The following is a 115343-nucleotide window of genomic DNA, read 5'->3' on the forward strand; positions in this document are numbered from 1 at the left end:
TCAGCAAAGACGGAGGAAGCGTGAAGGATACCGTGAAGGTATCCGTATCCATCGACTGGGAACAAGTCCCCGAAGGCACGTCAACCGGCAGCATTCTAGTCCGTGGCACCGGCTGGGGAGGCGCTCGTATCGGCGTTTCCGCTACCAAGCCGGAAGCGGCCACTCTGACCGGGTTCATCGAGGCCAATGGTTACGTCTCGATCGACGCCGCGAACTTCAGCGATAAGGTCGACGCTCAAGGACTCAGCTGGGAAATCATTCCGGACCTTGGCCGCACCGACTCTTCGGTAGCCGTCTTCCCGGTGGGCGACGAAAGCTTCGAGGACCCCTCCGAAGCGCCCTACCTCGAATACGATCTCACCCTTTTCACCGAGGGCGAAATCTCCATCGAAACGCTTTGGTCCGCCACCTGGCCAATCGCTCCGGGTCGCGGCCTCCGTTTCGCCATCGCCCTGGACGACGAGCAGCCGCAAATCGTAGACCTTCACGCCGACCGTGGCCACCATCTGTGGCAGGAGTCCGTACGAAACGGAAACGTTCGCCCGGCCGTCACCGCCCACACCGTCGAAGACGCTGGTCCGCACACGCTGCGCATCTACATGATCGATCCGGCGAAAACCTTGCAAAAGATCATCATCAACACCGGCGGACTTCAGCCCAGCTACCTCGGCCCAGAGCAAAGCCTGCACGCCAGCGATCTGAACTAGTTCCACCGCAAGAAAACCCATTTACAGGCGCTTCCCCATCCCGGGAGGCGCCTTTTTTCCGATTCGGGCTAGAGCGAGCGTCACCCGCCTTCGTTGCGGATCGATTCCATGGGGGACTTGCTGGCGATGCCGAGGCTGTTTGCGAGCCCGGTGAGCAGAGTGAGCAGTGCTACGGCGAATACAGTTGCAAGCGTCACTCCCCAGGGAATGTACAGTTCGACCTCGAAAACGAACTCCGTCAGCGCCCAAGCGGCGATTAAGGAAAGCGTAACTCCCGCCAGTCCGGCGATCAGTCCCACCAGAACGAACTCCACGCTCATGATGCCGCGTATTTGTTTTGCGGATGCGCCAATGGTGCGAAGCAACGCGCTTTCCTTGCTGCGCTGGTAGCGACTGGTCATCACCGAGGCCGCGAGCGCCACCAAACCCGTCACGATGGTAAAGGATGCCATAAATCGGATGACGAAACTGATTTTATCGAAGATTTCCTGCAGACTCTCCAGCAGCATGCTCAGGTTCACCGCGGACACGTTGGCATAGCGCTTCACCACGTTGCTTTGAAGCGTCACTAAGGATTCCTTGTCGGGCGCGTGGGCCGCGGTCACGTAAAACGCTGGCGCCGCTTCCAGAACCCCTGCCGGGAAGACGACGAAAAAGTTCGGCTTCATCTGACGCCAATCCACTTTTCGGATACTGGCGACCCTCGTGGAAACAGGAAGCCCTTGCACGTCCCAGACGATTTCATCCCCGATCTCCAGCTTGAGCGCTTCGACGATTCGTTCCTCCACTGATATCGGAATCGGCGCCTCATCTCCGAGGCTCGCTTCCGCCGTGAACGTACCTTCGACCAACTCTTCGTCCTCCCGCAGATAGTCCCGGTAGGTCGAGCGGTATTCGCGATACACCGCCCAGCCTTCGACCTCCCGAAATTGATCACTGTCCAATTCCTCTGGCGTCAATCCGTTCAGGCTCTGCAAGCGCATGGTGACGATGGGCTCCGGACGCATTTGATCGACGCCTAGCTTTTCGATTTCCTCTTTCACGCCCTCCAGCTGATCCGGCTGAATATCGAAAAGAATCACGTTTGGCTGACCATCTTCATCCGCCAAGTCTCCCTGACGCAGCATGCTTTGCTCGCTGACATAAATGGTGTAGATCAAAAAAGCCCCCATCCCGAGCGTCACCACAAGCATGGTGGTTCGGTTGTTGGGCCGGTGAAGATTCGATAGACCCTGACGCCAGACATAGGGCAGCCCTTTCCCGGAGACCCGCTTCAGGCCCATCCGCATCAAACGACCGACTCCCGCCAAGAGGAGCAATGCCACCAATATGCCTCCGAAAAACCCGGCAGCCTGAGCCAGTGAACGCGTTTGGGTAATGGTGAAAATTGCCGACAACGCCAGCAACCCGGAAAGCGTCGCGATGAACGCCATGTCCTTCCAACTGTTGGTTCCCGATTCTACCGAAGCCCGAATCGCTCGCAGAGGAGAAACATGGCACAAGGGAAGCAGCGGCAGAAAGGCGAAGAGCGAGGTGAAGAGCCAGCCGAACAGCAAGCTCGACCCAATGCTGCCCCAAGAAAGGCTAGGTTCGAATTTCAGAGGGAGAAAGCTCTCCATCAGCTTGGGAATCACCGACTGGATCGACACGCCTAGCGCCGCTCCCATCAAACAGCCAAGCAACCCAATCAAAGAAATTTGGATACAAAAGATCCACATCGCCTGCGACGAGCTCGCCCCGAGACATCGCAAGGTGGCCACACTATCCGTCTTCGCTTTTAAGTAGACCTGCACCGCGCCACCAATCGCCACGCCTCCCAGCAGCAGGGCGACAAAGCCAACCATGCTAAGAAAGCTGTTCATGCTTTCCAAGGTCCTGCCGATGCGACGTCGCTGATCGTCTACCGTATCGACGTCCACGTCCATTTCCTCTAGCTGTTCTCGTACGCCCTCAAGGGCGAGGAGCGACTCCTCAAGGCGTTCGTCGTCAAATTTTTGATACAGATAAAAATCGAGGCGACTGCCAAACTGGTTCAACCCCGTCTTTTGAAACTGGGACATTGGGATGAGCACTCGTGGAGCGAAAGAACCCGTGAACGAGCCCTCGCCCGGCACGCGTAGAATCTCGCCGATGATCTCGAAGGTCACATCGCCGATCTTGATCGGATCCCCCACTTCGAGATCGAACTGCAGCATCAAGCTGTCCTCCAGCAGAGCAACCGCATCCTCTCGGTCCGCAACCGTCAAGCCGGCTGGTCTCGTATCCATTTCTCCATACCAAGGGAAAGCCCCTTCCATGGCGTGAGCTCGTACGATGCGCGTGTCGTCCTGCTTGGGGAAATAGGCCATGGTCGCGAATTTGATCTCTCGCGCCGAATCCTCCGAAGGCACCTCCCTAAAAAGCGCTTCCGCCTGTTCGCTAAACGGCTGATCGCTATCGTACTCGACGTCCGCGCCTAGAAGGCTGCGAGATTGGCTGTCCATCTCATCCTCCAGATTGTCGCGGAAGGAATTGATGGCGACAAGCGCCGCCACTCCTGCCACCACAGCCAGGGCGAAAAGGCCCAACTTGCGCTTGGCCCGTCGCATGTCGCGCCAAGCCATGGTTAGAATCCAACCGAAATCCGCTTTCTTCATAGCTGGTTCGCTTTTATCTGTGAGGAGTGCAGTTTCTTCGAAAGGCAAACACCATATGCCATCACTTAGCGACCTCCTGCAATCTGCCGTGGTCGATGCGAAGCAGACGGTCCGTGGTCCGAGCAAGCTCCAGATCGTGAGTGACGAGCACCAGCGTGGTGCCGGCGTTTCGGTTCAGGTCGAAAAGCAATTTCACGATGGGCTCGCTCGTATCCGAATCCAAATTACCCGTTGGCTCGTCGGCGAAAAGAATCTGCGGCTGATTGATGAAGGCGCGAGCCAAGGCGACGCGCTGCTGCTCCCCGCCAGACAACTGGATCGGATAGTGGTCCACTCGGTCGCCTAATCCTACCTCCTGCAGGAGCGCCGTGGCCTTCTGCTGCACTCCGCGCTCACCCCGCAACTCCAGCGGGACCATCACATTCTCCAAAGCGGTCAAGGTCGGCAACAGCTGAAAGTTCTGAAAAACGAAGCCCACGCTTTCGTTTCGCACCGCGGCCCGGGCGTCCTCGTCCAGATCGCCCACCGACTGGCCGCAAAGAGTGACGCTCCCGGAGCTCGGCTGATCCAGACCCGCGCAAATCCCCAACAACGTGGTTTTCCCGCTCCCAGAGGGACCGATGATGGACACCGTTTCGCCCTGCCGGACTTCGAAGCTGATTCCCTTGAGAACCTCCAGTTCCGATTGGCCGCTCGAATAGAGCTTGCGTACTTCCTTGAGACTTAAAACGCCTGCGCCTTCCTTGCTTTCGCTCATTCGAACTGACTGATGATTCGTTTCTTGTAACATGCAACCTGATCTCTGGAGAACTGTCTCCCCACTCACCGCGCCACTGCGACTCATGCCCAGCGACCATCTTCCGGAATGCTAACGCGTCTTATAGCCCTCTTGATTGCCTCCTTTCTGCTCAGCGCCGCCCACAGCTCCGCTGAGACGTCGAAACGAATCCTATTTCTCGGCGACAGTCTTACGGCCGGCTACGGCATCGAACCGTCTCAAGCCTACCCGGCCTTGATCGCCGATCGCATCGAATCGCTCGGCCTAGACTACACCGTCACGCCCTCGGGTTTGAGCGGCGAAACCAGCGCCGGCGGGCTGCGCAGAGCCAATTGGGTGCTGCAGAAACCGGTCTCCATTCTGGTCATCGCCCTCGGGGCCAACGACGGACTTCGCGGTATCGATTTGTCAGATACAAAGAAAAACCTGCAGGGCATCATCGACCTGGCTCGAAAAAAGTATCCTGGCGTGAAAATCGTGCTCGCTGGCATGCAGATGCCGCCAAACCTCGGGCCCGACTATACTGCCGAGTTCCGCAAACTGTATCCGGACCTAGCGGAGGAAAACGACGTGGAGCTCATCCCCTTCCTGCTCGAAGGGGTGGCGGGAAATCCGAACTTGAACATCGCCGACGGGATCCACCCCAATCCCGAAGGACATCAGATCGTCGCCGAAACGGTGTGGCACACGCTCGAGCCGCTGCTTGAATAGGCTCTCGAGCGACATCACTCGTTATCGAGCGTCCAGCACCTCGAGCGCTGCGGCGCCCACGCTTCCGCTCGCCACCGTGAGCACCGCCACATAGCGGCCTTGCTCCAGCATAAGAAGCATCGCCGCTTCCTTGCTCGATGCTGGAACCAATCCCCTCGCTTTCGCTCGAGCCTCGGACAACGACACCTCCGCGTCGTCTGCCCATGCTCCCCAAGAATCGTTTTCCGCGACCAAAGCGGTTTCTCCCGAATCCGAAAGCGCGAGGAGCTCGATTCGCGGATCGCTCGCGACCCTGCTGGCATCGGGCAAACTCGGTCCAAGTCCCTGCAGCAGCACGGGCAAGGGAACGTCCCCTTCGATCTCGAAACCGATCGCTATGACGGAGTCCGAGTCGGCGAGATGGCTTCGAACCGATGCACCAAGGGAGCGGGCGCTCGCTCCGCTTTCCCTAGCGCCCGAGACCATCAATCCGTTTAGCGAATCGGTTGAGGACCAGCGTTCCTCCAAGCCAAAATCGTGAAGGAGAGGGCTCGGCGTGGCCGCGGCCCGCAACAGCTGTCTCCCGGCAAACTCATCGAGCTGGTAGCGAGTCGATACCGATTCTCGGCCAAAGCCAATCCCTTCCAATTCATCGCCAAAGGGCTTCATCTCCTGTATCCAAGAGCCCACTCCACCCAGCGGAGCGCGAACGTAAAACAGCTCTCCCTCCTCTCCCATCACCGCCCGAGTCTGCAAAGCGACGATCCCGCTTGCGGGAAGGACTTCGCTCAAAACGTCCGCTGGCTCCGACTCGCCAAACGCATCGTAGGCGGAAAGCCGATACTCGACCGCGACGCCACGCGGAGCTTCGCGATCCCGATAGACCGTCGCGTCCGCCGGCAAGGTCGCGACCTTGCTCCAGTCGTCTTTGCCGGCTACGGTTCGAAGCAAAATGAAACCGAGCTCGCTCTCCGCGTTGTCCTGCCAGCTCACGCTGGCTCCCAGGTAGTCCACGTCGACCGCCAGGAACGAAGGAGCCTCTACCTCGGAAACCACGTCCTCCGGCGCGGCTTGGGTCACGGAAAACGGAACGTCGTTTACCAAAATCTGCGCGCTGCGCTGCTCACCGGCGTTCGCTTCCACAGTGAAACTCAAACTGGCATCTCCCGACCCGCTCGCTTCGCCCGCGAAGCTTATCCAAGAAACGGATACGGAGGCGGACCAGTCGACGTTGCTTTCGATCCGCAGCGTTCCATCTCCACCCTCCGCCGCAAACGTACCATGCGATGAATCGACGGTGGTGTAAGCGGTTTTCCCGGCTTGATTGATCGTATGCTCGATCGGCTGAAGCTCGGAAGAGTCGCTCGATACCACCACCTTGGCGCTTCTCGTGGCAAAGGAATCGTTGGCGGCTACGCTCACGATCACCGTGCCATGGCCGCTATCGGAGCTGTCTGAGGTGATGTTGATCCAATCGCTATCCACGGAAACGCTCCAATCCACATTCGATTCGATGGCGAACGCCTTGGAACCTCCGCCGCCCCCAACTTCGGTTGACTGATTCGGCATGCGAAGGAACGGATCGGATCCTTTCTGAATGACCGTATGCTCGATCCCGCCTACGATCACCTTGCCGATGCGCTCCTCCTGAGATTCGTTCACCTTGACGCGATAGCTCACCTGCTCGTTGCCAAATCCCACACCCTGAGGCGGGCTGGTCACCACGATCCAACCGGAATCCGAAATCGCCTCCCAGGCCTTGCTCGAGGAGACGGCGATCGGAAAACCCGATTTGGCGATCTCCTCGACTTCCCTCGATATCGGTTCTATCGAGTCGACCGGGATCTCGCTGGTGATGGCGACCACGGAATTCGAGAACGCGGAGTAGCCCGATTCGTTGTAGGCTTGCACGCGATAGGCGTAGGTGGTCAGAGCGGAGGCGCTTCTATCCTGGTAGGTGGTCGCGTCCTTGTCCGCGAAGCCGATCGCAGCCCATTGCGAGCCGATCTGATCATCGCGGCGCATGATGCGAAAACCGTCTTCCACGGCGGACCGATCCGACCACCGCAGGCTCACTCGATTGTAGCTCTGTTCCGTGACCACGAGGTTCACCGGCGGCTGCGGCACGTCGTCGAGCGACTCGACCACCGCATCGTTTGACCAAAGCGAAACGGTGTCATTGCGTTTGGCCCGCACGCGGTAGCGATAGCTGGTGGAGGCTACGATGGTCGCGTCTTCGTAGCTCGTCTGATTCGCCAATGCCGTGCCGACCGTCTCGAACGCCTCCCCGGAAATCCGACGCTGAATCTCGAAGCTCGTTTCGTTGTCGCTGCGATCCGTCCATTGCAATCGCGCCGAAACGCTGGAGACATCGAGCGCCGTCAGATCGACAGGTCCATGCACTACGATAGGCGGCAGCACGGTGAGAGCTACCTGGTCGCTCTCGACGTAGCCTCCGGGGTTGCTGACCTTCACTTGAAACTGCGAGCCGTCGTCGCCGCTGGATACGTTTTCCAAGGCCAGCACCGGCAGCGTAGCCCCGGCGATTTCAGTCCCGTCCTTCAACCACTGATAGCCTATATCCGCCCCCTCGCCGAGGGCGTGGAAAGCTACCGTTTCCCCGGCTTCGATAGATTTGGACACCGGCGCGACCACCAGAACCGGAGGGTCCACAAGCACCTCTCGCCGGAAGACGGAAATGGCGTCAGGAGTGGCGACGGATCCCATGTACACGTGCTCACCGTCGGGACTGGCTCCGATGGAGCGCGGGCCGTTGAGAATCCAGTCGTCCTCCGCCCCGGCTCGAATGCTCTGAGAAAAGCTGAGCAAGCCGGTCTCTCCATCGCGCTCCAAGCACACGATGGCGTCGTCGGCGTAGGAAGCGGCGTAGAGGTAGTCGCCATCGGCGCTGATGACCAAGTCAAAGGGACCATCGAGATCCGAAATGCCTTTCGACCCGTCCTTGAAGTCCTCCAAATGAACGAGCTCCCCGTTTTCGGAATCGCGAGAGAAGACGCTCAAGGCATCGTTGTTCGCTGAGGCCACGTAGAGGAATCTCCCGTCTCCGCTGAAGGCCAAAGCCCGGGGCGAATCGGTCTTGCTGCCTTCGTTCACGAGGTAGCTGAGCTTTCCCGAATAGGTCAACAGACCGCTGGCGTCGTCCCGATCGAAGGTCACGATCTGGTTGCTGTAGAGAGCGACGTAGAGGTGCTGTCCGTCTGGGCTTATCGCGATCTCCGAGGGCTCGCTAAGCTCCTCCACCCCTTGGTCGCCCTCCTCGTAGACGCCTTGAAAACTGATTCTGCCGGTGGTGGCGTTGCGACTGAATACGCTGACCTTGTCATCGTCGAAGGCCGCCACGTAGAGGTGTTTTCCATCTGGAGAAACCACTATCGACCATGGCCCGTCCAGCCCATCCACCCCCGCCATTCCGTCGTAGATCGCGTCCTGCAGCGTCAATTGCCCCGAAACCGCGTCGCGAGCGAATCCCAGCAAGCTGTCGGAAAACATGGAGGCGCCGTACAGGTGCTTGCCATCGGGGCTCAGGGCCAAGGAGCGAAGACCGCTCAGCACGCCCGCTCCGAGCTGCGACTTGTCCAAGGCTCCCTGATAGCCCAGCGTGCCCGTCTCGAGGTCGCGGGAGAACCAAGCCACAGCGGAGTTGCCGTACTTCTGCAAAGCCGCATAGAGGTGGGCTCCATCGGGAGAGACCACCACATCGTAGGGCTCCTCGATTCCGGACGATAGGAAATCGCTGGCGCGGTGCTGCTCGATGAAGACGAGCTGCTTGAACACCACCGTTTCGGAAGCCTCGTCGCCAGCATCCTGAGCCCAGCCGCAAACGGCCGAAAGCGCCCCTGCTATGAGAAATAGCAGAGCGGAAGGACGCGGGAGGAAGGTAGGCAAAAAAGGTCGCATGCGGAGTCGTATCCTTGCGCGAAGCACGCCCGGTGCCGCGCCCCCGGTTTTCACAGTTCATTTACCAAATCTCGTTCCAAACGCCCTCCTGCCAAAAGCTTGCAAGTTTTGCTGGAACTCTGGGCGATTCCCCTCCATTTTCCCGCGGTTTTGGTCCAACCGCCAAAGCAACATCACAAATGGCCCTCAACGAATACAAAAGCACATTCATCGCCGACTGCGGCATCAGCATGGGAGACGAAGGCAAAGGCCGCCTCATCTCCGAGATCATCGAAGAGCTGCGGGAGAAGACCGGCAGCGCCAGCCCAGTGCAGGTCGTGCTAAAGGTGAACGGCGGGGCCAACTCCGGGCACACCGCAGGCGGCTTGAAGCTCAACCTGCTTCCGGCCGGCGTGGTCGACCAAAGCGTGGAAACCCTCGCCATCGGGGCTGGCGTGGTGGCCGATCCACGAAAGTTTCGCTGGGAGCTCCTCCCGGTCGACGCCAAAAGCTACCACGTCACCGAGCGCTTGCTCATCGACGAGCGCACCATGGTGTCCGACCTGAGCCACCGCTTGCTGGACCTCGCTTGGGAGTGGTACCGAGTGAACATCATCGGCGAGGAGCCGCGCGGCAGCACCGGCCGCGGAATCACCCCGTCCTATCAGGACGAAGTCGGCCAGTTTCAGATCTTCTACTCCGACTTTCTCGCTCCCAAGGAAATCTTCGCCCGCAAGCTTAGCCAAAAGGCCCAGCGGGCCTGCCGCGTCATCCAGCACGTTTGCCAAGTCACGCCCGAAGTCTGGGACAGCTTTTTCGACACCCTTACCCAAGCGGAACTGCGGGCCAACGAAGAAGCCCTCAAGGAAGGCATCTTTTCGCAGGACGAGTTCGATTTCAGCGTCTTCAAGGGAAGCGAGCCTTTCGCCCTCAACATCGAAAAGCTCATCGAAGTCTATTGGGAAACCGGACAGCAGCTGGCCGGCCGCATCGGCGACGTGCGCGAGGTCATCCGCGAGGCCCAAGCCTCCGGTCGCTACACCATCGGCGAGTACGGCCAAGCCTACTGGCTGGACAAGCGCCAAGGCTTTTCTCCCAACGTTTCCGCCTCTCACACCTACGCCCCGGAATTCTTCAACTCCGCATGCCAGCCGGTGCAGCCGCTGCACGTGTTCGGCGTGGGCAAGGCCTACGACACCAAGGTCGGCACACACGTCTTCATCACCGAAGGCGAGCAGGATCATCCGCTCTTCCAACGCCTGCGCAAGCTGGAGTTCGGCGTCTCCACCGGACGCCAGCGCATGGTCGGCTGGTACGACGCGGTGGAAAAAGGCGACACCCTTCGCTACGGCGGTTTCGACGATCTCATGATCAACAAGATCGACGCCCTCACCCAGGGCGACGACTGGGCGGGCAACCTCAAGATCTGCATCGCCTACGAAGATCAGGACGGAAAGCGCTACTACCGCGTCCCGCGCAGCGAAACCCTCCGCAAGTCGCTCAAGCCAGTCTACCAGGAATACGCAGGCTGGAAGGAGGACATCTCAAAAGCTCGCAGCTTCGCAGACCTTCCGGAAAACGCCCAGGCGTACATCGCCGGCATGATGCGCTCCTTGCTCGATTCCGCCTACCACGGCGGCGAATGGCCCGAGCAACTGCCCAACCTGCGCTACGTGGGCGTGGGCCCGATGCCGTCCCAGATCATTCGCGACATCCCGCAGACCAGGGAGCTTCTCGCCCTCGACAAGCCGCTCGACTAAGGCGAGCCGCTAGCCGTCGGCGAATCAGAGAGCGAAGACAGACACCTTCGCTCAACTGCTCGTTTGCATTCCAGAACAAGTCCGCCAGAGTCTCCTTCAGACGCGTCGCCACAAACTCATGGACCTGCAACAATTTTTCGAACACTGGAATCTCAGCGAGCACCCTTTCCAAGCGGAAGAGGCCCGAAACGATACCGTCTACACGCAGAAGCTGGACGCGGCCATCACCCATCCGGACTTCACGAAGATCTACGGAAACCCGGCCAATCCCAGCACCACCATCGTGTTCGGCGAAAAAGGCAGCGGAAAAACCGCCATGCGTCTGATGATCCAGCAAAGGCTGGCCGCCTTCAACGAGGGCCGCGAGTCCGACAAGGTTTGGGTGGTCGCCTACGACGAGCTCAATCCCATGCTCGACCGGTTGGCAAGCAACCTGAAGACGGGACCGGGCGAAAAGACGCTAGCCGAAATCCGCCTCTCCGACCATCAGGACGCCATCCTCTCGCTCTCCGTCACCCGCTTGATCGACAGCATTCTCGCATCAAAGGACAAGGCCGAGCTGAAGCGCCGCAAGAAGGCCATCAAGAAGATGACGCCCCAGCGAAAGATCGATCTAGCGACCCTGGCGCTGCTCTACGATCAGCCTCAGCATGGCAGAGCGCTGGACCGCTGGAGCAGCCTGCTCCGCTTGCTGCGGGTGGGCTCGGGTCTGGACCGCGGAGGGCACAGCTTTGTCACCGTGCTCCTTCTGGGCGCCGGAGTGGTCGGAGCCCTCGGCTGGCGTTTCCTGGAATCCCCCCACTGGGGTTGGCTCCTAGCGGCCATCGGCGGCGGAGCCGGCGGCATCCTGCTCGGCTTTCTCTGGCTGAAACGAGCTTGGCGAAACCGCAAACGCGGCAAGCAGATCGAGAGGGAGATCCGTACCGTGGCTCGTGAACCCGACAGCGCCACGCGCCAGCTCTGGGACATGGGCGACAACGAGCTGGCCTCCCAGCCGATCCCGAAAAAGGACGACCAGGACAGCCGCTACGACCTGACCGGCCGGCTGCTGGGCATCTTGGCCGACTTCGGATACACCAGCTTCATCGCTCTGGTCGATCGCGTCGACGAGCCGGTGCTGGTCAGCGGAGACGCCAAGCGCATCAAGCAGCTGGTTTGGCCTATGCTAAACAACAAATTTCTTCAGCAGGAACGCATCGGCATCAAGATGCTGCTCCCCATCGAACTCAGTCAAATGCTCCTGGCCGAAGATTCGGAATTCAAACGACAGGCCCGGCTCGATAAGCAGAATCTCGTCAACCCGCTGAAGTGGACCGGCACCTCCCTCTACGACCTCTGCAACTGGCGCTTCAAAAACTGCCAGCGCTGCAGCCCGAGCGAGGCCCGTCCGCTCGACGAACTCTTCGAGGACGACGTGGACAGCCACGACCTGATCGACGCGCTGGACCAGATGCACCAGCCCCGAGACGCCTTCAAGCTGCTCTATGCGGTGCTGCTCGAGCACTGCCGCAACACGCCGGGCGACTCTCAGCAGTTCAAGATTTCCAAAGCCACCTTGGACATCGCCCGCCGCGAGCAGAGCCAACGCGTAGTCGATCTGTACCGAGGCATGTCATCGACCTGACCGCTGCGCTAAACGTCTAGGCGACTCTGCCTGCCGGGGCCCCGCTCAGATCGTGGCCGCATCCGCCGCCTCACTTGCAAATGCAGGCCAGCAGGCCGTGCAGCAGCTCCAGCTTGGGCATCGAAACGCCCGCCTCCTGGCCGCGCCGCAAGGGCTCGCCCCAAATGGCCTCCACCTCGACCGCTCGTCCTTCCACGAAGTCGATCATGCTGGAAGGCTTGTAGGCTTTCATGGGGATCGTCACGTCGATCTGCTTGTTGGCGAAGCTCGAATCGATCTCCAAACCAAGCGCTCCCGCAGCGGAAATGACCTCCAGCATCAACGCCCGAGCCTCCTCCAAAAGCTCCTTCGACTGCACGATCACATCGGTCGTGACTCCGCCTGCGGCCACGGTGAGACCGTTGAAGGGCACGTTCCAAACCAGCTTCTTCCACTGCACCAAAGCGAGATTGGCCTCCACCCGCGTCTTCACGCCAGCGGCCTCGAACGCTTTCCCCAAAGCTTCCACCTCGCCGTCGCCGCGTTGCCGGTAGGCTCCGATGCTGACCGAGCCGGGCATGAAATTCTGAGCAGCGGCAGGGGCGATGCGATTGAGGCACACGAAGCAAAGGCCTCCGAAGACCGAATTGCGGGGAAACAGCTCGCCGAGCAGCCGGTCGTTTCCCAATCCGTTCTGCAAGGTCAGCAGCTGCGTCTTCTCGCCCACCAACGGCGGCAGCAGATCCGCCAGGGCGTAGTTCGAAGTCGCCTTCAGAGCGATCACCACGAGATCGCAAATCCCGATGCTGCCAGTGTCCCGATGGGCGTTCACCTCCAGCTGAAACTCCTCGCTAGGCGTCACGATGCGCACCCCATCCCGCCGAGCGGCCTCGTAGTCGCTGCGGAAAAGGAAATGCAGCTCGTGACCGGCCCGCTGCAGCATCGCTCCGTAATATAGTCCTATGGCTCCCGAGCCCACGATCGCTATCTTCATGCGATCGAGCCTCTCGCGCTGCTCTCAGATGGCAAGCGCGCTGTATAGTGACATTCCCTGAGAGCTCGAAACAGGGTTAACAACCAGCGTTCTTCACAAGTTATTTCCCCGCTTTCGGCACGAGCTGGAAACAGAAAGCGCTAGCGGTATCCCTGAGGTTATTTCCCTAACCGAAATTCGTTGGATTTCGTTGAATTGACACGTAAAAGGACTCAGTCCAAGGCCGCTTCAAGAGCGGCTTTTTTTACAAATCGACTCACCTAAGCGCTTTTCCCTTATACAGTAGGTAACTCTAGGAAATCGAGTTCACACGTATACCCATTTAAGCAGCTGTTTATCATTATCTTACAAAAACAAATAGGTGTTCGTACCGCTGCCTTTGCCCAGAACGCGAAATCGGAACCAAGCAAGCCCAGGAACGGAGAAAAATGTAAAAGGCGACCGACCTCGTTTTTCGCCTGATGGAGACTAAAGAAAGTTCCTTAGGAACGCCTTCAGCCTGAGCGATCGCCACGTGGCGTAACAGCTCCGTAACTGTGTCAGTCCCATGGGGCTCGCTCAGTTACTCTCAAGTTATTCACAATGGTTTTCGGGCGAGAACCAGCCCAAGGTCGAGCCGATGTGGACGGTCGCGGATTACGGGTATTTCCGCAGCCAACTCAACCAAAATCAGCAGGAAACCGCCACGATGCTGAGCGACTTCGGGCAGGCTTTGATGGTCATCTCGCCGCGACACTCGAAAATTTCCCCATCGACGTGGAAGAATCCCGCCTCCGGCATCGTCAGCACGAAATTGTCGGAGCAGATCGGGGTGACGCGTGGGCTCAGGTAGAGTTTCTTGCGAAACATGCGCCAGATCAGCACGAAGAAACTGATAAAGTTCGGGTCGGTGATCGCCACCAGGTTCAGCTTTCCGTCGGTGAGCGAAGCGTCCGGAGCGATGAAGGCGTTGCTTCCGTATTGCGAGGAATTCGCGACCGCCACGATGTAGGCCCGCAGGCTTTGCAGCTGACCGCCTGAGGCGATGTCGCAGCGCGAGGAGCGGTAGTCGCGAAAGGCTCTCAGTCCTTCCTTCATATAGGAGACGAAACCGCGGGCTTGGGTTTCGTTGAAACGGCGTCCGACCTCCGCGTCGAAGCCGATGCCCATGACGTTGAAAAACGGGTGACCGTTGGCCTCGCCGGTATCCACGCGGATGGACGCGCCTAGGGCCGCGAGGTGAAGGGCCTTGTGAAAGTTGAGCGGCAGTCCGAGGTGGCGAGCCAAACCATTTCCCGAACCCATGGGAACCAATCCAAATTCGCAGCCAGTGCCCACCACGACTCGCCCGACTTCGTTGATGGTGCCGTCGCCTCCTACCGCAACCACGCGCTTGGCGCCCTCTGCGATCGCCGCCTTGGTAAGCTCAGGTGCGTGCCCGGCGTATTGCGTTTCCCATACATCGGCTTCGAGTCCGTGGCTCGCCAAGAACGCTTCCACCCGCTCTCGACGCACCACCCCTTTCTCTCGTTTCCCCGAGATGGGGTTGATGATGATAGCGAGTTCCTTGCCCATGCCCTTCTCCTCAAACGGCTTACTTGCTAAATTGCAACTCCCTACTCAGCGAACGCTCGCAACGGCCCGCAAAGACCGCTGAAAACTCTCCACCACCCGCTTCCAGCTAATGCCCTTTCCCGTCTCGCTGGCGGCGGATCTCACCGAGGCGAGCTCCTGCTCGGGCAGGCAGCGCAGGGCTAGGGTTTGGGCGACGAAATGCTCCGCGTCGCCAAATCGAGCGAGCATGCCATTGCGGCCCGATTCGATATACTCTCGGCCGGCTGCGTAGTCATAGGTGCAGACCGCCAGAGCGGAAGCCATGGCTTCGGTGACCACGTTTCCGAAGGTCTCCGTCACGCTGGGAAACAGAAACAGGTCGCCCGAGGCGTAGTGCCTGGCCAAGTCCTCCCCTTTCCTCATTCCCGCGTAGCGAACTTCCGGATACTTGCGCTTCAGGCGAGGCAGCTCCGGGCCGCCGCCTACCACCACCATGCGATCGTGGGGAAAGTCCTCGCGCAAGCTCTCGAAAGCGGCGAAGGCCAGATCGATGTTCTTCTCCTTGGCCACTCGTCCCACGTAGAGCACCACCTTTCCATCCTCAGGCACGCCCCATTCGCGTCGCAAACTCTCATCGCGTCGATCAGGGCGAAACAGTTCCGTATCCACTCCACGTGACAGCACGCCGGTGTTGCGGTAGCCGAGCTTGGCGAGCTCATCAGCCATTTGGCGCGTCGGAGCCAAAGTGACGTCGCAGCGATTGTGCACCCAGCGCAGATAGGACGAGGCGAGACGCTGGATGAAGCCGATGCGATAGTGATCGCTGTATTGATCGAAGTTGGTGTGAAACGTGGAGCTTACCGGGATCTTCAGCAGTCGAGCCGCGATCAGGGCCGCCACGCCGAGCGGGCCTTCCGTGGCCACGTGTACCACATCGGGTCGAGACCGCTTCCAAATGCGATAGAGGCTGAAGCCAGCGGGCTCGCCCATTCGAAGGGCGTTGTATCCGGGGAGGGGGACCCCAGCTGCGATGAATTCCTCGTAAGGCTTCTCTTCGCTTGGCATATCCACCTCCTCGTGCTCCTGCACCGGGCGGACCACCATGATCTCCCACCCCTCAGCGGCCAAACCTTCGCAGAGACGTCCCAAGGTCATGGATACGCCGTTGACTTCGGGGGGAAACGTTTCGGTCACGAGAGCAAGCTTCATCGACGCACTCCCCTTTGCCACATCTCGACCGTCTTCGCCTGCAGAGCCGGCCTGCCTACTCCTGCGGAGCGGTGGTGGCCTGCGGCTCGCTCGCCAGAGGAGCTCCCTGAGCATCCACGTCTCCCGCTTCTTCCGGGAGCCCTACCTTCAAAAGTTCGATCTCGAAGACCAGAGTCGAGCCGGGAGGCACCGACCCATGAAGCTCGTCGCCATAGGCCAGCTTCGCGGGCACGTAGAGCTTGATCTTGCCACCTTCTCCGATGAGCTGCAGACCTTGGGTCCAACCATCGATGACCTGATTGAGCTGGAAGGCTGCCGGATCTCTTCCCGCAGTGGAATCGAAAATCTGATTGTCCAGAAACCGCCCTTCGTAGTGCACGATCACCATGTCGGTGGGCTCGGGCTTCTTTTGAGGGTCGCCAGGGCGCAAGATCTGATAGGCCAGGCCGGATACAAGCGACTGCACGTCGGACAATCCCACCAGCTGATCGAAGAACGCCTGTTCCTTGGCCCGGTTTTCGCGCAGCACGGATTCCATCAAGCGCTGCTCGCGCTTGGCGAAAAACTCCTGAATCGCCAGACCCGATTCGCCGATGTCCGTGGCAGGCTGGTCGCCTAGCACATGGTCGATCATTCCTTCCGCCACCGCATCGATCTCAGTCGGCGAGAGTTCCAAAGCCTTGAGGTTGTAGCGCTCGGCCAGAAGCCATCCCCAAGTCTTCAGCAGCTCCTCGTCGCTGTAGGACATTTGGTCCTCCGCCCCCATTCCCTCAGGAAGTTCGATCATGTCAGCCAATTGGCCAAAGAGCGGCGCGCCAAGGAGGCACAGAGAGGTGAAGGCTAGGAGCTTTTTCATAAGAGACTTGTTATCAATCGATTAATAAAGGGGAAACGAACGCTGCCCCCGGGGCTGTGCTTGCAGTCCTAGAGAAATGGGTTCAATTGTAAATCACCAAAATCCTTTTAGACCCACTCCCGAACCCACCCTAACCCACTTTCATGAAGCAGGAAACTTTCTGGATCAGCGACGATGGAATCATCACTACCGCAAAATCCCGCCAAGGCTCGTCGGTGCTCGATCTGACGATCACTTTCAAACTACGAGACGCTCGCGAAATCGATTTCGTCTCGCCTCGACTGGCGAAGATCCAATTCACGGAACGCAGCTCCCTCGCTCGAATCGGCATCGAGATCTACGCCACTCAAGCTCCGCGTCGCAACAAGGACCGGCTCATCCTTAGCGCCGAGGCGTTCGTCTACGACACCGAGTTTCCCTGCTCCGCCTACGCCCACAACCTAGTGCAAACCGGCGTCCCCGCAGGCCGGCTTTTCTACGCTCCGGAAAGCCAGAAGCTCAGCTCGGACGAGATCTGGCAGGCCTTGCAGGACAATCGCATAAAGCTACCCAACTCCACTTCCATCGACCGCTTCGGCAGAGTATTCCTGACCCCGCACAAGGTACGCTACACCCTTCCGAAAACCGTCACCGAGCTCGACCACCTCCGCCTGGTGAAAGGCTACCTGCCACGAACCTTCCTAGACAAGGTGCAGGTGCGCGAGGACCTTTCGGTCGTTTCGCTCGAGCCGCAATCAGGCGTGCTCACCAGTTGCTCGATGTATCTAAAGGAGCACTACGTGGTACTCAATCGCGGCGAGGGAAACTTCGGCCTGCACTCCGGCGCCGTACTGCTCGACCCGGTCAAGACCTTCGGCTCCAACGTGGTGCTCGAGATCTACAACCGCAGCGATCAACCCGTGATCAATCCAGTCGTTTCCATCGAGGTGTATCGAGCGCCCCAATACGATCCGAATCGCACCGCCGAGCTCCGCGATCAGCGTCTGGTGTTCTTCTCGAACCTCGACAAAGTCTACCGCCAGCTGGACAACAAGCCCAAGGAGCACTTCGACCGCCTGCGACCGACCACCGAAATCTCCTTGCGCGGACAAAGCGCCCGCACGGAAAACCAGAGCATTCTCATTCGAGCGGACAACGCCATAAAGGACGAGATCTCCCGGGTGGCCCGAAATGGAAACTTCGGCTTCCGCACGGTCACTCAAGCCTTGCGCAAGGGCGACGCGGACGCCGACACTCTAGTGCTCGACTACTTCCCCAGCCTCACGGAACACATCGAGATCCTGGCCAACATACGGAAGCTCAAGCTCAAGAACCTGGTTTTCCGCAAGGCCACGCCTCTGCAGGAGTTCTTCCTCTCCAACGAGGCCCACAGCCATTTGGAGACCTACGACCAGCTCGGCCTAAAGGTCTACTGGCACAGCGCTCGGCTCAACGATCTCTACCTGCACACCTACAAAAACGACCATGGATTCTTCATCAGAGAGGAGGAGGTCGACAAGTTCCGAGCCTGCACCATTCTGGCGTTCTACGGCTCGGCCCTGGAGATGAGCGATGCCCAGAAGCGCCACATCAGCGAACTGGTGGTGCGCATGATCGACTTTTTCGGCACCAACGTGGGCATCCTCACCGGCGGAGGCGAAGGCGTGATGGGACTGGCCACCGACGTGGCCCTGCAAAAGGGATGCCTCACCGGAGCCGCCTTCCTGGAGCTGGAGGCCCAGCCTCCCAAGTTCGGCGTCAACTTCTTCAACACCTTCCAGGAAACCAATCGTCACAATCGCCAAAAGTGGTTTCAGGTGGCGGATTTCTGCATCTTCAACGTCGGCGGAGCTGGCACCGTGGAGGAGATCGGAATCGAGCTGTGCAATATGAAACTGGGCATCCGGCCGCGCGTGCCCTTCGTCTTCTTCCACGATGACTACTGGGCGAACCTGGAGAAGCAGTTCGACAAGCTGGTAGCCGACGGGCGCATGCCGACCTGGATGAAGGAACAGCTGCTCTTCTCCGGCGACCCGGACGAGATCATCGCCTTCTACCGCAAGAGCCTGCAGATCCTTTAGCCGCTCAGCAATCAGACGTCCACCGCCCGCGGTCGAACGGGCTAAACGCAACTCCATCGTTGACATCGAATCCCCCTTCCCAAACTCCCTTCTCATGTCCGAAAACACTCCCCTAAACGTCCTCATCGTCGGTTCCGGTGGACGCGAGCACGCCCTCGCAAACGCATGCGTCAAGAGCCCCTTGGCCGCCCGAGTCATCGCCGCGCCTGGCAACCCAGGCATCTCGGCCGATTGCGATTGCTTCAAGGTGGCAGCGGACGACATCGATGGACTGGTCGCTCTCGCGGTCGAGCAAAAGATCGATTTCGTCATCGTCGGCCCCGAAGTGCCGCTGGCCCTCGGTCTGGTCGACGCCCTGCAGGAAAAGGGAATCCTCGCCTACGGGCCGAAGGCGGACGGCGGCCGACTGGAAGCCTCCAAGATTTTCACGAAAAAGCTGCTGCTCAAGCACAAGATCCCGACCGGGGCCGCTGCGGCGTTCGACAAGGTGGATGCCGCCATCGACTACCTGGAGACCGCTTCCTACCCCATCGTGGTCAAGGCGGACGGACTCGCAGCGGGAAAAGGCGTCATCATCGCCAAGGACCATGACGAAGCCGTCTCCACCGTGCGCGACATGATCGAAGGGGCAGCCTTCGGCGAATCGGGCAAGGAAGTCCTGATCGAGGAATGCCTCTACGGCGAAGAAACGTCCATCCATGTCATCGTATCCGGAAACGACTACGTGATCCTTCCCACCAGCCAGGACCACAAGCAGATCTTCGAAGGCGACAAAGGTCCGAACACTGGCGGCATGGGGGCCTACTCGCCTGCCGACTTGATCGACGACGACCTGATGGCTCGCATCGAAGAGGAGATCGTCAAGCCGAGCGTGGCAGGCATCGCGGCGGAGGGCATAGACTTTCGCGGCACCCTTTTCATCGGCATCATGATCACCGAGGAAGGACCAAAAGTCCTGGAGTACAACACCCGCTTCGGAGACCCGGAAACGCAGGTCCTGCTCACGCGGCTGAAAACCGACCCCATGGAAATCATGCTCGCCGCGGCCAAGGGCGAACTGGGCCGTCTGGACGTCACAGTCAAGGACCAGTACGCCATGGTGGTGGTGCTGGCCAGCGACGGCTACCCAGGCACCTATCCCAAGGGCGAAACCATCACCTTCCCCAAAGCGGTCGGCGAAAACGAAGTCATTTTCCACGCCGGCACCCGTTTCAACGAAGCTGGGGATGTCGTGACCAACGGGGGCCGCGTCCTCGGCGTCACCGCTCTAGGGGCCGACCTCAAAACGGCCGCTGACAAAGCCTACGCCCTCTGCGATCAGATCCGCTTCAAGTCGAAGTACCTGCGTCGCGATATCGGAGCCAAGGAGCTTAACCGCCAGCGCTAGCTGCGTTTCGAAGAAACGAGCAAAGTCGGAGTGGCCCGCGTTGCGTGGGGGTGTCGGCTATGCCTCGGTACTGCGAAATGCGCCCTAGCCAGGGCCCTCCCAAGCAGGGCAGCGGACCCTATCATAAAACAAGCGAGGGAGGTCAAATGGCCTCCCTTTTCTTATTTCTGAAATCCTAGTTGAGATTCGTAAACGCCCTAGAGCGTCGGCACGGTATCGTTGGGTCCGATGAGCTCTTTGGCGACCTTGACCCAGCCCTTCGGTCCCACTCCGTTCACCCGCTCGATGCGCTTTCCGGAGAGGCCCGCCCACGATCCGTTGGGTCGCTTCACGAGGTGCGGCCAATCCACGTTTTCCAAAAGCTCCTGATCGTTTTCGCTGTCGCCCAGTCCGAAGGAAATCAGGGTTTCGTCGGACTGCATCTTCCATAGCTCCGCGAAGCGGCGAATCGCCGCGCCTTTGTCGGCGTTTAGGTCGATGACGGTGTGGAAACGTCCGCCCGGCAGGCACTTGAGTCCTTCGTCCTCGAAAAGCGAATCCAGGGATTGCCAGACGTTTTCGTCGAGATTGATGGAAAGCGTTTCACTGTACTCGCGATCCTGGGCCCGGCGGGCGGAAGATAGGTCGAGCCCTGTCAGCGACGCCACATCCTCGGTCATCAATGTGCTGAATCCGCGCAGCGACTCGCCAAACTTGGATTCGACGCGGGCCAGGCGACGGCGCACTTCAGAAGACGGGATGCCGAGCTCCACACGCTGCCAGCCACCGCTCTCGGTCACGCCGGGCAGGTCCGGTTTCCAAAATCCGTTTGGAGCGATGATGGCGCTCCCGTTCTCCACGATGCAGGGCATCTCGATGTCGAGATCGCGTTGCAGCACGCGCTGCTCTCCGAATGTCTTGGATGAGCAGAACACGATCAAATTTCCTCGGGCCACCAGCTCGCTGACGTAGGGTCTCGTCAGCTCGCTCGAATAGTCGTCGAAATCGATCAACGTGCCGTCGAGGTCAGTGAATATGGCTATTTTTTGGGTATTCATCGCTTGGATTAAGCAGGGTAACGCAGGCAGAGCTCCCTAGACCAACGAGAGCGATTCGGTGCCGCTGTGGAACGCCGTGTCGCAGTGCTCTAGGAATACATTCAAATTCAGATTGCTTAGGTTGCTGTAGACTTTCACCGGCGGCACCGGCTCCGGCTTTTCCAGTTTCAAACGCACCGCGCGTTCCTCCGCGATCTCGCGTTTGAGCAGCTCGGGGCAGAGCGGCGAGTTGTAGATCACCGAAAGAGAGGCGTCGATCATGTCTTCCACGTGCTCCTCTCCCTTCGATTCATGCATGTGCGGATTGCGACTCTCGATCTGGCAAATCGTCACCTTGCCCCTGAGCTCCTCCGCTCGCTCCACAGGCAGAATGCCGCCCCACATCTCCAGCAAGTTCATGAAGTGATGGGTTTCCACCGCGTAGCCGGAGGCGTATTCGATGTTGAGAGCCAGGTCCAGAGTCAAGGCATGCTCGCCCGCGTTGCCGGTTTTCACCACCTCGGTTTCGTAGCCGCTGAAGTGGGTGAGCAGACGGTTGAGCGTGCGGTTGGAGTGCACCGAACTGCGCCCCCACTTGGCGAAGAAGATGGAGTTTTCCATGACCTTCGGCTTGGAGTTCCAGGAAATGCGCACGAACGTGTTGTCGGAATCGAACATCTCGAAGCCGGCCGCGTATTCCTGCACGTACTCGTGCACCGCGCCGGGGAAATAGTTGTCGCTGTCGACGAAGCCAATATACTTGTTGTCCAGCCATTTCGCAATCAGCGTGCCCATGATCATGCCTTCGGCCTTGCCCGAACGGACCAGCCCGTCGTCGCCCAGCAGTTCGGTGTAGCCGGCGAGCTCGATCGCCTTGGCTAGACCCGCGTCCTTCTGATGCACCACCGTGACCTTCTTGTTGGTGAACTTGCAGAAATTAGTGATCGCTTCCTTTTCGATTTGGAAGCGATCTACCGGGCCGCGCGGGCTGTTGGAAACTACGATGATCTGGCAGGGGTGCGGGATGCCTACGAGAACGCCTTCGATGAGCTTGAGCCGCTCGTTCTTGACCGGCACCACGATGGCCATCTTTCGTTGCCGTTCGTAGAGAGCCTCCGATGGGATTCGTCGAATCACGCCATCCTTGGAGACGGAATTGGAACCGAATTCACTGCCACCATCGAGCTCGTAGACCTTCTGTAGGCCGTAGATCTGGACTGCTCCAACGCGTTCGCATTCTCTCGGTATTTCAAGTCTCATGTAGCTATTCCTCGAATCGGGGGTTTTGTATCAAATTGAGCAAACGCTCTCGACGACCACGAAAGAGCAGGCGCGATGCCAAGTGGGCATTTTCTTGCTTTCCCCGCTTATCTATTAATTTTTTTCACTCGTTCCGGAGGCAATTCGGCAAAGAATCTTCGTCCTACCCTGCGAGAACGGATAAGCGCCCCTAGGGCTTGTACCCGAAAAGTGAGGACACTGCTTTATTTTTCATGAAACGTCTCAAAATGAGGCGCCTCGAAACGGTTTCCCAATACCCCGGAAAAGAGTGAACACCAAGAGCTTGGAGAGCTTCGGTCAGGAAAAGGGCAGCTCCATTTCGATGTGGTCGATGCCGGCCTCCAAGTAGATGTCGCCTTTCTCAAGAAAGCCTAATCGCTCGTAGAAGCCCTTGGCGGAGACCTGGGCGGAGATGACCACGCAGCGCAGGTCCGCTTCCCGGGCCATTTCGATGAGGCGCTGCATCACCTTGCAGCCGACTCCCTTTTGACGCCAGGTCTTGCTGACCGCCACTCGCCCGATGTGCCCGTCCGGCAGAAGTCGTCCTGTGGCGACCGGCTGATCGGCGTTGAAAGCCAGCACATGTCGGCTCTCCGGATCCATCTCATCGATCTCCAAATCCGCTGGTACGCCTTGCTCGTCGACGAAGACGGAAAAGCGAATCGCCATGATGGAGTCTCGCTCCTGCGCGTATTCAACTTCCCTGACCTCCACTGCCTCGTCCATCGACCCGCAGCATAAAAGCCATCCGCCGTGCAAGCTCAAGCCGTTTGATCTGGCTTTCCACCCTTGCAGGCAAAACGGCCAGGGCCCCAGCGAAACACGTCACTGGTAGAAAAACTGAAACGTCAAATCCTCGTCGTCGCCGAAAAGCTCGATCAGCTCGGCCGGCCAGTCGCCGTAAGGGGCGCCTCGCTCGATCGCCTCCCGGCACATGTAGATCCCGATGGCCTTGGAGGTGGTGCCTTCCAGTATTTCCATATCGGATACGTATCCATATCGATCGATCACGAAACGAACACGCACCATCGAATTGCGCTCCTTGTGGGAGCTGCGGTTCGCGAGATTGTCCCAGTTGATCTTCACCGCTTCGATCACCCGCTCCATATACTCTCCGAACTTGCTGGCCTTGGCGTCAGCCGCGAGCTGACCCGTCGCAGCTACGCCAGCCGTGGAATTCCGCACCGGTCCCGACGGCACGCGAGGCAGTTTGGGACGAGCCCGTGGGCTTGGCACGCCATCGGCCGAGGTCACCAGAGCTGGCGACGGTGCGGACATGGGAGAATCCTCTGCCAGCTCCTCAGGCGTGTCGTTCTTGCCTTCCTCGCCTTCCATCGCTTCGCCTTCCAAAAAATCCGTCACGTTGGTCGGAGTCTCCTCGCGCTCCAAAAAGTCGAGGATCCCCTCATCGCCCAACTCCTCCTCGCGCGTGCCTTGGATCGGGATCTCCTTCTTCAGCGCCCCTTCGGACCGCTTCGTGAGCTGGAGCAGAGGGGCGGGTTGACTGCTCTCGGTTTGCTCCTGGTTGTCCTCCTGCCGCTCGCCAGTCGGCGGCGGGGCCGCCAGTTCAGGCTCCAGCTCCCCGCTGAGAAATTGCTGCGTCTCGATGTTTCGCTCGCTCTCCGAGGCGGGAAGAGCGTCCGGATCGAGCTCCTCCACCTCCTCCGGATTCGCTGCCTGCTGGTTGCGAGCCGAGATCCGATTGGTTTCGTCTGGCTCGTTATCCGGCACGTCCGGATTGGTTTGCGTGTAGACGAACTCCTCCTCCTCGACCGGATCCTCCAGCACGATGCTGAAGTCGCGAAAGCGGTTCTTCACTTCGCTGGGCTCGCTGCGAAACATGTCCTGCGGAATCCACCACCAGCCTAGCAAATGCAGCAACAAAGCTCCAAGAACGCCGACCAAGATCGAAACGCCGCCCTCGCGACGCTTGCCAAGGAGCATGCGGCGCATGGGGTCCTTTTCAAGGAGCGTGCTGTTTTCAGAAAATGACATGTGCGAGGGAGCCGAGGAAGAAGCGCCGAGCCGAGCCCGAAGCGGGGCTAAAGCAAGCTATGACGCTCTAGCAAGGCCTTTGTTTCATCCAATGGCAACCCCATGATATTGGAGTGAGACCCTCGGAACGAATCGATGATCAGGCCGGTACCTTCCTGGATCCCATACGCTCCGGCCTTGTCCAGCGGATTCACCAGCTCGAAATAGCGATCGATGATCGCGTCGTCCAAAGGCTTGAACGTCACCTCGCTGCGGGCCCCATCCACCACTTCGACGCCTCGAGAACGGCAAACCAACGCGAATCCGGTATACACAATATGGGTACGCCCACCAAGCTGCTTCAGCATCCTGCGCGCGTCGGGCAAATCCTCCGGCTTCACCAGCACCCGCCCGTCGATATGCACCGTGGTGTCTGAACCGAGCACGAAGCGGTCCGCGTTTCGATCCGCGATCCAAGCGGCCTTGAGAAGAGCGTTGTGACGCACCATGCCTTCCGGATCGCCATGCCCCTCCTCGAACTCCTCCACATCCGCCGGCATGATGTCGAAACTCGCTCCGATCCTCTCCAGCAACTGCTTCCTGCGCGGCGACTGCGACGCCAATATGAACTTAGCCGTACCCATATCCTCCACCTTCTCCCATCCCCGACCAACTCCCCGCAACCCAGAAATGCCCCGCAGTCCGCAACTCCTTTTCGCAACCTGGCAAAAAGGAGTTGCGCAAACCGTCTAGGCCTATCGTGCCTCTGCGTCGCGAGGACTCGGGTTCACGCCTGGCTCATCTCTTCGGCGATCCGCCTAAACGCCGCCTTGCGCCGCTGCCAGGCCTCCTTGCCGAGGTAGCCGTTCGGGTAGAGACTGATCGGCAGAAAGGGATCCGACTCGAAGGCGAGCTTCCACAAGCGCGACTCCTGCTCGAACCACCAGGAAATCGCCTGCTCAGAACCGACCGCTGCCGATGGCCGCGTATCCAGAAAATCCATATAGTCGCGGTAGCATTGCCCGATGCGGTCAAAGTTCCACCCCTTTCTCACATAGTCATCGTCCCGCAGCATCCCGACAGCTCGGCTTTCCTGAAAAACGAGGCGCCTCGGATCGACGTGTCGCTCCGACAGCTCGACTCCCCAATCCCCGTAAGCTCGCGGCGATATCCACAGGCTGCCCTGCAAATGTCCGAAGCGCCGTTTCCGTAGCCAAAGCTCCAACTGGCGCCGCTCCACGCGGGCCTCCGACGGCAGATCGAACGATACCGTGCTCCAAAGCCCATTCCACTCGCGTCCCCACTCCACCTCGGGATCGATCCCGTCCATCAGGTCCTCAAGACCTTTTCCGCTCAGCTCGAACACCCAGGAAGCCTTCTCGCTGGCGTCAGCCGGACTCTCCTTGGCCCAGCCCTCCTGGCGCAAAACCCGAACCGCTCGGTCCATCCCTCGAGGCGAAGCGAAGCCCGCGCCCTCCGCCAGCATGCGATACGGATTCGCCAGCCCCTCCAGCGTTTCGCTTCCCAACAGGTAAGCAATCTCCATCAAACGACGCATCTTCGGACCAACTCGCATGCGGGGTTAAAACCGCACGCGGCGGGATGGGGCAACTGTTTTTTGCAACGTTGCAAAAATCAGTTGCGCGAATCGGGATGGCGGAGGGGAGGGAGCATCTTCGCTGCACCGCGCGCTTGCGCTTTGGCGGCAGCTTGTTGCAGTGTCTCGCCTTGCTCAGATGAAGATAGGACTCGCGCAAATCAATACCACTGTCGGCGACTTGCCAGGCAACCGGAAGCTCATCCTCGACGCCTACCAATCGCTGGTCGCCGAGGGGGCCGATCTGGTGGTTTTTCCCGAACTCGCGGTCTGCGGCTACCCTCCGCGCGATCTGCTTTTCAAGCGTCGCTTCGTGCCCGACCAGCTGGAGAGCCTGCAGGATATCGCCGCCCAAACCGCATCCGTCCCCGCCGTTCTAGGCTTCGTGCAGCCCAATCCTTCCAGCAAGGGCCGCGACTTCTACAACGCCGCGGCTTTCTGTTTCGATGGGGAGGTCCGGCAAATCGCCCGCAAGTCGCTGCTGCCGACCTACGACGTTTTCGACGAGGATCGCTATTTCGAACCAGCGGACCTGCCGCTGGTCTTCGAATGGAACGGCAAGCGCGTCGGCATCACCATCTGCGAGGACATTTGGGGAAACGTCGACGTGAGCCGCGAGCGCTACCCGCACGCCCCGGTCGAATACCTCAAGGAGCAACGCCTCGATCTTCACCTCAATCTTTCCGCCAGCCCCTGGCATTGCGGCGGCAAAGGGGAGCAGCGCGAAGGCTTGGTAAGCAACGCCTCCTTGGCATGCGTTTGCCCGACCGTCTACGTCAACGCGGTGGGCGGAAACGACGAGCTGATCTTCGACGGCCGCAGCATGGTGGCTAACGCCCATGGCGAAATCATCGCTGGACTCGCCTCGTTCGCCGCCGACCAGGCGATCGTCGACTTGGAAAACGAGGCGGCTCCACGGTTGCACGCAACCTTCCGCCAGGATCTGATGCGGAACATCGAGAGCGCCTTGGTGCTCGGCCTGCGCGACTATGTGCACAAGAGCGGCTTTCGCAAAGCCCTCGTCGGATTGAGCGGCGGTATCGATTCCGCGGTGACAGCGGCCATCGCCGTAGAAGCCCTCGGCAAGGAAAACGTGATCGGCATCAGTCTGCCTTCCGCCATTTCCAGCGAACACAGCAAGGACGACGCCAGAGACCTCGCCGCGTTTCTGGGCATCGAGTTCCACACCGTGCCCATCGCCGACATCGTTTCCGCTTCGGAAGCCACCCTGCAACCGCTCACCGCTGGCTACGGTCGCGACGTCACCGAAGAAAACATACAAGCTCGAGCCCGCGGGCTCCTGCTGATGGCCCTCTCCAACAAGCTCGGCGCCTTGCTGCTCACCACCGGAAACAAAAGCGAACTGGCAGTCGGCTACTGCACGCTCTACGGCGACATGTGCGGCGGCTTGGCAGTTATCAGCGATCTACCGAAGACCCGCGTCTTCGATCTGGCTCGCCACATGAACCGCGAACGCCTCACCATACCGGTCAACACCATCGAAAAGCCTCCCAGCGCCGAGCTTCGTCCGGATCAGAAGGACGAAGATTCGCTCCCGCCCTACGACATTCTCGACGGCATTCTGGAAGGCTACGTGGAGCAAGGGCTCTCATCGCAAGATCTCATCGAAAAAGGCTACGACCCGATCGTAGTCAAAGAAATGATACGCAAGGTCGACCTAAACGAATATAAACGCAAGCAGGCCGCCCCTGGTCTGAAGCTCACCCCGCTGGCTTTCGGCGTGGGCCGTCGCATCCCCATCGTGCAACGCTACGTATCGTAGAGCTACATACACATCGTCGCACTCTCGCTCGCAATCCCTTCCCTACTCTGGCAACGCTATAACATGTCCACTTCCAACGAACTTTTCGAACGCGCAAAAAAACTTATCCCCGGCGGCGTCAACTCGCCTGTGAGAGCCTTCCGCTCCGTCGGCGGCACGCCGTTTTTCACCAAGAAAGCAAACGGCGCCACGCTCACCACCGCCGACGATCGAGAGCTGATCGACTTCGTCTGTACCTGGGGTCCAGCCATCCATGGCCACAACAACGACACCATTCGCCACGCCATCGCCAAGGCGCTCGAGGCGGGCACCAGCTTCGGAACGCCCAATCCCTACGAGGTGGAAATGGCGGAGCTCATCGTGAAGATGGTCCCCTCCGTCGAAAAGGTGCGTATGGTCAATTCGGGTACGGAGGCCACCATGACCGCCATTCGCCTGGCCCGTGGATACACCGGACGCGACAAGATCATCAAGTTCGCCGGCTGCTACCATGGCCATGTGGACAGCCTTCTCATCTCCGCTGGCTCTGGAGCCCTCACGCTTGGCAAGCCGGACAGCGGCGGCGTTCCCGAAAGCCTAGCCAAGGAAACCATCGTGCTGCCGTTCAACGATCTCGCCAAGGTCGAAGCCGCTTTCGAAAGCTACGGCGACGACATAGCCGGCATCATTCTCGAGCCCTATCCCGCGAACGTCGGCCTGATCTTCCCCAAAGACGGCTACTTGCGAGGCCTGCGAGATCTTTGCTCCAAACATGGAGCAGTGCTCATCTTCGACGAAGTCATGACCGGATTCCGCGTATCCGCGGGGGGGGTACAGGAACGCGAAGGCATCACGCCGGACCTGACCACGCTTGGGAAAATCATCGGCGGCGGACTGCCCGTAGGCGCCCTTGGCGGGAAAGCGGAGATCATGGATCACCTCGCTCCGCTCGGTCCCGTGTATCAAGCTGGCACGCTCAGCGGAAACCCGCTGGCCATGGCCGCAGGCATCGCCTCCCTGAAGCTCTTGCTCGAAGGCGGCGCCTACGCGGCATTGGAGACCATGGGGCAGCAAATCGCCAAAGCCGTCGCCGAAACCGCCCGAGAGATCGGCCTCCCGCTGCAAGTCCCCCAGGTCGCGTCCATGTTCTGCGTCTACTTCAGCGACGCTCCGGTGGAAACGCTCGACGACGCGACGGCCACCGACACGCAGCGCTTCAACACGTACTTTCACCGCTGCTTGGAAAAAGGGGTCTACCTGCCGCCTTCCAAGTATGAGGCGAACTTCATATCGACCGCTCACCAGCAAGGAGCGATCGACCAAGCTTGCGAGATTCTGACTGAAACGCTTCGAGAGCTCTAGACGCCTCGCCTAGGCCTCCGACTAGACGTCCTCGTTCTCCCAGGCCTCCTCAGCTCGGATGCGGCGCTTCACCACGAAGCGCGATACGAAGATAGCGACTTCGTACAGCACCATCATCGGGATCGCCATCATGATCTGGGTGACCGGATCGGGAGGCGTCAGCACTGCTGCGGCGATGAAGAAGGAGATGATCGCCACTCGGCGGAAAGAGCGAAGCTTCTCAACGGTCAGGATATCCAAATACACCAGAACGATCGCGATGAGCGGAAACTGGAACGCCACCCCCATGCCGATCACGATCCACGTGATGAACCCGAAGTAGCTTTCCGGCGACCAGATGATCTGGAAGCCCAGCATCTCGTTGAACTGCATGGTGATTTGGATGGCCTTCGGAAGCAGCAGGAAAAAGCTGAAGCAGCAGCCCAGCAAAAAGAGGAACAGCACGCTGACCGAACCGGGGATCAGCAATCGTTTTTCCCGCTTCGTCAAAGCGGGAGCCAAAAACTTGGCCATGTTGTATAGGAAAAATGGAGACGAAACGCCGATCCCCACGATCAGACCGATGTGCAGCATGGCAGTGTAGACCCCCGTGATGTTGCGCGTGGCCAGCCCCGCGAACGCCCTGATCTCGTCCACCGAGTAGTTTTGATTCAGTGGATACATCAGGATTTCCTTCACGTCCTGGATGAAGATCATCGACGCGATGAAGGAGAGAAAGAAAACCGCTAGCGGCTTGATGAGGGTCCACCGCAACTCCTCCAAGTGGTCCAGAAATCCCATCTGCTTGGGATCGCCAGCCCAATCGGCTTGCTCTTCATCGTTGTCAACATCCTTGGGGACAATATCGCTCATAGACTTCGCTAACAGGCTCGCTTATTGAACGACTGTTCCTCCGCTCGCAACCGCAAATCGCGAGACCTGCCCAACGATGCTCGGCGATGCCGAAACGAACGGTCCGCAAACAGCGCAAGTGACAGCACGTAGCATTCACGTTGACACAGACTCTCCCATCACTATGAGGAACCCCTTTTCTTATTCGGGAAGAAGCACCCAAGCGGCTTCCTAACCACAACATCGCAAACCCAAGCTATAGCAGTATGGCACCAAAAAAGACAGCGAAACGCGCAAAACCAGCCAAAAAGGCCACTCGTAAAACAGCGAAGCGTGCTCCTAAGAAGGCAGCAGCTAAGAACGTCAAGTACGTTTACTCGTTCGGCAAGCAGACCGACGGTGACGCAACAATGAGAGAGCTTCTCGGCGGCAAGGGCGCGAACCTCGCTGAGATGGCCAAGATCGGCTTGCCCGTTCCTCCTGGCTTCACCATCACCACCGACGTTTGCACCTACTACTACGCAAACGGTCGCACCTACCCCACCACCTTGCAGAAGGAGATGGAAGAAGCGGTGGCCAAGATGGAAAAGCAGATGGGCACCAAGTTTGGCGCCACTGACGGCATGCCCTTGCTGGTCGCGGTTCGCTCAGGCGCTCGCGACTCCATGCCGGGCATGATGGATACCATCCTCAACCTCGGCCTCAACGACGCTTCCGTCGAAGCACTGACCAAGGCCACCGACAATCCTCGTTTCGCTTGGGACTGCTACCGCCGCTTCATCCAGATGTACGGAGACGTCGTTCTCGGCGTGCAGAAGGCGGAAGGCGAAGACGTCGAGCCGTTCGAAGGCGTCATCGAACACTACAAGCACGAAGTTTACGGCGAGGACATCATCGACTCCTCCCTCACCGCCGAAGACCAGCAGGAGCTCGTCAAGCGCTTCAAGGCCCTGGTTAAGGAACGCACTGGTCAAGGCTTCCCCGAAGATCCTTGGGATCAGCTGCGCGGCGCCGCCGGCGCTGTATTCGGTTCCTGGATGAACGACCGCGCCATCGTCTACCGCCAAAAGTACGGCATCCCCTCCGAATGGGGCACGGCGGTCAACGTCCAGGCCATGGTATTCGGAAACACCGGCGAGACCTCCGGTTCCGGCGTGGCCTTCACTCGCAACCCGGCCAACGGCGCCAACGAGTTCTACGGCGAGTTCCTCGTCAACGCTCAGGGCGAAGACGTGGTAGCTGGCGTGCGCACTCCAGAGCCAGTAGCCAAGCTGAAGGACGTCATGCCGAAGTCCTACGCCGAGCTGCTCAAGGTTCGCAAGAAGCTGGAAAAGCACTTCCGCGATGTGCAGGACGTCGAGTTCACCATCCAGGAAGGCAAGCTGTACATGCTGCAGACTCGCAACGGCAAGCGCACCGCCGCCGCCGCTCTGAAGTTCGCCGTGGACATGGTTAAGGAAAAGCTCATCACCTGGGAAACCGCTGTCCTGCGCAACCCGGCTGACCAGCTCGACCAGCTGCTCGCTCCGATCTTCGACACCGCCGAAGTCAAGAAGGCCAAGGTGCTTTCCACCGGCCTCCCCGCAGGCCCTGGCGCCGCCGCCGGCAAGATCTACTTCAACGCCGAGCGCGCTGTCGACGCCGCCAAGAAGAACGAAAAGGTTCTCCTGGTACGCGTCGAAACCTCCCCGGAAGACCTTCGCGGCATGATCGCGGCTGACGGCATCCTCACCGCTCGCGGTGGCGTCTCCTCCCACGCCGCTCTGGTCGCTCGCCAGATGGGCAAGGTCTGCGTCTGCGGCGCCTCCGCTCTGCAGATCAACTACGACGACAAGACCCTCACCGTTGGCAAGAACGTCTTCCACGAAGGCGACTTCCTCTCCATCGACGGCACCACGGGCGACGTTTTCGCGGGCAAGATCGAAACGGCTCCTTCGGAAATCATCGACGGCCTCATCAACGGAAAGAAGACCGCCCAGAAGACCGAGAAGTACGAATCCTACATGCAGCTCATGGAGTGGTGCTCCAAGGCGACTCGCATGGACGTTCGCACCAACGCGGACACTCCGGAGCAGACCAAGAACGCGATCGCCTTCGGCGCTTCCGGCATCGGTCTGACGCGTACCGAGCACATGTTCTTCGAAGGCGACCGCATCGACGCCATGCGCGAGATGATCCTCGCCGACACGCTCGAAGATCGCCAGAAGGCCCTCAAGAAGCTTCTTCCCTACCAGCGCAAGGACTTCGCGGGCATCTTCCGCGCCCTCAAGGGCCTGCCCGCCACCATCCGTTTGCTCGACCCGCCGCTGCACGAGTTCCTTCCTCACACCAAGGAACAGCAGATGGACCTCGCTCGCACCCTCGACATCAAGGTCGAGAAGATCATGCAGCGCGTGGCTGAACTGCACGAGTTCAATCCGATGCTTGGCTTCCGCGGCTGCCGTCTCGCGATCTGCTATCCGGAAATCGCGGAAATGCAGGCTCGCGCCATCTTCGAGGCGGCCGCTCAGGTCACCAAGAAGGGCATCCCAGCCAAGCCGGAAGTCATGGTTCCTCTAGTCGGCTTCAAGAAGGAGCTCGACGAGCAGGTCGCCATCATCAAGCGCGTAGCAGCTGAGGTTGAAGAAAAGAAGGGCGTGAAGCTCGACTACACCGTAGGCACCATGATCGAAGTACCTCGCGGCGCCTTGACCGCGGACCAGATCGCGGAAACCGCGGAGTTCTTCTCCTTCGGCACCAACGACCTCACCCAGACCACCCTGGGCATGTCGCGCGACGACACCGGTTCTTTCCTCGGCGCTTACCAGGAAAAGGAGATCCTCACCGCCAACCCGTTCGCTTCCATCGATCAGACTGGCGTAGGCCAGCTGGTGAAGATCGCGATCGAAAAGGGCCGCGCCACTCGTCCGAACATCAAGCTCGGCATCTGTGGCGAGCACGGCGGCGATCCCGCTTCCGTGAAGTTCTGCCACAACGCAGGTCTGTCCTACGTCTCTTGCTCGCCGTTCCGCGTGCCAGTCGCTCGCCTCGCCGCCGCTCAGGCCGCGATCCTCGAGAAGCGGGCAGCGAAGGCAGCTAAGAAGGCGGCCAAGAAGAAGTAATGCTTCCTCGCGTATCAGATAACTAATTACACTGCCCTGCCTCCGAAAAACCGGAGGCGGGGCTTTTCATTGCTACCCACGAATCTCACAAATCGTCACGAATCCCAAATGGAAGAAGGATTGGTGAGATTGGTGGGCGAAAGAATCACCACAACCAAATGTTCGATCTCGAGGAAAATAGAAAAAAGGTCCAACGCGCCGTTTTGATCGGCGTGCAAGACTCGCGCATGAGCAGCGAGGACGCGGAGCGATTGCTCGACGAGCTGGAAGAGCTCGTATCCAACCTGGACATACCCGTAATCGAACGAATGGTGGTGAAGCTGAGAAAGACCCATCCCGCGTTCCTTCTCGGCACCGGCAAGGTAAACGAGATCCTTGCCCTAGTGAAGGAGTTGGAAGCGGACGTCATCATCTTCGACGACGAATTGACGCCCGCCCAGCAGCGCAACTGGGAGGCGGAATCCAATATCGCAGTCATCGATCGTCAGGAAATCATCATCGATATCTTCTCCGAGCGGGCCCACACCAAGGAAGCCGCCCTGCAAGTACAGCTCGCTCGCATGGAATACTCGCTCCCTCGCTTGCGCCGAGCGTGGACACACCTCAGTCGACAGCGGGGCGGCGGAACCGGAGCGCGTGGTCAAGGGGAGACGCAGCTCGAAGCGGACTCCCGCATGGTGCGCGATCGAATCGCGGTAGTGAAAAAGGAGCTCAAGGAAGTCATCCAACATCGCCACGTGCAGCGGGCCAAGCGCTTGCGCAAACCGGTTCCGACTGTGGCCATCGTAGGCTACACCAACGCTGGCAAGTCCTCCCTGCTCAACACCCTCACCGACGCCGAAGTTCTAGCGGAAGATAAGCTTTTCGCCACTCTCGACCCCACAACCCGTCGCTTGCAGCTCGACAACAGCCAGTACGTCTTGGTCACCGACACGGTCGGATTCGTGCGCCGCCTTCCGCACCGTCTGGTCGAGGCCTTCAAGGCTACGCTCGAAGAAGCGGTTGTCGCCGATTTGCTGATACACGTGGTGGACGTCACCAATCCCGATGCGGAGAAGCACTTCGAGACCACCATGGAGGTCCTCAAGGAAATCGAGGCCGACAAGAATCCGATGCTGGTGGTCTTCAACAAGATCGACGCGCTGGAGGACCCGAGCGATCGCGAGCGCTTTCTCTTCACCCACAAGGACGCGCTCTACCTAAGCGCCAAGACCGGCGAAGGGGTGGCAGAGCTGAAAGAAGCGATCGCCCACCATCTGAATTCGAAGTATCGCTCCACAGAGCTGCTGATCCCGCACGATCGCTACGATGTCATTGCCAAGCTGCACGGCAGTGGCGGCATCAGAAATCAGGAAACGCAGGACGAAGGCGTCTACATCGAAGGCATATTCCCTCCTGCTCTCTCAGGGATCATCGAACCATTCATCAAGAAATAGGCTCCGGCTCTGGCCCAAAAGACAGGGCGGGATCGCCGAGTCCGCCGCAGCTAAGCTTTCGCCTCACGGAGCGAGGGCAGAGCGTCGCGGAATCGTAACCATCGATCAGTGGACTCGTTCGTTAGCCCCATTACAACCACCGTCCATGAACAACGATCTTCCCTCCCGCTCCCGAAGAAACTTTCTCAAAACCGCTGGAGCCGCCCTCGCCTTCACTGGATTGCAGCGCTATTCGCGAGCTGCCGACAAATTGATCGGCGCCCGCGGAGCAGCTACCACTTCCTCGGCTGCCGTCGAGGGCTTCGGACCGCTTCTTGACGATCCCGCAGGCCTGATCCGCCTTCCGAAGGGTTTCACCTACCAAAGCTTTTCCAAGACGGGCGAGCTCATGGATGACGGCTTTCATGTTCCCGGAGCCCATGACGGCATGGCAGCCTTCGAAGGTCCCGACGGGTCGACGCTTCTAGTACGCAACCACGAGATGAGCCCGGGGAACGATGATGCTAGCCCGTTCCAATCAAGCGACGAGCTCTTCGAAAGGGCCCGTCCCCACATGTATGATACGGCCCACGGCAGGCATGCCTGTACCGGTGGTACCACTACACTCGTTTACGATACGCGAAACAAGAAACTGCTGCAGCACTCCTTCTCGCTCGCGGGAACCATGCGAAACTGCTCAGGCGGACCGACCCCGTGGGGAACTTGGATCACCTGCGAGGAAACAGTGGTCCGCTCTGGCGACATCCTAGAGAAGGACCATGGCTACTGTTTCGAGGTGCCCGCGACTGCGGAAATGAGGCTCGCCCCTTCGACGCCGATCAAAGGCATGGGTCGCTTCAATCATGAAGCCGTCGCGGTGGACCCGGCCACCAGCATCGTCTATCTCACCGAGGATCGGCCCGATGGGCTGCTCTACCGCTACGTGCCGAAAACTCCGGGCAAGATGCTCGACGGAGGAAAGCTTCAAGCTCTCGCGATCAAGGATGCGCCTTCCCGCGACACGCGAAACTGGAGGGAAATCGGCCAGCCCGACTTTCCGATCGACACGCCCATCGCAGCGGAGTGGATCGACCTCCAGAACATTGAAGCCCCAGAAGACGATCTGCGCTATCGCGGCTTTCAGCGAGGAGCCGCTCGTTTCGCCCGTGGAGAAGGCATGGTCTACAGCGATGGCCATATCTATTTCGCCTGCACCAACGGTGGGGCGAGGAAATTCGGTCAAATTTTCAAGTATTCGCCTAGCAACTACGAAGCAACCAATCAGGAAAGCTCCCAGCCAGGCACGCTATCGCTTCATATCGAATCGCACGACAGCAAGCTGATGCAGGCTTGCGACAATCTCACGGTGGCGCCGTGGGGCGACGTTATCATTTGCGAGGACGATAGCGAGAAGAGCGCCATCGTAGGCGTGACGCCCGAGGGCAAGCTCTACCATATCGCCCACATCGCTATGCAAAGCGAGCTCGCAGGCGCCTGTTTCTCCCCCGACGGGACGACCTTGTTCGTGAACGTGCAGAAGAACCCCGGTCAAACCCTCGCCATCACGGGACCTTGGGAATCACGTAGGATTTCATCTTGATAGAACGCCGCAGATCAATGACGAAACGCGACGCACAAACCGCCTCGCCACGTGCGGTTCCTAGCTGGCCAGTCCTCGATCCTGTGCCAAGAACGAACGCCACTGGCTCTGCGTGATCGAAAGCTGATCTTCAGCAACCCACTCGCCTCTTTTCATGAAACCTTCTTCAAGGTGACGCTTGAAGCGAAAGCCGTTCTTTTCCAGAACGCGGCGACTCGCGAAATTCCAATCCGCATGGCAGGCTTCAATCACTTTCAAGCCTAGCTCGGTGAAACAGAAATCCAGCAGACGCTGCAGCGCCTCGCTCATGTACCCGTAATTTTGATACTTTGGGTGCGTCCAGAAGCCAACCGAATCGCCACAGGGTCGCTCCTCGATAGCGATGCGCCCCACCGGAGTCCCATTCTCCTTGAGCTCCATCGTGAAGACGTAGGCCGTGCCCGCGTTCCAGTTTTCTATGGTTTTATGAAAGGTCTCTACGCACGCTTCCTTGGCTTCCGGCGGATCCCAGAGCATGCCATCATTGAAACTGGGATACCGAGTCGCATCAAAGATGAAATCGATATCCTCGAGCAACGGACAACGCAAAATCAAGCGATCCGTCTCCAATCGCGTATCGAGCGAAAGCGGCTTCATAACGAGGGAAAGAAATAAGGCTCAACCTTCCCTCGTCAAATCGGATTTTCGGGCGGAGACCGCCTAACCGAGCGGGCATTCTAAAAACGCAGATTAGCCACGAGGACGGCGGCCGCTCCCATCAGTACGGACCGCGAATCTGATCGCGAACCTTCTCTTGATAAAACGCGCTCAGCTTGTCGTGCAGTTCCGCGCCGAGTTCAGGCAGGTCCGCAATCGCCGCGTTGCCCTTGGCCTGCTCGACCTTTGTCGCCCCAGGGATAACGACCGACACCGCGTCGTGATCGAGAATCCAACGCAAAGCCATCTGGGCCATGGTCATGCCCTCAGGCGCCATCGCTTTCAGTTCCGTAGCGAGCTCGACTCCCTTTTCGTACGGCAGCCCGGCAAAGGTTTCGCCCACGTTGAAGGCATCGCCATTCTTGTTGTAGTTGCGATGGTCCGACTCCGAAAAGGTCGTATCCGATTTGAACTTACCCGTAAGCAAGCCGCTGGCCAGCGGCACTCGAGCGATTATGCCTACCTTGCTCGCCTTGGCCTTTTCGAAAAGCGTTGCGATAGGCTTTTGACGGAAAATGTTGAAAATGATCTGCAGCGACGTCAGCTCCGGGGCCTTATCAATGCAAAGCAACGCTTCCTCCATCGACTCCACGCTTGCACCGAAACGCTTGATCTTCCCTTCGTCGACCAAGGCGTTGAGGATCTGCCAGATCTCGTCGCCACGCATGACTTCGGTAGGGATGCAATGAAGCTGGACCAGATCGAGGGCCTCGGTCTTCAAGCGCAGCAGCGATTCCTCGACCCGCTCGCGCACGGATTCCGCCGTATAGTTATCTGGATACAAGTTGCCGAAGCGTCCGAGCTTGGTCGCGACGAAAATCTGGTCTTGCAACCCGACCTCTTGAAGGAAGTTTCCGATGATCTGCTCGCTGCGTCCGCTGCCGTAGACGTCCGCCGTATCGAAAAAGGTGACACCCGCGTCCACCGATGCCTTGAGAATCGCGTTCGCGTCCAGCACATCGACTTCACCCCAATCGCTGCCCAGCTGCCAACAGCCGAGTCCCACTCGGGAAACCTTCACGCGGTCCTTTCCAAATTCGTTGTATTGCATACCCGAAACCTAGCGCCTCGTAGGCATCTGTAAACCCATCACCTACTCTAACAGTAGACACTCTTTCGGTAGCGGCCAGCGCTTCGGCGGTCACATGCAGCCAGTCTCCCCGCAAAGCCGACTCTGCTCGCCGGGAGGGACCGCGCTCCCTACTCGATGCCAAACCTTGACTCTTTGGGGCGAATGCTTCTTTGTCTCGCTCAATCGATGAGCAGCCTCGTCCAGATCACGCTACGACTTAGCAAGCTAGACAGTCTCCTACTCGCGTAAGCGGCAGGGGCTCGTCGGGACGTGTATTCGATTTCATCGCGCTTTTGGTGCGCGCGATTCGATTTTCAGCCTGTTTCGGCCCTTCTTTTGGGATTGCCCCCGCCTGTCCGCGACCATTCGTTTTCAAACCTGAAACAGACATGCAAAAACCACCGATAACAAAGTACCGACCCTTCCCGGTTGTCGATCTGCCTGATCGCCAATGGCCAAGTCGTTCCATCGACACGGCCCCCATCTGGTGCAGCGTAGACCTACGAGACGGCAATCAGGCCCTCGCCATACCCATGAACGTCGAGGAAAAGGTCGAGCTCTTCAAAACGCTGGTGGGTATTGGCTTCAAGGAAATCGAAGTCGGCTTCCCCTCCGCGTCCGATACGGAATTCGCATTTCTTCGTCGACTCGTGGATGACAACCTGATCCCCGACGACGTCAGCATTCAGGTCCTCGTGCAATGCCGCGAGCACTTGATCCGCCGTACCTTCGAATCGCTGCAAGGCGTCAAGCGGGCCATCGTGCACATTTACAACTCCACCAACCCGCTGCAGCGCCGCGTAGTGTTCGGAGCGGAAAAAGAGGACATTCGAAACATCGCCATCGCCGGAGCGAAACTGGTCAAGGAACTGGTTCCCACCTTGCCGGATACTGACATCGTGCTGCAGTACTCTCCGGAAAGCTTCTCCGATACGGAGCTCGAGTTCTCCCTCGAATGCTGCGAAGCGGTGTGCGACGTCTGGCAACCCACGCCGGATCGCAAGATGATCCTGAATCTGCCCAACACCGTCGAATACATGATGCCCAACGTGCACGCGGACCAGATCGAGTGGTTTTGCCGCAAGATCTCACGTCGTGACAGCGTCATCGTCAGCCTGCACACCCACAACGACCGCGGCACCGGCGTGGCCGCGACCGAACTGGGCTTGATGGCGGGGGCGGATCGAGTGGAAGGCACGCTTTTCGGAAATGGCGAGCGTACTGGAAATCTGGATATCGTCACCGTGGCCTTGAACATGTACACGCAGGGCCTCGATCCGCATCTCGACTTCTCCAACCTCAACGAAATCCGCGAGGTCTACGAGCGCGTGACCAAGATGGACGTGCCACCGCGTTCGCCCTACGGCGGCGATTTGGTGTTCACCGCATTCTCGGGCTCCCACCAGGACGCCATCAAGAAGGGCTTCGCCCAAATGCCGGACGATGAAGCAGCGCTGTGGCAGGTGCCCTACCTGACCATCGATCCGAAGGATATCGGAAGAAACTATCGCGCCATCATCCGCATCAACTCCCAATCCGGCAAAGGCGGCGTGGCCTACGTCATGGAAAAGGAATACGGCTTCAATCTTCCCAAGGAAATGCACAAGGAGCTGGGCAAGGCGGTCAACAAGGTGGCGGACGAAACCGGCGACGAAATCACTCCAGAAGGCGTCTACGAATGCTTCCTCAACGAGTACATTCGCGTGCGCGAGCCGCTCGACATTCTGGAGTATCGCTCCGAACGCATCGACAACGACACCGTGGAAGGCTGGGCCGTGGTGAAGCACAACGGAGTGGAGAAAAACCTTCGCGGCACCGGAAACGGCCCCATCGCCGCCTTCGTGGACGCCCTGGAAGGCATCGGCTACAAGGATTACGAACTGCTCTCCTACAGCGAGCATTCGCTTAGCAAGGGCGCCAAGTCCAAGGCGGTTTCCTACATCGAGCTGAAGGCCCCCAATGGTGCGACCTCCTTCGGAGCCGGCATCGATACCAACATCTCCCACGCATCGATTCGCGGCGTTGTCAGCGCTCTCAACAGACTGTTAAACAGTCAATCTGGATAGGGATATCGTAGTTTCTCTTATAAATCAGCGCCTCCTTTTTGCAAGGAGGCGTTTTTTTGCATACGGTGCTGAAAATCGCTCCGATCCGCCGAACTGGCCGACAATACCCAAAGACACCTACCAGGACAATACCCTAAGTCACCTAACCCCATTTGGATACATCTAAGCAATCATCACCTCAATTCCGAGAAATGACGGATATACATGGAAATAGTGCTACACCTTCCCGGCGAGGAAGCCGTCAAGTACATGAAAGGGACGACCTTACATTTCTACGCCCGAGGCGGTGCGACCAGCGCCTTCGCCAATCCCACGCAACGACCATGCTTCCTATCCATCGCAAAACGAAATTCGGTTTCACCGAGCGATCCGATTCGTTGGTCGATGAATAAAGTCCTCGCCCTAGCCAAACAGCGATCACTTTCCTGCAAATGACCAAACAAGAGGTTCTCGACTTTCTCACTCACGAATTCGCTCTCTCCAACCTTCCGGAGTCCTTCCAGAAGCTGAGGGAGATATCGAACGATCCCCATTCCGACATCCAGGACGTGGTCGCGGTGGTCCGAAAGGATGTCGAACTTGCCGCCCGTTTGCTCAAGCTGGCGAATTCCTCCCTCTTCAGCCGAGGCGAGCACACCGAAACCATCGAGCAGGCCGCCCAAAAGCTGGGCATGCGACGCGTGGTGGAGAGCTCTCTGGCCATCGGACTGATCAAGGAAATCTCCATCGATCCGGAGGTTTTCGATACTATCAACTTTTGGAAGCGCAGCCTCACCATCGCCAAGATCACCGAGGACGTCTTCGAGCTCATTCCCCACTTCCTGAAGGCCCGCATCGAGAAGAATCTGCTCTACACGGCGGGCTTGCTGCACGACGTCGGCATCCTCGCCATGATCCAGGGATTCAGCGACGAAATGGTTTCCGTTGTCGACTACGCCGTCGCGGAGGATCTGCCGATCTACGTAGCCGAGCGAAACCGCTGGGGTTTCTCCCATCAAGACATCGGTCGCATTCTCTTCAAGAAGTGGAACCTGCCGGAGTCTCTGCAGGCGGCCGCCGGCTACCACCACAACCCGGTCGATCTCAAGCGACGCATTTACGCCCCGCTGGTAGATATCATCTACGTGGCCGACTACACCTATAGCGTGCGTGAGGAAATGCCTTTCCGGGATCCCTGCAAACCTGTCATGTACCCGGAAGTCTGGAAGCGCATCGGCATCGACCCCACCGAGCTTGTGGAGCTCGAGGACAGCCTCGTCGAAGCCAAGTCCCACGCGGAAATGCTGCTCGCCAGCTAAGATCCGTCGAGGGCGCCCGCTCCCCTCCACTCGTTTGCGACAGCATGCAAAAGCCTTGTTCTCCCGTTCCAACTGGATGGGATGACTTGCATGTCGAATACGCTACAACGACTTAAACGACCAACCCTGTGCGTCGCCGGCGCTTGCCTGTGCGGCACGGCATCGCTCTTCGCCCAGGAAGTGGTGGAACTGCCCGCGCTCTCGGTGAACGCCAACCGCCTGCTGCCCCTGCAACGTGACCTGTCGAGCCCGTCGTTGGAACTCAGCGCCCTAGACCTTGATTCAGGAGCGTACGGCGATATCACCGAAGCCTTGGAAAGCTATCCCGGCTACGGGGCCTACCGACGCACCAGCAGCCTCGTCGCCCACCCCTCGACGCAGGGGATCCGACTGAGAAACATCGGAGCCAACGCCACCTCGCGAAGCCTCGTTCTGCTCGATGGCGTTCCCCAGAACGATCCGTTCGGGGCATGGATCTACTGGCATGAAATCGACTCCCAGCCTCTGGAAAGCGTGCGTCTGGCCCCGGGCGCGAACGGCGGCCTCTGGGGAAACTTCGGCAGCAGCGGCCTCATTTCCTTCGCGACCAAGGAGCCAATTGCCGGGGCGCAGCGGCTTCAGCTTGGCCTAAGCGACCTCGGGCGATTCGAACTGGAAGGCGACACCGCGATCGCCCTTTCGGAATCGCTCACCTTGGACATTGGGGGACGCTACTTCGAAACCGACGGCTTCCACACCCTCAGCGAACCCCAACGAGGCCCCGTGGACCGCAAGGCCGATTCGCAAAGCGAAGGCCTCAGCGCCCGTCTGCGCTGGGAGGCCGGACCGGACTGGCGCATGCACCTCAAAACCAGCGCCTTCAGCGAAAACCGGGGCAACGGCACCGCCGTCGCTCGGAATTCGACAGACGCCCTCAACCTGTCGCTGCTCGCGGAGCGGGCCCTCGATAGCAAGGGGTCCCGACTAAACCTCTCGGCCTACCTGCAGGATCGCAGCTTCGAAAACGTCTACGCATCCGTGGCCGACGACCGAGCAAGCGAGCGGCCGGCCCTCGACCAGTTCGACGTGCCAGCTTCGTCAGCAGGCGCGTCGGTCGTCTACCGTCGCCAATTCGACGAGCAAACCGACTTCAGCATCGGCGTGGACGCTCGGCAGGTCTCGGGCGATGTCAATGAACGCTTTCGCAACCTGGGCGATGGATTCACCCGCCTTCGCAGGGCGGGCGGAGAGCAGCGTTTTCTGGGACTGTTCCTCACCCATGGCCTTTCCCTCTCCGAAAACGACCGCGTCGCGGCTTCGCTCCGATTCGACCGCGTATCCCAAAAAGATGGATACCGCATCGAAATCGACACCGAAAACGAAGTCACGTTGATCGATCGCCACTACGACGATCGCGAAGACGACTTCATCTCCGGCGACCTGGCTTGGCGTCATCAGATTTCCGATACGCACGATATCGGACTCAGCCTATCCAGCGGTTTTCGAGCTCCCACGCTCAACGAACTCTACAAGCCGTTTCGCGTGAAGAACGACATCACCGAGGCCGACCCGCTTCTGGCCAACGAGCGCTTCAACAGCATCGAAGCGGATTGGAATGCAGCGCTGCGAAACGACCAACAGCTTAGCGTATCCGTTTTTCACTACGAAATCTCCGAAGTCATCGCCAACGCCCTGATCACTACCGAATCCGGCTTCGATCCCCGTTTCGGCTTCATCCCGCAGGGCGGATCCGGCAGCGTGCGAGCCAACCTGGACAAAAGCGAGGTCACAGGCATGGAGCTCAGCTATCTGGCGCCACTCGGCCAGAGCCTGCGCGCCGAAGCTCGCCTGATGTTCTCCGACAGCGAGATCCTCTCTGACGAGCTCAGCCAGTTCGAAGGGCTCGCCTTTCCCCAAGCAGCGCCGTGGCGGGGTAATCTCGCTCTGTTTTGGGATCCAAACGAAAAGCTTTCCCTCTGGGGCCGCTACCAGTGGAGCGACAAGGCCTACGAAAAGCTCAGTCCGGACTCGCGGCTCGGCGAAACGGGTTCCCTCAACCTGGGAGCGAGCTACCAGTTCACCGAGAGCCAGCGCCTCAGCGTGAGCATCGAAAACGCCTTGGACGAACGCAACGTGGCCGGAATCAGCAGCGACGGACTGATCTCCCTCGACGCCCCTCGCGAGCTGCGCCTCTACTGGAGCTGGCGACGCTAGCCGATCCGGCGAAAACCGCTTGCCACGCAAGCGTCCTGCTTTCACTAACGTTGCCTTTTTCCACCATGGCGGAAACGAAAGCGAACTACGAATTCAGATTTGGCGGCATCGGGCGGCTCTACGGGGTCAAGGCCTTGGAAACGTTTCGCCGGGCTCGCGTCTGCGTGGTGGGCATCGGAGGCGTAGGCTCCTGGATCGTCGAAGCGCTGGCTCGCTCAGGCGTAGGCCACCTTACTCTCGTCGATCTGGACGATATCTGCGAAAGCAACATCAACCGCCAGATCCACGCCCTGGACGGCGCCATCGGGGCCTCCAAAGTAGAAACCATGGCCGAGCGCTGCCGAGCGATCAACCCGGATATCCAGGTCGGCGTGGTGCATAGCTTTCTCACCGAGCGCAACGCCGAGGAAATCCTGTCCGCGGGCTTCGACTACGTGATCGACGCCATCGACAGCTCGAAACACAAGGTGGCGATGATCGTGGCCTGCCGCCAAGCCAAGGTTCCCGTGCTCACCATTGGCGGAGCGGGCGGCCGGGTGGATCCCACTCAAATCCAAATAGCCGATCTAAGTCGCTCCTTCCACGATCCGCTGCTGCAACGCGTGCGCAAGCTGCTGCGCCAGCAGCATGGATTCCCTCGCGAACGGCGGCGAAAGTTTCACATCGACTGCGTATTCTCACCAGAGGAACCTCGCTTTCCCGAGGCTTGCGACATGGAAGACGGCGGCGGCTCCAGTCTGCGTCTCGACTGCTCCAGCGGCTACGGGGCCGCGACGCACATCACGGGAGGATTCGGATTCTTCGCCGTCTCCGCGGTGCTCAAAGCCCTCGCCGCGAAAGCTCCGTCCGCCGTGATCGACCCTCGGGCCACTCCCGCGACCTAGCTGCGATCCGGCCGAAGGGGCCGGCCCAGCCCGATCGACGTTCCCGTTCGATAGGGATTCCGCAACCTTCTCGCTAAGCGAAAACCTTGACCTCGCCTCCCCTTTGCCGCTCGATCCTCCGCTTTCACAATTGCGTATGCGAATCACGGATTTGAATAGAGAAGGCGGCATCGGCTCCAACTCGCTCCTAGTGGAGGCTGGCCCCTTCACCTTCGTCGTGGACGCCGGTCTGCATCCGAAACTGGCAGGAAACCAGGCCATGCCGGACTTCGCCCACATCGAGGATCGTCACATCGACTTCGTGATGGTGACCCACTGCCACCTCGACCACATCGGCTCGCTTCCCATTCTCCTCCAACAGCATCCCGAAGCTCGAGTCCTCATGAGCCTGCCCAGCCAAATGCTGGTCGAGCGCATGCTGCACAATTCCTGCAACGTCATGAAACGGCAGAAGGCGGAGCTGCGCATCGCGGAATACCCACTTTTCACCCATGAGGACGTGGAGCGAATCGCCAATCGTTTCGAGCCTTTGAAATACGAGCAGACCCTCAGCTTCGAGAGAGCTGGGCAAACGCTTACCCTCACCCTCCACCAAGCTGGACACGTAGCCGGCGCCGGCGGCTTCGAGGTCCATCACGACGGCCATAGCGTCTTCTTCACCGGCGATGTGCTCTTCGACGATCAGCGCACCATTGGCGGAGCACGCTTTCCGCAGCCCAAGCGCTTCGATGCCATGGTGATCGAAACCACCCGCGGCGGCACCGAGCGGGCCGAAGGCATCACCCGAGCCAGCGAGGTTCACCGTCTGCTGGGAACCATTCGGGCCACGCTGGAGCGAGGCGGCTCGATCCTCATTCCCGTTTTCGCCCTAGGCCGCATGCAGGAGCTGCTGACCCTGATCAACGAAGCCCGCAAGGACGGACGCCTGCCGCGTTGTCCCGTCTTCGGCGCGGGGCTAGGCCTCGATATCGCCGACTACTTCGATCAGATCTCCAAGCGCACCCAGCTGATTCGATACAGCCGCAAAACCGCCAAGGAGCTGCGTCTTAAGCGGCCGCCGCGTCAGCTCAAGCCAGGCAAGGAACCGCCCGAGCAAGGCATCTACATCTTGAGCAGCGGCATGCTGGTCGAGCGAACGCCTAGCTACCAGCTCGCCGCTACCCTGCTGGCCCACGGGCGAAACAGCATCTGCTTCGTCGGCTATTGCGATCCGGATACGCCGGGCGGCAAGCTGCTGGAAACCAAGCCAGGACAAACCTTCGTTTTCGAAGCCTTCGACTATCAGTGCCAGGTCCGCGCTCAAGTCGAGCGCTTCGAGATGAGCGGCCACGCGGATCGCGAGGAAATCCTGGCCTTCGCCCTGGCCGCGGAGCCCAAGACCATCATGCTCACCCATGGCGACCCGGATGCGCGCGACTGGTTCTCCGCTCAACTCAACGACGCCGAACACTCCGTGCGGGTCATCGATCCGCCGCCCCTTCAAGCGGTCGAGCTCTTCGAATAAGGCGTACAGCGCCTCGCATCACGCGTTCGCTGAGAAACGCGAACCTAAGCGGCTCACCCAACGAATGCCGCTCTAGTCGAGATAGAGCTCCATCAAGCCATTGGGCTGATAGCCGGGGATGAGCCATTTCAAGGCCGCTTCCTGCGAGCTAAACTGCCGCATCAGCGACTTTTCGGTGTCGAAAAACTCGGAGAAGTAGTCGATGTACGCGGCTGGAACTGGCTTGATGCTATAGAACGCCGTAGTCAGCGAGTCGTAGTCGGTCAGCGCCTCTTCGCGCCACCGCCGAAACGTTTCCATCTTTTCATGCGTCAGGGGAAATGCCAGCTCTTCAACCTCCGCTGAGGTGATGATCTTCAGGTCGCGTGCGTAGTTCTTGTTGGCAATCAGCAGGTCGAAGTGGCGTCTGATCGAATCGGTATCGATCACAGGTCCCCAAGAGACTCTTAGCAGGCCTAGATTGGAAAAGTATGTGTGTAGCTCCATGGTTCACTCGGCGCGGCCGCCTTTTGCAAGCTAGCCAGAAATGAGTCATTTTCAACTGCTTGCAACGACCGGAAACAGCCCGAGCCTAAAGCGATTGCACGTAAAGCTAGCGCGAAAATTGGACCGACTGAACTTAGCAGGGCTGCTAAGACGATCCAACACATGAGCTTATGTCCGAAGCCTCGAGATCAATCCTCGTCGTAATCAGCCATCTGATAGATCGCCTCGCAGCAGGATTCCCGCTCGTCTTCCAGTATGTAGTGTCCAGCTTCCGGGTAGTGAAACGCGGTGGCGTCCGGGAGAAATCGCTTCCAGCGTTCCATGAAATGATCGCTGAAGCAAAAGTCCTTTCCGCCCCACAAGATCGTCACGTCCCGCTTGCGCAGCTTCAATAGCTGGTTCTCCACTTCGATCAGCGTATTGAAGCTCGGATGGGAAACGTGCATAGGAATGTCCTTCACGAATTCGTAAACCGCCCGACGATTCGACCAACTGCCGTAAGGATAGAGGAAGCCCCGCTTCACCTCGTCGCTCAAACGACGCTTGCTCACCGCCATCTTCACCGCCGGACCAGCGAATCCATTGAGCCCCTGCACGATCAGCTTGCCGAAGACGGGGGCGCGGCACAGGGCGATGCGAGCGGGTATGCGGGAATCGACGAACGCCGCTGTATTCAAAATTGTGACACGACGCAACTTTTCGAATCGCTGCAGGGCAGCGCCAAGACCGATCACTCCGCCCCAGTCATGCACCACTAGGTCGAAGCGCTCCAGATCCAGAGCATCGATAAGCTCGCCCAGATCCTCTATGCGCTGATCCAGACGATAGCTGTAGGCATCGCCTGGCTTATCGCTAAGTCCGCAGCCGATATGATCCGGCACGATGCAGCGAAAAACCCCGGAAAGCTTTTTCACCACGTTGCGATAGAAATACGACCAAGTCGGGTTCCCATGAACCATCACCACCGGAAAGCCGCTGCCTTCGTCGAGATAGCTCAACTCGTGGCCGCACGAGAGCTTGAGTCGCTTGGGCGAAAATGGGTATTCAGTTTTCAACCACTCCGGGATCTGAGACGTCGTCACCACTCCACCCCCATCATGAGACAGTTCAAACCGCTTCCGATTCCGAGCAGAGCAAGCTTGTCGCCCGCTTTCACCGCTCCATCTTCAGCAGCTTTAGCCAAAGTGATCGGCAACGCGGCGGAGCCCGTGTTTCCAAATGTCTGATACGAAGAATAGTCCTTTTCCATCTGCAGTCCCAAACTCTCGAAAAGAAGGCGTTGATGGGCCGCGCCGACTTGATGCGTGATCACTCTGTCCGGAGTCGCTTCGCTCCAGTCGAGTTCCTTCTTGAACGCTGCCCAAGTTCGTTTCGCGAGGGATACTCCGGCATGCAGCATTTCCTCGGAGTCGGTCTGCATCTCCAATCCATCTCCGCCCAAGCTCGCGTCGCCTTTGCAAAGGTCGTTGCTAGATGTATCCGCCAGCACACTACCTCCTAGAACCCGATGACCGCCGGGAGAGAGGGATTCGTGGCAGACGATCGCAGCCACCGCTCCAGCCCCAATGGTAAGGTTGGCGAAAAACGGTTTGATCGACTTGCGAGTGTGTTCGCCGCCGAGCAACTGCTGTATAGTGCGTTCCAGCAAGGGCTTTCCGTTTTCGCCTGACACCACGATGCCAGCCTTGATCTGTCCGGCGTCGATCATGGCGGAAAGCAGGCTGATGGAGTTTAGGAAGCCCAAGCACGCGTTAGAGACATCGAAGACCTGCACTCCCTCTGGCAAGCCCATCAGACGGTGGGCGAACGATGCGGTAGCCGGTTCGAGCATGTCCCGACATACCGAAGAGTGGATACAGACTTCGATTTGCTCAGCGGAGATTGTCGATTGGGCGAGGGCCTTGCGTCCCGCTTGGGCGGCGATTTCCGAGGGACGCACCGGATTATCCCAGAAGCGACGTTCCTTGATGCCCGTCATCAGCTCTAGGCGGCCCTCCGGCAGGCGAAGACGCTGATACAGTGGAGCTAGCTTCGATTCGATATCGGCGCTGCTCCATGCAGTGGGCGGCGAAACGTAAGCGAGAGAATCGATGACGGACGACCGAATCTTCACGCGTCTTTGTTCCCCTCTTCCGGGCGCATGGCCAGGCGCACGACTTCCTCGTCGAAATAGTTCAGTCCCATGCCCGCGTCCAAGACCATGCTGGCGCCGTTCATGCCGCTGGAGCGATCGCTGATGAGAAACGCCACCGCGTTGGCAACTTCCTGCGTATTCAAAGCGCGCTTACGATAGGTCAGTTTTTCGCTGTAGAGATAGCTCTCCAAATACCCCGGAATGCCTGCCGAGGCGCTCGTCTTCAGCGTTCCGGGATTGACGGTGTTGAACCTGACCTCGGTGTCCTTGCTGAAGGACTTTGCCAAGTAGCGGATCGAAGAATCGAGAGCGGCTTTGACCGGCGACATGTATCCATAATTCGCTGCCGTTATGGTCAGAGACGATATGCTGATAGCCACCACCGATGCCTTGTTGTCGAGGATAGGCTTGAAGGCGTTGGCGACTTCCACGATCGAGAAGGAGGAGATCGCGGTGGCCTGCAAGTAGTCCTCCCGCTTGGTTTCGTGGAAGGGCTTGAAGCCTTCGCTGTAGTTGGCGAAGGCGATGGAGTGCACGATGCCGTGAACTGCGCCGAAATCTCGACCGATCTCCGTCGCCAGACGCTTCACTTGGTCGGGATTCTCCACATCGCAAACGTAGACCGGACGATCCTTGAGCAGTTTGGCGGCGCTTTCCTTGCGAGCTTCCGAGCGCACGCTGTAGATGACCTTCGCCCCTTCCTCCTCAAGGGTTTTCGCCACGAACCAGGCCACGCTCTTGCGATTGGCCACGCCCATTACGAGCACGTTTTTTCCTTCTAGATTCAGAAAGCCCATTTCGACTACGCTTCGTCCTTGGGAGCCTTTGCCAAAGCCACGCTGAAGGAAACCGTCATCACTCTGCGGCCATCCTCCGTCTTCACCGAACCATCCATGAAGATGAAGCGTCCGAGCTTTTCCTTGTAGCGAGCGGTGATGTACAAGGTCTCGTTGGGCTTCACGATGCTCTTGAAACGAGCATCCGATATCTTGGTCAGCACCGGCACCAGTTCGGGATCTTCGAGAATCTCGTCCGCGAGCAGACGAGTCAGGTAGATCGCTCCCGTCTGAAACACCGCTTCCGAGATGATCACGCCCGGCATGATGGGATTGCCCGGATAATGGCCTTCGAAAAAGGACTCCGTTTCGGAAACGAAGCGCCGCGTGGTCAGGTAGTCGTCCGTCTGCTCGACGATTTCGTCTACAAACAGAAACGGAGGTCGGTGAGGAATCGCTTGGAGGATTTCTTCGCTAGCCATAAATCGTTCGATAGGTAGGGGTTCGGAAAATCGTATTCAAACTTAGGCGACGCTCTCTTTGGAGGCTCCAGCGCGATCCGCGGCAAGTTGCTTGTCTACCTTGTTAGCGGTGATCACGCCGTAGTTCATGGTGCCGAGCCAGCCGGACATGATGATGCCGACCGATCCAGCGTGGTACAGTCCGCGAATCTGCTGGGGCAGTTCCATGGAACATTTCAGACCTTCGAATTTCGTACCGAACGATGTGCCATTCGGATGGCGGGTGTAGTGGCTTATGGTACGTGGCGTAGCCGCTTCCAGGTGGTCGATCTTGTCGCGCACGCCCGGAATGTATTTTTCCAGGGATACAAGCGACTCTTCGATGAGGCGCTGCTTGTGAGTCTCGTACTCCTCGTCACTGAGGTTCCGCCAGTCTACGTATTGAGCGTTCAACGACGCCACCACCGTGTAGCGGTCCGAGCCAGGACGCGTTTCCGGATAGTACACCGAGAAGGTCCGGCTGGTGGTGTGCAGATCGGTCAACTCCTCGCTGCTGAAAGTCGGAGCCTCGGAGGTGAATACCAGATCCCCGATGTTCGGAATGCTTTCCCCTTCCTTGATCCCCATGTAGACCTGGCAGGAGCTGCTGTTGATGCGCACCGCGTCGAGCTCCTTGAGGTACTGATCGGAAAACTGCTCCGAGCCCACCAGGTTCTTCACCGTGCTGACCACGTTGGCGTTGGACACCACCGCGTTGCACCTCACCGTCTTGATATTGTCCGCTTCGCTGTCTCGAGTGCGCCCTTCGATGACCACGCCGGAGATCTTCTTCTGCCCATCGACCTCGTCGACAAGGACCTGCTTGACCAGCACGTTCTTGCAAAGCTTGGCCCCGTTGCGCTCCAGCTCCTCCACCATCTTGCCCACCAGCGCATCGGTGCCGCCTTGGAAGGTGAAGACGCCTTTGCTCATGAAGTTCGAAAAGACGATGCCATAGGTGATCGCCGGATCGCTCATGGTGGAGCCGTTGGCGTACGCGATCGGTTCCATCAGCAGACGGTGCACATCGTGGCGGCCCGGGAAAAACTCCTCGAACAGCTCGCCGGTAGTGCGCTGGTCGTCGTCGTAGAAATTCATCTGGCGCAGATGGGTGTAGAAGCCTTCCACCTTCTCGCGCTCCAGCTTGAAATCCTCTACCAGGATACGGGTGAAGTCCTGCCGATCGAAGGTCGTCCAAACGTCAAACTCCGGATTGATGAAGCGCACGTCCTTGAGCTGCACGATGGAGTCGGCGATCTCCTTGGTCCAATACTTGCGACAGGATTTGACCATGCCGTAGGGAAATCCGTGCAGGGAGATGTCGAAAATGTGCTTTCCCGGGCGCTTGAACCAAGTGGCCAAGCCTCCGAACTGGTAGTGGTGCTCCAGCAGCAAAACTCGATGGCCGCACTTGGCGAGCACGTTGGCGCTAGTCAATCCGCCCAAACCGCTACCGATCACGACAACGTCGTATTCGTCCTCTACGCCTTCTAGCCAGTTTTTGCCCATAAGGGGCCAACGAATAGGGTCGCTGGCGCGAAATACAACTGAGAAATCGCTCCGATTTTGGCAATTTTCACTAAAAATGCGCCTCCGCGGTTCCTGCCCCGAAATCCCCCGATCCCGAGGGGAAAACTCCTTCTGGCCGGCGTCGTTGAAGCAGTTCGGAGATCGGCGAGCCGCGGCGAAGTCGCCCGGTGGCGCATGCGTTGCTACGCTACGCGTCCCTATTCACGCGCCGCTTCCCACAGGCAATAACTACCGACCCAACAAGATGCTATGATTCAATCCATCGCCAGCGGCAACGAAACCCAACCGTCCTTCCCAGTCAGCGCTCGATCCGATGCCCCAGCGGGCCCTTCCAGCCGAAATTTCCAGGAAATCATGTCCGACTACTGGACGAACGAGGACCGCGGATCCGCCCTCGCGTATCTGAAATCGCTGAGCGGCAGCGAGCTTAGGGCGGTGGGACGCGAGCACGGCTTCGCCGACCCGACGCCGAAGCTCTACGGCCTGAGCATCGAAGGGGCGAACAACCTGCTCCGGGCCAGGGGGGAAACCGTCGACGAGAATCGCGACGGCATCGATCAGATCGGGGAGGCCCGAACCTGGCGCTTCCCCAACAGCAACACCCCGGAGAGCGTGAAGGCGGCCTGGGACGAAGCGACCGAGGGCATGGACGACGGCGAGAGCATGCTGCTCGCTGGAGTCCTTTTCATGCCACTGCCGCAATTTGAGACCGACGCCAGCGGGCGGGTCACCCATGTCACGCTCCCTGGCGATCCGGGATACCGCAGCCGCATGGAACGAGACGATTTCTCCTACGCCCGAGAGGTGGAAAACAAACTGCGATCCCTCGACGACCCAAGCAATCCACCAACGAACTTCGATTTCTATCGCAAGTCGAAGGCCTTCTACCAGAACCTCCTGGAGAGCTTCGAGCGCCACGGCGTAGCCTAGTCACATAGCGCCCTTCGATCGGCGCATCGCGAGTGCCGCCGGCGGTCGCGAGCAGCGTCGTATGGCTCCTGAGGGATCGCCTTTTCTGCTTGCGGATCTGAAAACGCGCGCAATCCATAGCTCCAATGGCCAAGACCAAAATCAAACTTGAAACCAACGCTGGCGATATCGTGCTGAAGCTCTTTCCCGATATCGCGCCAAAAGCCTGCGAGAACTTCGCCACGCACGTGGAAAACGGCTACTACGACGGCATCATCTTCCATCGTGTGATCAAGGAATTCATGCTTCAGTGCGGCGACCCGACCGGCACAGGACGCGGCGGCAAGTCCATCTGGGGCAAGCCTTTCGAAGACGAGTGCACGCCTGACGCCAAGTTCGACAAGACCGGCATCCTGGCCATGGCCAACGCCGGTCCCAGCACCAACGGCAGCCAATTCTTTATCACCACCGCCAAGACGCCGTGGCTCAACATGCGCCACACCATTTTCGGCGAAGTCGTAGAAGGCTACGAGGTAGTGCAGGCGATCGAGACCGTTCCCACCGACGGGATGGACAAGCCGATCGAAGAGCAAAAGATCATCAAGGCGACCGTCATCGAATAAGGCCCAGCCTGAAATCGACTTTCACGAAAAGCCAGTCTCCCCAAGCGAGACTGGCTTTTTTTCGATTCCCCCGCCACTCGGACGCAGCCGGTCTACTTTCCGCAAAGATAGGACACGATCACTCCCTCGGAACGCTCCCTTTCCTTGATTTCGAATCCGGCCCTCTGGAGCAATCCCTCCAGGACCCAGTCGTATGTGGAAAACTCCTCGCGAAAATGCTGCAGCGCATCTTCGCGTAAAAACGAGCCCCCACGACGCTCCTGATTGCGAACGAACGCATTCACGTCTTCCTCTGCGCCTTCGCTGCTCAACGCCACGTCCTTCAAGAAAAAAGCGCCACCGGGCGCTAGGCTCGAATGGATGCGCGACAGCGCCACGCCCTTCCAAAAGTCTGGCAAGTGGTGCAGTGAAAAACTGGATACAGCCGCTCGGGCCGTCTCGTCTCCCAGATCGAAATCCAGATATCCAGCGCGTTGGAAGACCACCTGTGCGTCCACGCCCGAACGGATGGCACGTTCGCGAGCTCGGCTGAGCATGGCTTCGGAAACATCGATCCCCCACCCGCGAATTCCTCGTTTCGCAGCGAAAACAGGCAAGGCTCCCGTTCCGGTTCCAAGGTCGACCAACAGGTCTCCAGGCTGCAGCGCCAGCTTGGCGCAAAGCTCCTCGTTCTCGCTGTCCACATCGCGAAAGTCGGCATGCGTCTCGTCGTAAACCGCCGCTTCCTCCGGATTTCCATAGTCCTTACCAACCTGCCGATACTCGTCGTATCGCCATTCTGCATACGCATTCATTTCAATTCCTCCTTAGGCAAAATCGAGCACGCCTTCACCGAAGACGTGCCCCATAGCGAGCTCTCCGTCTAAACGCCGACCGCTTCCTCGATGTGCTCGTGGATCATTTCCGAGTTCGCTCCGCCAGGCGGAACCATGGGAAAAACGCGATGAGCTACGTCGATGGGTACGTTGATCACGGCCGGTCCGCGCTCGGAAAGCGCTTTGCGCAAGAGTCCGTTGGGATCGTCGCACTGTCCGAGGTCGTATGCGGCGACACCGAATCCGCGGGCGATCATGGCGAAGTCCTGCGCTTTGCTGAAGTTGGACGCGAAGATGTTTTTTCCATAAAACAGCGTCTGCTGCTGGTGTACCAAGCCGAGGGAGTTGTTGTTGCACAAAACGATTTTGACGTTAACCCCTTCTTCCGCCGCAGTAGCCAGTTCCTGGATATTCATCATCAAGCTTCCGTCTCCGGAAAAGCAAACCACCGAGCTCTCCGGCTTCTCCAAGGCCGCTCCGATGGCGGCCGGAAGTCCGAACCCCATCGTCCCCAGGCCTCCGGAAGTCAACCAGCGACGCGGCGTCTCGAAGCGAAACGCCTGAGCGGCTCTCATCTGATGCTGTCCCACGTCGGTTGTAACGATCGTATCCGAGGAGCAGATACTCTGCGTCGACCGAATGATACCGTAGGCCGAAGTGGCGCTATCCGCATCCGGCATCTGCAGCGGAAAATCGCGCTTCAGCTCGGCCACGCGTTCCATCCAGGCTTGGCGTCGCCGCGCTTCCGTGATGGGAATCAACTGCTTCAAAGCCGACGCCAGATCCGCGACAATGCCCACGTGGGCCGTTTTGATCTTATGCAGTTCCGCCGCGTCGATGTCGATGTGCACGATCTTGGCGTTCGGACAGAATTGGGCCACTTTCCCTGTGGCCCGATCGTCAAAACGCGCTCCCAGGGCGATCAGCAAATCGGACTCCTCCAGAGCCATATTGGTATACCGCGCCGCATGCATGCCGAGCATGCCGATCGATTGCTCATGACTCGCAGGGAACGCGCCCAGCCCCATCAGCGTAGTCGTAACCGGAGCATGGATACGCTCCGCGAGCTCTTTCAACTCCCGATGGGCTTCGCCGTGGATGGCGCCTCCTCCTGCGTAGACGATGGGTCGCTCCGCTTGATTGATCATCTCCGCGGCGCGCTGCAGGTCCGAGAAGCGGAATTGGGGACCGGGCTCCTTCTCTCCGGTCGCTGGCCACTCGTCCACTGCGATGCGCTCCATCTGCACGTCCTTGGGCACATCGATGAGAATCGGACCGGGCCGACCGGATTGCGCGATGCGAAAAGCGGACGGAATGACGTGCAGCAGCTCCGCGGCCGACTTGACGAAATAGCTGTGCTTGGTGACCGGAACGCTCAATCCGTAGGCGTCGATCTCCTGGAAGGCATCGGTGCCGATCAGGGCCTGAGGCACCTGGCCGGAGATGCAAATGACCGGGATGGAGTCCAGCTTCGCGTCCGCCAAGGCGGTGATGGTATTGGTCACGCCAGGGCCGGAGGTGGCGAGGAAGACCGCTGGCCTACCGGTGGCGCGAGCCTGTCCTTGGGCGATGAAGCCGGCGCCTTGTTCATGGCGGGCCAGCACGTGGCGAATCTGCTCGCTGCGTGAGAGAGCGTCGTACATGGGGAGATTCGCGCCTCCCGGTATACCCGCCATGGTTTTAATCCCCTGTCTCTCGAGGAGTTTTATAATGATCTCTGCGCCTGTGTAGTTCATTTTCGGATTCGGTTTATTTGATAAAGTGTTTCTGGTTATTCCCTTGCCAGCGCCACCAGCGACTCATCCGAAAACGAACAACCCCGCCGGTCATGCGCCGGCGGGGTTGTTTCGATTAGCTTAAACTGCTTGCTCAACCTCTCGCTGACGCGATCCATTCGACCACGACCACCACTACCACGTTGAGCACCACGAGGGACTTTGCGGAAACGGGACTGTGAGCGATTGGCGTCATTTCAAGAAGTTATTCGATTAGTAAGTCGGACGTATCCGACGAAGCTTGAACGGGAAAAAGGCAGAGTTTGCCCGTCGAAGTCAAGCCCGTTTCCGAAACGTCACCGATGGCGCGTCAGCGGGAAGGTCCCCCGCAGCATCTGGATACAGTTCAAATACGCCCGGGCGTCATGATAGTTGGCTTTCCAGATCTGGCTTTTCGGCCAGCTCCTAACCTCTGGATTGGAATCCGATCCTCGCTGGTACCAGCCTCCGTTTTCATGATCGATCAGGTAGCGGTCGATGTAGCGCCACTGCTTTTCGAAGGCTTGCCGGTACTGCTCCTCCTGCGGAAACAGCTGCGACATCATTAGAAAGGCGTTCAGGCCCTCGGCCGCGATCCACCACACCTTGTCCTCCATCACGACTTCGCAATCTCCACCTTCTTCGAAATAGTAGCCGCCCTCCCACAGGCCGCCCAGCGTCTCATCCCATCCAGTGGCCAATCCATGGTCGACAAGGGCCTTAGCCCGACCGAGCGTGACTGGATCAAGCTCACCGTAAAGAGCGTGAGCCGCCTCCAGCAAAAGAAACGCGCTCTCCACATCATGGCCCCACGAGACGTGATCCCAATACAGGTGGTTCAAAACGTATTCCCTTCCCATCTCCCGAAACGAAACTGGCGTCCAGTCCCGAAAGTAGTAGAGTCGCAAGTATCCAGGATCCTGAAAGAAGCGATCCCTTACGATGCGAAGCATAGCCGCCGTGCGGCCCTTCAAATGCGGATCTGGCCAAACTCGATACAGTGCGGTGAATGCCTCCAAAATATGGATACTCGAGTTGTAGTCCTTCAAGCCAATGCGCCCTCTCAGGGATTCCAGGTCCTTCGCATTGACGTTTTCCGCCCAAGAGCCGTCCCGTTGAAGCTTGTCCACATAGCCGCCGTATTCGGAATCCCATGCCGCCCGATCCAGCCAAAGAAAGGCCTCCTTCGCTAGGTCCAGAGCGGACGCGTCGCCGCTCGCCTCGTAGTAGGTGGCAAGGGCGTAGATCGCGAAGGCGTTTCCGTAGGCGGTTTTGCCGGGGCTCTCCCTCAGCTCTCCCGAACGCGACAGGCGCTCGTGGAAGCCACCCTGTTTCGAATCCCATGCGACGAGCCTGAGAAACTCCAGCCCGTGCCGGGCGATCTCCAAATAGCGGGCGTCGCCGGTGTGCGAGGCAGCTCGCGAGCTGGTCCAGAGGTGGCGGGCCTGGCTCACCAGAAACTTGTCCTGCGGTCCCTTTCTCTCCCAGTCATGGGCGAAATCGCTGAAGTAGCCCCCCTTCTCCTCGTCCACCGCCCGCGGATACCATGCTTCGAGGATGTGACGCTGGAAGGATGCCTCCAACTCGTGCAAAATCCGCTCCTGCTCCGACCCGAAAGCTTTCGAAGAAAGAGCGAGGAAAAAGAGCGTCACAGCAACGAGGCCACTTCGGGAGATGCGCATAACGAAAAGGGCGAGCCTCAAAGGTGCTCGCCCTGATCAAAAGGGTCAAATCAACTGGAGAGATTCCGTCCGCTCAAAGGGTGAACTGGCCGTCCCTGTAAATGACCTGCTGGCCGCCATCCCTAAGGTAGGCGGTGACCACGCGATTGCTGGTGGCGACGATGTCGGTATGCACCACGGAATTGTTGAAGCCCATCTCCATCCACTTGCTCTCGCTGACGCTGGAGGGGTCGCCCGTGTAGGAATCGCGATAAGCCGCTCCGACCGCGATGTGGGTGTTGCCATTTTGCCCGCCCACATTCTCATCGTAAAGCGTTTCGCCCATGAACTTGGTGATGCGCGAGAAGCGGCGGTCCGTGAGGGAGAACTCGCCGACCTTGTCCGCGTTTTCCACCGCGATCATTTCCCTTAGCAAATCTTCGCCTTTGCTGGCGGTGGCCTTAACGACGCAGCCGTCCTTGAACTCCAAATACGCATCCTTGATCAAGGCCCCATAGCGATAGAGTGGTTCCGTAAAGCGGATGCGGCCTTCCGTGCCTCTCCAATCAGGAGAAACGAATAGCTCGAAGCTAGGGATGTTTCGTCCCGATCCCCCCAGCCACTTGCGATTTTCCCCTAGCTTGATCCAAAGATCCGTATCCGCCGCTTCGATATGCAGCTTCTCGATCGGCATGGCGTCCAGCTTGTCCTTTATCTCGTAGAGGCGACCATAGAGCTCCTTCCACTTTTCCGCCGGCTTGTCTTCCTTGAGGTAGCAGGCCTCGATGATCTGCTCCCAGTACTCCTCCAAGGACATTCCCACTTCGTCAGCCATGGCCTGAGTTCCGTACATGGCCAAGGTCCAGGTGTATTTGCCTGCGTTCTCCTTTTCCCGGCGCCAGTCCATGTAGGGCTTCAGGGCCTTCTGGCCAGCCATGATCTTCTTGCTGTCGATCCCATCGAGCTCCTTCTTGTCGGTCTCGGAGAGAATCGCCACCGTGTGGTCGATCTGATCCACCAGCCCTTTCAGGTACTTTTCCGGGAAAAACGAGAGCTGGTCCTGGTTGGCCAATTCGTAGTGCTCCCGCATCATATTGTCCGGGGTGAAGAAGATGAGCGGATGGGCTCCCGCCTTGAGCACGGCGCGACGCAAGGAAATCAAAAACGGCTTCGCCACTTCCGACACCCGAAGCTGCACGACTTCGCCCGGCTTCACGCCTTCCCCTCCGTTGAGGGCGAAGTTGATCATAACATCCGCGTACTTCTCTAGGATTTCGTCCGATGGCTGATAACTCATAGGCCGCATATCAACTGCAAAGTCCGCCGTTTGGCAAGCGAAGCCTCCACCCAGAGCGCAAGCTTTTCTCCGCGTCAGGGCGACCTACTCCTCTTCCTCCGGATTCGCCACCGCCATCAGCTCGATGGACAGCAAGGCGCCCTCTTGCGGAAAGCCGGAAACCTGCACGCAGCTGAAAGCCGGCACCGCGTTTCCTCGGTAGTAGAGGCGCCTCAACTCCACGAGCTGCTCGTAGTCGGACATCGAGCCCAGGTAGACCCGCTCCTGCGCCACGTCGCGCATGCTCAGCCCATATTGGGCAAGGCAGGACTGCAGCCGGATGTAGATGGTCTTCGCCTGCCTCTCGAAACTCTCGCCGGGGCTGGTCATTGCCGAAACGAATACCACGCCGCCCACCCGGACCGATTGCGGCAGGCCCGCGTCCTGCTCCACCTCCGACATGAAGTTGCTCTCGCGAAACGCCGCCGGCTCCTCGACCGTTTCCGCCTCCACCAAGCAACCCCCTGCGCAAATCGCGCAGACCGCAAAAAACGCTACTAACCTCATCCTTTGACAAGAAACGCGCTCTCGCCCAAAAGCGAGTAATAGTCCAAACTATCCCGCCAAACTCTAGCAATTCCACCCTTCTCGCTCCTCCCATGGCCACGCCTATTCCCTTGATCGCCATACTCACAGACTTCGGACAAAGCGACTGGTACGTCGCCTCGATGAAAGGCGTGATCTCGCGAATCGCCCCCAACGCCCGATTCGTCGACATCACCCACGACATCGAAGACGGAAACGTGCGCTCCGGGGCCTTTATCCTTTCCCAATGCTACGAAGACTTCCCGGAAGGCTCGATCTTTCTCTGCGTGGTGGACCCCGGTGTCGGCTCAAGTCGAAAGCCGATCATTCTCTACACGGGCGACTACTATTTCGTGGCCCCCGACAATGGCTTGCTCGCCATGCTCAAACCGACGCTGAGCCGGGCCTTCGAGATCGATCCGCGCCGCTTCCCAGTCAAAGCCAAGAGCAGCTCCACCTTCCACGGTCGAGACATTTTCGCTCCCGCCGCGGCGTATCTGGCCTCCGGAAACCTCACGCCAAGCGACATCGCCCAGCCGCTGCCGGGCCTCAACTACGGAGGGTACGAGCGAGAGCCCGTAGCCACGCTTCCGACAAAAGGCGAGATCGTCTACTTCGACAAGTTCGGCAATGCAATCAGCGATCTCTACCTCAACGAGCTTTCGCCGCTTCCCGACGAGATCGTATTGAAAAACGGGATCAGCGTCCCGTTCCGGAAAACCTTCTCCGACGTGCCCCCAGGCGAAGCGGTGGCCTACCTTGGTTCCGGCTCGCGCCTGGAGATCGCCATCAACCAAGGCTGCGCCCGGATCACCCTCAACCTGGAGCGCGACTCAGACTTTATCGCTCGGTGAGAAAAGCGCAGCCGCTCACGCTCAGACCGGCTGCAAGGCCTCGAACGCCCTGACTTCGTGTGCCGTGAAGTTGCGAAAACGCAGCTCGAAACCAACCTCGCGGTTTAAATCCGATAGACGAAAACGTCGTTTCGCTGCGCCGTGGCTCCCGATGGTCTTCGGGGCGTTCTGGAAGTGCTGCAGATACAGGGTTCCCGTATAGCCCTGCGTATTCAAATAATCGAACATCCGGTCCACACATGCTTCGTCCACGATCTCCGGATGAACCGTCGTTCGCAGCTCGAACGACACACCGCTGGACCGCAAGGCAGCGAAGCTTCGCTCCCAGAGTTCGGAGCAATCCCAACCCGTGACCCGCTCATAGTCATCAAGCGGGGCCTTGAAATCCAGGGCTACGTAGTCGATCCATCCTCGCTCCAAGAGCAGCTGCAAGCGCTCCGGCGAACCTCCGTTGGTATCGACCTTCACCTGGAAGCCGAGCTGCTTGATTTCCTCGATCATCGGCTCCACCGCGGAACTCAGGAGGCATTCGCCGCCAGAGAGCGTGACACCCTCGAGAAAGCGCCGCCTGTTTCTTAGAAAACGCAGCGTATTCTCCCAATCCATACGTTCGCATTTGCCGAGAACGAAGTCCGGATTGTGACAATAGGGGCAGCGCATCTGGCATCCAGCGAACCAGAGGATGCAGGCCGATCTGCCCGGAAAGTCCTGCAGGGTGAAAGGCGTCACCGACACCAGGGGAAGACGTTGTATCCAATTCTTCATAGCGAAACGACCCCGGCCGCGCATTGCTGAGACACGCGACCGGGCTACTTTTTTTCTCGAAAACGACTACTCGAACAGCGGCAGGTGCGGGTTCGCGGCCAAGGAAAAGTGCTTGCGCTCCTTGTGCTCGCCCTTTTTGCCACGGTTGAAGCTGGAAACCGGACGATGGTAGCCCATGACCCGCGTCCAGACATGCGTATCCTTGCCGCATTGAGGACAGCACTCCTGCTCTCCCTTCAAGTATCCATGATCATCGCACACCGAGAAGACCGGGGTGATGGTCAGGTACGGAAGGCGGAAGTTGGTCAGGGCGCTTTTCACGAAGCGCTTGCAGGACTGACCACTTTCCAACTTCTCGTCCATGTAGAGATGCAGCACAGTGCCGCCCGTGTATTTCGTCTGCAAGGCATCCTGTTTTTCCAGTGCGTAGAACGGGTCGTCGGTGAAGCCCGCTGGCAGTTGACTGCTATTGGTGTAGTAGATGTTTTCGCCATCTCCTGATTGGATGATGCCCGGGAAGCGCTTTCGATCCTCCTTGGCGAAACGATAGGTGGTGCCCTCCGCTGGCGTGGCTTCCAGGTTGTAGAGGTTTCCCGTCTCTTCCTGAAACGCCTTCATGGTCTCGCGAATCATATCCAGCAGCTCGATGGCGAGCCGCTCCCCTTCTGTAGTCGCAATGTCGATACGACCATCGGAGAAATTCTGCAACATCTCGTTCATCCCGTTGATGCCGATGGTGCTGAAGTGATTTCGAAAATGGGAAAGGTAGCGCTTGCTATAAGGGAAAAGGCCTCGATCGAAAAGCGTCTGCACGAAAGCGCGCTTCTTTTCCAGGGTTCCCTTCGCCAGTTTCATCAGGCGCAAGGTTTCCTCCTTCAGGCCATCCCAGTCATCTCGAAAGCGGTAGCCGAGACGGGCCAGGTTGATGGTCACCACTCCGATGGAACCCGTCATCTCCGCCGAGCCGAACAGCCCGTTTCCGCGCTTCAGCAATTCACGAAGATCCAGCTGCAAGCGGCAGCACATGCTGCGCACCGCGTTGGGCTGGTAGGCGTCGGGATTGGGTACCTTGTTTCCCTCTTCGTCATACATCCACAAGCTGCCGAGGAAATTCTGGAAGTAGGAGTTCCCCACCTTGGCGGTGTTCTCGAACAAAGCGTCCGCCGCCGGCGAATCCCAATCGAAGTCCTCCGTTATGTTGACGGTGGGAATCGGAAAGGTGAAGGGCTGCTCGCAGCTATCTCCTTCCGTCATGACCTCGTAGTAGGCGATGTCGATCATCTCCATTTCCTTCTGGAAATGCTTGTAGCGCAGGTCGGTCAGCTTCTCCACGCCACGTTTTTGCGCCATGGCCTCCAGCTTCTCGTCGCTCACATTTTCAAAGAGATGACGGTAGTTACGGCTTGGATACTGATTCGCCAAATCCTGTGGCGGAGTGAAATCCAGCGTGATGTTGGTGAATGGGCTCTGTCCCCATCGAGCGGGTACGTTGAGATTGTAAACGAAACGGCGAATGGCCTTCTTCGTTTCCTTGTAGTCCAGCTGATCCTTGAAGAGCAAGGGGGCCAGATAGGTGTCGAAGGAGCTGAAGGCCTGGGCGCCGGCCCACTCGGATTGCAGAATTCCCAGGAAGTTCGCCATCTGCCCTAGGGCCTCATTGAAGTGATTCGCGGGTCGGCTTGAGACTCGACCGGCCACGCCGTTGAATCCTTCGTCGAGCAGGACCCGCAAGCTCCAGCCCGCGCAATAGCCCGAAAGACTGTCCAAGTCGTGAATATGGATGTCGGCAGAGCGATGGGCCTCGCCCTCCTCCTCCGTATAGACCTGATCAAGCCAGTAGTTGGCGATGAGCTTGCCAGCGGATTGGTTGATCAGTCCGGCATGGCTGTAGCCTACGTTGGCGTTGGCGTTGATGCGCCAGTCCACCTTGTCGATGTATTCGGAAATGCTGTGCTTCACGCTCACCAGCGAGTCACGCGATTCGCCGCTGGCCTCGCTCCCGCCTTCGTCCTTGGTCTGACTCCAAAACGCCTTCAGCGCCGAGAGCATGCCCATGGCGGCCAGCTCTTCCTCGGCCACCTGGTATTCGTTGAGGATTTCGCCATCCCGCTCCTGACGCTGCAGACGCTGAGCGATATTGGCATAGAGCGTGGCGGAAAACGGGGTGCAACTCTCCTTCAGAGCCAGCTGCAAACGATCACGCAGGCGATCGGAAAGGTGAAAACGCAGGAGGGAGGAATCCGATGTGGGGGCGGTGGAGGTATTTTTCATATCAAGACACAACCCCATATGTTGTGGTCTTTTTTCAAACAACCACAATATAGTGGATATCCGTCGAATCGGGCAGGTAGATTCGACGCTAATAAAACGCAGCGCTCCCCCTAATCTCAGAGCGCTGGATATCCCGCAAAGCGGGTCTCCGTGCATGCCCGCAACGCGAGCTCAGGGGCCATCGCGGAAGGCGAAACCCGACGGGCGAGGCGGCTTCGCGGGCTACGCGAGCTTGCGAGCAAGCGAAAGGAAATCGTTCCCGAACTGCTGCAAACGTCCGGCGATCTCAGATTTCAACTCCGGCCCATCCCAATCCGCTCCGGTGGTGTACACGAATCGCGGCAGAATGATCACGCGAAAATCGAGCATCAGCGCGTTGGCTATCGCCATGGGCGACATGTAGCTCATAGCTCCGCCCGCCGAGCAAAGGATGCCAGCGACCTTGCCTTCCATCTTGCGTCCGGAGAGCTCCATCCAGTTCTTCAAGGCCGCATTCATCCCGTAGTTGTAGATCGGCGTGGCGATCACGTAAGCGTCCGCGCTCTCCATGCGCTCGTTGAGAGCCACCGTGTTGGGATCTCCATAGGCCGCTCCCCCATCGCAGATGGGCAGCGGCAGCTCCTGCAGGTCGATGAAGTCCACCGAAACGCCCTCGGCGCTAGCGAGCTGATTTTCGAGGGCTCGAGCCACGTCGCGGCTTTTGCTTTGCGGATTCAAACTGGAGCTGATGATGGCGATGTTCATTAGCAAGTTCTTTCTTTTCTAATCGGAGAAAGTCAACGGATTCCTGTTCCCCGCGACTGCGTACGATTTCACTCGCTTCCGGAGCCGACTTCCAACTGAGATTCCCTCGATGCCTCTCGAACGAATTGAAATGAAACTCGAGCCCGCTCGGCCTAGCGACCGGATCCATCGATTTCTCGAGGAGGCGGATCGCTGGATCGACCGATTCTTCGAGCAAAAGCGAAACCGGCGTCTCCCGCGCTACATCCCCAGCGATCCTCTGCTGGTGTATTCCGCTCTCAACTACATAGAAGCTCATCAGCTCGCCTTGGGGAAAACTTTCTGCGAATGGGGTAGCGGCTTTGGCGTATCCACCGGTCTGGCTTCCCTGCTCGGCTATCAAGCCTACGGAATAGAGATTCAGGAGGAGCTGCATGAGCGGGCGGTGGAACTTGCGAAATCCGAACGCATCGACGCCCAGTTTCTCAACAACTCCTATCTCCCCGAAGGTTTCGAGTTCTACGAGGGTCACGGCACAAACCGACTCATCGCTCCATCGGATTTGAAACGACGGCAGCGGTCTCTCGCCTACAGCTTGCAGTACGAAGAGATGGACATCGAGATAGAGGAGATCGACATCTTCTACGTCTACCCCTGGCCAGAAGAGCAGGAGCTGATGCTCGAACTGTTCGATGCGGTCGCGGCTGAGGACGCCCTGCTGCTCGCCTACTTCGGGCCCGGCGACATCAGTCTCTTTCGCAAGTACCTCGACGACTGAGCTGGCAAAAAAGACGCGCCCCTGCGACTCGACTCCCTACTTGTCCTCCGATGCCCCGGAGCGAAACTCCCGACTCCAGACCGGCCGCTCCGCCAAGTTGGCCGTCATCGCCGGCACGATCGCTACCGCCAAGGCTTGGTCGCGTTTCAGAAAGCGCTTCGCTACTGCCTGCACTTCCTCGGCAGTCATGCTCGAAAGCAAACCATCGCGATAGCGTATCGCGTTTTCCAATACTTCAGGATACTCCTGCAACCCGTACAGGACATGCTCCAGAAGATAGCCATTGTCCTTCCATGCCTGTCTCAGCCCCTCTTCCATCGGCGCCACCGCCTTGCGCACTTCATCATCCGAAATCGCCGTAGACGCCAGTTCATCCGAGATCTCAAGAACCGCATCCAGGATCTTTCCCGCGTCCTGCTTTAGACAATCGATATCCGCTCTCACGTGGCGAAGGGTTTCGTAGGCCGAAAACGTGACGTAGCTCACCGTGGGAGCGTAGGTCGCCCCCATCTCTTCGCGAACCTTCTCGCGTATTCTCGTCTCCAATACGGAACTCAGCACATACAACGCGGCGCTTTCGCGCTGCGTAAGCTCCTCCTGAATCGTCCAGACGATGACCGACGCCGCATTGTCGCCCTTTCCATTCTGGTATTCGATGAGCCGTTTTCCCGTTTGCGGCGTCACTCTCAGCCTTCGAGCGGAATCGAAGGCGCTTTTGTGATCCTCCCTCATCGGCAATGCTCCCAAGGTTTGAGCGACGAGCTCGACCACTTCGTCTTCGTTCACATCCCCGACCAGAGCGACTTCCAAATATCCACGCTTGAACGAGTCGCCAAGCCACGCGCTGATTTCCGAAGGATCGACCTGCTCGATATCTCGCAAAGACGGAGCATGAAAGCGGGGCTGATCGGGATAGATGAGCCGATAGAGATCGCGATATCCTTCGTTCATGCCGTCCGGCTCCAACTCCCTTGATTGGGTCAGCTTGGATTGAGCGAGCTCGAAGGCGTCCCGATCCACCCGCGGATCGAGAAGGTATTCGGCGACGATCTTCAGGAACTCGTCCAAACCATCGGTTGGGGCCAGAGCGCGGTAGGTGAACGCGTCATGATCCTCCACTCCGAAGACGAAGGAAGAAACATTGTCTCGAAGTTCCTGATACACGTCCTCGATATCATGGTTTCCAAAACCGCTGCGAAACAGAGCGGGCATCGCCAAGGCATGCGTGCCAGGGTTGCTATCGGTAAACGCGAGCATGCCTCCGCCCACCCGCACCAAGGCCCGCACCGTATCCTTCTCGTTTTCGGTACGCATCAGCGTTAGGCGGGCGTTGTTGGAAAAACGAAAAGTCTTCGCTCCGATTTCCGTGAGTTCCGTTTCCTCGACCACCGTTCCGGGCGTTCCGAAATTTGAATACTGAAACGACTCGGCGAAATTCGGCACGTAGGGCATCACTACAAACTTCCGATCCCCCTTGATTCGCGCTTTCAGAAGGTCCGTATCAAAAGGCTGCTTGAAGTCTCCTGCCGCGAAATACGCGAGTCGTTTGGATTCCCACACCTCGCGAAAGGCGGCGTTCACCTCCTCCAGTTTCAGCTCCTCGATGAAGGTTTGCATCTGCTCGAAAAAGTCGCGCTTTCCCGCATAGACCCGATCCGAAGCGATGGAATCCACCAGATCGTCAATCAGAAATCGGGGTTCGGCAGTCTCGTAGCGAGCGGCCGCCATGCGATTGCTCTTCAGCCAGTTTTCGCGCAGGCGTTCCAATTCCTGTGGGGTGAACCCGTGCTGCGTGGCCTGCCTCAAGAGCTGATCCATCCAGATGAACGCCTCCCACCAGTACTCGCCGCCGGAACTGATGGTCAGCTGGCAATAGGCCAGATCGTAGATGCGGCTATAGGTCGCGAAATTGTCGCTCATCCCGTCGATAAGCGAACGGCAGCGCTCGTTGAAGATGGAGGTCGCGAACGAGCGAAGCGCATCGCTTCGACGACGCTCCCAATTGTCGCGCCGCTGGCGATCGTCCCAGGGCCGAGAGAGCTCTAGCGTGAATCGCTCCACGCCAGCGACATCCACCGAGCCCATGCGAAACGGCTTCGATCGAGTCAGCTTCCCCAACTTGCGCTTGGCAGGTTTTCCGCGAGGCTTCTCCATGGATGAAAACGCGGTCTCGATCTCCGCCTGCATCGATTCCACATCGAAGTCGCCCACCACCACCAAAGTCATGAGGTCCGGCCGGTACCACTTTTGGTAAAACTCGATCAACTGCTCGCGCGATACGTTCTTCACCACCGACTGCAACCCGATCGGATGCCGGTCGGCCAGCCGTGTGCCATCGAAATAGAAGCGAAACGATTCCTGCGAAACCAAGGCGCTAGGCGACTCTCTGGCCTGACGCTCCCGTGAAATCACCTCGCGCTCCGTATCCACTCGTTCCTCACTGAAGAGGATGCCATCGGAGTAGTCGCGAAAAAGCCGCAAGCCCTGCCGAATCAGGGACAGATCCTTTTGCGGCAGCTCGAGATGATAGACCGTCTTGTCATGGTAAGTGAAGGCATTGACATCGGTCCCATAACTCATGCCGAGCCGCTGAAAGAAGGCGATCAGCTCGCCAGGAGCGAAGTTTCGCGTGCCCTCGAAGGCCATATGCTCGATGAAATGGGCCACCCCACGCTCGTCCTCCTTTTCGTCCAACGAGCCGACCTCCACCAGCAGACGCATGCTGATGATGCCCTGCTTCGCCCGATGGGGCTTCAGAGCGTAGCCAAACCCGTTTTCCAGCTCGCCCCAAACGATGGACGGGTCCGGCGAAATGTCGCTGCGCTCATGCGGCCAATCGGCCCGCTTGGCAGCGAACACCGACAAGGGAATCGCTACCAGCAGTACGACGATCGCTAGACTCCGCGTTCTCATCCCTTCCCCTCCCGTTCAGCTGCTCAGTATCCAGATGGCAAGGTCACGATGCTCACCCTCTGCCCTTTGCCCAGTCCCGCGTCGCTGCTCTGTTCCGGAACTGCTAGCAAGATCGATCCATCCTTCATCGGCGCCAGAGCGAACTTGCCCGGAGTCGAGAAATCCCGCTGCGGTCGAAACCGAATCGAACGCGTATCCTTCTTGCCTTTCGGAAACATCAGCTCGCCCGAATTGCCCACGAGCAGGACGCGGTTTGTAGGCGTGATCTGGATACCCGACAGGGCAGTGATGCCTCGCACGATCGTCTGCATGGATTCTATGCCTTCGTATTTGCCTGCTTCGATGCGAAAGACGGATCCGCTCGGACGCCCTTGCGTGTGATTGGTTATGAAATACAGCATATCTTCGCTTTCGCGATAGATCATATCCGAAGGCAAGCTGGTGGTGCGGATGAATTCGACCTTCTTGGGCACCCCATCCGAAAGCAGTTCCTGCACCGATTCCGAATCGATGCGCCAGATGCCCGGACGCCCCGGCTGCCGCCTGTCGAACATGTGACCGCCGACCCCGGATTCCCCGATGTAAAGATTGCCCTTGGTATCGAAACACAAACTCGAGGGGGCCAGCAGGCTTTGCTTGCCGTCGAGGGTCACCTTGCTGTTCGGGCTAAGATCGATCTTCTTGATCACCCGTCCTCGGTTCGGATCGATCACAAGCAATCCGATCATGATGCGCGACAAATCCTTCAGCGCTCGACCCGCGCTGTCCTGCACCAGCGGGGAGCCCACCACCATGAAGAGAGCGCCTTGGGGCACGTTTCCGTAGCGTACCGGAGAAAAGTCCATATCGATGGGGGCGGTCAGGGAGGTGACGAATCTCATGCTGTCCACGCTCACCTGCCCCGAAGCGTCCACCGAAAGCTTGCTGAGGAAGCTCTCGCTTCGCAACGTGCCCGCTTCCCCCTGGGAGTGGTTGATAACGAACAAGTAGCGCTGATCCGGGCTGAACACCGCGGCGGTGGGCCGAAGGAAGCCATCCAGCTGCTGCGTCACTTGCGGTCGATTCTGAGCTTGAAGGCCAGCGCAAAAAACGGCTAGGGCCATCCCTATCAGGGCGAAAAAACGAGGTTTTTGAGTCATAGTTCGGTCGTCTAGGTGAATCCCAGCCTTCGGTATCGGGTAAAACGGCTGGAAATGCTTCCAGCCTCGAAAATGCGTGAATCTCTCCATATGCCAAGCCTCGTTTTGCGACTCGAACGCAGCCTCGGCGTAGAAGTATCCACTCCATAGCGGAGAGAGAAGAGAAGCGAAGAAATGGCGGCCGGGCTGCCAAAAGGCTCGGCGACGAACCGAAAGTGGACATGTCCCGTTTCGAGCGAGCGCATGAAATCGGCCAGCTAAAAGCCGTCTCCCGCAGACAGGAGACGGCTGAAATCATGTCAGCTTTCGCAGGCTATGCGGCCGCCAGCGAAAGCAGTTGGCGCGCTGCCTATTCGACCTCGACCGGATCCACGTTCCAGATCTCCTCGGCGTACTCCGAGATAGTGCGGTCGGAGGAGAACTTGCCGACGCGAGCGGTATTCAGGATGGCCATACGGGCCCACCTGCGCTTGTCCTTGAAGGCTGCATCCACTTTTTCCTGACAATCGATATAGGAGCGATAGTCCGCGAGGACCTTGAACGGGTCGCCACCGCCTAGCAAGCTATGCTTGAGCGGCTCCAGCACATGCGGCTCGTCCTGCGTGAAGTAGCTGGAACCGACCCAATCCACCACAGCCTTCAGCTCTTCGTCCGCATGATAGTAGCTCATGGGATCGTATCCATTGGCGTCGAGGGATTGCACTTCATCCACCGTCAATCCGAAGATGAAGATGTTGTCGTCGCCGACTTCCTCCCCGATCTCGATGTTCGCTCCGTCCAAGGTGCCGATCGTGAGAGCTCCATTGAGAGCGAGCTTCATGTTTCCGGTGCCAGAAGCTTCCTTACCAGCGGTGGAGATCTGCTCGGAAAGATCGGCCGCCGGGATGATTTTGGCCGCGAGCGATACGCGGTAGTTCGGCAGGAAGACCACCTTGAGCTTACCCTTGATGCGCTCGTCGTTGTTGATCATCTCGCCCACCGAGTTGATGGCTTTGATGATGGTCTTGGCGAGGAAGTAACCGGGAGCCGCCTTGGCCCCGAAGATGAAAACACGGGGCGCGATATCCATGTCGGGATCATGCAGCAAGCGGCGGTAGAGAGTGAGAATGTGCAGCAGATTCAGGTGCTGACGCTTGTACTCGTGCAATCTCTTGATCTGCACGTCGAACAAGGCGTTGGGGTCGACGTCGACGTCGCACTCCTCCTTGATGACACGCGCGAGCTCAACCTTGTTCTCGTATTTGACTTTCATATACGCGTCCTGGAATTTCTTGTCGTCAGCGTACTTTTCCAGTCCTTTGAGCGTATCCAGTTTCTTAGGCCAGTCGTTTGGAATCTTTACCGAATCAATCAGGCTGGAGAGTGCCGGATTGCACGCGAGCAGCCAGCGACGCGGCGTGATGCCGTTGGTCTTGTTGGTAAACTTTCCTGGATACAGGGCGTTGAAGCTGGGGAACAGCACGGTCTTTAGCAGTTCGGAGTGAATGGCCGCAACGCCATTGACCATATGGCTGCCGACTACCGCCATGTGAGCCATGCGCACCATCTTGGGGTGGCCCTCCTCGATGAGCGAAAGATCGCGCTTCATCCAGTTGTCACCCGGCCAGCGCTGCTCGACCAGATCCATCAGGCGGCGATTGATCTCATAGATGATCTGCAAGTGCCGCGGGAGCACCTTCTCGAAGAGGGGTACGCTCCACTTCTCGAGAGCTTCGGGAAGCAGGGTGTGGTTGGTGTACGCGAAGGTTTTGGTGACGATCTCCCAGGCCTTGTTCCAGCCGAGCCTTTCCTCGTCCACCAGAATGCGCATCAGTTCCGGCACCGCGATAGCCGGGTGCGTATCGTTGAGCTGGATGGCGACCTTGTCCGCGAAGCTGTCCCAACCGTCGTTGTTCTTGAAATGGCGACGAATGATATCGTGCAAGGAACAGGAGACGAAGAAGTACTGCTGCACCAAGCGAAGCTCCTTGCCGTTCTCCGTCTTGTCATTTGGATACAGAACCTTGGAGATCGTTTCGCCAATCGCCTTCTCGCGAACGGCTTCAACGTAGTCTCCACGATTGAACTCCTCCAGATCGAATTCCTCGGAGGAGCGCGAGGACCACAGGCGCAGGAAGTTGACCGTCTTGGTGCCGTATCCAGCGATCGGTATATCGTAGGGCACGCCTTGGATGCTGCGCGTGCTCACCCATTTTGGATACGGGTCGCCATGATCGTCGAAAGCGGTCTCCACGTGACCGTAGAGCTTGATGCTCAACGTGTACTCAGGACGCACGATATCCCACGGCGTGCCGTACTTCTTCCAGCTGTCAGGCTGCTCGATCTGGTGACCATTGGAAAACGCCTGCTTGAAGAGGCCAAATTCGTAGTAGATGCCGTAGCCGATGGCCGGCAGATCAAGCGTGGCCAGGGAGTCGAGGAAACAAGCCGCCAATCGCCCGAGACCTCCGTTGCCCAGTCCCATGTCGAGCTCCTCGTTGTAGACCGCTTCCCATTCCAGACCCAGCTCCTCCACCGCCTCGCGCACTTCGTCGTAGATGCCGGCGCTGTACATGTTGTTCACCAGCATTCGTCCCATGAGGTATTCCATGGACAGGTAGTAGATGCGCCGCGAGTTCTTCTCGAAATGCGTCTTTTGCGTGGCGATCATGTTGTCCACGATGCGGTCGCGCACGGCGAGCGAGACGCAAGTCCACCAGTCGCGACTGGTGGCGAGTTTCGGGTTGTGGGCCAAGGTATACTTCAGGTGATCGAGTATCGCCTGCTTCATGCAATCGGTCGAAATCTTAGTGGATTTCGAGGCCGACTTCTTAGCGTTGGACTTCTTTTTAGCAGCAGTTGTCATGGAATTCAAAAACGGTTGGTTATGAGACTGTTGATATACGATCGGTCTCGATAAACTGACAAAGGGAAAATACCCGAAACCGTGTTTTGCGCCATAAAATCTAAGACTTTTCGCATCGTGCGACCGCTAGCACAGTCCGCGCCGACGATGCCACTCTTCCCGCTTTCCCTCAGGACGTTGCAAAGCCCAAGTTAAACGTCTAATTGTTTAAGCTTCCGATTTGAGGCCCCCTCTTCATTGTCACCGAGTCCGTTGATGAGCGAACGCACTCCCTCGCCCCAACCTCCCCAAACAAAGGATCTATCCTGATTTATGAGCACCTCTCACTTCACTCAAAAACTCTCTTTCCGAGAAAAGGTCGGATACAGCCTTGGCGACGCCTCCGCCAACTTTGTCTTCCAGACCATGATCTTCTATCAGTTCACGTTCTACGTGGACGTATTCGGCATGTCGGCCGCGGCCGCGGGCACCATGTTCCTCATCGGACGCCTCTTCGACGCCATCACCGACCCGGCCATGGGCATCATCGCCGACCGCACGGAAACCCGCTGGGGAAAATTCCGTCCATGGCTGGTCTGGTCCGCCGGTCCCTTCGCGTTCGCCTTCTGGCTCGCCTTCACCACGCCGGACTGGTCTGATAACTGGAAGACCGCCTACGCCTTCATCATGTACTTCATGCTCTGGGGGGCCTACACCGTCAACAACGTCCCCTACAGCGCCCTCAACGGCGTGCTCACCGGCGACGTCAACGAGCGCACCACACTTTCCACCTACCGCTTCGTTTCCGCCATGGCGGCCACCTTCATGGTTCAAGGCCTCACCTGGCCGCTGGTGGCCAAGTTCGGCGACGGAGACGACGCGAAGGGCTGGTCCGCCACCATCGCCATTTTCGCCGCCATCTCAGTGGTCTTTTTCATCATCTCCTTCTTCAGCGTGAAGGAGCGCGTGAAGCCCGACCCGGAACAGAAGAGCTCCGTCAAGACCGACCTCAGCGACTGCTTCAAGAACAAGGCATGGGTGGTACTCTTCATCGCCACGCTCTTCATCTTCATCAATCTCGCCACCCGCGGCGGCGCATTGACGCTCTTCACCCAGTACTACGTCGACCAGGATGAACTCTTCGCCTTCATCACCCACTTCGGCGTGGTGGTTCCGGAAGGCCAGGACATGACCCTCTGGCAGAAGTGGCTCGATATCTTTGGATACATCATCAACGAGGGACGCACCAACGTTCACAACGTGGGCTTCGGTCTCTTCGGCATGATCGGAAACGCGGTCACGATCATCGGCGTGGTGCTCTCCAAGCCGCTCTCGACCGTTTTCGGCAAGAAAGCCGTCTTCTGCGGCTCCATGTTCGCCACCGCCGTCACCACCGGCTGGCTCTTCTTCCTGCCCGCGGAAAACATCACCATGCAGTTCCTGCAGGGCATCGCCTGGTCCGCTAGCTACGGCCCTTCCATCCCGCTGCTCTGGTCCATGATCGCTGACGCAGCCGACTGGTCGGAATGGAAAACTGGACGACGCGCCACCGGCATCGCCTACGCGGGCGTCGTTTTCGCCCTCAAAGCAGGACTCGGCATCGGCGGTTTCGTCGGCTCCCTCATCCTCGGTTTCTACGGCTTCCAAGGTGGAGGCGAAGCCGCTTCCCAGGACGCGCTGCTCGGCATTCGCGTCACCGCGGGCATGTTCCCAGCAGTCCTGTTCGCGGTCGCTGGCGGCATCATGCTATTCTACCCGATCAGCAAGGAGCTCAACCTTCAGATCGGCGACGAGCTGGCGGCTCGACGTCGCGAACGCAGCGGCGACTAGCGGTCGGCTCCTAATTGTATTCAAAAACTTGTTATCAGAGGGGGTGCCGCTTCGGCGCCTCCTCTTTTGCCACCCCACTCCATCCGTCATGATCGGCCAAACGATTCTTGCATTCTCGATCTCGTCTCTCGCTTTCACGGGTCTGGCTGCCACGCCCGAACCGCATACCGCGCCAAACCTCTTCGCCGACTACCTAGGCAAAACGCAATCGGAGGTCGACGCCAAGGTCGACGGCGCCTTCCAGCAGCTCTTTTACGGCGATGAAATGACCGAGCGCCTCTACTACCCGGTCGAAGGCGACATGGCCTACATATGGGACGTGGCCAGCGACGACGTTCGCTCCGAAGGCATGTCCTACGGCATGATGGTCGCAGTGCAGCTCGACAAGAAACAGGAGTTCGACCGCCTCTGGAAATGGAGCTACACCTACATGCGCCTCGATTCCGGACCTTTCGAAGGCTACTTCAATTGGCAGAACGCCACCGATGGCACGAAGCTCGCGCCAGGCTCCGCCCCGGACGGCGAGGAGTGGTTCGCCACCGCCCTTTATTTCGCAGCGAATCGTTGGGGAAACGGCCAGGGGATCTACGACTACCAGAGGCAGGCCGACGACATTCTACGCCACATGCTTCACAAGCAGAGCACCGAAAAGACCCTCCCCATCATCGACCGAGAGTACAATCAGGTGCGCTTCGTGCCTTGGCAGGATTGGGACGGTGTGACCGACGCCTCCTACCACCTGCCCGCCTTCTACGAAATCTGGGCCAAGCAGGCCTCGGCCGACAACGACTTCTGGGCGGCGATGGCGGATCATAGCCGAGCCTTCTTCAAAGAGGTCGCCCATCCGGATACAGGGCTCATGCCAGACTATTCCTACTACAAGGAAACCGATCGCGAAATCGGCGACCACAAGGACTTTCGCTTCGACGCCTGGCGCGTCATGTCAAACGTGGCTCTCGACCATGCTTGGTGGGGAGAGGATCCCCAATGGCAAGTCATGCAAAGCAACCGCATCCTAAGCTTCCTCTCCCAGTTCGAGCCTAACATTCCCAACCAGTTTTCCGTCGATGGCACGCCACTCGACCGCACCAGCTCGCCAGGACTCTACGCCATGGCGGCCAGCGCCGCCCTTGCCGCCGACCGTGAGATAGGAGAACCTTTCGTAGAGCGTCTTTGGGAAACGGATACGCCATCCGGCCACTGGCGCTACTACGACGGCATCATATACATGCTCGGCCTACTACAGGTCAGCGGAAACTTCCAAGTCATCGAATAACCGTCGCTCATCCAACGCCAACCCCCAACGCGCCTACGTCATGCTCACGCAACTACGTAAACTCATCATAACGCTATCCCTCGTACTCGCGACGCAGATCTTCGCGGAAGACGGATACCGTCTCTGGCTTCGCTACGATGCGATTTCGGACAATGCTCTCGCCTCCCGCTACGCCAGCCGGATCGCTGCCCCTCGCGCATCTGCGGAAGCCAGCGAAACCATGAAGATAGCGACAGAGGAGCTGCAGCGTGGGCTTTCCGGCCTTTTGGGCGAACAATATAGCGACGGCGCTCCCGCCCTTCTTCTCATCACCCCGGACTCCCCAAGCGAGCTGGCCGAGCTGCTGAACGACGAGGAGCAGGACGGGCTTGGCACGGAAGGATACCTGATCAAGGAAATCGATTTCAAAGAAAACAGCCACATCGCCATCGCCGCGAATTCAGACCAAGGAATACTCTACGGCGCATTCGCATTTCTAAGACACTTGCAGACGAACCAATCCCTCGAGGGCATCCGAATCGTTAGCTCTCCAAAGATCGGCCATCGTCTCCTGAACCATTGGGACAACCTCACCCGCACCATCGAGCGCACCATGGTGGGGGCTTCCATCTGGAACTGGTTCGACCTGCCATACTACATCGAACCCTACTACCACGACTACGCTCGGGCCTGCGCCTCCGTGGGAATCAACGGGACGGTGCTCACCAACGTGAACGCGAACGCCACCGTGCTGCGGCCGCAGTTTCTGGAAAAGGTCGCGGCGCTGGCCGACACCTTTCGCCCCTACGGCATCAGAGTCTACCTCACCGCCCGCTTTTCCGCTCCCGTAGAAATCGGAGGTCTCGAAACGGCCGATCCGCTCGATCCCGCCGTCATAAAGTGGTGGACCGACAAGATCGACGAGATCTACACCTACGTTCCAGACTTCGGCGGCTTCGTAGTCAAAGCCAATTCCGAAGGCCAACCGGGTCCCCAGAACTACGGCCGCGACCACGCCGACGGAGCTAATCTGCTGGCCCGCGCCCTCAAACCGCACGGCGGCATCGTCATGTGGCGGGCCTTCGTCTACGACTTCGAAGTCAAGGAAGACCGACACAAGCAAGCCTACACAGAGTTCACCGAACTCGACGGACGCTTCGAATCCAATGTTTCGATACAGACCAAGAACGGCGCCATCGACTTCATGCCGCGCGAGCCGTTTCATCCGCTTTTCGGCGCCACCCCCGAAACGCCGCACACGCTGGAGCTGCAAATCACTCAGGAATACCTCGGCGGCGACGTCCATCTCGCTTTTCTCGCTCCCATGTGGAAAGAGACGCTCGAGTCCGACACCTTCGCCAGAGGCCCTGGCTCCACCGTGGCCAAGATCGTAGACGGCACCGTTTTCGACCATGATCTTACCGCCATCGCTGGCGTGGCCAACATCGGAAACGAGCGAAATTGGACCGGTCACCCGCTCGCCGCGGCCAACTGGTACGCCTTCGGTCGCCTCGCTTGGGACCATCAAATCTCCTCCGAGCAAATCGCCGACGAATGGACCCGCATGACCTTCGGAAACGACGAAGAGGTCGTCTCCACCATTGAGTCCCTCCTTCTTGGATCCCACCAGACCGTGGTCGACTACTCCATGCCGCTCGGACTGCATCACATCATGTACCCAGGCCACCACTACGGACCCGCTCCCTGGTGGAATCAAGGTCGTCCGGACTGGACCTCCGTCTACTACCACCGGGCGGACCAGGAAGGCATCGGCTTCGACCGAACCGCCAGCGGCACCGACGCCCTCGGCCAGTATGCGCCCGAAGTTCAGGAAGCTTGGGGAACGCCCGAGTCCATCCCGCACAAGTACCTGCTCTGGTTCCATCATGTGAAGTGGGACTACGAAATGCCCTCCGGTCGCACGCTCTGGGATGAGCTATGCTACACCTACCAGCAAGGCGTGGAGGAAGCAGGTGAAATGGTCGAAAAATGGAAAACCCTCGAGGGCGAGATCGATCAGCAACGCTTCGCTCGCACGCTGGCGCTGCTGAAACGCCAGCACAGCGACGCCGCGTTCTGGCGCGACGCCTGTCTGGCCTATTTTCAGACCTTCAGCGATCGTCCGATTCCGGAAGGCGTTCCCAAACCCGAGCACGATCTTGAGTACTATAAAAACTTCGAGCTCTACCACGTGCCTGGACATCCAGGAGAACAGTGGTAGGCAGCTCTCCAGCTTCTCGATGACCTGAAGCTGGGCGGCCTAAAATCCGCTCGGCTTCATGATGCGCTTCCAGAAACGCCTTCGCTGCGTCTCGGGCTTGGACAGATCGCAGTGGTTCGAGAGCATGCGCTTCGGGTTGAGCTGGGCCACTCGGTCCAAGGACTTCTCGAACAGTTCGGGACAGCTGTTGAGCGGCGCCCAGGGAACCACGGTGCCGAACCAGCCAGTGGCGAACAGGTCACCGCTAAAGAGCAAATCCCGCTCCTTGCTGTAGAAGCCGCAATGGCCAAATGTGTGCCCGGGCAGGTGGACCACCTCAAGCCCTCCCCAAAGGTTGATGATTTGACCGTCCTTCAGAGCCCAATCCTCCGAAATCGGTTCGTAGGAGGAGAGCAGCTTGCCGAGGCGCTCCATCGCTCCGCAGATCCGATTGATGCCTCGATAGGAGTACCGCCCTTCGAAATGCGACTCGTCAGCCATGTGCCCGTAAACCCGCGCCCCGCTTCGTCGAACGATTTCCGCAACGTTGTAGCAGTGGTCCAAATGACCATGGGTCAACAGCACCGCTTTCACGTGGGACCAATCCAGCCCCTCGCGGAGCAGCGCCCTTTCGATCTTCCGCAAGTGCCCCCAGAATCCGCCATCGATCAAGGTCGCCTTCCCGTTTTCCACGAGGAGGTAGCTGCTGACCAGCGAACCACGCACCTGATAAAGACCTTTCTCCAACTTGCGGATCATGCTTCGAGCAAACAAGCTGAAGCAACTCAGGTCAATGACATGGCCCTTGCCTAGCCGCTCAAAATCCGTTTTCCTCGCTACGACAACGCCCTTTTGGGACGCGAGCAACCAACTCTAACGCCATTGCACCTATGAAAGCTAATCCCGTCGGATGGTTCGAACTCTACGTGGACGACATGCAGCGCGCTCAACGCTTCTACGAAGCCGTTTTTCAAACAAAGCTCCAATCCCTCCCGTCACCGCAAATCGAAATGATGGCCTTCCCCATGGACCCCGAAACGACGGGCTGCGCCGGCGCCATCGTCAAAGCGCCTGGCGTAAAACCTGGCGGCTCCACAATGGTCTACTTCACCTGCGATGACTGCGCTGTGGAAGCGGCTCGCGTCACGGAAGCGGGCGGCTCCATCAGCCGCCCAAAAATGTCCATCGGCGAGTACGGATACATCGCCCTCGTGGTCGACACGGAAGGAAACATGTTCGGCCTCCACTCCAACAAGTAGAGGCCGCGCATTTTGCATCGCCCGGTGCGTTCGTCGCGATCGGGCGGCGAGAAGCCTGGCTTGTTACTCGACTACCAGGGAGAGTTGATCGTCGCGCACGGCGAAACGAGCCGTATCCCCATCCTGGATATCGCCCGAGATGATGGCTTTGGCCAGGTCGGTCTGGATCGACCGCTGCATGAAGCGACGTAAGGGACGAGCTCCATAAACCGGATCGAAGCCCTTGAGGGCGACCCAAGCGATCGCTTCCTGATCGAGCTCGACCGTGATGCGGCGCTCCTCCAAGGTCTTGTTCAGGTCGACCAGCAGCAATCCCACGATGCGCTCGATGTCCTCCAGCTCCAGCGGTTTGAAGATGACCGTCTCGTCCACTCGATTCAAAAACTCCGGGCGGAAATGACGGCGCAGTTCGCTCAATACCGACTCCTTGACCGACTCGTTGATCTGCGAACCGGCGTTCTCCAAAAGGAACTGGCTGCCGATGTTGGACGTCATGATGACGATCGTATTCTTGAAATCCACCACACGCCCCTGGGAATCGGTCACCCGACCATCGTCAAGGATTTGTAACATGATGTTGAATACGTCTGGATGAGCCTTTTCGACTTCGTCGAACAGGATGACGGAATAGGGCTTGCGACGCACCGCTTCCGTGAGCTGCCCGCCTTCCTCATAGCCGACGTAGCCCGGCGGCGCTCCGATCAAGCGAGCCACCGCATGGCGCTCCATGTATTCGCTCATGTCGATACGGATGATGGCATCTTCGCTGTCGAAAAGCGTGTAGGCCAAGGTCTTTACGAGCTCAGTCTTACCGACACCCGTGGGACCGAGAAATATGAAACTGCCAATGGGCCGCTTGGGATCCTTGATGCCGGCACGCGCCCGTAGTATGGCTTCGGATACATAGCGTACCGCTTCCGGCTGGCCGATCACGCGCTCCTGCAAGGCATCCTCAAGCTGCAGCAGCTTCTGACGCTCGCCCTCGATCAAACGCGTCACCGGCACGCCGGTCCATCGCGAAACGATGTCGGCGATTTCCTCCTGCGACACTTCCTCCTTGAGGAGATGCGTCTCGCTGCTCTTCGACTCGGCGGCGGCTAGCTGAGCTTCGAGCTGCGGCAAGCGTCCATGCTTCAGCTCGGCGGCCTTGTTGAGGTCGTATGCTCGCTCCGCCCGCTCGATTTCCGATTTGGTGGTCTCGATCTGCTCGCGCAAACGCTGCAGCTGGGCGATGCCTTCCTTCTCGTTTTCCCAAATCTGTCGCTGGGCTTGCTCTTGCTCGCGCAGGTCCGCGATTTCCTTCTGCACACCGGTCAAGCGCTCCTTGGACTGGCTATCCTTTTCCTGCAGCAGGGCAGCCTCTTCGATTTCCAGCTGCATCAAGCGGCGCGTCAGGTTGTCGAGCTCTTCGGGCAAGCTGTCCATTTCGGTGCGGATGCTGGCGCAGGCTTCGTCCACCAGGTCGATAGCCTTGTCCGGCAGAAAGCGGTCCGTGATGTATCGGTTGGACAATACAGTTGCAGTCACCAAGGCGTTGTCCTGGATGCGCACCCCGTGGTGCACTTCGAAGCGCTCCTTCAGGCCACGCAAAATGGAAATCGTGTCCTCCACGCTGGGCTGATCAACGAGCACGCTTTGGAAACGGCGCTCCAAGGCGGCGTCCTTTTCGATGTACTTGCGGTATTCGTCCAAGGTGGTGGCACCGATGCAATGCAACTCGCCGCGGGCCAACATGGGTTTCAGCAAATTTCCCGCGTCCATGGCGCCGTCGGTCTTGCCCGCGCCCACGATGGTGTGCAGCTCGTCGATGAAGAGCAGGATGCGCCCATCGCTGGACTTCACTTCCTGCAGCACCGCTTTGAGACGTTCCTCAAACTCGCCGCGAAACTTCGCTCCAGCGATCAATGACCCCATATCCAAAGAGAAAACGGTCTTGTCCTTGAGCCCTTCCGGCACGTCGCCGCGCACGATGCGCTGAGCCAAGCCTTCCGCAATGGCGGTCTTGCCCACGCCTGGCTCGCCGATGAGCACCGGGTTGTTTTTTGTCTTACGGGAAAGGATACGGATCACACGGCGAATCTCGTCATCGCGTCCAATCACCGGATCCATCTTGCCCGACCGGGCTCGCTCCACCAAATCGCTGCCGTACTTCTCCAGCGCCTGGTAGGTGCTCTCGGGATTCTGCGAGGTCACGCGCTGGTTTCCGCGCACCTTGCGCAGAGCTCCCAGCAACTTGTCGCGGTCGATGCCAAAGCTTTTGAATACGCTCGCTAGAGAGCTCGGTTTGCCCACCGTCGCCAAGGCCAGCAGCAAGTGCTCGACGCTGATGTATTCATCTTTCAAAGACGCGGCTTCCTTCTCGGCCTTGGTGAACACTTCGTTCATGGCCTGCGTAACGTAGATCTTGGAGCTGTCCACGCTGCCGCTCACCTTCGGCAAGCGGTCGATCTCGCGTTCCAGAGCCAGGCTCAAACCGCTGCTAGGTATCTCCAGTTTCTTCAAGACGCCCTGCACCACGCCTTGCTCCTGATCGACCAAGGCGGCAAGCAGGTGCAAGGTCTCAACCTCGTTGTTCTGCTTTCGGCGAGCGATCGCCTGCCCTTCAGTGAGGGCGTTACGCGCCATTTCGGTTAGTCTGTTCGGATCAATCATCTAAATTCGTTCCTCCAAAGCGACTCTTTCGCACAAATCATTCCGTTTAGCCTAGTCGAGCATCGACAGCACATGCAATGGCTTAAGTCACTCGTTTTCTGAACGTTGCAAAAACAGCACACCATTGTCCTTCTGCCGTCGCGCATCCAGCCCGTGACAGTTTGTCCATGCCGAGCAAGCCATTGCCGAGCGTTTGTCACACTTAACCTAGAATAGCAAAAGGCCCCGAGCGCAACGCCCGGAGCCTAGAAAATGCGCCTCGCGTGGCGAATCGGGCTAGATGCCTTCCCCGCCTACGCCAGCCTTCTCCTCTTCGTCGTCGCCCATGCTGAGCAGGTCGCCGCTGGGCATGTGGATGTTGGCCACCATTTCCTGAATCTCCTTGGGCGGCGGCGGCGTTACGGCGCTCACCATGAAAGTCACCACGAAGTTGATCAACATGCCGATGAACCCAATGCCTTCCGGCGTGATGCCGAAGAGATACTGGCTCTTGGTGCCGCCAAGAAACTGGAAGTAGACGATATAGCTGATGGTGAAAACGATGCCGCACAGCATGCCCGCGATGGCCCCATGCTTGTTCACTCGCTTGGAAAAAATGCCAATCAGCAGCGTCGGGAAGAAGGACGAGGCCGCGAGACCGAAGGCGAAGGCCACGGTTTTAGCGATGAAGGCCGACGGAGGATTGATGCCGAAATACGCCGCTACCGCCAAAGCGATGAAAGACGCGGCCCGCGCATAGTTCACCTCTTCCTTATCGGAAAGCCCGGGCTTAATGATCTTCTTCATCAAGTCGTGCGAGATCGAGGTGGATAGCACCAGCAGCAGTCCTGCCGCAGTGGAGAGAGCCGCCGCGATGCAACCCGCCATCAGCAACGCGATCACCCATTTGGGCAATCCTGCCATGTGAGGATTCGCCATCACCATGATGTCGTTGCCGAACCAGAGCTCGTTCGGGTTGGTCATGTCCTCCTTGTTGGCGAGCAAGCGCTGACCATGAACGCCTCGGAGCTGACTGATCGGAGCATCGTCTTCCGGATAGGTCGGCCCTTTCCCGATGAATACCGCGTTTGTATTCAGATCCGACTTACCGGGTCCGAAATACTGGATTTTCCCGTCGTTGTTCTTATCCACCCAAACCATCTGTCCAGTCGATTCGAATTCCTTGAACCAGTCCGGAGCATCGACGTAGGAAGCGTTGTGCAAGGTGGTGATCAAATTCACTCGAGCGAAGGAACCGATAGTCGGGGCGGTCAGGTAGATCACCGCGATGAAGGCCAAAGTCCAGCAGGCTGACTTGCGCACGGAAGCGACGTTCTTGACGGTGAAAAAGCGCACGATCACATGCGGCAGACCAGCCGTACCGCACATCAAGGCCGCGGTGATGCAGAACATGTTTACCTTGTCCAGACTTCCGGAGGTGAACTCGCTGAACCCAAGCTCCGTATTGATATTGTTGAGCTTCTGCAAAAACGGTATTGTTGGCTCCACTACAGTGAAATCGCCAATCAAACCGAGCTGCGGTATCACATGGTTGGTCAACGCGATGGCGATGAAGACCGCTGGTATAGTATAGGCGAAGGCCATCACGCAGTACTGGGCGACCTGCGTGTAGGTGATGCCTTTCATGCCGCCAAGGCCTGCGTAGAGAAACACGATGCTCGCCCCCACCAGCACTCCCGACTGGATGCGGATGCCGAAGAGCTGGGAAAACACCACGCCCACCCCACGCATCTGGCCCATGATGTACGTCATGCAAATGAAGATGGCGCAAACCACCGCCACGCCACGGGCAACTCTGGAGTAGTAGCGGTCCCCGATGAAGTCTGGCACCGTCGGCTTGCCGAACTTGCGCAGGTACGGGACCATCAACACCGTCAGCAATACGAAACCGCCCGTCCATCCCATCAAGAAGCGGGAGGCGTCGTAGCCGCTGATGGCCACCGTGCCCGCCATGGAGATGAAGGTCGCCGCCGACATCCAGTCCGCCGCGGTCGCCATACCGTTCGCGAAGGGCGAGACGCCTCCGCCTGCGGTGTAGTATTCCTTGGTCGAAGAAGCCCGCGAAGTGACGGCGATGAAGATGTAGATGCCAAAGCTGGCCCCGATGAAGAGAAAATTGTATACGTCCTGTGACATAAGCGGATCCTTAGACTTTTTCGATCGGACGATACTTGCGATCCAGACGCTTCATCCAAACCGCGTAAACGATGAGCAAGAGCACGAAACAAATGATGGATCCTTGCTGAGCCATCCAAAATCCGAAGGGAGCGTTTCCGACGGAAGGGGCATGCTCGTCTAGCCAATCGCGAAACAGGATGCCGCAGCCATAGCTGACCAGAAACCAGAATGGCAGAAGGCAGAAAATCACATTCAGACTCGCGCGAAAGTAGGCCCGCTGATTGCGGACTTCTTCGCTGAGAGTGGACGCGGCACGGCTTTGGCCGTCACCAGCAGAGGTGGGATCACTCATAGGGCAGATACAGTTGGTAGGGGCAATTAGGCAAGGAGGGGAAGCTTCCAGTGAACCCATCAAACCTGAGCCAGCAAGGGAAAAGTCTCATCCCCTTCCCCGCTTTGTGGATACGCCTCCCACTCAGTAATCGTTGCGCTCCAGCGCCCTCCAGACATCACCGTTGCTTATGAGCATGACTCAAACGCTCCGCGGTCCGATATGAAAAAAGGAGAGACCCGCGGGACTCTCCTTTTGCTGTATCGAAATTTATGTGACGCGTGACTACGCCTTTTCCGGCTGCTTCGGCTCCTCCGGTTCATCGTCGCTTGACGATGCCTCGGGCGCTTCGGCCGCCTTCTCTTCCGGTTTCGCTTCACCAGGAGCGGCTTCTGGGGCGGCTTCAGCTGGAGAGGTCGACGTTTCGTCGGTCGCAGGTGGTTCCGAGGGGCTGGCAGTTTCTTGCTTGGCCTCGGGTTCCGCAGGGCTGGCGGTTTCTTGCTCGGCCGCTGGTTCCGCAGGCTCGACCGGCGGCGCATCCGCAGCCAGAGCCGCTACTTCCTCCGAAATCTCGGCGGCCACCTTCGGGCTTTCTTCAGCTGGTTTCGCTTCGGGAGCGTCCGCGCTCGCTGCGGCCTCCGGAGCCTCAGGACTGGGCTCGGCAGGCGAATCGTCGCTGGTCGAACGCTCGTCCGGCTTCGCAGCTGCCTCCGGCTTGGAAGCCGGAGCCGCCGATGCGCCCTCCTTGTTCTTGGAAGGCTTGGCAGACGATTTCGCGGAGGCGTTCCCGGTTTCGAGAACGGGTTGCACGAAAAGCGAGTCGTCTTCGAAATGGCTTACGTAGCCATCGGCGATCAGCCAGTGCAGATCGCGCTGCAAACGCTTCTCGTCGAACGCCACTTCGCTGTGCTCCGCCGCCATCCATTCCTGGTACGCGGGGGCCAGCTCCTTGGCCTTGATCATCTGGTTCTTCTCCAGAAAGGCGATGAGACGATCGAGCTCAGGCGACATCACCTGACCAGGGCTGCGGAAATTGCGCTTGGTGGAGCAGACGTAGGTAACTCCTTTGGAGCCCTTCTTATAGATGCTGAACTTCTCGCGACGCATGCGGCCACGAATGGCGTTAGCGGTGTCCAATGGAAATCTCAGCTGTCGCTGGCGTTCGCCTTCCATCGCCTTGAACGCCTCGGAATCCTTGAACGCCTCGAGCACGGTACCCGTCACCCGGGCGTAGTTGACCTGCTTGACTACCTTGGCACGGAGCGAGGTCCTCAGGTAGCCAACCGCGTCCTCCAACGAATCGAAACTCTGCGGAGCGGCGCCCTCTTCGACTTCCTTGGCCGTGTAGCGCGTCGCGGTCTTCTGGCTTTCCAGCCATTGGTTGACCACTTCCTCCTCGCGCACGGTTTCCACCGAGGTCTGCAGCTTCTCGAAATCCATGTTCGGCAAGCGCGTGCGGTGGTGGTTGCGAAGGGTTTCCTGATACTTGTGGTAATTGGGCGGACCCAGCAGCTCCTTGGTGAAAGGGCAGCGGCTGACGAAGGTGAAGTTGCCCGAAGGCGGCTCCACCTCGATCTGCTCTACATTGAAATACTTGTCGGCGTGGTGGGCCACCGAATGAGAGATCGCTTCCTCCTCCGTCACGAAAGGCATGTTGTCAGCCAAGGCGATGAACACCTTCTCCGGCTTTTCGCCCTTTTCCGCCTTGCGGGTGATGCTGGCGATGAAGCGGTCCGGCTTCTCCATGAAGAGCTTCGCCACGTGGAAAAGCTCGTAGGTGGTGTGATTTGCCCGCATGGCCTTGATGATGGCAGAGAAGCAGTTGTCCTCCGGATAAAAGCACACGTCGAAGACCTGGCTTTCATAGGGCTGGAAAACCGGCTTGCCACGGCCATGTCCCTGTTCGCGCTGGAAACGACGGCCGCCGCCTCCACCTTGACCTTCACGACGCCCGACCTGGGCCGCGTCGGATTCAGCTGGGGCGTCGCCGCGCGGACCGCGAGCGGGCCGACGGTCTCGCCGAGCTGGAGCTCCCCCTTTGCGACGATCAGGACGATCTCCACCGCGAGGGCCACCACGTCCCGGCTTGCCGGAGCCAGCAGTTCGAGAGGATTTTGAGGCTTCCGTCCACTGAGTACCGAAGCTGAAGCTAGAGAGGGAGGAGAGGTCGACGGACTTTTCAGCCTCGTCTTTATTTGGTTCCTGGGAACTGGAATCGGGCATGCGAACTGTGGAAAAGGCGCCGGCGACTCGGCCAACATCCTGTGGTTTATGGTTTGAACAAAGCTAAGTCTCTACAATTCAGGGGAAAAGTGATCGAGTATTAACTGCGTTGCTGGTCGAGAATCAATCCTATACGCAGAAAACTGAAATTTGTTCATTTTGGCGCTTTACAAAGCCCCAAAAGTTTCCATTTCTTTGCGACCTCAATCACATTGCTCAGGTGGTGGAATTGGTAGACACGTACGCTTGAGGGGCGTATGCCGCAAGGCGTGGAGGTTCGAGTCCTCTTCTGAGCACCAACTCTTTGACCTTCAAAGAGCGCACGAAATCAGCTCCGTTACGGAGCTTTTTTTGTGCCAATTTCCGTCGAGTAAAATAAAGCGCCGATGGTCGGAACGGGGTATTCGGGAAACAGATACCCAAGGCGACCGCAGATCGAAGCGAGCCCGCCGAGATCGCCTTGGGCACCCTGCGTCCAAAACCCGAATGAACGAGTCCCGAGCGCGGCTTTTGAGCGAAAACTAGTTCACCTTGACGACCACACGCCCTCGCACCTGCCCATCGAGCATCCGAGGAGCGGTCTCGATCAAACGGTCGAACTCAATCTCCGTCACAACCTGCTCCAGCTTCTCCATATCCAATTCTCGCGCCAAGCGTTGCCAGGCGATGTACCGCCGCTCCCTTTCGCACATCACGCTATCCACCCCGACCAGCGTCACGCCGCGCAGGATAAAAGGAGCCACTGATGTCGGAAGATCCATACCGCCCGCCAGGCCGCAAGCCGCCACCACGCCCCCGTATTTCATTTCCGACAATACGTTGGCAAGCACCGAGGATCCCACTACATCGATAGCCCCAGCCCATTTCTCCTTGGAAAGAGGTCGAGCTTGCTTGGCGTACTCGGCTCGGTCGATCACCGAGCTCGCTCCGAGCATCCTCAAATAATCCGCTTCCTCGGTCCGACCCGATACAGCGCTAACGCTGTATCCATTTTTCGCTAGCAACGCGGTGGCAACGCTCCCCACCCCACCTGCGGCTCCAGTCACCAGCACGTCGCCATCCTCCGGCTTCAAACCGCTTCTTTCCAGAGCCATCACGCAGAGCATGGCCGTCAAGCCCGCCGTACCGATCGACATGGCCTGGCGCAGACTCATCCCTTCCGGCAGCGGAACCAGCCAATTTCCATCCACGCGGGCCTTCGAGCTGTAGCCGCCCCAATGCGTCTCTCCCACTCCCCAGCCAGTCAGGATCACCTTGTCTCCCGGACGCAGCGAGGGATTTCCGCTACGCTCGACGACACCTGCGAAATCGATGCCCGGCACCATCGGGAAACGCCTCACCACCGGAGCCTTTCCAGTGAGCGCGAGCGCATCTTTATAATTGAGCGTCGTCCACTCCACCCTCACCACGACGTCGCCCTCGGGCAGATCGCTCTCGCTCAACTGGGCGAACGAGACTGCCTGCCCCGAATCGCTCTTATCAATTCTGATCGCTTCAAACATGATTTCATTATCCTCGTTTTGGATTTATCAAATCGAAAAAGCTCTGGGCGAAGGCTTCCAAAGGCTGGGCGCATCGCTCCAGCTTCGCCCGCAACACCGCCCCTTCCCAGCCGATCCAAAAGAATCGAGCCATGCGTTCCGTATCCACGCTTCCCGATACGGATCCCTCCGACTGTCCCTCGCTAAGACACTTGGCGGTCCGGCGTTCCCAATCCGCGATCGTGGCCACCAGCTTCGCTCGAAACGGCTCCGGCAAAGCGTTCATCTCCTGCCCTAGGTTTCCTACCAGGCATCCCCTGCGAAATCCGTATTTGGACATGCCCGACGCCGCTTCGTCGACGAAGGCCCGCAGCCGTTGCGGGGCGCTCCGGCTTTCGTCCTGAAAGCAGCGGTCAAGCTTGCGACAGAAATACCCGCTGTACGCTTCGATCAACTGAAGCCCGAAATCCTCCTTGTCGCGAAAGTAGTGGTAGAAAGCGCCCTTCGGCACGCCCGCTTCCCGCAGCACCGCATTCAGGCCGGTAGGCGAGTAGCCCTTCTCAGTCAAATAAGCCAATCCCACGCGAACGAGCCGATTTCTCGCTTCCGATTCTTCAGGCCGCCGGGCCGGCCGACCTCTCCCACGCTTCGCTTTCGCCTCTTGCTGATCCAATGGATTCATTTTCTAGACCGTACGGTCTGTTATTTACAAGCGAGGTCCTCCATGCAAGTCAAGACCTGAGGGAACGTTTCTCGCCTTTCAGCTGGCTCGCTGACCAGGCGGGCGCCTCCATTTCGCGCTGCGGCTCGACTTTTCCTACACAGATATAGGAGATGAAAAACCGGGATGCCCATCGAGTGGCGGTTCGCTCGCCATGCTCCAAGAAAGGGTATGTATTCTTTTTCCTGATACATTGACACTATGTCCCTTACGCCTTGATCAGGCCATCCCCCACCGACGGTCGATCGCGGTCCCCATGGGGCTTCGTCACACTACCGTCGCTTTCGTCATTGTATTGACACATAAATACACCCATACATTGTCGGTGATCGTATTCACTGAACAATGATCCGTCGCCTCATCGCTCCATCCTTCGACCCCGCCTGGAGCGCCTGGATGGATTCATTGCCGGTAAGATGCGACGAGGCTGGCCCTGAGCAGCGGCTTCCGGGCGGACGAAACGAACTCCTCCTATTCGAGAACCAAGGGCGCTTGGTAGTGGTGAAGCGCTTTCGGAATCGTGGCGCTTGGAAAAAGATCGCCTATCGCATCTCGTCGAGCAAGGCCCGCCGTTCCTACGAGCATTCGCTGCGCTTGATTGAAGCAGGGCTCCACAGTCCAACTCCCATCGGATGGCTGGAGGTATGGCGCGGGCCTTGGCTTCACCAGAGCTTCTATGTCTGCGACTTTCTTGAGTTCGCCCACGACGCCTCCTCCTTGCAGGACCCGGAACTGCCAAACCGAATCGAAAAAGCAGACCTTCTCGGACGAAACCTGGCTCGACTGCATGAATCGGGCATCGCCCATTTGGACCTCAATTCCGGCAACCTCCTCTTTAGCCAAAGCTCAGTTGGAGAGTGGAAAATCCACATCATCGACAACAACCGCATGCGCTTTGGCCCCATCTCCCCAAAACTGGCCTGCTCTCTCATCGCGAGGGCCAGTCTGCAAGACGACATCCTCGATATCGCCCTGAACACATATGCCCAACAACGATCCTACCCCTGCGACAGCTTCAGAGCTCGCTACCTTGCCACACGCTCGTGCTTTCTCCTCAAACGGCGAATCCGCGACGCCACCCGACCTTGGCGAAAGCGCATCGGTCTGTAGCGACTCCTTCGCCGAAATCCCATGGGATCACCATAGCGAACAGCCTTACCCCATCCGCCATCGAAGAGGAATTTTGACGCGGTTGCGGTACGCTTGGCTCGACTACCTGAAAACCGGCCTGCTCGCTCTCCTATTCCTGCCCCTCATCGCTATCACGCAACTGGGGCTCACCAGCGGATACCGCCCACGGTCCTGGATTCGCCCTCGTCAGGAACCCGCCGACTTCGCCGGACTTGCCGTCGCCCTGCACTCCTGCGACGGTCCTCGACTGGCCGAGGAGATCAACGAGCTCGGAGTGCGTCGCATCCTCCTTCGCATTCCCACCTGGGAGCTCGACCGGCTGGACGAGTACCTCGCCTTCATGGATGCCATACCCGACTGCCACATCGTGGTTTGCATCATGCAGAATCGCTCCGACGTCACCGAGCTCGATCGCTGGCGCCGCCAGCTGCGAACCATCATAGAAGCGTGCTGGCCGCGCGTGACCGAGTTTCAGATCGGTCAGGGCTCGAACCGCTCCAAATGGGGATTTTTCAGCACCGAAGAGTACCTTCGCTTCGCAAGCGTGGCGGAGGAGCTACGCTCCGACTTCCCTGAAATCGCCTTCGTCGGTCCAGGCACGCTGGACTTCGAAACCATGCCCCTTCTCCGGGCTCTCGTTCACGGCTACCCGATCCGATGGGACGCCGTCGGCTGCGCCCTCTACATCGATCGACGAGGGTCTCCCTCGGGTCGCCAACTTCTCTTCTTCAACCTCCGCCAAAAGATCCTGCACTTCGCTTCCTGCGTACGCCTCGCGAATAAAGCCGAGCGACGCTTCTGGATCACCGAAGTCAACTGGCCGCTCGAAAACCAAGGTCCCTACTCGCCAACCGGAGAAGAGGATTGCATCAGCGAAGAGGCGACAGCTGCGTATTTGACCGAATACTACAAAACGGCAATGGATACCGGCCTGGTAGAGCGCGTCTATTGGTGGCAGCTGGTATCGAAGGGCTTCGGTCTGATCGACGTCGAAGACGACGGCTCCCTGCGCCGCAGACCCGCCTACTACGCTTTCAAGGCCCTTCTCGAAGAAGAGAACGCGCGAACGTAACAAGCAAAATCGCGAGCTAAATCCCGCGCTGCCCTCGCGCAGAAAAAAAAGAGGCTGCCTTCGGAGCACGCTTTTACATTTTACCATATAGTTAACTATTGACAGGCGTAGGGTTTCATTTCACCTTTTGGTTAATTCTGAAACATCGATCAGACTTGCAGGCCCTATGCCACGAACGACCAAAGAAGAGAACCGGAGCGAAACGCTTCGAGACAAAGTATTCCAGGCGCTGTCCGATCCGACGCGCCGCTCGATCTTGTCTCAAATCGCTCGGTGCGATCTGACTGTCGCGGAACTCAGAGAGCCCTATTCCCTGTCCGCCCCCGCCATATCCAAGCACTTGAAGGTGCTGGAATCCGCCAGCCTCATCGAGCGTGTAAAGGACGGGAAGCAGCGTAGGTTCAAACTGAATACCGAACCGCTGCGCGATGCCAAGACAGTCATCGATCAACTCGCCTCGTTCTGGAGCGAACGCCTAAGCCATTTGCAATCGTTTCTCGATACGGAAGCGAAACGCCAAACCAAGAAAAACAACCAAACCAAAAGACCATGACTAAAGCGCCGGAAATCCAACTCGCCGTCTTATCCATTCACCATGACTTCGATGCCCCGATCCAGCGGGTGTTCGAAGCCTTCACCGATCCACACAAGATGAGCCAATGGTTCTTCGGCTATCCGGGCGGGTCGGCGAAAGTGGAGAATGAACTGGTCGTCGGCGGCAAATACCGCATTGAAATGATACACCCGTCGAAGCAGCTCGCGGATTCGAAAGACAGCTGCGATTCGCCTGTACACTATGGCGAATACTTGGAGATAGATCCGCCAAAGCGCCTTCGTTTCACCTGGATAAACGACGGCTTCGTCAGCTACAGCGAAGTGGCCATCGAGTTTCAGTCGATCGACACCGGGACTCGGATTCACCTCGCCCACAAGCTGCCAGCGGACCTGCAGTCGATTCACCAGGAAGGCTGGAACGCCTGCTTCTCGAATCTGCGTATCGCACTCTCGGAAAGAAAGATCTGAATCGCGTATCCTATTCGCTGAGACGATCGTCGATGCGGTAGAAATCGAAATCTACAAATCCGCCGGTCTCTTCAGTCGCTTGATTGAAGAGGCCGAAGCGATACCCCATGAAATGGGGAAGCGTGTAGCGCATGTGAAGGACGTCTCCGATGCGCCGCCAACGCTTTCCATCCAGACTGTAGTAGAAGTACGCCTTGTCCACGTGCTCCCGAAAGTCGCATTCGATCTTTAGAAAGACCGAATCCTGATCCAGCGGAAGGCGCGCCACCTCGACTGGACTGTCGCCTCCAGCGTTCACCATAACGAGCGACCTTTCGTCCGCTGTTTGCCGAACGCCCACGTATCCATAATGTCGTTGCAATGCGATCAGGCCAGCGACATCCCCGTTTTTCATCCCGCCCACATCGAGCTTGGTCATAGCGGAGCTGATCGGGCCAAAGGTACGCTGGGTTAGCATGTTGCGCGTCTGAAGAACGCTCTCGTCAACGCGACCCGTAGCGATGCGAAGGTGGCCTTTGCGCGTTCCGATCGACCAGTCGCTCGCCACAGGATTGTGATTCCACTGCCACGCCAAGGGCAACGGGCTTCCTTCCTTGCGATTGAACTCGTCGGAAGCGACGATGTTGGCGAGCCCTTCCTCGTTGTCATCGATATTCAAATACATCGGAGCCTTGCCTTCGAGGCCGAGCACCGGCCAGCCGTCCTCCCACGTCACCGGCACCAGCCAAGGCGATCGTCCTACGGCGCCGTTGTCTTGAAATAGGACCGCATACCAATCGCCATCTGGAGTATCGATCAAACACCCTTGGGCGACGCCCTTGTCCTGCAAAGCCATGCGGCCCTCGTAGGGACCAGTGATCTTGTCCGCCCGATGAACGGTCTGCGTGCGCATCCCGCCCCGCGGCCAACAAATGTTCATCACATAGTATTTGCCATCGACCTTCAACATCTGCGTGCCCTCCGCATGCAGCATCACGTCGTCAGTCACCACGGAATGGGCATCTTCGATCACGATTTCATCGAAGCCACCTTCCTTGATGCCGGAGAGATCGGACTCGAGCTCCCTCAGGCGTAGGTCGCCACCGCCATACAGAAAGTAAACTCGACCGTCGTCATCGAAGAAAAGGCTGTGGTCGTGCATCGAGGGCTCGAAGGAGATCTCCTCCCACTCGCACTTTTCGATGTCTTTCGTCATGTAAATATGGGTACGGCCACTGGTGGCGGAAAAGGTGGAAACGTAGAACGTCCCGTCGTGGTAGCGAAGACTGCTGGCCCATGACCCGGCGCCATAGGCGTTTTGCCCGTCCTCCAGCCTCATCTTATCGTTGTCGACCAACGTGTCGTAGGCGTAGCCCAACAAGGACCAATTGACGAGGTCCTTCGACTTCATGATCGGCAGCCCTGGACTCATGTGCATCGTGGTGCTGCTCATGTAGTAGGTGCCGCCTACTCGAATCACAGCCACATCCGGAACATCCGCCCAGATGAACGGATTGGTAGCCTTTGCAGCCACGACGGAGCGCGGCGCGAACAGTCCCAGCAGGAGCGCTAGCAGCGCAAGAAACCGATTCGAATCCAGCATCGTTTTCATCATCCGGAACGAGGTACTCATTTTCGCATGCGGAGAACTGTCAACGAGTTTGCTGGCGCGAAGTAGTCCTTCCCGAGATCGAGCGTGAGCTCCTTCGTCACTGGGGCAACCGCGGGCGGAGCTCCATCGACGTTGACGGCATCGGCTCCAGGACCAGTCAGAACGGTTTCCGTGACCTCAAGGTGGGCATCCGCTTCCCAGCCCACAAAGGAAAGCGCGAGCTGCAGGCCGGCGTTTTCTCCGTTCACAATCTTGAGCAGCAGATCCCCGGAGTCCGTATCCTCAGTCGCGGATACAGCGATCTTACGATCCTCAACTCCTTGGAGCGTGGATGGAATGTAGACGTTTCCTGCATTCCGTCCGAAAAGCTTCTGCACGTAGTAGTTGGGAGTTAGATACACTGAGTCCGCGTCGAAATAGATCATGTCCGGAGTCCATTGGGTGTGCCCTCTGCGAGCGAGCAAGGGGGCATAGGAAACGAATCTCACGATGTCGCCATTTCTCTCATAGCTGGTCAAGCCAGCCGCTTCCGCCAAAGCGGAGCGCAAGGTGTTTCGTCGATCGGGCTCGTGGGCGGCGTACTCGCCGAGATAGACAGCAGCCTCGTCGCGATCGTAGCTGTCGTAGCGATCCAGGTTGTCCCAAAACCATTGCGGGCTCACGTAATAATGCTCGTCGACCATCTCCAGATCCAGCTCGCGGGCAAACTCCCAGCCCCTGTCGTAGTCCTCGCCGCTGGCAAAAGGTCCAACCGTCCCGATGACTACGATTTCTGGATACGCTTCGGCGATGGCATCGCGGATCATTTGAAAGCGGACTTTGAAAATGCTGGTGATGGCGTCCTCGTTTCCAACGCCAATGTATTTCAAGCCGAATGGCTCCGGATGCCCTGCCGCGGCGCGAACCGCCCCCCACTGCGAATCCGCGGGCCCATTGGCCCACTCTATCAGGTCCAGCACATCCTGGATGTAGCCGGGCATCTCCTCCATTGGCAGGCCCTCCTGTCCCAGATGAGGACTATCCCCAGCATGTTGACAGCAGACGCCCGCCGACACCACTGGGATGGGGATGGCGTCGATATCCTCGCAGAACTGGAAGTACTCGTGGTACCCTAGTCCCAAGGTCTGATGATAGCCCCAGGAATTTCGCTGCCCCTCACGCGTCTCCACCGGGCCCACGCTGTCCTTCCAATCGTAGTAGTGGCGCACGCCCTGTCCATGAACAAGACACCCGCCCGGGAACCGCATGAACTTGGGGTTGATGTCGGCGATGGCCTGAGCCAGATCGCGCCTCAAACCATTCTCCCTGCCCATGAAAGTATCGTTGGGAAAGAGAGAAACCATGTCTACGGCCAGGCCTCCCGCCTTCTTGGCCAGCAACACCAGGCGCGACTTGTCGACGCTCCTGCTTGGTACCAGCTCCGCCTGGTGCTGCGTCCACTCGCGCCCCTTGACCGTGAAATCGGCTCGGGCGAGGACCTGCCCGAGCTCGTCCACAAGCTTCAGCTCGACTGGCATCGGCTGGTTCTCCTCCTCCCTATCGCCTCCCCACTTTCGCCCCATATAGGTCTGATAGGCCCAGAAGGAAGCTTGATAGGATTCTCCAGCAACCAGCGGAATCTCATCGAAGCCGCCGTTCGACACCCCTACGCCATCTCCGGCATTTTCCACGTTGAGCAGCAGATAGTGAGGGTTCTTGACGTGTACCGGACGGGCGTTCCCGAGACCGAGGTATCCGGTTCCTTCGCCTTCGGTCACCAAATCCCAAAAGGAAAGCGGACCCCATGAGGCTTGCTCGGTTGCGCTGTATTCGAAGGAGCGGTTTTGAATCAGCTCCGCGTAGAGGCCGCCGTCCGCGGCGTAGTTGAGATCCTCATAGAAAATGCCAACGAGGTCGCGACTGATCGCTTTCCCGGGCGCTTCCAGATCGACCTCCAAGGACGCCTTTAGCGGCTCGACTTCGTAGCGATACGGGCCGTCCGCAACCGGTGAAGCGAAAATCGGATTTCCCTGGGCATCCCACTCCAGCGCTTGAGCGCGGGTGGCCCGATCGGGATTCGCCAAGGCTTCGCCTTCGATCCGTTTGTAGTCGCGAGAGTGATACACGATAATGTCGACGGATCCATCCTTGCTGGTCGTGAAGGAGTTGTGTCCAGGACCGTATTGGCTAGTCGTCTCGTCGCTCTTGAAAACAGGTTCCGCCGCCTTGCTCCATGAATCCGGGTCCAGCAGATCCGCATCCGCGTCCGCGGTCAGCAGCCCCAGGCAATAGTTGTGATCGGTGGCGCTTGCCGAGTAGGTGACGAACACCTTGCCATTCCTCACCAGAACCGCCGGCGCCTCGTTCACGGCGTAAACCTGCTTCTCCCAATCGTATTCAGGGCGGGTCAGGATGGTCTGTTCACCGGTCAAGCTGAGCGGCGTATCCATTTTTGAAATCAGGACGCTGGTGCCTTCGACTCCCGGCACCGCTTGCGTCCAGAGATAATAACGCTCCCCCTGATGCTCGAACACCGTAGCGTCCAACGAGAAGGACTCCCAATTGGTCACAATCGGCCCGCGCTCGATCCACTCCCCACGCATGGGGTCCGGGGAATCGTTTTCCAAAGCGTATACCCGAAAGCTTCGCCAGTCCTCGCCTTCGATGCCCGAGGTCACGTAAATGTACCAGCTGCCATCGAGGTAGTGCAGCTCCGGGGCCCAGATCGGTCCGCTCAACGGTCCGGACTCGTTCTTGCGCCACACGGTTTTCGCCTCGGCAGTAGCCAGCCCCGCGATGCTCTTTGAGCGACGAATCTCGATCCGATCGTACTCCGGGGCCGTGGCTAGAAGGTAGTAATAACCGTCGCTGCGCAAAGCGACATGAGGATCGGCTCGCTGAGCGATCAGCGGGTTTGTCCAACTCAAATCAGTATCCGCGCGGACAAGCGAGCAGAGCGAGACAATGATCGTCAGCAGGTAGGTAGCGGTGCGAAAACGGCTTTTCATGATAGGAAGGCGAAGGTGCGTCAGATTTTGTAAACGGAATATGGATACTCGTAGCGAAATGGATAGCATCAGCTTCGAGTTCAGGGGTGATAAAACGTCTTTTTTGGGGGTCAACGAAACGTGAAGGGTCGAATCCCTTTCATGGAGCAACGAACGAGGACAATGCCTCCGGAAACACTCACCATAATCCCGTCAGGATTCCGAGCTATACTTTCGGAATTTTACCGTTACACCGGCAACCACTAAGGGCGACGCTGCAACGCTCGGCCAAACGCCTTTACAGATCGCTGCTCCATCGCTCTGCTCTACCCGATGACCAGCGAAGACCTTTCCCACGAACTCCGTCGCCTCGATGGCCGTCCCTACCCGGCCTACAAAGATCTGCGGGGCCGGTACACCTTTTCTCGGTTCGACCTGAGCATCGATCGCGTGCAAGGCGACCCCTTTGCCGCTCCCTCCCGGCTTTCGCTGCGCATCGCCCACGCCGTGTCCGCTTTGCCCCCCTCCGCCTGGTCGACGCCTTCCCGTCGCATCGGTTCGGAAAACGCCATCGCTATGGCCTTCGCCCACTCCTGCAGACGTCACCAGAGCCGCGATGGCTCTGGCAAATCGGGCCTCATCGCCATCGACGAGCCGGAGCAGGAAATCCTCGCCCGCACCTGCGTGCAGATTTCCGAATCGGAAACCATAGTGCGCTTCGCGGTCGGATTGCCCGCGAGCGGCCGGCGAATCCTCGGCCGGGCTGCAGATCGTCTTCTGGTGGACATCGTTTCACTCGTGGCGCAGGACGCCCTCGATTTCGAACAGCCAGAGCTGCTGCAAAGCGTGGAGGCGTTCGCTACAGCGAACGAAACCGGAGACCACTTGCGCAAACAGCTCGGCGAGCAGAAGCTGGTGGCCTTCATCGCCGATGGGGCCATCCTGCCACGAGCATCCGGGGTCGACCAACGCCCCTTGAAAGACGCCATACCCTTTCGTTCCCCAGCGTCGATGCGAAGGGTTTTGAAGCTTCCAAACGGCGAGACGATCGCGGGCTTGGGCATCCGGGAGGGCGTCACGCTCATCGTGGGCGGCGGCTACCATGGAAAGTCCACCCTGCTCAACGCCATCGAGCGAGGCGTCTACAATCATCGTCCCGGCGACGGCAGGGAGCGGGTGGTGACGCGAGCCGATGCCTGTAAGATCCGAGCTGAGGACGGCCGCTCGGTCGCATCGGTCGACTTGTCGGCCTTCATCAGCGATCTTCCGGGGGGCAAGCAAACGAGCAGCTTCTCCACGGAAAACGCTTCCGGGTCCACCTCTCAAGCAGCCGCGATCATCGAGAGCCTGGAAAGCGGCTGCCGAGCCCTCCTGATCGACGAGGATATCTCCGCCACCAATTTTCTGATACGCGATCGACGCATGCAGCAGCTGATCTCGGCAGACAAGGAGCCTATCACGCCGCTGGCCCAACGCGTCAAAGGGCTGCACCGACAGCATGGCGTATCCACCTTGTTGGTACTTGGCGGATCGAGCGACTATTTCGAACCGGCTGACGCTGTTATCGCTATGGAGAATTTCCTGCCGTTCGACCTTACCAACGAAGCCAAAGCCCTGTGCGAGCACACTACGGAAGAAACGACGCCCTTCCCCTTGCCCGAGGACAAACGCTTCGCCCAAGGGAAATCGATCTATCCATACAGGTCCGCGCCGGCCTACCGCGGACGGAAGCAGGCCGGTACGCGTCCGCCGCGCAAGAACATCAAAGCCCACGAAACGCGCTCGCTTTCCTTTGGAACCGAAGAAATCGATCTATCGCTGCTTGCCCAACTTGTTTCCCCCTCCCAGACGCGAGCGATCGGCGCCCTGCTGGAAGTCGCCTGCGATGAAAGCCTTTTCGAGCAGCGATCGTTGATCGAGGCCCTCGAAGCCGCGTTGGAAACTGCCCACTCCAACGGCTGGTCGAGCCTGCCCGGAAACGATCTGGCAGCTGTTCGCTTGCAGGAGCTTGCCGCCTGCCTGAACCGACTACGATCCCTGCGGATCCGTTGACCATCGCGACCGCAAAAGCTCGGCGGATGCGGGAGCGGAACCTAGCGCTTCACATCGAGTATCGTGATTTCGAATACGACCGTCGAAAAAGGAGGCACCTGACCGGGACGTCCCTTTTCGCGATAGGCGAACTGCGATGGGATGGCAATTTTGTAGCGTCCTCCATTCTGCATATACGGCATCGCCATCTCCCAACCGCGAATGATCTCGCGCGGCTCGGCCCCGACCTCGAATCGGTAGGTGTGAAAGCGTCCGGTTTTCCGATTGAAAACAGTGCCATCGAGCAAGGTTCCCGTATAAATCGCTTCGACTCGGTCTCCGTTTTCGATGAATGGCCCTTCTCCCTTCTCAAGCTCCAAAAAGCGGATACCGCCTTCGATCACCGAGGCGTCGGGCATCTGCTCCGACACGATTTCCGCGTGAGCGGGGGGCATGTAGTCGAGGGCAAGGGTTTCATCCTGAGCCGAGAGCAGCGGCCCGAAACACGATAGCGCAAGGACGAGACGCCATGCAGAGGCGATGGCGCGACGAGACAGGGAAGAGAGGAACGGCATGACCGGAAGACGGACGAAGCCGAGGTTCGAATGCCAAGGGGGAAGACATCTTGCCGGATTTTCGGACGGTCTGACGACTTCTTTCCTATCCCAGCTCATCGAAGTCTCAGAGAATGAAGGTTTTCGATGATCCGCATCCCCGCTACGCTCAAAACGCTCTTCGCTCAGCCAAACTTCACCGGCCTGCTCGGCTCGTCCTTTGTGCTAGGTGTCGCGTTTTCCTTCGTGGCGCCCTTTCTTTCGAAATGGGGCACGGAGGAACTGGACCTGACGCCGAGCCGGTTCAGCCTCTTCATGACGCTGGTCTCGCTGGCGGCGATCGTCGTCAGCACCGTGCTGGCCCGACTATCGGACACCCAGTTTTCGCGCCGACAGATGCTGGCCGCGGGAAGCGTTTCGGGCGTGCTCGGGTTTGTTGGATACGCCTTCGTTCGCGATATCTGGCTGCTGCTTTTCATCGGCTGCACCGTGCAGGCGATCGCCAGCGTCTGCTTCGCGCAACTGTTCTCGCACGCCCGAGAAGTCTACGGAGCGCCGCCGGCAAGCGGCCCAGATCGCTCCTCCTTCACCATGAGCGTGGTGCGGGTCTGCTTTTCCTTCGCATGGACTCTAGGTCCCGCCCTGGGCGCCTTCGCCCTGCTCGCCTTCGGGTTCCAAGGACTCTTCGTTTCTGCCGCGGCGCTGTACCTGCTGTTTTTTCTCGGGACCCTTCGTTTCGTTCCCCATCGGCCCGCGTCCAAGCCAGTAGCGAACGTATCCACACCTTCACTACTGAGCACCCTCCGCGATCCTAGGCTTCTGCTTCCCTTCGTGGCTTTCGCTTCGCTCTTCGCCGCGAACTCGATCAACATGATGAATCTTCCGCTCGCTATCACGCTGAACTTCAACGGCACCGAGAGGGACTTTGGCATCGTGTTCGGGATCGGTCCCTTGGCGGAAATCCCCCTAATGCTGCTGTTCGGCCATCTGGCGAGCCGTGGCTATCAGTTTCTCCTCATAAAACTCGGTTTTTTCATCACGCTGAGCTACTTCATCCTGCTTTTCGTGGCGACTCAGCCATGGCACGTCTACCTGATTCAGATCCTCAGCGGAGCCGCGTTCGCGATCCTGACCAACATCGCCATCGGCTACTTTCAAGATCTCGCTCCGAAACAGATGGGACTCGCCACCTCGCTTTTTTCGAATTCAGGAGCGGTGGGAAACCTAGTGGGCCTGCTGTCGTTCGGCTTCATCGTCGAAGCCCTAGGAAACCGCAACGCCTTCCTTGTCTGCGCCGCTTTGACCGCAGTCGGTCTCGCCCTGATCCCCTTCGCGAAACCCAAGACCGCCAGCGCTCGCCCCTGCCTCACGGCTTAAGCAAGCGGCTCAACCGGCGACTTCGCCCGCCCGTCGAGTCCGATCCGCCATGGCCTGGGCCTTGAGGGACAGCTCAGCTGCCTTCAGAGCATGAGCCTGTGTCATAGCCGTTTCAGTACCATTGAGACAATCCAGAATGAACGCCCCGAAGAACGGGCGACCGACCTTTCCCCGACAATCGATCACATGCTCTCCCTCGTCGTTCACCAGATAGATGCGATCCGAGCCGCCTATGCCGATGTCGCGGTACTTGCGGATCTCCAGATAGCCCTTGGTTCCGAGGACGAAACAACGACCATCGCCCCAGACCTTCGCCCCCTCAGGAGTGAACCAATCGAGCCGACAGTAGCCCGTAGAGCCATCGCTTAGGACGACATTGGCTTCTCCATAGTCCTCAAATTCCGGATACATCGGGTGGGCGACGTTGTCGACCCGAGCGTACTGAACAGCTCCATCGACAGCTCCGGAATAGGCCAAGAACTGCTCGCACTGATGCGATCCGATATCGGTCAAGATACCTCCGGCTATCTCTTTGCGAAAGAACCAATCCGGTCGCGACTCCGCAGAAAGGCGATGCGGAGCGAGATTCGCCACTTGTATCACCTTTCCAATGGCCCCCTCCTTGATCAGCTCACCCGCATGCCAAGACGCTTCGTTCGCCAAGCGTTCCGAATAATAGACCATGTAGCGACGGCCGGTTCTCACGATGGCGGCTTTCGCCGTATTTAGCTGCTCGATACTAGTGAACGGAGCCTTATCGGTCAGGTAGTCCTTCCCTGACTCCATAACTTGGATACCGATGAGGCAGCGTTCATTGGGGATAGCCGCCGCGGTGACCAGGCGCAGGTCCGAGTCGTCGAGAATCTCCCCGAAGCTGGAGGCCGGCCTAGCGTTCGGGTACCGTTTCAGCACCCTCTCATATCGACTGGGTTCGGGGTCGTAAACATAGCGCAGCTGAGCGCCAGCTTCGACCAGAGCGTCGATCTGCCCGTAGATGTGACCGTGATTGAAGAAGGCGGCGGCGATGGGAAACTCGCCCTCCTCCACCACTGGCTTGATGTCGCCGCCTTGCGGGGCGTAGCTACTCTCGTTTCTGCTCATGGCTTTGGCTTGGACTTGGAGGGGCGATTTGAAAGGCCGGGCAAGCATTTCAGCTCCTTTCGCGGAGGAAAACCAAATTCAGTCCACAGCAGGCTCTGACTGTCAGCCCAAGCTGGAAAAGCCAAGCTTTGACCCTTCGAACGCGCAGCGATTCAATGATTCCCATGAATTGTCTTCGCCTCACTACCCCACTGGCGGCCTGCTTCGCCTTGACCCTCGCCAGCTTCTCCCAAGCTCAGATCGGCACCCGCCTTCCTTCGGAAAAAAAGCTCATCCAAGACCCCGTCACCGGAGTGGAGCTGGCCTTTTTGACCAGCGAGCCGCACGGGGACTCCAAGATCTACCAAACGCACCCGCAGTGGACCTCCGATGGAGAGTGGCTCGTCTTCCGCTCGGACCGCATTCCCGGCGAGGCCCTCGCAGTCAACGAGGACACGGGCGATATCGTTCAGGTCACCGAAGGAGGCTACTTCGGCATGCTCACCCTGGCCCAAAACGACATGAAACTCTACGTCATGCGCGATCCCGCCTCGCCCGCCGACCAGCAGCCGCGCTATGGCAGCAACGACGCGGACAAGGCCATCGTCGAGGTCGACCTAGCCCAGCTCTTCGCCGACAGCGCCGCCGGCTCGCTCGGACAAGCGTCGAAATACCAGCGCACCGTGGGCATCGTACCTGCGAGCATGGGAGCCGGCGGGGATATGACCATCGACGCGGAAGACGACCTGATCTATTTTCGCATCGGACGCGAGGAAGCGGCCCGGCACATCGCCCCGGATGTCGAAATCGAGGACGACTTCGGTCCACGCAATATGGGAGCGGGCCCGACCGGTATCGCCAGCATGGACATCGCCACCGGAGAAATCGAAATCGTCACCGCGCTTCCCTTCCAACTGGGACACATCCAGAGCAACCCTTGGGTCTCGCGCGAGCTGGTCTTTTGCTGGGAAACCGGAGGCAAATCGCCCCAGCGCACCTGGACCATGAAAGTGGGCGAGGAACCCAAGATCCTGTATCCCGAAGCCGAATACGAGTGGGTCACCCACGAAGCGATCATCACCAAGGACGAGGTCGCCATCGCCATCATGGGGCACCGCAAGCCAGGCACCGTCGACGCCTGGGGACCTTCCGCCACTCGCGAAAAGCCGACCGGACTCGGCATCGTCAACCTGCGCACCGGAGAAATGCGACTCGCAGGACAGACCCGTAGCGGCAGCGGCCTGTGGCACGTGCACGGTTCGCCCGATGGACGCTGGGCGGTGGGAGACGACTTCTCTCGCAGCCTCTACCTGATCGACCGCACCACGGACGAGATGATGCTGCTGACCACGGGACACAAGCCTACCGCCCGCGACCACGTGCATCCGACTTTCAGTCGAGATGGCACCAAAATTCAAATACAGTCAGCCATGCTTTCAGAAGACGATCGCTCCATGAGCATCTGCGTCGTCTATCTTCCCGACGAACTGCTCGAACGAGACTACTCGGACGTGCACCGCGTCGACTGATTCTGGGGATATCATCGAAGCCTCGCCGCTCTTCGCGGCGGGGCGCTTTCTCACCCTGTCTACTCCTTGGGCGCGAGGCTCCGCCCCCCACCAAAACCTCGTCTACGCTCTAGTCCTGAACGCGCGTGGTCGGCCCGTCGACCCAGACCGCCGGAACTGTGGTGGTGGAAGCGGTCTCGGGCACTCCGTAGTCGTTTCGGTGCAGCTGCCCGACCAAAAGCTCCGTTGCGCGGCGTCCCAAAAGGCGCGGACAGAGGTCCAGACCGCTCACCGGGATGTCGGTCATGCGCGTGTTCAAGGAGCAGAACCCATGCGTCTCCGGGATCTTCGCTCCGAGTTCGAGCATCCACTCCATCGCCTGGACGCGATGGCAAAGCACCACGTCCGGCTTCTGCTGCTCGAACCACTCCGCGAAACCCTCCTTCTTGAACTCCTTCAGCAGCAAGGGCTCAAGCGCCTCGCAGCCCGGCGTGTGCTCGTTGTGCATGTGAAAGGCCGCTTCCCAACGATAGAGCAGGCGAGCGTCGTGCTCCTCGTGCAGCACCAGCCCCAGCCGCTTGTAGCCCAGCTCCTGCAGCTTGCGAAGCGCGATGACCATGGAGCGAAAGTGATCCGAGCAAACCGAGTCCAAGGCGGGCTTTTCGATGATGTAGTCGGTGTACACGCCCGCGTAATCCTCCCAGGGGAGCTGGCTGATGTTTGGCGTGGACGCCGGCAGCAAAATGATCCCACGAATCCCGCGGGACCGCAGGATGGTGTCCAAGCGGGAAACGCTCAAATGCTCCGCCCCCATGACGAAGGTTTCCGTCTTGAAACCCAACTCGTTCGCCTTCTCCCGGCAGCCCTCGGAAATCTCGCTGTGATAGCGCTTGGCCCCTGGCACGCGTCCCTTGGAGCTCTCCAAATCCACCACCGCGAGCACCCCTTGGAAAACGCCCACCGAGGAGCGGCGCATCTCGGACATCAGCGCTCCCGCCAGGGGATTGTAACGGTAGCCAGCCTTTTCGGCGGCAGCCAGCACACGCTCGCGCGTGGCTTTCTTTACACGGGGTTTGTTTCTCAAGGCGTCGGATACGGTGGTATGCGACAACCCGAGTTCTCGGGCCAATTCTCTAACGGAACTCATAAGGGGGATAACGAACTAAGGGTTTCTACTTTTTGGGGGCACGAGCGAGTGACGCTCCATTCTTACCGTCAGAAAACTCCCGATTCGCTCGCGAAGGCAAGAAAGAATTTGATCATCATCTCAACAGCGGGCGACGATCCTCGCTCTTCGCCTCGCGAAATCCCCCCAAAAAGTTATTCCCTTACGCCAAATGATTTCCTGCACCGACGGACCGACCAAGGCTCCTAGCGTCAACGCCGGCCAAGAGGCCTCGGACCGCAAGGCCACCCCCGAACCCCCGTGCGCATCCGTTTTTTAGATACATTTTCCCTGCGGATTCGAACCCGCCACGGCCATGCCGATATCGAAGAGGCGATCGCTCGGATCGAAAATCGCCCAGAAGCATTCCCAATCGACTGACAACCCCGCTTATCAAACACCCCTACCATTCATGAACAGACGCGACTTTGTCCTGAAAAGCGCCTTCGCAGCCGCATTGCCACTGGCAGCGAATGTGGCCAGCACGAAACTCATGGCTCGCCCAGCGCCCAAGGAAGCCGGTCCGGGAGAGCGCGCCATAAGCTGGCTCGACGGTTCCGCCCCCGAGGCCCAAACCGGTTCCGTTTGGGGACTGCCGTGGCCACAAGGCGAACTGAAAAAACATGACAGCCTGACCTTGAAAAACGAGTCCGGCGACACGCTTCCGCTACAGACCTGGCACACCGCCTATTGGCCGGACGGCTCCATCAAATGGACCGCTCACGCCATCCCAGCAGAGGTCAAGGCGAGCGACACCCTCTTCGTGGCCAAGGGCGATCTCGTGCCTCCAGCCTCCCCCGTAGTCGTCACCGATCGCGGGGCGTATGTCACGGTGGATACAGGAAAAATCCGCTGCGTCATCCCTGCCTCTGGTGATCATGTATTCACTTCGATCGAACGCGCCGGAAAGGCCACCGTGGAAAACGCCCGCTTGGTCGGCTACCGCCAAAGCAAAGCTGAATTCGAAGCGGACGAAATCCCGGACAAGGAGAGCTTCCAGGGAGTGACGCAATCCATCGAAATCGAGCAAAGCGGCCCCGTTCGGGCCGTGGTGAAGGTGAAGGGCGTACATCAAACGCCTTCCGGCCGCCAATGGCTACCCTACACCATGCGCCTGGTTTTCTTCGCAGGTGGCGAAGCCGCTCGCATCTCCCATACCTTCGTCTACGACACGGATGGGGAAAAAGACTTCATCAAGGGGCTCGGGCTTCGCTTCGACGTGCCGCTGAGCGACGAGCTGCACAATCGCCACATCCGCTTTGTCGGCGAAGGCGACGGTCTTTGGGGCGAGGCAGTGCGCGGCATCACCGGCTTGCGTCGCGATCCAGGCGAAGCAGCCAGAGACGCCCAGATCGCAGGCGTCCCCACCCCACCCGTCGAGGAGTGGCAGCCGCGGGCGGGCCAGCGCGTTCGCTTCATTCCGACTTGGGGCGACTTCTCCCTTTCGCAGCCCTCGGCCAACGGATTCACCATCCGCAAGCGCACCAAGCCCGGGCATGGATGGATCGATTCGGATCAGGGCGGGCGCTCCTCAGGCGTCGCCTACCTCGGCGGCATTTCCGGCGGGGCGCTTTTCGGCATGCGCGACTTCTGGCAGCTCCATCCGACCCAGATCGATATCCGAAACGCCAATACGGACCTCGGACAAGCGACCATATGGATCTGGTCGCCGGAAGCCCCTGCCATGGACACCCGTTTCTACCACGATGGCCTGGGAATGGACACCTACGAGGAACAGTACGATGGCGGACTGGCCATCACCTACGAAGACTACGAGCCAGGTTTCGGAACCGCCTACGGCGTGGCCCGCACCAGCGACTTCACCATCATGGCAGTCGACGCCACTCCCAGCCGGGAAGAGACTGTATCCATCGCGGCGACCATCCGCGAACCCGCTCTGCTCACCGCCACTCCAGAGGATTTCCTGGCCTCCGGCGTTTTCGGCCAGCTCTGGAGTTTGCCGGATCGTTCCACGCCAGAAAAGGCGGAAATCGAGGACCGTCTCGACTGGTCCGTGCAGTACTACCGCGATCAAGTCGATCAGCGACACTGGTATGGATTTTGGAACTACGGAGATGTCATGCACACCTATGACTCCGACCGGCACGTCTGGCGCTACGACGTAGGCGGATACGCTTGGGACAACTCCGAACTCTCCCCCGACCTGTGGCTTTGGTATTCGTTTCTACGCACGGGTCGGCGCGACGAGTTTCGCTTGGCGGAAGCCATGACGCGCCACAATCGAGACGTCGACATCTACCACATGGGCGAATTCGCCGGCCTCGGCACCCGCCACAACGTGCAACATTGGGGCTGCAGCGCCAAGCAGCTGCGCATCAGCACCGCTGCGTATCGACGTTTCCACTACTTCCTGACCGCGGACGAGCGAACTGGCGATGTCCTTTGGGAGGTCTCGGAAGCGGACCGCCAGCTGGCCAATCTCGTCCCAACTCGAAAGCTCAAAGGCCGCACCGCCACACCTTCCGCCACCCGCATGGGCATTGGCACCGATTTCGGTTCAGCCGCGGCAAATTGGCTCACCGCCTGGGAACGCACCGGAGACCCCAAATACGGAGACTGGCTGAAAAACGCCATGGCCGCGATCGGCAGCCACCCGCTTGGTTTCTTCGCAGGAGATTTTGGATACAATCCGGACACCAAAGAGATGCTCCCCCCCGAGCACAACACCCCGGGAGTGTCGCACCTCAGCGCAGTCTTTGGACTGGTGGAGATCTGCGCCGAGCTGATCGAGCTGATCGACAACCCTGAGTTCAAGGACGCCTGGCTGCAGTACTGCACACTCTACAACGCGCCAGAAGAGGAGCAGGAAGCGGTTCTCGGAACCAGTTTCCGACCCAACCTGATGCAAGCCCACTCTCGCCTGACCGCTTTCGCAGCGCATCAAAAGGGAGATTCCGAGCTTGGCCAGCGGGCCTGGAAGGAGTTCTCCCGCGAATGGGGCGGGAAGAAAACGATCGGGACCATACGTATCGAAGGTCCTGATACGCTCAACCCCATCGACGAAGCGGCTTGGGTTTCCACCAACGATTCATCCCAATGGGGATTGGCCGCCATCCAGAACCTCGCCTTGGTTTCGAACGCATTATAATTCATCCGATGTTTAGACTCTTCACCTTCCTCGCTGGCGTCGCTCTAGCGGTTTCCCTAACCGCGCAGACCGAAGTCCAGCAACTCAAACAAGAAACGGAGCAAAACGAACTTCCCGCCGCCCCGCGTTCCCTGGAAAACGCATACCTCGCAAAGCTGGGCGACGTCGTTCTCGCTGTGGTTCCAGTCTCGCCAAGCGCATCCGGACAAGCGGAGGTTTTCCTGCTGGATCTAGCCGCCAAGTCCTGGCGGCAGCTCGAATCCCTCGAAGGCGTTTCCAGCAAAGCGGGCGTCGCCTCCTCGAACGACGAGCTCTATCTGGTAGGTGGGCTTCTAAACGGGTCCGCTACTGACCAAGTGCTGCAGATCAGCCTCGATGGGGATCAGCCGGTGAAAACGGAGCTGCAACCGCTGCCTCAGGCTGTCGTTTCACCTGCAGCCACGCTGACAAGCGGCACCCTATACGTGGCGGACGGATCGAAGGATTCGGCCCCGGCGAACGCCGTTTCACAATACCTCAGCCTGGACCCGGATAGCGCCGACGCCAAGTGGCAAACGCTCGACGCTCCGCTAGGCGAGCCAAAGGCAGAGGGATTTCTCATAAAGTCGGTGGAATCCATCGCCTACCTGGGAGGTTCCGAATCCAACGGAGCGCCCACCCGCAACACGCCGTCCTACCACGCTCGATACGGATGGAGCGATGCCTCCCCCCAGGCGATCGGTACAGGCAAGATCGTCGACGCGGCGAAGCTCGGCGATTCGCACGCCATCGCTCTGGTCCAAAACCCGGACAACTCCCTGCAAGCGGCCCTCTATCACATGATCGGCCAAACGTGGGTAACCATCGACCCTCGCCTGTCCCGATTGCCCTCCGACAGCCGCGTCATTCCGGAGTCGAACGGATTCCTCATTCTCTCCTCCTCGCAATCGCTTGAAGTCAGCTTCTCGGCTCCAGAAACCAACTACGGCTGGTGGGACCACCTCTCAGTCGCCCTCTACTTCGCGGTCATGCTCTGGGTCGGCTTCCACTTCGCCAAGCAAAGCAAGAACTCGGCGGACTACTTCCGAGGCGGGCACAAGATCCCTTGGTGGGCCACAGGCATGAGTCTTTTCGCCACTGGGGCGAGCGCCATGAGCCTGATGGCCATGCCGGGAAAATCGTACTACAGCAACTGGACCTTCTTCGCCATCAGCATCTACTCGATTCTGGCCCTGCCCATCGCCATGTACTTCTTCGCTCCGATCATTCGAAAGCTCAACTTCGGCACGGCGTTCGAGTACCTGGAAGAACGTTTCGGCCTATCCGTTCGCTTGATCGGCAGCACCATTTTTGCGGTGTATCAGATTCTTGGGCGCATGGGGGGCGTTCTACTGCTGCCTTCCTTCGCCCTGGAAGCGATCGCGGGCATTCCCATGCACGTCAGCGTGCCGATCATGGGTCTCGTCACCATCGCCTACACCTTCCTCGGCGGGCTGTCGGCCGTAATCTGGACCGACACCATTCAGGGATTGGTCATGGTATCGGCTGTGAGCGGATGCTTGCTGCTCGTTTTCTTCCGCATCGACATGCCGTTCTCCGAAATGTGGAGCGTCGTCAACGCCCAGGACAAGTTGCACACCTTCGACTGGGGCTTCACCCTCACGGAAGAAAACGTCTTCACGGTCTTCCTCGGCATCATACTTGTCACGCTGCTAGGCATCGGCGATCAGAACTTCGTGCAGCGCGTGCAGTGCGGTCCGTCACTCAGCAGCACCCGCAAGGCGATCGCCACTCAGATGGCCGTCGCGGTACCCATCAACATCCTGCTCTTCTCCCTCGGAACGGCGCTCTTTCTCTTCTACAAGCAAGCTCCGGCTGAGCTCAACCCGACCATGCGAAACGATGGGATCTATCCCTTCTTCGCCGCTCAGCAGCTGCCGCCCGGCGTTTCGGGTCTGGTCATCGCAGCCCTGCTGGCCGCTACCATGTCCACCATCTCGAGCAGCATTTGCAGCGTCTCCAACCTCGCGGTGGACGATGTCTACAAGCGCTTCTTCGCCAGCGCCACCGATACGCAAGGCGTTTTCGTCGGACGGATCGTTACGGTGCTCGTCGGCCTCTTCGGTATCGGTTCCGCGTTCTTCCTCAACTTTTTCGAAACGCCATCGATATGGGACCTCGCTCTCCGAGTCGTCAGTATCGTTACCTCCACTACAGTTGGAATCTACTTCCTCGGGCTCTTCACTCAGCGCAGCAACGAAATCGGCGTTCTTGCCGGCATCGTAGCCGGTATGGCAGTGACCTATTGGGTATCCGTCGAAGGGATACTGGTGTTCTGGCTCTATCCCGCAGCAGGCTCTCTGGTCACCATCGCCGTCGGATACGCAGTGAGTCTCGCCACTGGTGGAAACAAGAAAAACATCGACGGCCTGACCTTGGCATCTCTGCAGAACCGTACTGGCGGTCTCGATGACTGATACCACCTACCTTTTTGCATACTTCACAGGAAACGGTCAGAGCGGCATGCATCTGGCCCATAGCGAAGACGGACTGAGCTGGAGGCCGCTCTCGGACAAAGCGTACATCAGCCCCATGCAAGGGCTGATGCGCGATCCGTTTCTCGCCTGTGGGCCCGATGGCGTTTTTCGCCTTGTCTGGACGACCGACTGGGAGTCACAAGAAATCGGATACGCTTCCTCTCGTGACCTTCTTCACTGGAGCGAGCAGCGAAAGCTCCCGGTGATGGCCGAACACCCCGCCACCCGCAACTGCTGGGCGCCGGAGATGGTCTACGACGCGATCCGCTCCGACTATCTCATCTTCTGGGCGTCCACCATCGAAGGTAGATTCATAAACGAAGGAGAAACCTCAGAAGACGGATACAATCACCGCATGTGGAGTGTCCGCACCAAGGATTTTGAGACCTTCTCGTCTCCGGAAATCTTCTTCGACCCCGGCTACAGCGTTATCGACGCTACGCTCCTGCAGCTACCCGACCATACCTGGAGATTGATCTGCAAGGACGAGCGCCTTTCGCCTGAGCGGAAAAGCCTGTTCGTTTGCCAAGCTCCAAGCCCGAGCGGGCCGTTCTCCAAACCGTCGAAACCGTTCACCAAAGCTTGGGTCGAAGGTCCTGCTTGCCTTCAGATAGACGGATGGACGCACGTCTACTACGACGTTTATCGAGATGGTCGCTACGAAGGGAAACGCACCAAGGATTTCGAGACCTGGGAGGACATTTCGGATCGGATCAGTTTCCCCGAAGGAGCCCGTCACGGCAGCATCATCTCAGCTCCGCGGTCGCTAGTCGACGCCCTGCAATAGTCCCCCATAACCCACGCCCGCAACGTTTCCTTGGGTAAGGCCGCGCAACTCTTTTTTGCAACGTTGCAAAAAAAGAGTTGCGCAAAAAACGCTGGGGTTGGGCAGCCGGGAATCTTGGCGTGGCAGTGGTGTGTCGCCCTACTTGAAGCTGACTTCCCAAACCTTGGAGCGCTTGGAGGTCACTCCTCCGCTTGAGACGGTGAGCGTCACGACGTAGTGCCCAGGCTCCTGATACCTGTGGATCGGATCCTTTTCGGATGACGTTTCGCCGTCCCCAAACTCCCAATACCAGGAATCAATCGATTCCCCGAACGAATCGTCGAAAAACGCGACCCTACGAAGCTCGCGATCGAGTATCTTCACTTTCCAATCAGCCTGAAGCTCGGGCTGAAACTCCGGCTCGAGCGGCATCAGGCGAAAGGCGACCAGCTCATTGGCCTTGCCGTACATGGTATGGCTGCGAGACAGGTTCCAAAAGCCATTGTTTCGGTCGCTATCGACATCATCGTAGTCGATGATCGCCCAGCAAAGGCCGATGAGCTTATTCTCTTCAAGGATGCTCGGCACCGAGCGTTCCGGTCCTTCGGCACCCGCGTAATCGAAAGGAGTGATCCAGAATTCCAAGGTCAGCTTTCCGCTTTCTCCAGGCTGAAAATCGTAGTCGTACGCGTAATTCGAATACGGTAGCTCCTTCAGCCATTGAGCCGGCCCCCAAAGCATGGTCCAATCCTTGTCCTTGGCTGGCGTAAAGATATGGTAGTTCTGAGCGTGGACTCCATGCATCGACCGCCAAGCGTCGGCTTCGCTCAAACGGTCTTCATTTTCGCGAAAGCGAGTGATCAGCGGTCCGCCGCTCAGATCGCCATCCACCACAATCTCGAAGGTGTCGTTCTTGAGTCCAGGTAGAGAAAAATCCCAATAGTCGTCGTATGCCTCGTACAGGAAGTAGAGCCGGTTCAGCCCCTTCACCCAGCCAACCTTGACGCTGATGTCCAGCGATTCAGGCTTAAGTCCCTCATGCTTGCCTGAGTCTTCCCACAGCTCCGCGGTTCCCACCACGTAGCGCTCCGGAACCATGGACCAATCCTCGCCATCTCCATCGATGCGCGGGATCGCGTCGGCGGGAAACTGGAAGATGGGAAACTCCGTCTTCGGTCTCTCCAACGAGAAACTTGTCGCGGCGATCCAAAGACCCGCCGTTGCCACGGACGCCTGCAGGAAGTGTCGCTTCATTCTCCCGCTCCTTTCTCCAGTCGTTCAACCTTGAAGTCGCTGATGATCGTCTTGCTCCAGACCGTGCGGAATCCGAACCAGCCACTGCTCAGCGGCTGCGGATCTTCGTATTCAAAAACCAATTCTCCATCGCGATAGTAGCGAGCTCCGTTTTCGTCGGCTACCAATTCGATCTCGTAGGTGTGGTCCGCTTTGAGAAGGTGCTGCTCGCCTCGCAGGTCGTAGCCTTCGAGAAGCGGTTTTTCACCCTTGCCCAGATAGCGGCGAAATCGAGTGGTCGAATTGTGGTTGCCACCATAGCCCACGTAGTAGAGCTGCAGATCGTCGTAGGTTGCGAAGGCGCCCGTGCGACCATGTCCCTGAGCGAAAAGGTCGTCCGGGTGGTCCGGGTCGCTCGCCATCCAAAAGCAGTTCATATCCGACACCCGTTGATCGGCGGAAAGCGTCACATGATATCGGATACGCACTGGGGCATGCAGCTCGCGTTTGAACCACACCGTGCAGCCTTTCTCGTCGTCGATGACTAGGTTTCCGTCCTTCACCTCCACGGTCCCGCCGGGCTGCTGCTCAACAACCCAGTTTTCCAGTCCATTTTCAAAGTCGTCTTGATAGATCACGCTCGTCGGTCGGTCGTCTCTGGCAGGTTCGGCTCCGCAAGCCCAGACGGCGAGGCAGAGCAAGGCAAGGAGCAGGGGTTTGCTAATCATACGGTCAGATTCGCGCCTGATTGTTCCCGCACGCAAGGGTTCGCAAGAGTTGACCGTCTGATATCCGACTTCGCTTGCGCTTGTCAAACTGGCCTTGCCTTGGTTGTTTCGTGGCAAATCGGCTTCCGCCGGCGTCACGGACCAAGCAAAGCGAATTCCCCCCTCAAATGCCCATTCTCGACAAACCTCTTTCCGAGCTAAAAGCCTATCAAGGAACCAATCCCCGCCCAGCGGACTTCGACGCGTATTGGAGCGAAGCGCTCGCGGAGCTGGAGGCGGTCGACCCCGAGGTGAGACTCGAGCCCTGCTCAGCGCTGAACAGCCGCAACGTGGAGCTGTTTCACCTGAGTTTCACCGGTGTGGGCGGAGCAAGAGTCTACGCCAAGTTCCTCCGGCCCAAAGGAGCTGAACGCGCTCCCGCCTTGCTGATGTTTCACGGCTACAGCGCCAACAGCGGCGACTGGAGCGAAAAGCTCGGCTACGTCAACGAAGGATTCTGCGTGGCGTCCATGGACTGTCGAGGACAAGGGGGTCGTTCGGAGGACGTCGGCGGCGTACGAGGCACCACCCTGAGAGGCCACATCATTCGCGGGCTCGAAGCGGACGATCCCCAGCAGTTGCTCTATCGCTCCATCTTTCTGGATACAGCCCAGCTGGCCCGTATCGTGATGGCCATGCCCGAGGTGGACCCCGCGCGTGTCGCCTCTACCGGTGGATCCCAAGGTGGAGCCCTCTCGCTGGCTTGCGCCGCCTTGGAGCCTCAAATCGCTCTTTGCTCCGCCGCCTTCCCCTTTCTCTGCGATTACAAGCGCGTCTGGGAAATGGATCTCGCCGCCAAGGCCTACGAGGAGCTTTCCTACTATCTGCGTCGCAGAGACCCCTTGCACCAGAGGGTTGACGCTATGTTCGAGAAACTTGGATACATCGACATCCAAAATCTCGTCCCGCGCATCAAAGCCCCTGTTTTGATGGCCACTGGCTTGATGGACGACATCTGCCCGCCATCGACCCAGTTCGCCGCATACAACAAGATCGTCTCCGAGAAGGAGATGGCGCTCTATCCGGATTTCGGCCACGAGGATCTTCCGGGCTTTTCGGATTCCGTTTTCAACTTCAACATGCGACTGAGATGATTCAGAAAACAACTACAGTCCGCGGCCGATCGAAGGTTCGCCAGATAGAAACAACGACAGACGCTGCCCTCGCTAGCTATACCAACTAGACTCCGCCACCAACCCCTCTCCGTATTCCATCATGATCCGCGCTTTTCTCATTTCGTTTTTCCTAATGACCACCCTCTCCTTCGCATCCGAATCGCCCTTCCCGAATCCGCTGATTCCTCAGCGAGCTGACCCATGGGTGTACAAGCACGACGACGGCTACTACTATTTCATCGCCACCTCGCCCCAGTACGAGCAGATCGAGCTTCGCCGGGCCAAGACGCTCGAGGGGCTGATGTGCGCCGAGCCAAAGGTCATCTGGGAGAAGCACGAGGAAGGCGTCATGGGCGCCCACATCTGGGCCCCGGAACTTCACTACATCGACGGCAAGTGGTACGTCCACTTCGCAGCAGGCGAAGCGGAGGAGATTTGGAAAATCCGCATGTGGGTGCTGGAAAACGATTCCGCGAATCCGCTCGATGGCCAATGGAGAGAGAAAGGCAAAATCAACGCCGCCTGGGACTCCTTTTCCCTCGACGCCACCACCTTCGAACACCAAGGGAAACGCTACCTAATCTGGGCTCAAAGCGCCCCCGAATTCGATGGAAACTCCAGCCTCTTCATCGCGGAAATGGATACGCCCTGGTCCATCACCGGAAAGCCGGTATTGATCACTCGCCCCGAGTACGAATGGGAGAACCGCACGTACAAGGTGAACGAAGGAGCGGCTGTCCTAAAACGGCACGGTCGCGTCTTCGTGGCCTACTCAGGCAGCGCCACCGACCACGACTACGCCATGGGACTGCTTTGGGCGGATGAGGAGGCCGACCTTCTCGATCCGGCTTCCTGGACGAAGTCGCCCGGACCAGTGTTCGTGAGTTCGGAGGAAAATGGAATCTACGGCCCTGGCCATAACAGCTTCACCACGGACGAGCACGGAAACGACGTAATCATGTACCATGCTCGCAACTACAAAGAGATCGCCGGACCATCGCTACGCGACTGGAATCGCCATGCCCGCATCCAGCGCTTCGGCTGGACCTCCGACGGGTTTCCCGACTTTGGCCAACCCGCTCCGGACACTCCAGCCAAGGAAGCTCCCAAGCCCCTCTTCCGCGATCCCCTGTACGACGGCACCGCGGATCCCGTGGTGATCTGGAACGAGGATCGCGGACGCTGGTGGATGTTCTACACCAACCGCCGAGCGAAGGCGGAAGGACTTTCCGGCGTCGCTTGGGTGCATGGCACCCACATCGGCATCGCGGAATCCTGCGACCTGGGACACAGCTGGGAGCGCTTCGGCCAAGCGAACATAAACCTGCCCGAGGAAATCGACGTCGCCGATCCGACCCATTGGGCGCCGGAAGTCATGCGCGGGCCCGACGGCACCTATCACATGTACCTGACCTTCGTTCCAGGCGTATTCGAAAACTGGGGTCACCCGCGAAGCATCTTGCACCTCACCAGCGACAACCTTCTGGACTGGGAGTACCAATCGACTCTCGATCTTTCCTCCGACCGCGTGATCGACGCCTGCGTCGCCCGCCTCCCGGACGGCTCCTGGCGCATGTGGTACAACAACGAGCGCGACGGGAAATCCATTTACTATGCCGACAGCGATGACCTCTACAACTGGGAAGACCAGGGCAAGGCGGTCGGTGATCAGGCAGGCGAAGGCCCCAAGGTCGTGTATTGGAAAAACAGCTACTGGATGGTCACTGACGTGTGGGATGGCCTCGGCGTTTATCGTTCCGACGACGCCCTCGCTTGGGAAAGACAGGAAGGGGCGAACCTCCTGAAAGAGCCGGGCTCAGGCGAGGACGATCAAGTGATCGGCGGACATCCGGACATCGTTCTCCAAGGCGATCAGGCCTTCCTCTTCTATTTCACCCATCCTGGACGCGTCGAGCCGGGGCTGCCCGATTCCTACCAAACGCGTCGAAGCTCCATCCAAGTCGTCGAGCTCAAGTACGAAGACGGAAAACTGACCGCCAATCGCGACGAGCCCACCTACCTGAAGCTCGATCCTCAGTTCAGCTACCCGCTACGATAGAGGCTGCTGCACCCCCATGCAGAGCGGCAGATGGAGTCCTACCTTCTGTCGCCTTCGGGCTTCGCCCTCCCCGTGGCTCCGTTTGAATTTTCACACTCGTATTTGCAAAAACCCTCTCCACAATCGAACTGCTTCCTACCCTAAGGAACGTGCCTTTCCTCCACCCCTATACCCCTGACCCAGCTGCCCCATGAGCGACGCGACCTCCTCCGCCAGCGCGGAATTCGAGAGAGAACCTGTACCCAAATCTTCACGACTCGGCTTCAAGAGCTTCATCGGCCAGTATGCCGGAGAGCACACCGCCGGCACCGAGCTGATGATCGGCCCGCTCTTCGTGGCCGGCGGAGTCAGCATGATCGACCTCATCTGGGGGCTGCTGCTAGGCAACCTTCTAGCGGTACTGAGCTGGACTTTGCTCACCGCCCCTATCGCCACGCGGGCCCGCCTCACGCTATACTATCAACTCGAGCAAATCTGTGGACGCCACCTGGTGCTGGTCTACAATTTCCTAAACGGAATCATGTTCTGCTTGCTCGCCGGAGCGATGATAACCGTTTCGGCTACGGCGATCGGGGTTTGGTTCGACTTTCCTATGCCGAAGCTGACAGACGTCTATCCGAGCAGCCTCCCATGGGTCATCGCCACCCTCAGTGTGGGAGCTCTTGTGGCCCTCGTCGCCGCCACTGGCTACCGCTTCGTGTCGCGCTTTGCCAACTACGCTGCTCCCTGGATGGTCTTGCTGTTTATCGCTTTCGGACTCATCGGACTGCGCGATTTCATCAACGAAACCGGCGTCAGCATAAACGGATTCTCCGACATCGTCGCCCTGGCGGAAACCTCGATATGGAAGGGCGGCGACCCGCTTCCCGGCCAAAGCAAGATGACCTTTTGGCACGTCCTGTTTTTCGCTTGGTTCGCCAACATGGCCATGCACATCGGCATGTCGGACCTTTCGGTTTTTCGTTTCGCCAAAAAGAGCTGGTACGGCATCGCCTCGGCCACCGGCATGTACCTCGGTCACTTTCTCGCTTGGATCGCCGCCTCAATTCTCTACGCGCTGCAGATCCATCGCGAACCGTCCAACACCGATGTCCTGCCCGGTCCCATGGTCGCGAGCGCTTGCGGGGTCGCA

At 58.7% G+C, this 115343-nt stretch carries 84 protein-coding genes and 1 tRNA gene (2 of these 85 cut by a window edge); 38 read left to right on the forward strand and 47 right to left on the reverse strand.

Annotated elements, in window-relative coordinates:
• Positions 1 to 707: the 3' portion of a glycosyl hydrolase 115 family protein gene (locus tag QEH54_RS08945; protein ID WP_309018320.1), read on the forward strand. The gene continues 2197 nt to the left of window position 1, outside the view; only the last 707 of its 2904 coding nucleotides appear in the window; its start codon lies off the left edge, out of view; its stop codon occupies positions 705 to 707.
• Between the two features lie 80 nt (positions 708 to 787).
• On the opposite strand, the gene QEH54_RS08950 is transcribed toward QEH54_RS08945, so the two are convergent.
• Entirely contained in the window at positions 788 to 3343 is a 2556-nt protein-coding gene (locus tag QEH54_RS08950) for an FtsX-like permease family protein (RefSeq protein ID WP_309018321.1), read from the reverse strand.
• 61 nt (positions 3344 to 3404) lie between these two features.
• A complete protein-coding gene (locus tag QEH54_RS08955) occupies positions 3405 to 4100 on the reverse strand; it encodes an ABC transporter ATP-binding protein (RefSeq protein ID WP_309018322.1) in 696 nt (231 codons plus the stop codon).
• A gap of 108 nt (positions 4101 to 4208) precedes the next feature.
• Between QEH54_RS08955 and QEH54_RS08960 the strand changes: the two genes are divergently transcribed.
• Positions 4209 to 4832 carry an arylesterase gene (locus tag QEH54_RS08960; RefSeq protein WP_345785645.1) on the forward strand — a complete coding sequence of 208 codons (624 nt, stop codon included), beginning with the start codon at positions 4209 to 4211 and terminating at the stop codon, positions 4830 to 4832.
• A gap of 21 nt (positions 4833 to 4853) precedes the next feature.
• Here the strand turns inward: QEH54_RS08960 and QEH54_RS08965 are convergent, their stop codons facing one another.
• Positions 4854 to 8717, reverse strand: coding sequence for a beta-propeller fold lactonase family protein (locus QEH54_RS08965; RefSeq protein WP_309018324.1), 3864 nt, complete (start codon positions 8715 to 8717; stop codon positions 4854 to 4856).
• 191 nt (positions 8718 to 8908) lie between these two features.
• Between QEH54_RS08965 and QEH54_RS08970 the strand changes: the two genes are divergently transcribed.
• Both QEH54_RS08970 and QEH54_RS08975 read left to right on the forward strand, forming a co-directional pair.
• Entirely contained in the window at positions 8909 to 10468 is a 1560-nt protein-coding gene (locus tag QEH54_RS08970; protein ID WP_309018325.1) for an adenylosuccinate synthetase, read from the forward strand.
• Positions 10469 to 10586: 118 nt separating this feature from the next.
• A complete protein-coding gene (locus tag QEH54_RS08975; protein ID WP_309018326.1) occupies positions 10587 to 12092 on the forward strand; it encodes a hypothetical protein in 1506 nt (501 codons plus the stop codon).
• A 70-nt stretch (positions 12093 to 12162) separates the two neighbouring features.
• On the opposite strand, the gene QEH54_RS08980 is transcribed toward QEH54_RS08975, so the two are convergent.
• From QEH54_RS08980 to QEH54_RS08995, 4 genes are all read right to left on the reverse strand, one after another.
• Complete coding sequence (locus QEH54_RS08980) at positions 12163 to 13065, reverse strand: 2-dehydropantoate 2-reductase (RefSeq protein WP_309018327.1); 903 nt, start codon at positions 13063 to 13065, stop codon at positions 12163 to 12165.
• A 669-nt stretch (positions 13066 to 13734) separates the two neighbouring features.
• A complete protein-coding gene (locus tag QEH54_RS08985) occupies positions 13735 to 14619 on the reverse strand; it encodes a diacylglycerol kinase family lipid kinase (protein WP_309018328.1) in 885 nt (294 codons plus the stop codon).
• Between the two features lie 45 nt (positions 14620 to 14664).
• Entirely contained in the window at positions 14665 to 15807 is a 1143-nt protein-coding gene (locus tag QEH54_RS08990) for a glycosyltransferase family 1 protein (protein ID WP_309018329.1), read from the reverse strand.
• A 55-nt stretch (positions 15808 to 15862) separates the two neighbouring features.
• Complete coding sequence (locus QEH54_RS08995) at positions 15863 to 16663, reverse strand: FKBP-type peptidyl-prolyl cis-trans isomerase (RefSeq protein WP_309018330.1); 801 nt, start codon at positions 16661 to 16663, stop codon at positions 15863 to 15865.
• 143 nt (positions 16664 to 16806) lie between these two features.
• Here QEH54_RS08995 and QEH54_RS09000 point away from each other — a divergent pair, with 143 nt between their 5' ends.
• Together QEH54_RS09000 and purD are read left to right on the forward strand one after the other, a co-directional pair.
• Positions 16807 to 18723 (forward strand): LOG family protein, encoded by a 1917-nt coding sequence (locus QEH54_RS09000; RefSeq protein ID WP_309018331.1) that lies wholly within the window; start codon positions 16807 to 16809, stop codon positions 18721 to 18723.
• A 94-nt stretch (positions 18724 to 18817) separates the two neighbouring features.
• Entirely contained in the window at positions 18818 to 20110 is a 1293-nt protein-coding gene (gene purD / locus QEH54_RS09005) for a phosphoribosylamine--glycine ligase (protein WP_309018332.1), read from the forward strand.
• Between the two features lie 197 nt (positions 20111 to 20307).
• On the opposite strand, the gene QEH54_RS09010 is transcribed toward purD, so the two are convergent.
• The 6 genes from QEH54_RS09010 to QEH54_RS09035 all read right to left on the reverse strand — a co-directional run bounded on the left by QEH54_RS09010 (position 20308) and on the right by QEH54_RS09035 (position 25957).
• Positions 20308 to 21147: an HAD-IIB family hydrolase gene (locus QEH54_RS09010; RefSeq protein WP_309018333.1), complete on the reverse strand. Its 840-nt coding sequence runs from the start codon at positions 21145 to 21147 to the stop codon at positions 20308 to 20310.
• Positions 21148 to 21183: 36 nt separating this feature from the next.
• The gene (gene mpgS, locus QEH54_RS09015; RefSeq protein WP_309018334.1) at positions 21184 to 22386 is read right to left on the reverse strand and encodes a mannosyl-3-phosphoglycerate synthase; all 1203 of its coding nucleotides are present in this window, start codon (positions 22384 to 22386) and stop codon (positions 21184 to 21186) included.
• A gap of 318 nt (positions 22387 to 22704) precedes the next feature.
• Complete coding sequence (locus QEH54_RS09020; protein WP_309018335.1) at positions 22705 to 23133, reverse strand: GNAT family N-acetyltransferase; 429 nt, start codon at positions 23131 to 23133, stop codon at positions 22705 to 22707.
• A 99-nt stretch (positions 23134 to 23232) separates the two neighbouring features.
• On the reverse strand, positions 23233 to 24402 hold the full coding sequence (locus QEH54_RS09025) for a hypothetical protein (protein ID WP_309018336.1): 1170 nt from the start codon (positions 24400 to 24402) through the stop codon (positions 23233 to 23235).
• 47 nt (positions 24403 to 24449) lie between these two features.
• A complete protein-coding gene (locus QEH54_RS09030; RefSeq protein WP_309018337.1) occupies positions 24450 to 25025 on the reverse strand; it encodes a Maf family protein in 576 nt (191 codons plus the stop codon).
• 143 nt (positions 25026 to 25168) lie between these two features.
• On the reverse strand, positions 25169 to 25957 hold the full coding sequence (locus QEH54_RS09035) for a hypothetical protein (RefSeq protein WP_309018338.1): 789 nt from the start codon (positions 25955 to 25957) through the stop codon (positions 25169 to 25171).
• Positions 25958 to 26117: 160 nt separating this feature from the next.
• Between QEH54_RS09035 and QEH54_RS09040 the strand changes: the two genes are divergently transcribed.
• Together QEH54_RS09040 and hemL are read left to right on the forward strand one after the other, a co-directional pair.
• Positions 26118 to 27761: an NAD+ synthase gene (locus tag QEH54_RS09040; protein ID WP_309018339.1), complete on the forward strand. Its 1644-nt coding sequence runs from the start codon at positions 26118 to 26120 to the stop codon at positions 27759 to 27761.
• A gap of 63 nt (positions 27762 to 27824) precedes the next feature.
• Positions 27825 to 29102: a glutamate-1-semialdehyde 2,1-aminomutase gene (hemL, locus tag QEH54_RS09045; RefSeq protein ID WP_309018340.1), complete on the forward strand. Its 1278-nt coding sequence runs from the start codon at positions 27825 to 27827 to the stop codon at positions 29100 to 29102.
• A gap of 21 nt (positions 29103 to 29123) precedes the next feature.
• Here the strand turns inward: hemL and tatC are convergent, their stop codons facing one another.
• On the reverse strand, positions 29124 to 29954 hold the full coding sequence (gene tatC / locus QEH54_RS09050) for a twin-arginine translocase subunit TatC (protein ID WP_309018341.1): 831 nt from the start codon (positions 29952 to 29954) through the stop codon (positions 29124 to 29126).
• Between the two features lie 245 nt (positions 29955 to 30199).
• Between tatC and ppdK the strand changes: the two genes are divergently transcribed.
• From ppdK to QEH54_RS09065, 3 genes are all read left to right on the forward strand, one after another.
• Positions 30200 to 33034: a pyruvate, phosphate dikinase gene (gene ppdK / locus QEH54_RS09055; protein WP_309018342.1), complete on the forward strand. Its 2835-nt coding sequence runs from the start codon at positions 30200 to 30202 to the stop codon at positions 33032 to 33034.
• Between the two features lie 158 nt (positions 33035 to 33192).
• The gene (gene hflX, locus QEH54_RS09060; RefSeq protein WP_309018343.1) at positions 33193 to 34470 is read left to right on the forward strand and encodes a GTPase HflX; all 1278 of its coding nucleotides are present in this window, start codon (positions 33193 to 33195) and stop codon (positions 34468 to 34470) included.
• 145 nt (positions 34471 to 34615) lie between these two features.
• Entirely contained in the window at positions 34616 to 36049 is a 1434-nt protein-coding gene (locus QEH54_RS09065; RefSeq protein ID WP_309018344.1) for an alkaline phosphatase PhoX, read from the forward strand.
• 60 nt (positions 36050 to 36109) lie between these two features.
• Here the strand turns inward: QEH54_RS09065 and QEH54_RS09070 are convergent, their stop codons facing one another.
• Together QEH54_RS09070 and QEH54_RS09075 are read right to left on the reverse strand one after the other, a co-directional pair.
• Positions 36110 to 36685 (reverse strand): GNAT family protein, encoded by a 576-nt coding sequence (locus tag QEH54_RS09070; protein ID WP_309018345.1) that lies wholly within the window; start codon positions 36683 to 36685, stop codon positions 36110 to 36112.
• Positions 36686 to 36806: 121 nt separating this feature from the next.
• Positions 36807 to 37796: an aldo/keto reductase gene (locus QEH54_RS09075; RefSeq protein ID WP_309018346.1), complete on the reverse strand. Its 990-nt coding sequence runs from the start codon at positions 37794 to 37796 to the stop codon at positions 36807 to 36809.
• Positions 37797 to 38206: 410 nt separating this feature from the next.
• Here QEH54_RS09075 and leuA point away from each other — a divergent pair, with 410 nt between their 5' ends.
• The 5 genes from leuA to QEH54_RS09100 all read left to right on the forward strand — a co-directional run bounded on the left by leuA (position 38207) and on the right by QEH54_RS09100 (position 45762).
• Positions 38207 to 39883, forward strand: coding sequence for a 2-isopropylmalate synthase (gene leuA, locus QEH54_RS09080; RefSeq protein WP_309018347.1), 1677 nt, complete (start codon positions 38207 to 38209; stop codon positions 39881 to 39883).
• A gap of 431 nt (positions 39884 to 40314) precedes the next feature.
• A complete protein-coding gene (locus QEH54_RS09085; RefSeq protein ID WP_309018348.1) occupies positions 40315 to 41181 on the forward strand; it encodes an HDOD domain-containing protein in 867 nt (288 codons plus the stop codon).
• Between the two features lie 90 nt (positions 41182 to 41271).
• Entirely contained in the window at positions 41272 to 43374 is a 2103-nt protein-coding gene (locus QEH54_RS09090) for a TonB-dependent receptor (protein WP_309018349.1), read from the forward strand.
• A 65-nt stretch (positions 43375 to 43439) separates the two neighbouring features.
• A complete protein-coding gene (tcdA, locus tag QEH54_RS09095; protein ID WP_309018350.1) occupies positions 43440 to 44258 on the forward strand; it encodes a tRNA cyclic N6-threonylcarbamoyladenosine(37) synthase TcdA in 819 nt (272 codons plus the stop codon).
• A gap of 136 nt (positions 44259 to 44394) precedes the next feature.
• Positions 44395 to 45762 (forward strand): MBL fold metallo-hydrolase, encoded by a 1368-nt coding sequence (locus QEH54_RS09100; protein WP_309018351.1) that lies wholly within the window; start codon positions 44395 to 44397, stop codon positions 45760 to 45762.
• Between the two features lie 72 nt (positions 45763 to 45834).
• Here the strand turns inward: QEH54_RS09100 and QEH54_RS09105 are convergent, their stop codons facing one another.
• The 6 genes from QEH54_RS09105 to QEH54_RS09130 all read right to left on the reverse strand — a co-directional run bounded on the left by QEH54_RS09105 (position 45835) and on the right by QEH54_RS09130 (position 51167).
• Positions 45835 to 46248, reverse strand: coding sequence for a hypothetical protein (locus tag QEH54_RS09105; protein WP_309018352.1), 414 nt, complete (start codon positions 46246 to 46248; stop codon positions 45835 to 45837).
• 188 nt (positions 46249 to 46436) lie between these two features.
• Positions 46437 to 47303 (reverse strand): alpha/beta fold hydrolase, encoded by an 867-nt coding sequence (locus QEH54_RS09110; RefSeq protein WP_309018353.1) that lies wholly within the window; start codon positions 47301 to 47303, stop codon positions 46437 to 46439.
• A 23-nt stretch (positions 47304 to 47326) separates the two neighbouring features.
• Entirely contained in the window at positions 47327 to 48361 is a 1035-nt protein-coding gene (locus QEH54_RS09115; protein ID WP_309018354.1) for a 3-oxoacyl-ACP synthase III, read from the reverse strand.
• Positions 48358 to 49179, reverse strand: a complete 822-nt coding sequence (locus QEH54_RS09120) for an SDR family oxidoreductase (RefSeq protein WP_309018355.1) — start codon at positions 49177 to 49179, stop codon at positions 48358 to 48360. Before QEH54_RS09120 ends, QEH54_RS09115 begins: the two co-directional genes overlap by 4 nt.
• Before the next feature lie 5 nt (positions 49180 to 49184).
• Positions 49185 to 49640 (reverse strand): 3-hydroxyacyl-ACP dehydratase FabZ family protein, encoded by a 456-nt coding sequence (locus QEH54_RS09125; protein ID WP_309018356.1) that lies wholly within the window; start codon positions 49638 to 49640, stop codon positions 49185 to 49187.
• Positions 49641 to 49682: 42 nt separating this feature from the next.
• Positions 49683 to 51167, reverse strand: a complete 1485-nt coding sequence (locus QEH54_RS09130) for an NAD(P)/FAD-dependent oxidoreductase (protein ID WP_309018357.1) — start codon at positions 51165 to 51167, stop codon at positions 49683 to 49685.
• Between the two features lie 270 nt (positions 51168 to 51437).
• On the opposite strand from QEH54_RS09130, the gene QEH54_RS09135 reads away from it, so the two are divergent.
• Both QEH54_RS09135 and QEH54_RS09140 read left to right on the forward strand, forming a co-directional pair.
• On the forward strand, positions 51438 to 52118 hold the full coding sequence (locus QEH54_RS09135) for a hypothetical protein (protein ID WP_309018358.1): 681 nt from the start codon (positions 51438 to 51440) through the stop codon (positions 52116 to 52118).
• Positions 52119 to 52243: 125 nt separating this feature from the next.
• Positions 52244 to 52720, forward strand: a complete 477-nt coding sequence (locus QEH54_RS09140; RefSeq protein WP_309018359.1) for a peptidylprolyl isomerase — start codon at positions 52244 to 52246, stop codon at positions 52718 to 52720.
• A gap of 92 nt (positions 52721 to 52812) precedes the next feature.
• Here QEH54_RS09140 and QEH54_RS09145 read toward each other — a convergent pair whose 3' ends face one another.
• The 5 genes from QEH54_RS09145 to QEH54_RS09165 form a co-directional block, all read right to left on the reverse strand.
• The gene (locus QEH54_RS09145) at positions 52813 to 53514 is read right to left on the reverse strand and encodes a class I SAM-dependent methyltransferase (protein ID WP_309018360.1); all 702 of its coding nucleotides are present in this window, start codon (positions 53512 to 53514) and stop codon (positions 52813 to 52815) included.
• A gap of 68 nt (positions 53515 to 53582) precedes the next feature.
• Positions 53583 to 55271, reverse strand: coding sequence for an acetolactate synthase large subunit (gene ilvB, locus QEH54_RS09150; RefSeq protein ID WP_309018361.1), 1689 nt, complete (start codon positions 55269 to 55271; stop codon positions 53583 to 53585).
• A 335-nt stretch (positions 55272 to 55606) separates the two neighbouring features.
• Positions 55607 to 56971 (reverse strand): AGE family epimerase/isomerase, encoded by a 1365-nt coding sequence (locus QEH54_RS09155; protein ID WP_309018362.1) that lies wholly within the window; start codon positions 56969 to 56971, stop codon positions 55607 to 55609.
• Positions 56972 to 57044: 73 nt separating this feature from the next.
• Entirely contained in the window at positions 57045 to 58247 is a 1203-nt protein-coding gene (locus QEH54_RS09160; RefSeq protein ID WP_309018363.1) for an aminopeptidase, read from the reverse strand.
• 84 nt (positions 58248 to 58331) lie between these two features.
• On the reverse strand, positions 58332 to 58793 hold the full coding sequence (locus tag QEH54_RS09165) for a RidA family protein (RefSeq protein WP_309018364.1): 462 nt from the start codon (positions 58791 to 58793) through the stop codon (positions 58332 to 58334).
• Positions 58794 to 58885: 92 nt separating this feature from the next.
• Between QEH54_RS09165 and QEH54_RS09170 the strand changes: the two genes are divergently transcribed.
• Positions 58886 to 59665 carry an SAM-dependent chlorinase/fluorinase gene (locus QEH54_RS09170; protein WP_309018365.1) on the forward strand — a complete coding sequence of 260 codons (780 nt, stop codon included), beginning with the start codon at positions 58886 to 58888 and terminating at the stop codon, positions 59663 to 59665.
• Between the two features lie 21 nt (positions 59666 to 59686).
• On the opposite strand, the gene QEH54_RS09175 is transcribed toward QEH54_RS09170, so the two are convergent.
• From QEH54_RS09175 to QEH54_RS09185, 3 genes are all read right to left on the reverse strand, one after another.
• The gene (locus QEH54_RS09175) at positions 59687 to 60430 is read right to left on the reverse strand and encodes an anaerobic ribonucleoside-triphosphate reductase activating protein (protein ID WP_309018366.1); all 744 of its coding nucleotides are present in this window, start codon (positions 60428 to 60430) and stop codon (positions 59687 to 59689) included.
• A gap of 66 nt (positions 60431 to 60496) precedes the next feature.
• Positions 60497 to 62701, reverse strand: coding sequence for a ribonucleoside triphosphate reductase (locus QEH54_RS09180; RefSeq protein WP_309018367.1), 2205 nt, complete (start codon positions 62699 to 62701; stop codon positions 60497 to 60499).
• Between the two features lie 222 nt (positions 62702 to 62923).
• Positions 62924 to 63445 carry an NAD(P)H-dependent oxidoreductase gene (locus QEH54_RS09185; RefSeq protein ID WP_309018368.1) on the reverse strand — a complete coding sequence of 174 codons (522 nt, stop codon included), beginning with the start codon at positions 63443 to 63445 and terminating at the stop codon, positions 62924 to 62926.
• A 130-nt stretch (positions 63446 to 63575) separates the two neighbouring features.
• Here QEH54_RS09185 and QEH54_RS09190 point away from each other — a divergent pair, with 130 nt between their 5' ends.
• Complete coding sequence (locus tag QEH54_RS09190) at positions 63576 to 64202, forward strand: hypothetical protein (protein WP_309018369.1); 627 nt, start codon at positions 63576 to 63578, stop codon at positions 64200 to 64202.
• A 36-nt stretch (positions 64203 to 64238) separates the two neighbouring features.
• On the opposite strand, the gene QEH54_RS09195 is transcribed toward QEH54_RS09190, so the two are convergent.
• The 3 genes from QEH54_RS09195 to QEH54_RS09205 form a co-directional block, all read right to left on the reverse strand.
• Positions 64239 to 67115, reverse strand: a complete 2877-nt coding sequence (locus QEH54_RS09195) for an insulinase family protein (RefSeq protein WP_309018370.1) — start codon at positions 67113 to 67115, stop codon at positions 64239 to 64241.
• 23 nt (positions 67116 to 67138) lie between these two features.
• Positions 67139 to 68254, reverse strand: a complete 1116-nt coding sequence (locus QEH54_RS09200; protein ID WP_309018371.1) for a hypothetical protein — start codon at positions 68252 to 68254, stop codon at positions 67139 to 67141.
• A gap of 349 nt (positions 68255 to 68603) precedes the next feature.
• On the reverse strand, positions 68604 to 71099 hold the full coding sequence (locus QEH54_RS09205) for a glycogen/starch/alpha-glucan phosphorylase (RefSeq protein WP_309018372.1): 2496 nt from the start codon (positions 71097 to 71099) through the stop codon (positions 68604 to 68606).
• Between the two features lie 312 nt (positions 71100 to 71411).
• Here QEH54_RS09205 and QEH54_RS09210 point away from each other — a divergent pair, with 312 nt between their 5' ends.
• The 3 genes from QEH54_RS09210 (at position 71412) to QEH54_RS09220 (ending at position 76384) form a co-directional block, all read left to right on the forward strand.
• A complete protein-coding gene (locus QEH54_RS09210; RefSeq protein ID WP_309018373.1) occupies positions 71412 to 72908 on the forward strand; it encodes an MFS transporter in 1497 nt (498 codons plus the stop codon).
• Between the two features lie 88 nt (positions 72909 to 72996).
• A complete protein-coding gene (locus QEH54_RS09215) occupies positions 72997 to 74184 on the forward strand; it encodes a glycosyl hydrolase family 8 (RefSeq protein WP_309018374.1) in 1188 nt (395 codons plus the stop codon).
• Positions 74185 to 74224: 40 nt separating this feature from the next.
• Positions 74225 to 76384 carry an alpha-glucuronidase family glycosyl hydrolase gene (locus QEH54_RS09220; protein WP_309018375.1) on the forward strand — a complete coding sequence of 720 codons (2160 nt, stop codon included), beginning with the start codon at positions 74225 to 74227 and terminating at the stop codon, positions 76382 to 76384.
• Positions 76385 to 76423: 39 nt separating this feature from the next.
• Here QEH54_RS09220 and QEH54_RS09225 read toward each other — a convergent pair whose 3' ends face one another.
• Entirely contained in the window at positions 76424 to 77122 is a 699-nt protein-coding gene (locus QEH54_RS09225; protein WP_309018376.1) for an MBL fold metallo-hydrolase, read from the reverse strand.
• A gap of 131 nt (positions 77123 to 77253) precedes the next feature.
• Here QEH54_RS09225 and QEH54_RS09230 point away from each other — a divergent pair, with 131 nt between their 5' ends.
• Complete coding sequence (locus tag QEH54_RS09230) at positions 77254 to 77622, forward strand: VOC family protein (RefSeq protein ID WP_309018377.1); 369 nt, start codon at positions 77254 to 77256, stop codon at positions 77620 to 77622.
• 63 nt (positions 77623 to 77685) lie between these two features.
• Here the strand turns inward: QEH54_RS09230 and clpB are convergent, their stop codons facing one another.
• The 4 genes from clpB to QEH54_RS09250 form a co-directional block, all read right to left on the reverse strand.
• The gene (clpB, locus tag QEH54_RS09235) at positions 77686 to 80271 is read right to left on the reverse strand and encodes an ATP-dependent chaperone ClpB (RefSeq protein WP_345785647.1); all 2586 of its coding nucleotides are present in this window, start codon (positions 80269 to 80271) and stop codon (positions 77686 to 77688) included.
• A 279-nt stretch (positions 80272 to 80550) separates the two neighbouring features.
• Complete coding sequence (locus QEH54_RS09240) at positions 80551 to 82410, reverse strand: sodium:solute symporter family protein (protein WP_309018379.1); 1860 nt, start codon at positions 82408 to 82410, stop codon at positions 80551 to 80553.
• A 10-nt stretch (positions 82411 to 82420) separates the two neighbouring features.
• On the reverse strand, positions 82421 to 82744 hold the full coding sequence (locus QEH54_RS09245; protein ID WP_309018380.1) for a DUF4212 domain-containing protein: 324 nt from the start codon (positions 82742 to 82744) through the stop codon (positions 82421 to 82423).
• A 264-nt stretch (positions 82745 to 83008) separates the two neighbouring features.
• Complete coding sequence (locus QEH54_RS09250; RefSeq protein WP_309018381.1) at positions 83009 to 84946, reverse strand: hypothetical protein; 1938 nt, start codon at positions 84944 to 84946, stop codon at positions 83009 to 83011.
• Between the two features lie 214 nt (positions 84947 to 85160).
• On the opposite strand from QEH54_RS09250, the gene QEH54_RS09255 reads away from it, so the two are divergent.
• Positions 85161 to 85245, forward strand: a tRNA-Leu gene (locus QEH54_RS09255).
• Between the two features lie 222 nt (positions 85246 to 85467).
• Here the strand turns inward: QEH54_RS09255 and QEH54_RS09260 are convergent.
• Both QEH54_RS09260 and QEH54_RS09265 read right to left on the reverse strand, forming a co-directional pair.
• A complete protein-coding gene (locus tag QEH54_RS09260) occupies positions 85468 to 86448 on the reverse strand; it encodes an MDR family oxidoreductase (protein ID WP_309018382.1) in 981 nt (326 codons plus the stop codon).
• 7 nt (positions 86449 to 86455) lie between these two features.
• Complete coding sequence (locus tag QEH54_RS09265) at positions 86456 to 87109, reverse strand: TetR/AcrR family transcriptional regulator (RefSeq protein WP_309018383.1); 654 nt, start codon at positions 87107 to 87109, stop codon at positions 86456 to 86458.
• 384 nt (positions 87110 to 87493) lie between these two features.
• Between QEH54_RS09265 and QEH54_RS09270 the strand changes: the two genes are divergently transcribed.
• From QEH54_RS09270 to QEH54_RS09285, 4 genes are all read left to right on the forward strand, one after another.
• Positions 87494 to 88258: a lipopolysaccharide kinase InaA family protein gene (locus QEH54_RS09270; RefSeq protein ID WP_309018384.1), complete on the forward strand. Its 765-nt coding sequence runs from the start codon at positions 87494 to 87496 to the stop codon at positions 88256 to 88258.
• On the forward strand, positions 88179 to 89351 hold the full coding sequence (locus tag QEH54_RS09275) for a hypothetical protein (protein WP_309018385.1): 1173 nt from the start codon (positions 88179 to 88181) through the stop codon (positions 89349 to 89351). Before QEH54_RS09270 ends, QEH54_RS09275 begins: the two co-directional genes overlap by 80 nt.
• 166 nt (positions 89352 to 89517) lie before the next feature.
• Complete coding sequence (locus QEH54_RS09280; RefSeq protein WP_309018386.1) at positions 89518 to 89904, forward strand: metalloregulator ArsR/SmtB family transcription factor; 387 nt, start codon at positions 89518 to 89520, stop codon at positions 89902 to 89904.
• Positions 89901 to 90374, forward strand: coding sequence for an SRPBCC domain-containing protein (locus QEH54_RS09285; RefSeq protein WP_309018387.1), 474 nt, complete (start codon positions 89901 to 89903; stop codon positions 90372 to 90374). The genes QEH54_RS09280 and QEH54_RS09285 overlap by 4 nt, the downstream gene beginning before the upstream one ends.
• A 10-nt stretch (positions 90375 to 90384) precedes the next feature.
• On the opposite strand, the gene QEH54_RS09290 is transcribed toward QEH54_RS09285, so the two are convergent.
• Together QEH54_RS09290 and QEH54_RS09295 are read right to left on the reverse strand one after the other, a co-directional pair.
• Positions 90385 to 91986: a glycoside hydrolase 43 family protein gene (locus tag QEH54_RS09290; RefSeq protein ID WP_309018388.1), complete on the reverse strand. Its 1602-nt coding sequence runs from the start codon at positions 91984 to 91986 to the stop codon at positions 90385 to 90387.
• The gene (locus QEH54_RS09295; RefSeq protein WP_309018389.1) at positions 91983 to 94952 is read right to left on the reverse strand and encodes a family 43 glycosylhydrolase; all 2970 of its coding nucleotides are present in this window, start codon (positions 94950 to 94952) and stop codon (positions 91983 to 91985) included. Before QEH54_RS09295 ends, QEH54_RS09290 begins: the two co-directional genes overlap by 4 nt.
• A 312-nt stretch (positions 94953 to 95264) precedes the next feature.
• Here QEH54_RS09295 and QEH54_RS09300 point away from each other — a divergent pair, with 312 nt between their 5' ends.
• Positions 95265 to 96983, forward strand: coding sequence for an ABC-ATPase domain-containing protein (locus QEH54_RS09300; RefSeq protein WP_309018390.1), 1719 nt, complete (start codon positions 95265 to 95267; stop codon positions 96981 to 96983).
• 41 nt (positions 96984 to 97024) lie between these two features.
• On the opposite strand, the gene QEH54_RS09305 is transcribed toward QEH54_RS09300, so the two are convergent.
• The gene (locus tag QEH54_RS09305) at positions 97025 to 97537 is read right to left on the reverse strand and encodes an FKBP-type peptidyl-prolyl cis-trans isomerase (protein WP_309018391.1); all 513 of its coding nucleotides are present in this window, start codon (positions 97535 to 97537) and stop codon (positions 97025 to 97027) included.
• 126 nt (positions 97538 to 97663) lie between these two features.
• On the opposite strand from QEH54_RS09305, the gene QEH54_RS09310 reads away from it, so the two are divergent.
• Entirely contained in the window at positions 97664 to 98893 is a 1230-nt protein-coding gene (locus QEH54_RS09310; RefSeq protein ID WP_309018392.1) for a sugar efflux transporter, read from the forward strand.
• A gap of 9 nt (positions 98894 to 98902) precedes the next feature.
• Here the strand turns inward: QEH54_RS09310 and QEH54_RS09315 are convergent, their stop codons facing one another.
• Entirely contained in the window at positions 98903 to 99994 is a 1092-nt protein-coding gene (locus QEH54_RS09315) for a Gfo/Idh/MocA family oxidoreductase (protein ID WP_309018393.1), read from the reverse strand.
• 164 nt (positions 99995 to 100158) lie between these two features.
• On the opposite strand from QEH54_RS09315, the gene QEH54_RS09320 reads away from it, so the two are divergent.
• Positions 100159 to 101502, forward strand: coding sequence for a hypothetical protein (locus QEH54_RS09320; RefSeq protein WP_309018394.1), 1344 nt, complete (start codon positions 100159 to 100161; stop codon positions 101500 to 101502).
• 109 nt (positions 101503 to 101611) lie between these two features.
• Here the strand turns inward: QEH54_RS09320 and QEH54_RS09325 are convergent, their stop codons facing one another.
• Positions 101612 to 102628, reverse strand: a complete 1017-nt coding sequence (locus QEH54_RS09325; protein ID WP_309018395.1) for a LacI family DNA-binding transcriptional regulator — start codon at positions 102626 to 102628, stop codon at positions 101612 to 101614.
• Positions 102629 to 103058: 430 nt separating this feature from the next.
• Between QEH54_RS09325 and QEH54_RS09330 the strand changes: the two genes are divergently transcribed.
• From QEH54_RS09330 to QEH54_RS09340, 3 genes are read left to right on the forward strand one after another with little or no spacing between them, the layout of a single operon-like run.
• Complete coding sequence (locus tag QEH54_RS09330; RefSeq protein ID WP_309018396.1) at positions 103059 to 105755, forward strand: hypothetical protein; 2697 nt, start codon at positions 103059 to 103061, stop codon at positions 105753 to 105755.
• An 8-nt stretch (positions 105756 to 105763) separates the two neighbouring features.
• A complete protein-coding gene (locus tag QEH54_RS09335) occupies positions 105764 to 108211 on the forward strand; it encodes a sodium:solute symporter (RefSeq protein ID WP_309018397.1) in 2448 nt (815 codons plus the stop codon).
• A complete protein-coding gene (locus QEH54_RS09340) occupies positions 108204 to 109058 on the forward strand; it encodes a glycoside hydrolase family 43 protein (protein WP_309018398.1) in 855 nt (284 codons plus the stop codon). Before QEH54_RS09335 ends, QEH54_RS09340 begins: the two co-directional genes overlap by 8 nt.
• A gap of 138 nt (positions 109059 to 109196) precedes the next feature.
• Here QEH54_RS09340 and QEH54_RS09345 read toward each other — a convergent pair whose 3' ends face one another.
• Positions 109197 to 110291 carry a PKD domain-containing protein gene (locus QEH54_RS09345; protein WP_309018399.1) on the reverse strand — a complete coding sequence of 365 codons (1095 nt, stop codon included), beginning with the start codon at positions 110289 to 110291 and terminating at the stop codon, positions 109197 to 109199.
• Positions 110288 to 110998, reverse strand: a complete 711-nt coding sequence (locus tag QEH54_RS09350; RefSeq protein ID WP_309018400.1) for a DUF6250 domain-containing protein — start codon at positions 110996 to 110998, stop codon at positions 110288 to 110290. Before QEH54_RS09350 ends, QEH54_RS09345 begins: the two co-directional genes overlap by 4 nt.
• A 167-nt stretch (positions 110999 to 111165) precedes the next feature.
• Between QEH54_RS09350 and QEH54_RS09355 the strand changes: the two genes are divergently transcribed.
• From QEH54_RS09355 to QEH54_RS09365, 3 genes are all read left to right on the forward strand, one after another.
• The gene (locus QEH54_RS09355) at positions 111166 to 112131 is read left to right on the forward strand and encodes an acetylxylan esterase (RefSeq protein WP_309018401.1); all 966 of its coding nucleotides are present in this window, start codon (positions 111166 to 111168) and stop codon (positions 112129 to 112131) included.
• A gap of 121 nt (positions 112132 to 112252) precedes the next feature.
• Positions 112253 to 114211, forward strand: coding sequence for a family 43 glycosylhydrolase (locus QEH54_RS09360; protein WP_309018402.1), 1959 nt, complete (start codon positions 112253 to 112255; stop codon positions 114209 to 114211).
• A 190-nt stretch (positions 114212 to 114401) separates the two neighbouring features.
• Positions 114402 to 115343 carry the 5' portion of a hypothetical protein gene (locus tag QEH54_RS09365; RefSeq protein WP_309018403.1) on the forward strand. 471 nt of this gene lie beyond the right edge of the window, so only the first 942 of its 1413 coding nucleotides appear in the window; its start codon is at positions 114402 to 114404; its stop codon lies off the right edge, out of view.

The organism is Pelagicoccus sp. SDUM812003, from assembly GCF_031127815.1.
Classification (GTDB): Bacteria; Verrucomicrobiota; Verrucomicrobiia; order Opitutales; family Opitutaceae; genus Pelagicoccus.

What these genes read in the sequence shown, in the direction of transcription:
- QEH54_RS08950 (WP_309018321.1), bottom strand. Translation starts at nt 3,343, where the DNA reads ATGAAGAAAGCGGATTTCGGTTGGATTCTAACCATGGCTTGGCGCGAC.
- QEH54_RS08955 (WP_309018322.1), bottom strand. Translation starts at nt 4,100, where the DNA reads ATGAGCGAAAGCAAGGAAGGCGCAGGCGTTTTAAGTCTCAAGGAAGTA.
- QEH54_RS08960 (WP_345785645.1), top strand. Translation starts at nt 4,209, where the DNA reads ATGCTAACGCGTCTTATAGCCCTCTTGATTGCCTCCTTTCTGCTCAGC.
- QEH54_RS08970 (WP_309018325.1), top strand. Translation starts at nt 8,909, where the DNA reads ATGGCCCTCAACGAATACAAAAGCACATTCATCGCCGACTGCGGCATC.
- QEH54_RS08975 (WP_309018326.1), top strand. Translation starts at nt 10,587, where the DNA reads ATGGACCTGCAACAATTTTTCGAACACTGGAATCTCAGCGAGCACCCT.
- QEH54_RS08980 (WP_309018327.1), bottom strand. Translation starts at nt 13,065, where the DNA reads ATGAAGATAGCGATCGTGGGCTCGGGAGCCATAGGACTATATTACGGA.
- QEH54_RS08985 (WP_309018328.1), bottom strand. Translation starts at nt 14,619, where the DNA reads ATGGGCAAGGAACTCGCTATCATCATCAACCCCATCTCGGGGAAACGA.
- QEH54_RS08990 (WP_309018329.1), bottom strand. Translation starts at nt 15,807, where the DNA reads ATGAAGCTTGCTCTCGTGACCGAAACGTTTCCCCCCGAAGTCAACGGC.
- QEH54_RS08995 (WP_309018330.1), bottom strand. Translation starts at nt 16,663, where the DNA reads ATGAAAAAGCTCCTAGCCTTCACCTCTCTGTGCCTCCTTGGCGCGCCG.
- QEH54_RS09000 (WP_309018331.1), top strand. Translation starts at nt 16,807, where the DNA reads ATGAAGCAGGAAACTTTCTGGATCAGCGACGATGGAATCATCACTACC.
- purD (WP_309018332.1), top strand. Translation starts at nt 18,818, where the DNA reads ATGTCCGAAAACACTCCCCTAAACGTCCTCATCGTCGGTTCCGGTGGA.
- QEH54_RS09010 (WP_309018333.1), bottom strand. Translation starts at nt 21,147, where the DNA reads ATGAATACCCAAAAAATAGCCATATTCACTGACCTCGACGGCACGTTG.
- mpgS (WP_309018334.1), bottom strand. Translation starts at nt 22,386, where the DNA reads ATGAGACTTGAAATACCGAGAGAATGCGAACGCGTTGGAGCAGTCCAG.
- QEH54_RS09020 (WP_309018335.1), bottom strand. Translation starts at nt 23,133, where the DNA reads ATGGACGAGGCAGTGGAGGTCAGGGAAGTTGAATACGCGCAGGAGCGA.
- QEH54_RS09025 (WP_309018336.1), bottom strand. Translation starts at nt 24,402, where the DNA reads ATGTCATTTTCTGAAAACAGCACGCTCCTTGAAAAGGACCCCATGCGC.
- QEH54_RS09030 (WP_309018337.1), bottom strand. Translation starts at nt 25,025, where the DNA reads ATGGGTACGGCTAAGTTCATATTGGCGTCGCAGTCGCCGCGCAGGAAG.
- QEH54_RS09035 (WP_309018338.1), bottom strand. Translation starts at nt 25,957, where the DNA reads ATGCGAGTTGGTCCGAAGATGCGTCGTTTGATGGAGATTGCTTACCTG.
- QEH54_RS09040 (WP_309018339.1), top strand. Translation starts at nt 26,118, where the DNA reads ATGAAGATAGGACTCGCGCAAATCAATACCACTGTCGGCGACTTGCCA.
- hemL (WP_309018340.1), top strand. Translation starts at nt 27,825, where the DNA reads ATGTCCACTTCCAACGAACTTTTCGAACGCGCAAAAAAACTTATCCCC.
- tatC (WP_309018341.1), bottom strand. Translation starts at nt 29,954, where the DNA reads ATGAGCGATATTGTCCCCAAGGATGTTGACAACGATGAAGAGCAAGCC.
- ppdK (WP_309018342.1), top strand. Translation starts at nt 30,200, where the DNA reads ATGGCACCAAAAAAGACAGCGAAACGCGCAAAACCAGCCAAAAAGGCC.
- hflX (WP_309018343.1), top strand. Translation starts at nt 33,193, where the DNA reads ATGTTCGATCTCGAGGAAAATAGAAAAAAGGTCCAACGCGCCGTTTTG.
- QEH54_RS09065 (WP_309018344.1), top strand. Translation starts at nt 34,616, where the DNA reads ATGAACAACGATCTTCCCTCCCGCTCCCGAAGAAACTTTCTCAAAACC.
- QEH54_RS09070 (WP_309018345.1), bottom strand. Translation starts at nt 36,685, where the DNA reads ATGAAGCCGCTTTCGCTCGATACGCGATTGGAGACGGATCGCTTGATT.
- QEH54_RS09075 (WP_309018346.1), bottom strand. Translation starts at nt 37,796, where the DNA reads ATGCAATACAACGAATTTGGAAAGGACCGCGTGAAGGTTTCCCGAGTG.
- leuA (WP_309018347.1), top strand. Translation starts at nt 38,207, where the DNA reads ATGCAAAAACCACCGATAACAAAGTACCGACCCTTCCCGGTTGTCGAT.
- QEH54_RS09085 (WP_309018348.1), top strand. Translation starts at nt 40,315, where the DNA reads ATGACCAAACAAGAGGTTCTCGACTTTCTCACTCACGAATTCGCTCTC.
- QEH54_RS09090 (WP_309018349.1), top strand. Translation starts at nt 41,272, where the DNA reads ATGTCGAATACGCTACAACGACTTAAACGACCAACCCTGTGCGTCGCC.
- tcdA (WP_309018350.1), top strand. Translation starts at nt 43,440, where the DNA reads ATGGCGGAAACGAAAGCGAACTACGAATTCAGATTTGGCGGCATCGGG.
- QEH54_RS09100 (WP_309018351.1), top strand. Translation starts at nt 44,395, where the DNA reads ATGCGAATCACGGATTTGAATAGAGAAGGCGGCATCGGCTCCAACTCG.
- QEH54_RS09105 (WP_309018352.1), bottom strand. Translation starts at nt 46,248, where the DNA reads ATGGAGCTACACACATACTTTTCCAATCTAGGCCTGCTAAGAGTCTCT.
- QEH54_RS09120 (WP_309018355.1), bottom strand. Translation starts at nt 49,179, where the DNA reads ATGGGCTTTCTGAATCTAGAAGGAAAAAACGTGCTCGTAATGGGCGTG.
- QEH54_RS09125 (WP_309018356.1), bottom strand. Translation starts at nt 49,640, where the DNA reads ATGGCTAGCGAAGAAATCCTCCAAGCGATTCCTCACCGACCTCCGTTT.
- QEH54_RS09130 (WP_309018357.1), bottom strand. Translation starts at nt 51,167, where the DNA reads ATGGGCAAAAACTGGCTAGAAGGCGTAGAGGACGAATACGACGTTGTC.
- QEH54_RS09135 (WP_309018358.1), top strand. Translation starts at nt 51,438, where the DNA reads ATGATTCAATCCATCGCCAGCGGCAACGAAACCCAACCGTCCTTCCCA.
- QEH54_RS09140 (WP_309018359.1), top strand. Translation starts at nt 52,244, where the DNA reads ATGGCCAAGACCAAAATCAAACTTGAAACCAACGCTGGCGATATCGTG.
- QEH54_RS09145 (WP_309018360.1), bottom strand. Translation starts at nt 53,514, where the DNA reads ATGAATGCGTATGCAGAATGGCGATACGACGAGTATCGGCAGGTTGGT.
- ilvB (WP_309018361.1), bottom strand. Translation starts at nt 55,271, where the DNA reads ATGAACTACACAGGCGCAGAGATCATTATAAAACTCCTCGAGAGACAG.
- QEH54_RS09155 (WP_309018362.1), bottom strand. Translation starts at nt 56,971, where the DNA reads ATGCGCATCTCCCGAAGTGGCCTCGTTGCTGTGACGCTCTTTTTCCTC.
- QEH54_RS09160 (WP_309018363.1), bottom strand. Translation starts at nt 58,247, where the DNA reads ATGAGTTATCAGCCATCGGACGAAATCCTAGAGAAGTACGCGGATGTT.
- QEH54_RS09165 (WP_309018364.1), bottom strand. Translation starts at nt 58,793, where the DNA reads ATGAGGTTAGTAGCGTTTTTTGCGGTCTGCGCGATTTGCGCAGGGGGT.
- QEH54_RS09170 (WP_309018365.1), top strand. Translation starts at nt 58,886, where the DNA reads ATGGCCACGCCTATTCCCTTGATCGCCATACTCACAGACTTCGGACAA.
- QEH54_RS09175 (WP_309018366.1), bottom strand. Translation starts at nt 60,430, where the DNA reads ATGAAGAATTGGATACAACGTCTTCCCCTGGTGTCGGTGACGCCTTTC.
- QEH54_RS09180 (WP_309018367.1), bottom strand. Translation starts at nt 62,701, where the DNA reads ATGAAAAATACCTCCACCGCCCCCACATCGGATTCCTCCCTCCTGCGT.
- QEH54_RS09185 (WP_309018368.1), bottom strand. Translation starts at nt 63,445, where the DNA reads ATGAACATCGCCATCATCAGCTCCAGTTTGAATCCGCAAAGCAAAAGC.
- QEH54_RS09190 (WP_309018369.1), top strand. Translation starts at nt 63,576, where the DNA reads ATGAAACTCGAGCCCGCTCGGCCTAGCGACCGGATCCATCGATTTCTC.
- QEH54_RS09195 (WP_309018370.1), bottom strand. Translation starts at nt 67,115, where the DNA reads ATGAGAACGCGGAGTCTAGCGATCGTCGTACTGCTGGTAGCGATTCCC.
- QEH54_RS09200 (WP_309018371.1), bottom strand. Translation starts at nt 68,254, where the DNA reads ATGACTCAAAAACCTCGTTTTTTCGCCCTGATAGGGATGGCCCTAGCC.
- QEH54_RS09205 (WP_309018372.1), bottom strand. Translation starts at nt 71,099, where the DNA reads ATGACAACTGCTGCTAAAAAGAAGTCCAACGCTAAGAAGTCGGCCTCG.
- QEH54_RS09210 (WP_309018373.1), top strand. Translation starts at nt 71,412, where the DNA reads ATGAGCACCTCTCACTTCACTCAAAAACTCTCTTTCCGAGAAAAGGTC.
- QEH54_RS09215 (WP_309018374.1), top strand. Translation starts at nt 72,997, where the DNA reads ATGATCGGCCAAACGATTCTTGCATTCTCGATCTCGTCTCTCGCTTTC.
- QEH54_RS09220 (WP_309018375.1), top strand. Translation starts at nt 74,225, where the DNA reads ATGCTCACGCAACTACGTAAACTCATCATAACGCTATCCCTCGTACTC.
- QEH54_RS09225 (WP_309018376.1), bottom strand. Translation starts at nt 77,122, where the DNA reads ATGATCCGCAAGTTGGAGAAAGGTCTTTATCAGGTGCGTGGTTCGCTG.
- QEH54_RS09230 (WP_309018377.1), top strand. Translation starts at nt 77,254, where the DNA reads ATGAAAGCTAATCCCGTCGGATGGTTCGAACTCTACGTGGACGACATG.
- QEH54_RS09240 (WP_309018379.1), bottom strand. Translation starts at nt 82,410, where the DNA reads ATGTCACAGGACGTATACAATTTTCTCTTCATCGGGGCCAGCTTTGGC.
- QEH54_RS09245 (WP_309018380.1), bottom strand. Translation starts at nt 82,744, where the DNA reads ATGAGTGATCCCACCTCTGCTGGTGACGGCCAAAGCCGTGCCGCGTCC.
- QEH54_RS09250 (WP_309018381.1), bottom strand. Translation starts at nt 84,946, where the DNA reads ATGCCCGATTCCAGTTCCCAGGAACCAAATAAAGACGAGGCTGAAAAG.
- QEH54_RS09260 (WP_309018382.1), bottom strand. Translation starts at nt 86,448, where the DNA reads ATGTTTGAAGCGATCAGAATTGATAAGAGCGATTCGGGGCAGGCAGTC.
- QEH54_RS09265 (WP_309018383.1), bottom strand. Translation starts at nt 87,109, where the DNA reads ATGAATCCATTGGATCAGCAAGAGGCGAAAGCGAAGCGTGGGAGAGGT.
- QEH54_RS09270 (WP_309018384.1), top strand. Translation starts at nt 87,494, where the DNA reads ATGATCCGTCGCCTCATCGCTCCATCCTTCGACCCCGCCTGGAGCGCC.
- QEH54_RS09280 (WP_309018386.1), top strand. Translation starts at nt 89,518, where the DNA reads ATGCCACGAACGACCAAAGAAGAGAACCGGAGCGAAACGCTTCGAGAC.
- QEH54_RS09285 (WP_309018387.1), top strand. Translation starts at nt 89,901, where the DNA reads ATGACTAAAGCGCCGGAAATCCAACTCGCCGTCTTATCCATTCACCAT.
- QEH54_RS09290 (WP_309018388.1), bottom strand. Translation starts at nt 91,986, where the DNA reads ATGAGTACCTCGTTCCGGATGATGAAAACGATGCTGGATTCGAATCGG.
- QEH54_RS09295 (WP_309018389.1), bottom strand. Translation starts at nt 94,952, where the DNA reads ATGAAAAGCCGTTTTCGCACCGCTACCTACCTGCTGACGATCATTGTC.
- QEH54_RS09300 (WP_309018390.1), top strand. Translation starts at nt 95,265, where the DNA reads ATGACCAGCGAAGACCTTTCCCACGAACTCCGTCGCCTCGATGGCCGT.
- QEH54_RS09305 (WP_309018391.1), bottom strand. Translation starts at nt 97,537, where the DNA reads ATGCCGTTCCTCTCTTCCCTGTCTCGTCGCGCCATCGCCTCTGCATGG.
- QEH54_RS09310 (WP_309018392.1), top strand. Translation starts at nt 97,664, where the DNA reads ATGATCCGCATCCCCGCTACGCTCAAAACGCTCTTCGCTCAGCCAAAC.
- QEH54_RS09315 (WP_309018393.1), bottom strand. Translation starts at nt 99,994, where the DNA reads ATGAGCAGAAACGAGAGTAGCTACGCCCCGCAAGGCGGCGACATCAAG.
- QEH54_RS09320 (WP_309018394.1), top strand. Translation starts at nt 100,159, where the DNA reads ATGAATTGTCTTCGCCTCACTACCCCACTGGCGGCCTGCTTCGCCTTG.
- QEH54_RS09325 (WP_309018395.1), bottom strand. Translation starts at nt 102,628, where the DNA reads ATGAGTTCCGTTAGAGAATTGGCCCGAGAACTCGGGTTGTCGCATACC.
- QEH54_RS09330 (WP_309018396.1), top strand. Translation starts at nt 103,059, where the DNA reads ATGAACAGACGCGACTTTGTCCTGAAAAGCGCCTTCGCAGCCGCATTG.
- QEH54_RS09335 (WP_309018397.1), top strand. Translation starts at nt 105,764, where the DNA reads ATGTTTAGACTCTTCACCTTCCTCGCTGGCGTCGCTCTAGCGGTTTCC.
- QEH54_RS09340 (WP_309018398.1), top strand. Translation starts at nt 108,204, where the DNA reads ATGACTGATACCACCTACCTTTTTGCATACTTCACAGGAAACGGTCAG.
- QEH54_RS09345 (WP_309018399.1), bottom strand. Translation starts at nt 110,291, where the DNA reads ATGAAGCGACACTTCCTGCAGGCGTCCGTGGCAACGGCGGGTCTTTGG.
- QEH54_RS09350 (WP_309018400.1), bottom strand. Translation starts at nt 110,998, where the DNA reads ATGATTAGCAAACCCCTGCTCCTTGCCTTGCTCTGCCTCGCCGTCTGG.
- QEH54_RS09355 (WP_309018401.1), top strand. Translation starts at nt 111,166, where the DNA reads ATGCCCATTCTCGACAAACCTCTTTCCGAGCTAAAAGCCTATCAAGGA.
- QEH54_RS09360 (WP_309018402.1), top strand. Translation starts at nt 112,253, where the DNA reads ATGATCCGCGCTTTTCTCATTTCGTTTTTCCTAATGACCACCCTCTCC.